The organism is Actinoplanes nipponensis, assembly GCF_016862275.1.
Classification (GTDB): domain Bacteria; phylum Actinomycetota; class Actinomycetes; order Mycobacteriales; family Micromonosporaceae; genus Actinoplanes; species Actinoplanes nipponensis.
This window is the reverse complement of the sequence record NZ_BOMQ01000070.1, coordinates 1-100,809: the sequence shown is the minus strand read 5'-3', so window position 1 is coordinate 100,809 and position 100,809 is coordinate 1. Positions and strand designations below refer to the sequence as shown.

The following is a 100,809-nucleotide window of genomic DNA, read 5'->3' as shown; positions in this document are numbered from 1 at the left end:
AGACCCCGGCTGACGCGGAGGCGGCTGACGCGGCGGCGGCTCCGGTGTCCGGTGCGCCGGTCGGGCCGCGTCAGCCGGACCTGAAGGTGCTGATCATGGCCGGTGTGTTGGGCGGACACCCCGACGGCATCACGGCAGACGCGGCGATCAACGAGAGCGGCCTGTCGGTCGCGATGGGCGACACGATCCTCGCCGCGATGGAGGTCACCGGGGCCGCGCGTCGCCTGCCCACCGAGGCAGACGGCACCGAGTTGTGGGTGCCGGTCGCGGACGCCGATCTGACGAAGGTGGACCCGGCCAACGCCCCGACCCACACCACCTGCCCGACGTGCGGGCACACCCGCAAGATCCGCCGCCCCTCGGCCCGCCGCGCCGCCGCCACCACCGGCACCGGCCGCACCACCGGTGAGATCAACACCGACGGGTCGGCGAAGCTGGCGAAGAACGGGCTGCGCAATCAGGTCGAGGCGTTCATGCGCGACCTCGGCACCGGTCACGACGTGACCCCCGGCACCGTGGCCCGTGAGTTGGGCGGGCGGAGCTCCGGCGCGGTCGCTAACAGCATGGCGCGGCTGACCGAGCCGGGTGTGCTGGTCATGACCAGCGAGGCGCCGGTGAAGTACGCCCTCGCGGAGACCGCCCCCGCGCCGACCGCCGAGGTCGTGGCCTTCATGACCCGGCCGCTGACCGACGACGAGCCCGCCACCGCCGCGCCCGCCGACACCGACGCGGCCAGCACCGACAACACCACCGGCGACGACACGGCCGACGCGGGCACGGACACGACCGCCGCCACCACCACCACCGACAAGGCCGCCGCGCCCGCCGACGGTGACGCGGCCAGCACCGACAACGCCACCAGCGACGGCACGGCCGAGGTGGGCGCGGACACGACCGCCGCCACCACCGACGAGGCCGCCGCCACCGGCGCGACCACGGCCGACGACGAGGCCGCCGCCGCGCCGATCGCGGCCTGACACACCACCCCGCCGGGGCCGGGCACCACGCCCGGCCCCGGCACCCGCATACCCCCGTTACCAGCACCGGAAAGGACAACCCGCGATGACCACCCCGCACGAACACACCGGCCCGGACACCGACACCACCCCGACCGAATCAGGGTCGCTGCGCTGCCCCGAATGCGGGGAACCGGCCCGCCTCGTGCCGCCGCGCGAATGGCCCCTCGCCGCGTTCCTGGCGCGGCCTGCCGCGTCGCACGCGGACGGGACGGCACTGTGCCCGGTGCCCGGCCCGTACGGCTCACAACCCGCGTCCCCGGTCGGCGCCCCGGCGCGGCTGACCATGTGGCAGGCCGTACGGCAGAGTTGGCTCATTCACCCGGACTGGACCGTCGAGGATCACCTGTCGTGGCTCGACGGTGAAGGCTACGACACCGACCTCGCCGACGGTGACCCGGCAGAGGTCATCGGCCGATGGCTGACCGAGCACCGCCGTACCGCCCGGCTGAGCGTGCCGCCGGACGCCTCCGGCGCGGCCCGCGTGTACGTGGTCGCGGGCGGTGACATGGTCGCGGTGTTCGACAACCCCGACGCGGCCGGAATTCAGCGCACGGTGATGCAGGCCGCCAACCTCGACACCATCGCCTCGGCGATGACCCCGGCGCAATGGGACACCGCGCGGGCGGTGTTGCGCGCCGAGCACCCGCAACTGGTCATCACCGACGTGCGCCGCGACGCGACCGGCGGCACGGCATGACCCGGCCGCCCACCCCGCCCGACGTGCCCGGTGACCTGCCCGCCTCGCTGGCCGCACGTCCCCGCGACGTACGGCGCGGCCTGCCGATCCCGCCGGTCAACGAGCACCCCGACCCGCACGGCGGCCCCGGCACGTATGTCGACTTCACCACCCTCAACACCACGATCTCGACGCGGCTCGCCGCCGGCCGCGTGTGCTCGTTGTGCGGCGAGTCGATGGAGTATTGGGTGGCGTTTCTGGGCACGCCCCGCGCAGTCGAGTTGCGCCGCTTCACTGACCCACCGGGCCATCCCGAGTGCATGAAGGCTGCTCTGACGTTGTGCCCTCACATCGCCCTCGCCCGGCACCGCCGCGCCCGCGCTGACCGGCCGAGCGCGGGGATCATGCCGCCGGGGTCGCACGGGACCAAACCCGACGGGTGGACGCTGGGTATCACCCGGTCCTACCGGACCATGTTCGTCCCGGAACACGGGTTGACGGTGTACCTACCGGCCCCGTTCCGCACCGTGCATTCCTATGTGTACGGCCCGGACGGGCGGCTACGCCCCCGCCCGGCCACCGGGTGACACGGCGGTGATGGCGGCCGTCAGATTGCCGCCAGAAACCTCGATCGACTCCAGCCGATCGCCTTGATCGGCCCGTGGAGGTAGGCAACATTACCTATGACGGCGATGCCGGGCCGCGAAACCCCGGCATCGCCACCACCACCAACCAACCCCGCATGAAAGGACACGCCAGTCATGGCACACGAACTCGAAACCCTGGCCAACGGACAGACCGCCTTCGCCTCCGCCCGCAAGTCGGCGTGGCATCAGCTCGGCCAGATCACCGACGAGTGCATGACCGCACAAGAGGTCATGAGCAGGGCGTGGCTCGGCGGCTGGGAGGTCCGCAAGATCGCCCTTCAGGGCATCGAGGTCACCGACGCCGGTGTCACGAAGGTCGACTGCCCGGACAAGTTCATGACCGTGCGGACCAACCCCGCCACCGGCGCGACCGAGTATCTCGGCGTGGTGGGTGAGGACTATACGACCGTGCAGAACGAGCAGGTCGCGGAGCTTTTGAACCTGCTCGTGGACGAGTCCGGTGCGCACTTCGAGACGGCCGGCTCGATGCGTAAGGGCAAGAGTGTCTTCGTCACGATGAAGCTGCCGAAGGCGATGGAGATCGCCGGGGTTGACCGGATGGATCTCTATCTGGCCGCGACGACGAGCCATGACGGCACCGCCTCGCTGCGCCTGGACGCGACCCCGGTACGGATCGTGTGCGCGAACACGCAGCGCATGGCCTACGAGCGGTCGCTCGGCTCGTACGTGTTCCGGCACGCCCCCACGATCACCGCGAAGATCGGTGAGGCCCGTCAGGCCCTCGGTCTGGTGTGGAAGCACTTCGCCGCGTTCGAGACCGAAGCCGAGAAGATGATCAACGAGTCGCTGACCATGGGCGAGTTCGAGAAGATCACCGCGCAGCTCTGGCCCCTGGCCGACGACGCCTCCGACATCGCGAAGAACAACGCGAAGCAGCGCACCAACTCGCTGCGCTACCTGATCCGGGACGCGGACACGCAGAAGGCGATCAAGGGCACCCGGTGGGCCGGATACCAGGCCGTCACCGAATACCTCGACCACTTCGCCCCCGCGACCAGCGACACGGTACGCGCGACGCGGGCACTGACCGGCAAAGGCGCGGACCTCAAGGCCCGCGCATTCGAGCTGTTCGCTGTCTGATGCGCACCCGGTACCGGGGCCGCCACCGCCACCGGCGGGCGGCGGCCCCGGCGGGCACCACGACCGCTCGCCCGGCGCGGCCCGTGATTCGCCCGCCGCAGCCCACCGGTCCACGCCGCCCGCCCGGCCCGCCCGCCGCTTACCCGGCCCGCACCTCGCCGCCGCGCCTGCGCCCGGCCGCACCGGCGCCAGCGGCGCCTGCACCCGACGACTCCACATCCGGCTCCACCGCGATGGAGGCACCTGCCGTGAACCCCACCACCACCACCGCCGAGGCGATGCTCGCCGCGATCTGGCAACTGTGCGACGCCTACGCCAAAGGCGAGGTCAACCGTGTCCTCGCCGGGCACGCCGCCACCGACAACGAAGCGAAACACCTCGTCGCCCAGGCCGAGTACTGGGAACAGGCCGTTCAGGCCGGATACCAGTCCCTCGCCGCGACCGTCCGCGAGGCACTGCCCGGCGACGCCCGCCCCGAGCCGTTCCTGCCGGTCCGCGCGACCAACGGCGGACACATCGAGGTCCACGCCCGCGACACCACCGCCCGACCGCTGGTCATCGCGTTCACCGGCGCGCAGGCCCTCACCATCGGCGCGCACCTCACCGCCCTCGGCGCGGTAGCCCTCGACCGCGTCGGCGCGAAGGTCGACGCCGCTCTGCCGGCCATCACCGAGGCGGTGCCCTTCACCAGCACCCACCCCGGCCCGCCGCCGGTGATCCCCGGCCCGACCGACCCGCGATGACCCGCCACCGCGCGGCCGGTCACCGGCCGCGCGGCCCACACCGCATCACAACCTCTCCCGCGAAGGGATCTCACTGTGGAACACCTTTTGACCCTCGTACAGGCATACGCCGCCGCACGCGGCGCCGCTGAACGTCACCGCGCCCTCCTGGAATGCCTCGTCGACGACGAAGACGGCTTCCTCGCCAGCAAGATCGCGGAGTACGAACTCGCCTACACCACCTACCACACGCAGCTCATGACCGCATACGACGAGCTGACCCGCACCACCATGCGGGCCGTGCCCGACGAGCGCCTGCCCGTCTGCACCTGGCAGACCGGCACCGTCGAGGTACGGGCGGTGCTGACCGATCACAGCCGCAGCGTGCGCGTGCGTTACACCCCGGCGCAGGCCATCGCCGCCGGAACCGCACTCGTCGCCTGCGGCGCTCTCGCCGACGAGCAGACCGGCGGCACCCTCACCCCGATCCTGCCTGCCTTCCCGGCCACTGACCTCCACGCGGAGTCGACCGCGGCCGGCGCCCCGAGCGAGAACCGGAGCCGGTCATGACCCCCGACCCCTTGGACGCCCTCGGTGACGGCGGCCAGCACACCCTCAGCGCCCACCAGCTCCTCGGCGCCCTCGCCCTGATTAGCGACCTCGACCCAGTCATCGCCGATGTCCTGCGCAACCTGCACCTGCGCGTTTACCCGATCAACCGGGACACCGGCGCCGCCACCGACTACATCGTCCTCGATCTGCACGGCGTCTCCATCGGCGCCCTGCGCCGCCAGCACGACTTCTACCTGCACGCCGACACCACCGAGACCAACGACCGGATCATCGCGTTCGAGGTCAACGGGCTCGGCGAACACGACCACCCCACCCGGTAAGGAGCACCCCCGCCATGACCGACACCACCGCCGAGCCCGGCGCCTTCACACCGACCGGCCCGGAGCCACGACTGCGTGACCTGGTCCGCGTGAGGTTCGTCCTCGAAGACCACCAGGAACACCCCGGCGTCGTCATCGACATCCTGCGCCGCCCGAGCATCCCCCACGGGGACCGGTACCGCGTGCGGTTCCGCGACGGCATCACCGACTGGCACTTCCGCGACGAGCTGACCGTGGTGCCCTTCACCGCGCAGGCCGAGATCGTGCGGACCGACCTCGGCGCGATCCGCACCATCTTCGATCACGCCATCACCGCCGCCCGGGACCACGACCTGCTCCACCACGCCCTGGGCGAGGTGTTCGACGCGCTCACCGCCGCCGCGAACACCTACCTCGGCGGCCCGGTCGACACCCTGTCCCCGGCCGCCACGCCCGCCGACTGACCGCTCCCCGGGCCGAGACCACCAGCACCGGCTACCGCTCACCCGGTGGTCTCGGCCCCCGGCCTGCCCTCGCACTCATCTACGGAGAACTTTCATGGACCTCAACGACACCGCCCGGGTACGCCAGCCTCGCGACGGCATCGAGTACCGCCTCGGCACCGTCATCGACGTCACGTACTCGACCCCGCACACCACCCACATCCGCCACCTTCGTCTGCGCTTCCCGACCGGCGAAGAGCGCACCTACACCCCGGCCGAGGTTGTCGCGTGCACTCGCACCGACGATCACGCGGCCCTCGTCGCCGCGTTCACCGACACCTGCCGGGCGCTACGCGACGCGTGCCGCATCGCCCACGACTACGACGAACGGATCAACACCGACATCCTCGGCCTCTTGCTGGCCATCCACGGCACCGTCGCCACCCACCTCGGCGTCAAACTCGACCCGGCCAACCTCGACGCGCCGGCCGACACCGAGCAGGTGACGCCATGACCGCCCGCTGGACCCACGGACGCTCCGCCCGCCACCCCGGAGCCGTCTGCGGCACCGACGACGGACCCGGCACCCGGGTCACCGACGAGCCGCACCTGATCACCTGCCCCGACTGCCCGGACGCCGCCGCAACCGAGGCCATCCCCGACGACGCCACCACCGCCGACCCGCACGTCATCGACATGTTGCGCGAGGCGAAGGCCGGGCACAGTCGCAAGATCGGCGGCGTGGTCGTGGACGCCACCACCGCGAACGCGATCCTCACCGTTTACGACGCCGCCACCCCGAAGACGCAGGTCAAGATCGCCTCGTTGCCGATCGAGGTCATGGCGTCGTTCGCATGGCGGGTCCTTCGCCCGGACTCCTGACGCCGCAAGCGCCATGCACAGGAGCTGCGCGCGGCCCGCACGGTGCCGGGCCGGGCGTTGGGTAGCGGTGGCCGGTGGGACACACCCGCTAGGGGTGTGGCGAAACCCCACCGGCCGCCTCGCCCGCACCGGGCCACCAACGGCCCGCATGAGCCCGTATCTTCCCTGCGCGGGCGTATCGCCGATCCTAGCGAGCCGCAGCACCCGAGGCGGCCCGCCGAACGCGTCGCCTCGAGGAGCATCAGCGGCAGGGAGGATGGTCATCGTGGGCAGACACACCTTCGGCGGCCGGGTTGCCGTCGACCGTGCCGGAGTCGCCGCGCACACCAGTGCGGCCCGACGCACCGTCAATCTCTGGCACCGCAACCGCGCCACCACCGGCTTCCCCGACGGCTTCACCGACGACTCCGGCCGCGAGTGGTTCTGGCTCGACCAGATCACCGCCTTCCACACCGCCCACCAGAAGGCAAAACTCGCCGAGCTGACCACCATCGACCGCAGCGGCGACCCGGACGAACTCGTCGGCTCCGGCGAAGCCGCAAAGATCCTGCGCTACGGCTCGTACCGCAACCTGCCCGACCAACTCCGCGACCAGCCCGACGACATCGAGATCCTGTCCGACGGCAGGCTGCGGCGTCGCTGGTACCGGCGCACCGTGTGGGCCATCGCCGACGCCCGTACCGGCCGCCAATCCACCGGCCGCACCCCCGGCACCACCAACAGCGTCCGGAAACCGCACCCGTACGCCGATGACCCGCGCCTTCAGACCGCCGCCGAGCTGCTGGCCGAGGCGCGCGAGGCCGGACGGGACCGACGCGGCCTCGGCGTCGAGCTGGCCCGCCGCCTGGGCACCTCGCAGCGGACCGCGCAACGGCTGCTCACCGTCGCCGAGTCAGACCAACCGAGCTAGCCCCGAAGCACGCGAAGTGGTCCTGACAGACCGATGCCGCCCTACCCGGGCTGTAATCGGCCCACTCCCGCATGACACGACGGACAGCCCTCGGTTACAGACAGGCGCTGCCAGGCACGCACGCCACCTCTCCGGCCAGCACGCTCAATTGCCGAGGAGAGCACGTCAGCGCCGTTCAGGCATACCTCGCAAACGGCATATACTGACTCACCGCAGCGGGCCGATGCCTATCCCGGCGGTATAGAATTTGATCGATATACCGGAAGCTGTCAGGTGTCACTGTTTCACCTAAGGACGTCAGATGTTTTTAGATATTATTGACACCGCACTCCCGGTAGATTTGAAGAATCGATTCTATAATGTGATTTCGTCGCTGCCAGGAAGCACCACTGCGGTAGGCGCGCTTCGAAACCGTCTCCTCCACTTTGCGGATAAATCCTCCAAGAGAGCTGACGAAGCTCTCAAGAACGCCTCACCAAAGCTACTGCTTGATGAGCAAGTCATGCTAAGGGCACTCCGTGCAACTAAGCCGGTGCGCGCCTTCGCAACGTTGGGATTTAATCGCTTCCTCTGGATTTTTGGCGCTGCCGCATCCGGCATGAGCACAGAGCGCAGATTCGCCGTCGAATACTTCGACGCTGCCGTAGGGTGGTTTGCAGCGGAATACTGTATGCAAACTCTAATCGAGATACAGGAGGGTGTGCCCATTGGAGTAGCGCTCAACGGAGGATCAGAGCGGCTCCGTCGCCTATCCTCGACCGATGTTCACTTCAGTTGGGTTTCGGAACTGATCTTGAGTCAAGCCGCAGACGAAATTGCCGAGAATCCTAAACGCTATAAAAAGCTAGCCGGTATGACGCGACCCATAGTTCAGGAACTCTTCACTACCCTGCGGGGGACCTCATACCGCCTCAGCCCCGTGCGGCCTCTCTCGAAGCTTTCGCCTGCTGCGGCCGGCCTGCTCGACCATTTCTGCATCCAGGCAGGCGCGTTGAGTGGCACACCCTTCGCCAACCTTGCCCTCAGTACAACAATCGAGAAGCACCCCTTTGTAAGATTCCCAGCTGGCCCTGCGCCATTAGCACTCAGAGACTCCTTGATGAGCCTGGAACAAGCCTTCTTCGAGTATTCCCGCAGAGAACTGGCAGATGAGAAGGCTCGCGGCGACCTCTTCGAGCGGGTGACGTCGCGCTGCATCAAAGCAGTAATGCCGAACGACTTCACCGAGCTACCGCCGCCGCTTAATATTCCGATTCCAAATTCACGCGACGAGGGGGAAATAGACCTAGCCTTCAGCTCGAAGGATGACATGCTACTTATTGGTGAATGTAAAGCCTACTTCTTCACCTCGGGCAGCGACACTATAACGAACGCCTTTGAAGATCAAATCAAGAAGGCTGTCAAGCAGCTAGTGAAGCGGGTTGATGCGGCCCGGCAGGGTGTCCGAATTCATTCAGCTGGACGACCCCTAAGCGGCATTTCGAGTTCCCTGACTGCGGCACTCGGGATCCCGCTCCATCCGTATGGTGCCGCAGTTTGGAATAGTGATGCACTGCGAGAAGTCGATGGCATACGGCCTTACCTGGCAATCATTCCGCTCCATCAGCTGCTTATAGTAATGCAAAGTATCCGCGATAGCGCAGACCTACGCGATTACCTTATTCTCAGGCATCAGATACAGAAGGCAAACACTGTAGTTGCAGATGAGATCGACATGCTCATCCTTCATCTTAATCATTTCAGCCGTGCTGGTATCCAGAGAAGGATTAGCTCAGTGCAAGCCGACGAACGACCTTTCTTGCTTCCATGCAGATTCACGGCGGACGGAACCGCCCTGAAGGAGATTCCACGCAATAGGAACGCGTGGCGGAAGTGGCTTTATGACTCAGCTGACGTTGACCGATCAATCGGCGAGGCGCAGTAACACTGCGCCGATGGCACTCACCGATCCCGCCAGGCTGTAACGCGAGCGACTTGGCCCAGCGCTCAAGCGCTCTCGACCAAGAAGCACTATCCACCGACGGAACGCGCTGTTCCGGTTAGATCTCACCCGCTTCGTACCAACATCTGTGGCATATGAGAAGCGGCGGCTCCGCGTATTGGCAGTCCAGTCCTCTCCGTATTGGCAGGCAGGCCCTCCTGGAGTGAGATGGGCGGGTATCACTCTCGTGCCGCATTTAGAGCGACCGCCGTGGTCGCCTGGTGGGGGCAGTTGAGTTAGCAGATGGTAGGCCGTCGAGAGCATGCGAGGGCGCCGCCGAGTCTTCGTCCGGCGGCGCCCTCGCGTGTCAGCTCACTCCTCGTCGTCGTCCGTGGTCGGCGCGCCTGGTACCGCCGGGGCCTCGATCAGGTAGCGCAGGGCGCCGTTGATGTCGGTGTCCCTGGTGGCGGCGGTGCGGGCGAGCACGTCGTACACCCGCTCATCGACCTCGATGGTGTGGGTGGTGGGTTCGGACGGTTCCATCTCGATGCCTCCTGGTCATCACGGATCGGTGCCCGGGGATCGGGCACCACACCCCATCCATGCCGACCGGCGTTGAGCCATCAAGCCGACCGGCCGGGCGCACTGGCGGACGCGGCATGCGAGGCGGCGCCAAGCGATATCGGCGTGCGGTAGGAGGCTTCGGTCTCGGCGGCGTCGGCGGCGCGCACGAGGGCGGCGGCGAAGCTGCGAGCCTGTCCGGGGGCGAGGTACAGCTGCACGTCGGCGCCGTCGGCCACGGTGACCTCGACGTGCGGGCGTTCCAGGTCGGCCGGATCGGTGCCGATCCAGTCCGGTGCCTTGTCCCAGAACACGGCCCGCACATGCGCGGCGACCAGCTCACACTCCTGGTCGTAGACCGGCACTGTCGAGGGCGGGCTACGGTGCAGCACCGTGCCGGCGGGTCGAGGTCGTCGTGACAGCAATCGGTGCACCACGGCGGGCAATGCGCCGGACGTGGCAGCCGGAGAGCAGCGTCGCTGGCCGGGGTGAACTCGTCCATGGGCGGTCTCCTGGAGTCGGTCAAACAGCGGATGCAGGCCGGTGCGGGTGTCACGCTGACACTGTCGGGCGTACGCCGTCGGGCGAGGGCTCTTCCCGGCGCAGCGCGCTGAGCAGCTCGGACACGCGGGTGTTACGGATGGCATGGCCATTACGGCGCAATCGTTGGGCGAGGGCGTCACGGCTGACCGTGCGGCCTTCCCGGATCAGCTCGTCGCGGGCGGTGCGGGCGGCAGGCAGCAGCGGCACCAGGTCCGGGGCGAGGTCGACGTCGTCCTGGGATTCGTCCTCGTCGCCGTCCGCAACCTCGTCGCCGTCTTCATCCTGGTCATCGTCGCCTTGTTGGTCCGGTGCGGGCGCGGACTGGTCCTGGGGTGCGGGGTCGGTGATGGACCGTTGGTCGGGGTGCACATCGATACCTGGCTGGTCCGGACCGGGGCCGGCCGCAAGTAGAGCCCACGAGTCAGGGGCCGGCGGGCCGCCGTCTCGGCTCACGGGTGCAAGCGTGATGCCGGGTGTCGCGCGTGGTCTCGGGGCCGTGGGGGGCGCCTCAGCGGCGGGTGCCGGTAGCGGCTTGGCTGCGGTCTGCGCGGCCCGGCTCGGACCAGACGTCTCGTCGCGGCGCCCGGAGAGTTCGACCAGGCAGATGGACGCGACGATGATCAGCCCGTCGACCGACAGCGGCAACAGGTACGGCACGGTGCCCGTCTCGCCGTAGCGAGCCACCACCGCGACCATGTGGTGATAGCTGACCCAGGCAGCGATCCCGGCGATAGCTGTCGTGGCGAGGATGCGGACCACACCGAGAGCCCTGCGATAGACGGGGATGCGGGAGACCAACTCGACGGTGACGAGCAAGGCCAGCGGCGGCCACGCCGCGATGGCCTGCGAGATCAGGTTGTCGCGGGCGTGCAGGACGTTAGCAGTGACCGAGGCGGCGACACCGAGGGCGAGGACCGCCCGCACGGCCCATTGCAGACGGTTGCGGTGAAATGTCATGGGCGGACTCCGCTGGTGGCCATCTGTAGCTGCCGGGCGGCAACGCGCCGCGTCGCCTCGGACGGTTCGGCACCGCCGAGTTCGGCCAGTTGATCCTCCAGACGGCGGATGGTCCGCCGCACAGCGTCCAGTCGGCTCAGACGTCCTTGGATGCGCATGATCCGCTGGTAGATCTCCTCGTTGAGAGGGTCATGGCGCAAGGCTTGCTCAAGAGATGCGATAGCCGCGTCCGGCTGATCCGTTTCGAGAAGCTCAGCGATGCGGGCGTAAACATTGAGGATCTGCAGCCGTGACGTGGTGGCGTAGTCGGTGACCCAGGATTGGTCCTGGCCTTCGGCGAAGTCCCCGCCGTACAGGTCGGCGGCTTCGCGCAAGGCGGCCAGCGCATCGGTGTCAACGGAGCTTGTGTTGGCGCGGCCGATCGCGGTGAGCATCCGCCACAGGTCTACCTCGACGGCGTCGGGGTCGATCCGGTAGCGGCCGGTGGCGCCGTTGTACAGGATGAACATCGCTTCGCTCGCGCCGCTTGCGGCGCGCACCACACGGCGGATGGTGGTGATGTCGGTACGCAGGCGCTTGATCGCGGCGACCGGGTCGGTACCAGGGTGCACGTCGGCGGCGATCTCATCGAGAGTCCGCCCATGCGGGTGCGCGGCAAGCACGGCGAGCACGGCATAGGAGCCGCTGCGCAGGCCCGTGGTGATCGGCCCGTTGTCGGTCGTGACGGTGACCGGGCCGAGCACCGACAGCCGTGCCAACGGCGTAGCGTCTCCGGTGGAGGCCGGGAGGTCGGGTACGGGATCGAGGACCGCCGCGGGCGGCTCGTCGTCAGTCTTACCGTCACCGACGGTGTCATCGGTGACGGCGGGCTCGGTGGATACCTCGACGTCGGTGCCGGGCTCAGGGCGGGCGGCGGCATCGCTGATCATGGCGAGTAGTTGCGCCAGGTCCGGCGGGGCGAGGGTAGCCAGCCGTCCACCGGCGAGAACCTCGGTGGCGGTGCCGTCCGGGGCGACAGTTGCGGCGGCGATGCCGTCGATGGTGCCCAGGACGACGACATATAGGTGTAGCGCCTTTTGGTGGGCGGCGACGGAGACCAGGCGGCCCGCGTACCGGTCGGCGGCGTCGAGTAGCACGACATACGGCGGCTGAATCTCGGCGTGGTCAGTGCGGGCGTTCAACGCGGTGATCGTGTCCTGGTCAAAGGTGTCCAGAATCCGCCGACGGGCGATCATCTCCTCTTCGGCGTGGCTGACGGCGTTGCCGGTGTCGGCCAGCACGAGCAGCCGTTCGCCGTCGTAGGTGACCCCGTGCGGGTCGAGCCCGGTCGCCTCGACGCCCTCGGGCAGCAGCCGGGTGAGCAGGCTGACGGTGGTCACGACGACTGGGCGGGAGGCAGGCTCGTCCAGCACGCCGGTGGCGAGGGTGCTGGCGAGCACGGCTCGCGCCGTTGGTTCGGCGCCGGGGCCGGTAAGCGACAGTCCAGGGCCGGGCAGGTCGAACAGACTGACCTCGGCTCCGGCGGCGTCGACACCGATCGGCGCGGCGACGGCCGGTGTGACGGGTCGGGAACCGCGACGACGAGGCCGGTCTCCGAAGGACTCGGGATCGACGCCTGGTTCGAGGTCGCTGCGGCCGGCAGCATCGGCCACAACCAACTCCGGCGGCACGGGCGACGGTGCGGGGCCGGTCCAGACCGGAATCGGTGAGCTCAGACGAGCGAAGCGACGCCGGTGTAGGCGCAGCAGCGCGGCCACGGCCGCGATAGTGGCGGCGAGCCCCAGGCTGATCCAGCCTTGCGACGGCAACGTGATCCCCACCTGCTGCTCGGTGTGTGACTCGGTGTGCTCGCTGGGGGCGGAGGTGTCCACGGTGGGCGCGGCCGTGCCCGGCGCCGTCACCGTGGATGAAGGCGCGGGCGTGGCCGGTGCCGGGCTGGCCGGAGGGCTCGGGCTGGTGGCGGCCGAACCACCGGGCGCGGGGACGGTGTCGGCCGGGGCCGGTTCGGCGGGTTCGGCCGGTCCCTTACCGGGATGCGGGGAGGCGCCCTCGTGGGCGGGTAGAGCGAGGACCCATCCGATATGGATTTCGTCGGGGTCGCTCAAGGCGTAGCCGTTGGCCTGCTCATGCCCCCGGTTGAGGACGTAGATCTCGCGCCACCGGTGCGGGTCGCCGAGGCGATGCTCGGCGATATCCCACAGGTTGTCCCCGGCGGTGACCCGGTGCACGCCGCCGGGCGCGTTGCGCGCCCACGCGGGCACATCATCGGCCGCGTGCGCCGCTGTGCTGGTGACGGTGGCCGTGGTGATCGAGGCAGCGGTGAGCGCCGGGCGTGGCCCGGTATGTGCGGGCGTCGTCACGATGGTGACAGCGGGCGGTGCCGCCGCGACTGCGACGGCGGGGCGGCGAGCGGCGGCGTCAGCAACGGCGGCGGTGGCGCTCGGTGCCGCACCGATCCCGCGCATTGCGTCGAACAGGACCGCGCCGACGATGGCACCGACGAGGACGGCAGCGACCCACCGGATCGGGCCGCGCCCCGGCACCGGCGGGCGGCTCTGTCCTCGGCGGGCGGCGGCGGCCACGGCGGACGCCTCGATGACCTCCACCAGCACATCGCGGCAGAACAGCGCCCACAGGAACCAGCCCACGGTGGCGAGCAGGGCGAGGATCTTGTCGTCGTACCAGGCGGTGGTGAGGGCTGTGGAAAGGTCGGCGAGGCCGGGCAGGGTGCCGGGTTGTGCCCATCCGATCCAGCCGAAGGGCCAGCCGATGATCTGCACGAGCAGCCATGGCACCCCGACGAGGAACCCGACGAGGGTCGCCGACGCGACCAGGGCGCGCAACAGCCGGCCTCCGGCGGCCAAGACTCGCAGCATGGTCGGGCGCTCCGTTCCTAGGTTCGTCGCGGTTACGGGTTGGGTGCGGTGACGCCCTGCACGGCGGTCGCCGTTGCAGACGCGGACACGTGAATCTGTCCGACGCCGACGAGTTGCAGGAGCTGGGTGTTGCTGGTGCGGCGCACGGTCACGGTGACCGTCGCGGTGGTGGCGCTCGCGTCACCGCTCACCCCGGCGGTAGCCAGCCAGGCGCGGGCGGCTGAGGCGGCGCGGCCCGGGTCGAGCACGGCGACGTTGGTGGTGCGGTACCGCACGAGATCGAGCTGTTGGGCCCCGGCCCTCGCCGCGGCCTGGGCGACATCGAGGGCCTGCACCTTCGCCGACAGTGCTAGCCCGCCGTCGAGGACCAGCCCTGCCACCGCGAACAACGCCACGGTGAGGATCACGGCGAAGGGGGTCACCTGCCCGGAGTCGCTTCCGCCGGTGCGCCTCTGGACCCATCGCACCGCGACGGCGATCAGGTTTCTCACGCTGGCCCTCCACGCCATTGGTCGATGGGTGAGGTCGCCGTGGCCGAAACCACCCGGCTCCCGGGCACCCCGAGCAATACGAGATCCGCCAGCGGAACCCGACACGACACAGTCACGGTGACCGCGCCGCCAGCACGTAACCCACCGGTGGACACGGACACGGCGGCGTTGGAGCAGGCCAATCCACGTCCGGCGAGAGTGTCGCGGGCCGCGCGTTCGGCTTGGGCGCGGGCCGCCGATTCGGTACGGGCGATGGAGCCGGTGCGGGCCGCGCCGCTGGCGGCGGCGTCCACATCGAGCTGCACAGCGACGAGCCGCCCGCACAGCACGACGAACAACAGGACAGCCACGAGCAGCGGGGCCAGCAGGGTCACCTCTGCCGTGCTGGACCCGGCGTCGCCGGTAGCGGTGACTCGCCGCCACCGGCCCGCCAGCCCGGCCCGGAGCCGACTCGGCACGGTTTCGCCGGTCATGAGGGTCCTCCCGCCGCCAGATCTTCTGCAGGACATCCCGTGAGTTCGTTCTCCGGGGTTCTTCGCTGACAGGAGTGTTCTTCCTGGTGCATAGCGTCTCGACTGCCTCGGTCCAAATTCCGATGAGACATTGAAATTCCTGAAGGTTGCCGGGTATCTTCGTGGCTTCGTTGGTCTCGCTGAAGCGGAGTGCTCATGGGTCTGGCGGTGGTGCGCTCGATCGGGTCCGCGGAGCGGTTCAGGAACCCGGCGCCGCAGGCGATGGAGGAGCTTGAGCAGGAGCTGGTCGACCAGTACGCCCTCGCCGCGGTGGGTGCCGGCTTGACCGACGGCCACATCGCGCAGGAACGCTCGACCGTGTTCGAGTTCCTGCGTTTCCTCGGCCGCCCCTTGTGGACCGTCGGACCGCAGGACGCCGACCGTTTCCTGGCTCACCAGCGGCGCGAGCGCGGCAATGCGCGCAGCACCGTGCAGAGCAAGGCGTGGACGTTGGCGCGGTTCTACCAGTTCGTCATCGACCGCTACCAGGGCGACATCCACACCCTGACCGGTGCCGTGGTCGTCCAGCCGGTGGACGAGTTCAACCGGCCGGCGAAGGTCGATCGCGACACCGTCCGCGTCCCCCCGCCGGAGACCGACGTGGCGGTGCTGTTCGACGCCTGGCGTGACGCGGTGCCCTCGGCTCGCAAGTACCTTCCCGCGGCCCGCGACTACTTCGCCGCGTCGCTGTGGCGCCGCGCCGGACTGCGTATCACCGAGACGGTGCGGCTTGACATCCGCGACTGGCGTCCCGATCTCGGCGAGCACGGCCGGCTGCATGTGCGGTTCGGCAAGGGCAGCATGGGCCGCGGCCCGAAGCCGCGGATGGTGCCTGCGATCAATTCGGTCGACCAGTTGATGTTCTGGTGGCTGACCGACGTGCGCGGCCAGTTCGGCGACGACCCGACCGACCCGGACGCGCCGCTGCTGCCCAGCGAACGCTACGACCGGCTCACCGGCCGCTGCACTCGTGTCGGCGACGACGCACTGCGCTCCGGATTGGCGCAGGCCGTCAAGCGGTGGCTGCCCGCCTGGACGGGACGGCTGACCCCGCACGGGTTGCGTCACCACTGCGCCTCGGCGCTGTATGCCCGAGGCATGGACCTCAAGGCGATCCAAGAATTGCTCGGGCACGAATGGCTGTCCACTACAACCCGATATATCCACGTCCATAACGACCATATCGACCGCGCGTGGGCTGCCGCCAACCAGCGCGTCACTGACCGATTCACCGGCCAAGGGACGTAGTCCGGTGTGCTCAGCGAACGGCTCCGCGGGCTCGAGTTGCGGCCCAGACCAGACCGAGTCACCACCCAGTTCCAGCTGAGCGCCGACTCCAGCCATCACATCAGCCAGGGAGACAGCCTGATGCACAACGACCAATCGGCTACCCATGAACCGACCGCACTCTCGCCGGAGCGTGTCGCCGAAGTAGACGAGATCATCGGCCGTGTCACGCGGTGGGCCGAACACCGCACTGACGTTGTCGGCCTGCTCCTGGCCGGCTCCTACGCCCGAAACGCGGCCCGGCCCGACTCGGACATCGACCTCGTCCTGCTCACCACCGACGAGGTCCGATACGTCGACAACACCTGGGCGCACGAACTGGCCATCGGTGACCTGATCCGGGTGCAGTCCTGGGGTGCAGTCACCGAACGACGCTTCTGCACCTCCTCCGGCCTCGAGGTCGAGATCAATATCGGCTCGCCAGACTGGGCCAGCACCCATCCGCTCGACGCCGGCACCCGTCGAGTCGTCACCGATGGCGCCCGTACTCTGCACGACCCCACCGGCGCGCTCGACAACCTGATCCGCGCCTGCCAACCCTGACGACACGACCAATCGGCAGTCATGGCAGGACATCAGTTCAGGCAGTTGGAGCATCTGACGTCGCCGGAGCTCGTCCACGACAACCACATCGACCGTGCGTGGGCTGCCGCCAAGCAGCGCGTCGCCGACCGATTCGCTGACCAGGGAAGGTAGTCCCGTGCGCTGGAACCTGCGACTGCACGCCGCCCAGCAGGGCATCTGGAAGTCCACCGAGCTGCGCCGCCGCCTACTGGAGGCCGGGCTGGAGATCAGCGCCGGAAAGATGTCCGCGCTGTGGACCGGCACCCCGACCACGATCCGGCTCGACGACCTCGACGTCATCTGCACGGTCCTCGACTGCACCCCCGCGGATCTGTTGATCTCCGAACCGGAGAAGGTCGCCGCCCGCAAGCCCGCCGCCAAGGCGCCGGCGTCACGCGCCGCTTCGGGCGAGACCACGGCCGACCGGACTGCGGCGGTCACGCCTCGGCCCGGCCGGCGCCGCTCCGCACCACCGGCATGAGTCCACCCAAGCTCTGTCCGGTCTGCCGCGCCAACCCCGTCGCGTTCACCAACCCACGCGTCGACTTCTGCTACCAGTGCCTGCCCGGCGGGCCGTTCACCCCGCCGCCCTGCCGCGCCTGCACCGCAGCGGACGGTTACTACTCCGCCGGGCTCTGCGGACGGTGCCACCCGGCCGCTCCGCAGCACGTCACCTCCTGCAAGCACTGCCTCGGCTGGGGCGTCACCCGCCACACCAAGTACCTGTGCTGGGGCTGCGTCAACTGGCGCACCAAGAACACCTACGGCACCTGCACGGGCTGCCGCCGCCACCTCCCCGTCGACGAGCGCCGGTTCTGCCGGCTGTGCTGGCGGCAAGCCGCCATGCTCCGCTGGAGCCGCACCGGTCTGTCGCTCGCCGAGGCGAACAAAGACGGCCAGCAGTTGTTCATCGCGAACATGTTCAGCACACCACTGGCCGCACGCGGCTCCGCCTCCCGCACACCGATAGCCGTCGAGCCCCGAGCCCGCAGCACCGCTGCGCCGATCCGACCCGTCGACCACGAGCAACTCGTCCTGTTCGACGCGCGCCGCAGCCTGCGTCCCGGCATCGTCCTGCCTCCACCGCCCGACCCGCACGCCGCGCAGGCACTCACCGACCTGCTGGAAGACCACGCCGCCCAACGCGGCTGGAGCCCGAGCACCTGCAAGAAGGCCCGCAGCGGCCTCAACGCCGTCCTCGGCCTGCAAGACACCCCTGGCGCTCGCATCAAGACCAGCCTCATCCGCGATCTCGGCCCCACCGGCCGGGCCACTCGGTTGTTGCGCGAGTTCCTCGCGGGCATCGACATGCTTGACGACGACCTGACCCCGGCCCTGAAGACCTGGTTCGCCGGCAAGGTCATTGACCTGCCCGCCCAGATGCGTGCCGAGCTTCAGGTCTGGTTCGACGTCCTGTTCCACGGCCACAAGACCAGTGCGCCTCGCAGCCGTGCCCGCAACCACGGCACCATCCGTTACAAGCTCAACGCAGCCCTGCCCACGCTGCACACCTGGGCCGGCGATGGATACGAGTCGCTGCGCGAGATCACCCGCCAACATGTCCTGGACGCCATCGCCGCTGCCGACGAAGGCAGGCCCCGCTATCTGACCGGCTCCGCGCTGCGCTCGATCTTCCACACCCTCAAGGGACACAAGGTCGTCTTCCGCGACCCCACCCTGCACATCAAGCTCGGCGCCCCGCACACCCGCGGCCCTGAACCGGCCGACTTCGACGTCATCCGCGACGCCCTCAACTCTCCCGACCCCACCCGAGCCGCGCTCGCCGCGCTGCTGGCCTTCCACGCCCTGACACCAGGACAGCTGCGCAACCTGACGACCACCGACATCCGCGACCGACGGCTGCACCTCGACGGCCGCGTCATCCCGCTCGCCGAACCCGTCCTCATCCGGCTGGCCGCCTACCTCGACTACCGCACTGCCACCTGGCCGAACACCGCCAACCCACACCTGTTCATCCACAGGCGCACCGCCCTGGAACTCAAACCCGTCGGGGGACGCTGGCTCGGACTGCAACTCGGCACCGCCGCCCGCGGCATCCGCACCGACCGGATCCTCAACGAGGTCATCGCGACCGGCGGCGACATCAAACGCATCTGCATCCTGTTCGGACTCACCCCCGCCGGCGCAGTGCTCTACACCGCCGCCCTGAGCCATCCCGAGCTTGACCCCGGACCACGGCAAGGCTGACCACACGCGAGTACACGAACCGAAGCCCTCAGCTACGCTCTTCACGGCCAACCGCCCTTCAGTTCCCGGCCGGCGATGCTTCAGAAATCTCGAACTCACGGGAAATGGGCACGAACCGCTCGACTGGGCGTACCACCACCGCTCGGACCCGCCACCGCACGCCGGGCACGACGGTCGCGGCCGTGCCGGTCACCTCGACGCGAACCTGCGTCGCGGTCCGAGTCACCGAGACCGCCGGCGACTTGAGCACGCCGCTGCCGATCGCGGCGAGGGTCCGCGCCCCGGCGCTCTGTCCGGCGGCGGCGCTGCCTTGGTAGGCGGCGGCGGTACTCGCCGCGCGGGTGGCGGCGGCTTGTGCCACGTGGGTGGCGTGCATCCACACCCCGGCCTGGATCACGAACATCACCATGAGCAGCACCAGCGGCATCGCGATGACCAGCTCGGCGGTGGCGGCGCCTTCGTCCGGGCGGGTGGCCGCGCGCCGCCAGCGGGCACGCAGCCACCCGGCCGTACCCGCCGCCGACGGGGGACGGCGCGGGGCACGGCGGACTCGGACGATCCTTGCCATCACGGTCAGCCCAGGTTGAGGGAGTTGGCCTTGCCGACGAGCTTGGTACCGATGATCGCGATGACGGCGAGCGCAATCGTGATCAGGACGGCGGTGACGACGACGGACTCGGTGGTGTAGCCGCCGTCCTTGGTGTCGCGCACGAGCTGCCAGCGGTACCGCAGCTCGGCGGTGAGATAGCTCAGCAGAGCGGACATGGGTGGTGCCTCCTTCGGTTCCGGTAGGACGACGTTCAGGTTTCGCGAACTACGGAAGGCTCATAGGCCGCTCAGCACGGCGGCGACGGCGGGGTATCCGAGGAAGATCAGGAACCCGGCGAACAGAGCCACGATCGGCAGCGACATCCGCTCGGTCGCGGCGTTGGCCTCACCCTCGGCCTCGGTGAGTTGCCGGTCGCGTAGCGACACCGCCCGGGATCGCAGCGAGTCCCGCACGCGGGCGCCCTCGGTCCCGGCCAGGCCGACGCTGGCGGCGAGCTGCTGCAACTCGGGCACCGCGACGCGGCGACCGAGGACGGCGAGGATGTCCCACGGCGGTACCCGGGCCAGCCGCGCCTCGGCCAGGGCGTAGCGCAGCTCGCTGTATGCCGGTCCGGAGCCGACTTGGGCGGCCTCGTCCAGGGCCTGATCCACGCCGGCCCCGGACGCGAGGCTGATCACCACGAGGTCCAGGAACGACGACAGAGCATCGCGGAACGCCGCCCGGTACTTCGCCGCGTCGCCGCGCACCGACAGCTCCGGCGCGAGGAACCCGGCGACACCGAGGATCAGCGACGCGGCCACCGGCACGACCAGGCCGGTGCCGATACCGCCGAAGGCAAGCAGGGTCGCAGCGGCCGGAGGCAGCAGCACCCCGGCGAGCGCGGCGGTGGCCTGTTCGGCGAGGTGCACGTCGACGGGCTTGTCGACGGTGGCGAGATCGCGGCGGGTCGCGGCGAGCGGCAGGCCGATACGGCGCAGCAGCCGCACTGCCGGGCGCCCCCACCGGCCCGTCCACCCGGACACCGGCTCGGCATCGTCGGCGAGCGGGTTCAGCCCGGCAGGGGCGTCGAGGACTTTGTCCAGGCGAGGCGGGCGCGGGAACAAGCCGATGACGATCAGCCACAAACCCAGGCCGGTGCCGAGCCCAGCGAACAGCACGAGGCCGGTCATGACGGCACCGCCTGACGCTCGGCCGGATCGTCGGCGACAGCCGCGAGCACGCGGCTGGTGTCCTTCTGGCGCATCAACCGCGCGAGCCACCAGAACGCGAACCCGAAGCACCCGCCGACCCCGAACAGCAGGATGAGCTGACCGGTGACGGAGTCGAACGGCGCCAGATAGCCCTGGTTGATCAGCGACAACACGGCCGCCATGGCCAACGTCGCGCCGACCACCACTCGGGCCGACGTGCGGTTGCTCTTACGGCTGGCCGCGATTCGCTGGCGGGAAGCGACCTTCGCCCGCGCGAACAGGGCCAGTTCACCCAGGACGTTGCCGAGCTGTCCGGCGCTGCCCTTCGCGGCTATCACCAGCCCGGCCACGACAAGGTCGGCGGTCGGGTCGGCCATCTCGGTGGCGAACCCGCGCAGGGCGTCGCGTAGCCGCCAGCCGCGTTGTAGCCGCAACGCCAGCCGGGTCACCTCGTCGCGGATCGGCTCCGGGGACTCGATGGCGCTGGCCCCGATCGCCTGCTCCAGCCCGGCCGCGCCGGACAGGTTGTCACGCACCGCCTCGGTCCAGGTGGCGATGGCCTCGATCCGGGCGACCCGGCGGGCGTGACCCCGGTCCGGGCCGATGATGTGCGGCAGCACCCACGCCGCCCCGGCCGACAGCACCGCCGCGACCGGCCAGCGGGTCACCACGGCCACGACAACGCCGACGGCCACACACAGCGCCAGCCGACGCCGGTCCACCGGTTCACGACCGGTGGTCAGCCTCGACCACCACGACGCCTCGACATCGAGTCCCGGCGGCGGATTCTCTCGGCCGGTCAGCCCCACGGTGACCAGTACCAGGCCCAGCGCCGTTCCCAGCCCCAGCAACGCCGCCAGGGGCACCGTCAACGTCATCGCGGCCACCCCCCGTTACCGTTGCCGGTCCGGGCCGCGCCGCCGGTGGTAGCCCACCAGCCCTCTCGGCGCTGCAAGACCGCCGGGTCGAAGCCGTGGAAGACCAGCCGGTCCAGCAGCGCGGTCGACGGCGGCGCCCCGGGCACCGCGCGCTCGTCCGGGCCGGGCCGGAAGATCTCGTTGGACGCGACCTGCAACCCGTCGGCGTCCACGACCTCCCGGACGCTGGTGACGAACCGGCGGCCGGTCTCGGTGAGCCGCAACTGCACCACCAGGTGCAGCCCTTCGGCGATGTGCAGGTTCGTGGTGGCCGGGTCGAGGCGCTCCGGGGCCGCGGCGGCGTAGAGCACCAGCTTGCGGAATACGCCGGCCGACGACGAGGCGTGGATGGTCGACATCGAGCCGTCGTTGCCCTGCGACATGGCGTTGAGTAGCGGCACCACCTCATGCCCTCGGACCTCGCCGACGAACACCCGCGAGGGCACCATCCGCAGCGCGTTGCGGAACAGCGCCGCCATGTCCACCGCGCCTTCGCCTTCCACGTTGGCTTCGCGGGCCTGCATCGCGACCACGTTCGGGTGCGCGGCGGTGTCCTGGTCGAAGCCGAGTTCGTAGGTGTCCTCGATGGTCACTAGGCGTTCGTGAGCCGGGATCGCCGAGGCCAGCCCGCGCAGGAACGTGGTCTTCCCGGCACCGGTCGGGCCGCCCACCACCGTGTTGAGCCGCGCTCGTACAGCGGCGCGGAACAACTCACCCAGGGCGGTGTCGATAGCCCTCAACTCGATGAGTTGAGGCATCGTCATCGTCATGTACCGGTGCCGCCGGATCGACAGCGACGGCCGCCGCACCACATCCATGACCGCGTTGAGGCGGCTGCCGTCGGCGAGCTGCAGGTTCAGCAGCGGCGCGGCCCGGTCCCAGCGGCGCTCGTCGTTGCCGGTATGGGCGGCCAACATCCGGATCAGGTCCACCATCTCCGCGTCGGAGTCCGCGATCGGCTCCACCTGTTCATGACGGGCGTCGGAGAAACGCACGAAGACCTGATCGCAGCCGTTGGCGACGATCTCCTCCACGTCCGGATTGTTCAGCCAGGGCTGCAACCCGCCCGCGCCCAACAGAGTGTCCGCGACCGTCCGGGCCACCCGCGACTCCACCTGTGGGCGTAGCGGCGGGCGACCGGCCTCCATTTCCGCTGTGGCGTAGGCGTCGAGGGCCTCGCTGATCAGCCGGCGCGTCAGTGCCTCTCGTTCCTCGGTCGGCATCGGCGTCTGGGTCGCGGCCTCCTGGGCACGGCTGGCCCGGGTCAGACGCTCGGCGACCTCACGGCGAATCTGGCGAACCACCGCCACATCCGGGCCGAGGTCCGGCTCGGCCGGGTGGCCGTGCCGGTGTCCGTTGACCGGCGCCGTCGACAACGCGTTGAACGGCGCGCTCATCCCGGCACCTCCGTCCTTGAGCCCGCGTCGTCTTGCGGCGCGGTCACCAGCAGCGGCGCCAGCTCGCCCGCGATGCGGTCGAGGGATCGCAGCAGCGGCAGCCTCCGCCAGCGACGTCCCGCGACGAGGTCCCCACCCAGCAGCGCCGCCGCGCGCCGGTCATCGGGCAGCGGGCCGTGCACCGCAAGTCGGTCCGCTGGTTCCATCAGCTCCTCGGTCACATACCGGCCGAGAACGTCGGCGACATCGGCCCCGTCGTACAGCCCGCCGTGTGCCAGCAGCACCACCAGGCGACCGGTCACCACGTCGAGCAGCTCGCCGAGATGTTCCTCCAGGTGGGCCAGCGCATCGGCGGTCGCCCGCACCACCACGGCCACCACATCGGCGAGGACGAGGACCGGCCTGGCCGCCGACATCGCCTCGAACCGGCCGCAGTCGGCCACCACGAGACGGTCCGGCGGGTTCAGCACGAGTTGCCCGGCGCGGGTCAGCTCCGGCAGCGCCGCCCGGCTCTGCGCCCCACCCGCCGGGGCCACCACCACCGGCACCACCCGATCCCCGACGTGCAGTGCCTGCGCCACCGTCCGGTACACGGCCGGGTCGCCACTGGTACCTCGGGCTGCCGAGGCCAAATCGACCAGGTTCGGCTTCGCGGCCAACCCGTGCCGCAGCATCAGGTCGCCGCCCGCCGGATCACACTCCACCAGCACCACCCGCGCCGAGGCGTCGGCGACCGCGGCCAACCCGAGGGCGGCCGTCGTCACGCCAGGGCCTTTGATCGAGCACATCGCCAGCAACGGCATCGTCAGCTCCCTCCCGGTGCGGTCTGCATCAGCACCACGCCGCCCGCCGCAGCCGCCGCCAACCGGCCACCGTCGTCCGCATCAAGCAGCAGCGTGATCACGACCGCGCCCTGGCCGTCACCAGCCAGGTCCACGGCGAGGACCACCGCCTGCATCCGGGCCGGCGTGGACGAGGCCGGGGCAGAGGTCGTTGCCGGTGCCGGTGCGGCACCGGCGGGGTTCGCCGTCACGTACACACTCACCCGCGCGCCCGCCGCGAGTCCCTGCGGATACTGGCCGGGCTTCACCGCCACCGAGGCGGTCACCTTCCCCGCCGGAGGGAACGCCGCGTCACCCAGCAGCGCCGGGGTCAGCAGGGTTCCCGGCAGCAGCGGCACCACCGCCGTACGACCGACCACCTGCGTGGCCTGGTCCGCCGGGATCAGCTGCACCGTGGGGTCTTGCGCCGCTGACACCGGCCGAAGGTCCGCCGCAGTGAACGCCTGCCCGGCCGTGACCGCACGGGCCACCGCAAGCACCTGCACCCGGTCGCCCAGCGCCACCGCCCCGTAGGCGTACGCGAGGACACACACGATGACCAGAAGCCCGCCGAGGGCAACGAACGGCAACCGGCGGCGGCGGCGTGCCGCCCGCCACGGTCCTCGCCCGGCACGCGGCTGCGCCACCTGCGGACGATCTTCAAGTCCCGATTTTGGGCGCACGGCACCCACCGACATGACTACCTCCCCGATACGGCGCCCCTCGGCACCCGATGTCAGCCCGTGATGACGGCCTGCGACTCCTGGACGGTGACCGGCACGCTCCCGGTCGTGGTCAACCCCGGCACCGTGCCTGACTGCCCGGCACCGGCCCAGGTCACTTCCCACGTCACCGTCACGGTCACCGTGTACGTGCCGCCCGGCGCCTGCGCCGACGAGTGGGTGTAGGTGTATGAGCAATCCGGCGACGGCAGCTTCGGATCAGTACCCGGCGTCCACATGGTTCCCGGACCGGTGCATACCTTCGTCGTGTTGTTGCCCATCGCCCACGTCGCCTGCACCGGCCGCGCGGTCGCCGTCACCGACACCCCGGGCACCGACGCGGTGGCGGACTTGGTCTCCCACGACGAGGCGTCCAAGGACAGCCACGTCGGCAGATGCGTCAACTGTTTGCCCGGAGGGTTGATCCGGATCACGATCGTGGGCAAGTTCAAGCGCGAGCGTGCCTGACGAGCCAACACCTCCGGTGACACTACCGGCGGCGCCGCCCCGGCAATCCACACCGGGCCGCCGAAGCCCGACGTCGCTTCACCGGCGTCGTTATAGCAAACCTGCTGGTACCAGCCGCCCGCGCCAGCAGGTTGCCCACCGAGGGCGTCGATCGTGGACGGCGACACATCAGCGGGCTTGTAATAACAGCCGTCGTCGCCAGCCCACCCACCGTCACGCTGGCAGGGGATCTCCGCGCCTTCCGGATTGCGGCATTTACCGTCGCCACCTTTGCCGCCCGTGTTGCCGGGCTTGGTGTTGCCGGAATTGCCCCCTGTGCCAGCGTTGATGTCACACCCTGGAGCGCTAGAGCCTTTCGTGCAACCCACCCCACCAGTGCCGTCTCCAGCGGTCGCCGGTCCGGCGACCGCCAGGGCGGCGGCGATCCCGAGGACCGCTACCAGCGTCAGACGTCGCAACCTGGTCAGCATGTCGCCCCTCCTTCGAGGATGAAGGAGGAAACCTTCCACACACCATCGGTCAGCTTCACCGTGGCGGTGGTGCGGTGCTTACTGCCCGGTTCCTTGTCCCACAGCTCCCCGGACTTCTTGTATTCGAGCCAGTTCGTGGAATCAACGCAATCGAGGATCTTGACCTCGGTGGGCACGTCTGGCGGTTTCGACTCCGTCGCCTTCGGGTCGAGGCGCAGCGGCCCCTTGGTCACCTTGCCTTGGTCCCGGTCGGTGTACAGAGATCTGACGATGAGCTTCAGCGCGTTGTCCGAAGCGTACTTACGCAGGTCGGGGGCGTCCGGGTCGGACGTCTTGCCCGCCTCGACGAACGCAGACCACATGCCGCGGTAAGCAACGAGCGCATCCCGCTCAGCCGCAACGCTCAGCGGAAGACTCGCAGATGGCGACGGTGCCGGCACCACACTGTTCGACGGTGTGCCGCCGTTACCCTCCTTCGAGCTACAGCCCGCCAGAGCTATCACCAGGGCTGTCGCTAGCCCCACCACCCCCGTGCGCCGGTCCACGCTCCGCCTCCTCCATTGGCCTCCGACCGCACGTCAAGCCGTCGCGCAGCCCTCATCTACAACCCTCGCCCAGCCAGCCCGAACCAAGGTCACCTAACGTGTCTAGTCCGCAACTGTCGAGAGTGGCAACTGCGCGCGCCCCGAGGTACGCGCGTTATCAACCCTTGACGCGCGCTCACTGGCGCACTTACCGCGCTGACAGTGCGGCTTCCACAAGGCGCAGATCGGGCAAATAGAGTGTCACAAATCTGACAGATCATTATCTTTCGATTGGTCGTACAATCTCGAACGAAGTGGCCGAAGTTTTTTGGGAGATACTTCGTTGGGTGACCATCGCCGGCCGCTGGGCCGGATTCTCGAACTCGTCGGGAGGCCCGGCGTCTATCAGACGCTGGTAACGCTGCACCGGCGAGACGATGTCGCCACCTTCGCACAAATCGATGACGAGGTATACCCGCACGCTGAGCGGTGTCTGCGCGCGCTCGCGGCCGAAGGTCTTATCAGTAGTCCTCGATGCGGGTCCTGGGACACCAATCTTCGCCCGGACGCCCCGATCGAGTTGACCACGGCGGGAGCCACGCTCCTCACCCACGTAGCCGCACTTCAAGCGTGGGCCGACGACTTCCCGGTCACGAGACCGTTCCATCGCTGGCGGCACCAATCGACAAGTAACGCAATTGACGATTCTTCAGGTTAATAGGAAATTCTTCACAAAGCTCGCGCGAAACCAACGTGATCAGTATTGGTTGGCGAGCGTTCGACACGAGGCAATACACTGATCATTCGCTAGGCCAGCGGCGCGCCCACAAACGGGGAGGTGAGTCGCGCTGGAGAACATGCTGCAACGCGCCCTTCGAGCGATCAAACCGAAGTGGGGCCGCGAGATTCTCGACATCCTGTCGTCCGAACCCCTCCGGTACACCGACCTACTGGTGCGGCTAGGCGGGGTGGCCGACGGGCCGGTCCACTCCCGAACCTTCCAGGCCACGCTCGCCGCGCTGACTCGGCAGGGCCTCATCGCGCACCGCACCACACGGGTGCCACCCGACTACGCCCTGACCCGCAGCGGACAGCGGCTCGCGGTTGCCCTCCGCCACATCGAAGCCTGGGATCAGGACCACCCTGCCGATCAGCCAGGCAACTCCGACTCGTGGCGGACCTAGCCAGTCCTATGGCGCTGGTCGCGGCGGCTGGTGGCTTCATCGCAGCGCTACCAGTCGCCGCGACCGCACACGCCGTTCCCGCCGACGGGCCGGTTCGGCTGCCGCCCCGATGGTGGTCTAACGACACGCCGCGCCTACTGAGCGCCGTCATGGCGGTGACGACTGCCGTGATCACCTATGCCGTGTACCTCCGAGTCGGGTGGCGGATCTCTGCACCGGGATATTGGCTATTCAGCGTCCTCGGCGTCGGATTGACCTACACCGACCTTCGGCGGCATCGACTTCCACACGCCATGGTCGGCGCGACCTGGCTCACGTGCGCGGTCCTGTTCACCGTCGAGTCGATCATCGACGACCGTTTCACCACGCTGACCCAAGCCGCCGTTTCGGGACTCGTGGTGTCAGCCGCATTGCTCCTCACCGCCCTGGCCGCGCCCGGCCAGCTCGGTCTCGGTGACGTCCATTTCGCCGGCGCAACGGCCTTCATCCTCGGCGCGCTCGGATGGCAAGTCTCGGCCACCGCCATCCTGGCCGCACTCATCGGCCAATGGATTTTCGCGTTAGTCACGGTAGCCAGAAGCCGCGAGCGCTCCACCAAGCTGCCGTTCGGACCGGCCCTCTTCGGAGCCGCAATATTGGCAATGATCTTTGCCTAGTGCCAGCCCGCACACCGCCCGCGACTTCGGCGCATCGAGATCGGTTCCAGCTTCCGGCGGTTCGTCGCGCGCCGCTACCGGGACGAGTGTGGCCAGGACGCTGGACGACCGTGATGGTGGAGGCCGTTAAGCTACCGGCACGGTGCCAATCCGTCTGGAGGGAACCCCGACCATGACCGACGCCGCCACGCCACCCTTGACCACGCAAACGAGCTTTCGCAGTGCCGATGGCCTACTTCTTCGCGGTACCTTCGTCGCACCGAGTGGACCGCCACGCTCCTGCACCGTGCTGGTACACGGTGGAGGTGTGACCCGTGAGGAAGGTGGCTTCTTCGGTCGGCTCGCTGAAGGTCTGGCGTCGGCCGGTGTGGCATCGTTGCGCTTCGACTTTCGCGGTCATGGTGAAAGCGAGGGTAGGCAGGAGGATCTCACGCTTTCCGGGGTCCTTAACGACATTCGTGCTGCGGTCGCGCATGCCCGCCAGCTCTCTGGCAGCGTTCCCGTCAATCTCTTGGGGGCCAGCTTCAGCGGTGGCATCTGCGCGTATTTCGCCGCCGAATTCCCGTCGGAAATCGCCAGGCTCATCCTGATCAACCCGCTGACCAACTACAAGAAGCGATTCATTGACGACAAGCCGTACTGGAATGACGATCAGATCGACGAGTCTGCGGGTCGCGAGCTGACTCAGAACGGGTTCTTGCCACATTCGGCTACGTTCAAGCTTGGGCGCCCTCTCCTCAACGAGGTTTTCCATGTGCGCCCTGATCGAAAGTCTGGCGACATTCAGGCACCGACGCTGATCCTGCATGGCACTGGCGACACCTTTATTCCCGTGCAGAGTTCTCGGGACTTCATAGCGAAGATTTCCGCACCCGCCAAGTTGATTGAGATTGAGGGCGCCCAGCACGGGATCGCCGTCCATGATGATCCGCAGTACCGCAACCCGCAGACGCAAATATGGCAGGCGAAGGCAATCGAGGACATCGCCGCCTGGAGTGCGTGACTAGACCGCTTCCATGAGTTGGGCGAACGAGGCAACTGCCGGTCGCTTCCACCAGGGATGCAGGTGATCCCGCAGCCGAGACAGTTCCTGTACGGTCCGCACCGATCCCGCTATCATGGCGGCGGAGAAGGCTGTGCAGCCGATTGATGCGGCTACATCGGGCTGCTGGATAGACGCCAAGTTTTGGGCCCGTAGTGCGGAGAAGTACCCGAAATCCCGCGCCGAGAAGGCGTCCGACCTTAAGGTTGCCTCGTAGATCTCGGCGGCCTTCTCCGGACGACCGGACTCGCCATAGCAGATCGCGGTTTGCAGCTTGAACAGCTCTCCGTCGTAATGGGCAGCCAGTGTGCTTTTCTCACCCGCTCCTTGTTCAAGGAGTTCGCGTGCCCGTTTCAGCGTGTCATCGACCTTCTGCCGACTCGTCTGCATCATCGCCAGTCCACGCGCCTGTTGCTGGACCGCTTCCGCCATGATTCGCGCGGGCAATCGCCATGGCCCTTCCTGAGCCGCCTCGGCAAGGCCCAACATCCGGGCGACATCGCGATTGTCCCACGAAGCTTGACTCTTCTTGACCAGGATATAGCCGGGCATGGCGTAATCGGTTGCTTCCATGGCCCACTCCGAGGCCCGGTCTCGCCAATATTCTGCCGCGACGGGATGACCCAAGTCGCGATATAGCCAGCCCGCGAACTCCGATGCCTGGGCGCCAACGCGCATCAGGGGACGACGCGTGCCCCAATCGACTGACCGCGCTTTGCGCTGCACGGTCGAGATGATTCCGAGCACGGTCGGCAGCGCATAGCGGGGACCATGAAGTCCATCGTCGCCCGCGCTTTCGGCAAGCTTACCGGTCAAGAAGGCAACCAGTGTCTCGTCGCCATATCCGTGGCTGTCCCGACCGACCGCCTCGATCCGGTCCAGATCGTCGAGCATGAGCGCCGGGGCCACCGCAAGCCGGGCTCCGGCTGCCGCGACGTACTTGATCAGGGCACGACGGTCCACCCGCTCGCTCAGCGTCGCGGCCTGGCCGTCGTCATGATTCGCCGCCTCTGCTACGGCTGTAGTCGCACGGGCCGACGACAGCCGACGGTTGCGGTAGAAGCCAAGCTCGGCGTCGGTCCGTGCACCCGTGACAGCGCGAAGGCCATCCCTGCGCCGTCGCCGCGGCCATCGGTACTCGCCCCGCTCGTAGGCTCCGATGTCGTTCTCGTCAAGATGGTCTTTGGCTTTTTCGTGCTCCCACTGCCAGGTGTTGACCGCCTCAGCGAGTTCCTGCCGCGACATCGGCTGGCCGGAGCCGGTGGGCGACAGTAGACGTAGACGGGCCTCGGTCAGCTTGCCGTTCGGCGTGGCGCCTGCCTTCTTGCGAGTAGTCACCAAATCAGCCGTCGGTTGCGACTTAGGTTCATCCATGGGCGGCACACCTCCTCGCCGGTTGTCCAGGATGGCAGGGTTACCGATAGTGCTCAAGCATCATCCCCTTGCGCCCCAGATTGCTCTTCGAATGGGCTCATCTGGATGGCCGGCGAACGGTGTCCACTCGGCGCTGGGATCACTGTGTGAGAGCGCCTGTTCATGTCTGCTGTGCGACGATGTCTTGGTGGATCATCGGGATGCGGGTGTTGTGGTATGGGACGTGGACGGCACCTTGATCCCTGCGGATCTTCGCTGGTTACGCCGGTCGGTTGCCCAGACTTATGGGGTTGGGGAGTCGTCCGTGGTCTTCCCAAAGACCAAGGTTCACGGTTACACGGACGAGTCGATCGTGGTTGACACGGCGGTCGCCTCTGGTATCGCGCCGGCGGATGCCGAGGCTGGCCTCGCGCGCTTCAGCACCGTTTTGGCTGCGGTCATGCAGGCGGGCCGCGACGAGTTGGCCCGGGTGCAACCGGCGTACCCGGGTGTGGCCGAGAGCATCGCCGAGCTGCACCGGCGGGGGTTCGTGCAGACGGTTCTGACCGGGAATCTGCGGGCTGCGGCCGAGGTCAAGGTCGCTTCGCTGAACGTGCGGGACGAGCTGGACCTTCAGATAGGGGCCTACGGGTCGGATCATCGGGACCGGTTCCAGCTTGCCGCTGTGGTGGCGCGACGGTACCGGGACAAGTTCGGGGTCGAGTTGGCGCCGGAGCGGACGGTGGTGGTGGGTGACGCCCCGAACGACATTGCGTGCGCTAGGTATGCGGGGTTTCGGGTGGTGGTGGTCGCTCATAGGGAAAGCCGGGAGGAACTGGCCAGCCATGACCCGGACGCGGTGCTTGACCACCTCGACCCCGAGCTGGTCGTCGCGACGATCACCTCGCTGGTCCGGGAAGGCTGACCCCGGCGGTCGGGTCCTGTCAGGCCGCAGCCATGCGGCGGTCCAGCTCCTGCACGATCGGCTCGCTGTTCCAGCGGTTCAGTCCTTCTCGGGCACGCCGGGCGCGTGAGATGCCGCGGAGGTTTCCGATCTGCCGCAGGCGCTCGTAGGTTTCCCCGAGGGTGACGCAGGCCGCGTCGAGGTGGCCGGTGAGCGCGTAGGCGCTGGCGAGGTCGACACGGGCGGCGAGCGCCACGTTGGTGTTGCTCTGGTCGTTTTTCAGGGCGGCGGCGGCTTGTTCCAGGTGGGTGACGGCGCGTGTGGGTTCCTTGAGTAGCAGGTGGCAGGTGCCTTCGTACACATCCACGCGTGTGGGGTTCCAGTCACTGAACAGGCCGGTGCGGTCCTGCGCGGTGATGCCGGAGGCGGCCTGCCGTGCCCGCACGAGGGCGTCATCGGTCTCGTTACGCAAACCCAGGGCCGCATACGCTTGGGCCTGCTCAGCGGCGATCCTGGCCTGCGCTGCAGCGGTGAGGTGGTCAGCCGCAGTGGCGGCCTCGTCGAGCAGCCGCAGCCCGGTCATGATGTCGCCGTCGGCTTGGATCAGCGTAGAGGCCCCTGAATGCAGGTTGCTTTCAAAGATCCGTGCGGTGGCACCAAGCCGGATGCTGCCGAGTCGATCGGCAAGGCTGCGAGCATAGGCGCAATGGGCCAGGGCCATGGAGCGGTTGCCTTGCGCGCTCCACAGCCGGCTGGCGACGATGGATGCCTCGCCGAGCATCACGCCGATGTCGACTCTGATTGGATCCTTCTCCGCTTTGCGGAACAGTGTCAGCAGGCATTCCCGGTGCGCCTCCACCAGGCTCAGCAAAGCTGCTGGTGGGACCGCTTGCCGTTGCTGGGCGAGCATGCTGGTGACGACGGAGAAACTGTTCCAGTCGCCACCCGCGTCGCTGTCGACGTGGAGGACATGGCCGGTGACCAACTCGGGAACCCGCAGGTCGATATCGCTGATTGTGCTGTCAGATGCCGTAGGTGCGGCTTGGGACGTGGCGGCCGACGCCCGATCGATGTAGAAGCCGATCTCGCTGTCGGTCTGTACGTGAAGCACGGTGCGGAAGGCTTCCCGGCGCCGCTCGACGGGCCACCGGTTCTCACCGCGTTCGAGACGGCCGATGTCGGTCTCGTCCCAGTTGCTCGTGACCTTATAGGTGGCCCACAAGTAGGCGTTTACCGCGTCGGCGAGTTCCTGCCGCGACATCGGGCGTCCAGATCCTGACGGCGACTTGCGTGCGCGGCGTGCGTGGGCCAGCAGTGTGTTCGGCCGTGGCTTGATTCTGCCGATCGTCTGATCGCCATGTCGGATCGAGTGAGCCGTCTGCTTGGCATTCGGCTGATCAAGTTCGCCCACGGGCGGCACACCTCCTCGTCGGTTGTCCCAGGATGGCAGGGCCAGCGATGGTGCTCAAGCCACCTACCCCCTGCGGTGAACGGCAGCGTGCCGAGGCGAGTGTGCCACCGTCCGCTGTGGCAGGCTGGTCGCCTGCTGAAGCTGATCTCGCGATCGAATTGCCACCCCTGCGAGACGGGATCGCGCCCTCTGGGCGGACCGGATCCCAGGCGGCGACACCCGCTCCGCCGTGACCAGCCCCAACATCTGATACCCCGCCGGTCCTAGTCTCCGGCGTTGTCGAAACGCAGTAGCGGGACGTCGTGCAACTCGACCTGCTGGCTACACATCGTGGTTGTGAGCGGAACTGCGGTCGAACTCCCCGGCTTGGGCGCCTGCGATGAAGGCGTCCCATTCGCCGGGGCCGAACTCCAGAACTGCGCCGGTTGGGTTCTTGCTGTCGCGGACTCCAACGTTTCCGTCGGCGGCGAAGGCGACCTCGACGCAGTTGCCTTGATCGCTGCGGACGGTCTTGCGCCAGTTGGTGAATTTGCTCGATGTCATCGTCGGCTCCCTGTGTAGGCGGGTAGTTCCTCAGCCACGGTGGCGAGGAAGTCGAGGCTTTCGTCGTGGGTGAGCGCCGCCTGTTGCAGGCGCCGGTACTGGTCCAGGTACCCGTTGGTCTCGGCCGGATCGGTGAGGACCAGGTCGCGGCGGGCCATTTCGACGGCGACGACGACGGGATCGCCGGGGTCGGGGTACCGGTAGGTGAAGAACGGTGATCCAGGAACGACGTATCCCGGCACTGTTACTGAGATCGGCAGGACGCGGATGGTGATCTTCTTCTTGCGTTCCCGTCCGATCTGCACGAGGTGGTCGAGCTGGGCGCGGACGACATCCGGTGGTGCGGCATGCCGGCGTACGGCCAGTTCGTCGATGATGACCTCGTAGCTGGGTCCACCGTCACGGTGGAGGATGCGTTGGCGGATCTGGCGGGCCTCCAGCGCCCGGGTCGGATCGAAGTCCTCGGAGCGGGGGCCGCGGTTGACGCGCATCCGGACCTCGGTGAACGCGGGTATCTGAAGCAGGCCGGGCAGCAAGGTCTGGTATTCGGCGATGGCGCGGGCGCCGGCTTCCAGGTCGGCGTACAGGGCTTGGCTTGGGCCCATCTCGTCGCGGAACTTCTCCCACCAGCCGCGTTCGGCGGCCTCGCGGGCGATGGTGGTGATCTGCTGCCAGCGGCGGTCGCCGACCTTGAGGACGTTGAGGATGCGCATGATCTCGGCGTCGTTCGGGCGCACGTGCCCGTTCTGTAGTTGGCTGATCCGCTGGCGGGGAATGCCGACGGCCGTGGCGAGTCGCTGGGTGGAGTAGCCGTGCTCCTCGCGGAGGCGGATCAGCTCGGTCGCCAGCCGATGGCGTCGCACGTAGGGGCTGATCATCAACGAACCTCCGGCATGGACAGAAGCGAGTCCACCGTGACTGTCCGACCGCGTAGGACTGTCCGGTGCGGCCAGAGCGTAACCCCGGATTTCGGCGCCGAGACCCTCGCAGCCGCCTCCAGGCGTGAAGAAACCGCAGGTCAACGGCACGTCTCCTGCTAACTCTCCTACTAACTCTCCTGGTAATTCGGGGTTCCGCGCCTGCGGACTGTCAGTGATCGTAGGCACACCACAAGCGACACATCGATGTGGCAGCCCGCCAAGCGGTCGTCCCGACAGCCGCACCACCGGGGCGAACATGATCCGACCGTTGCCGAGGAGGACGTGATGAGCGCCAACGGGTCACCGGAACCGACCGTACGCCGTGAGGAGTCGGCCGTGCCTTGTGTGGTGTCGTCCACGGTGGCGGTCGGCAGCCCGGTCGCGCCGCACGTCGACGCCGTCGTTCGCGGCCTGCCGTCCTCGTCCATGTTCGGCATGGCGGTGCAGGTCTACCGGTCGCACCAGCGCGATGCTGCTGGCCGGTGCCGGTCCTGCCAGGGCCGGACCTGCCGGTCGCGGGCTCACGCGGCGGCGGTCATCACGGCGGCCGGAGTCGACCCGGCCGATGTCGGCGTGCCCACCCGCTGCGGCGGCCCCAGTCGGCGACGTCAGCAGCTCGGTACTCCTGGCGGCCGTCAGTCACCCGCGCGGGTGACAACCGGCCGAGACGTCCGGTCACGACCGTCGCCCGAGGGTCGTGACCGGACCCGGCCGTCCGGCGGGTCACGGCGCGACCAACCGCACGGCTGCGCGGCTCGGACGGCGACCCCGCGCCCACGCGCATCGGCGGCGAAGGAACCCTCCGTGCACAGCGAACTCGTCAACCTGGCCCGCCTGATCAACCCGTATCCGCTGTGTGGCCGGTTGTTCTGCCGGTGCGGGGCACCGTTCTGCCGATGGGGCTCGCCCGAGTCGAAACGTGAGTACATGGCCGTGTGCGGCTGCCGGCTGCGCCCGATCGATGCGGACACCATCGAGCGCTGCGTGTACGCCGACGCGGCCAGGCGCGATCCGACGTTGACCGCCGGCCCTTGGCCCGATCCTCCGGCCGAGGTGCTGGCCCGTCTGTACTCCCGGATCGACGTCGGCGGGACGGTCGACGACGTGCGGTTCGTCCCGCGCGCATAGGCCGCGCCCGTCGCCGCTGCTGGGCAGGGCGCGGCGGCGGGTAGCGCGGCTTCACCCGGCAAGCCTGGCGCCAGGTCGCCTTCCCCCTGACTCTCCGCAGGTCCGCCCCAGGGCCTGTGGAGTCTCCACCCCTCGAATGCCAGTGAAGGGATTTCCCGGTGTCGTATCCGGTCGAAGAGTTGCAACGGTTCGGTTATCAGCAGGAGCTCCGGCGGGCGCTGCGGTTCCGTGACCTGCTCGCCTACGGGTTGATCTTCATGGTGCCGATCGCCCCGATGGCGATCTTCGGTGCGGTGTTCTCCGCGTCCGGCGGCATGGTGGTCACGGCGTACGCGATCGGCGTGGTCGCGCTGATCTTCACCGCGTTCTCGTACTCGCAGATGGTCAAGCCGTTCCCGTTCTCGGGGTCGGTCTACAACTACGTCGGTAGGGGCATCGGCGCACCGGTCGGGTTCATCGCCGGGTGGGCAATCATGCTCGACTACGTCCTCGTGCCGTCGCTGCTCTACCTGGTGGCCTCAGTCGCCTTGCACGCCAGCCTCGCGGCGATCCCGATCCTGTCGGCGGTCCCGGTGTGGGGATGGCTGGTCGCGTTCGTCGCGGCGAACACCGCCATCAACACACGCGGCATCAAGGTCACCGCTAAGTTCACCTGGATCATGCTGGTCGGCGAGCTGGCCGTGCTGTTCATCGTCCTCGGCATCGGCGCGTGGGCCATCGCCACCGGCATAGGCCGGTGGACCTGGGAGCCGCTGTACAACCCGAGCACCTTCGGCGTGGCACTGGTCCTCGCAGGGACCTCCGTCGCCGTCCTCAGTTTCCTGGGCTTCGACGGCATCGCGATGCTCGCCGAAGAGGCGAAGGGCGGCTCGCGGGTGATCGGCCGGGCGATGGCCGGGGCGCTGCTGGTCACGGGTCTGCTGTTCATCGCGCAGACTTGGCTGGCGGCCATCCTGACCCCGGACCCGCAGGCACTGATCGCGGGCGGTGATCCGGACGGTACGGCTTTCTACACGGCCATAGCGGTGGCGGCGGGGCCGTGGCTGGGCACGCTGTGCGCGTTCGCGACCGCTATCGCCTGGGGGTTGCCGGACTCGATGGTCGCGCAGGTGGCGATCTCGCGGCTGTTGTACGCGATGGCCCGCGACAAGCAACTCCCGGGCTTCCTGGCGAAGGTGTCCCGCAAACGCAACGTACCGATTAACGCGATCCTGCTCGTCGCCGCCGTGTCCCTCGGCCTCGGTCTGTGGATGAACGTGCGCGACGACGGGATCTCGTTGCTGTCCAGCCTGGTCAACTTCGGGGCGCTGACCGCGTTCCTGCTGCTGCACCTGTCCGTGATCGTCTACCACCTCGGCCGCCAGCGAAGCAGGAGGTGGTTCGCGCACGGAGTGATGCCACTGATCGGCGGCACGATCCTCGGGTTCGTGGTGTGGAACGCCAACGTCGCCGCGCAACGGCTCGGCTTCGTGTGGATCGGGCTGGGCCTTCTGGTGCTGATCGGCCTGTACGTCGCGGGCCGGCGACCGGAGCTGTCCGGGCTCACGCCCGCGCAGCACACCGGCACTCCCGTGCGCGAGGGGGTCTGAGCCATGGGCGAGCAGCACACGTTCATGCCGACCGAGAAGGACTACGGCTACACGTTCGGCGGCAAGATGCCGTTGGCGCACCTGCGCTCCGGTGACGTGCTGTCCACCTACACCGAGGACTGCTTCGGCGGCGCGGTCAAAACCGTAGACGATCTGCCGTCGCAGGTGTGCACCATGCCGTACCTGAACCCGGTCACCGGGCCGTTCTTCATCGACGACGCCGAGCCCGGCGACACCCTCGCGGTGCACTTCCTGTCCATCGTCCCGGCCCGCACCATTGGCGTGTCCAGCACGTTCCTGCACTTCGGGGCGCTGACCTCGACCTCCCGCACGGCGAGCTTGCAGCCGCCGTTGGAGGAGCGGGTCTGGCTGTACGACATCGACGTCAAGGCCGGTGTGGTGCGCTACCGCGCCCGTAACTCCGACTACACCGCGGAGCTGCCCCTGGACCCGATGCACGGCACCGTCGGTGTCGCCCCGGCCGGGTTCGAAGCCCGCAGCAGCATCACCTGCGACTCCTACGGCGGGAACATGGACACCCCGGAGCTGCGGGCCGGCACCACGCTGTACCTCGGGGTCAACGTGCACGGCGCGATGCTCGGCCTCGGCGACGGCCACGCCCGCCAGGGCCAAGGCGAGGCGAGCGGGGTCGCGGTCGAAGTCGCCATGCACACCACCATCGCCGTCGAGGTCATCAAGGGCCTGCCGACCCTGTGGCCCCGGATCGAGTCCGATACCGCGATCATGAGTATCGGGTGTGCCCGGCCGCTGGAGGACGCGTTCCGGATCAGCCAGCACGACCTGGTCGGCTGGACCGGCGAGCTGACCGGCCTGGACGACCTCGACGCCTACCAACTCGTCGCGCAGGCCGGCACCGCGCCGGTCGGCAACGTCGTGGATCCGAACTACACCATGCTCGCTGCCCTGCCCAAGCGACTCCTGCACGGCGTCGCCGCCTACGGCGGCGCCCACGAACGGCTGCGCGCCACACCTCACGCCTTGTCCATCGGGACCGGCGCACCATGACCGTGTTCCTGACTGCTGACAAGGCCAGCGCCGTGCCCACACCGAACCGCCTCGACCCGAAAGCGGTCCTGCCGCTGCACGCCGAGCTGTACCTCCTCGCCCACGACGACGACACCGGCGCCCTCCTGACCAACCCGCAGGCCCTCGCGATCGGCCTGGCCGGGGCGCTGCTGCTGGAGCTGTCGCTCAAGGGGTACGTCGCGGTCGGCTACACCTGGGACCAATTCCGCCTGGAATGGCGGGAAGAACCGGGACGGCTGACGGTGATGCAGTCTGGCCCTGCCGGTAGCGCGCCGCTGGACGCCGCGATGGACGCCGTTGAGCGCATCGTGCGCGAGCACCGCAGCGGAGACCAGCTTCGGGCGTGGTTACGCGCGTTCGCCGTCCCCGACCTGTACGAGCGGGTCCGCGGTGGGCTGGTGGCCGTGGGGCTGTTGAAGCGCACCGAGCGCCGCCGGCTGGGCGGATTGATCAGGACCGAGACTCACCTGGCCGTGCACTACGGCTACGCCGTCCGCGCCCGAGGCCGCATCCGTGACGCGGTCCTGTATTACACACAGCAAGGCCGGGTCCGACGGACGGCACCCGACGACGAGTGCGCGGCCCTGTGCGGTCTGATCGCCGCGCTCGAGCTGGCGGAATTCCTCTACGACGGCAACCTCTCCACCCATGACCTGACCGAATGGCTGTGGCACGTCGCCATGAAGCACGAGCACTCGACCATCACCGCCGTGGTGCAGGCGGTGGACGCCGGTCGCGGTGACCTGGCCGTAGCGGCAATGGGATGACCACCGACCAGCACCGACCCGCCACAGCCCCACCCGGTTGCACCCCGGCCTGGCACCGCCGGGGCGTGCAACCAGCACCACCCGACCGCGCACCTGACACACCGGCGGTCGCGGTGGCGTCCGGGGGTGTGCCGCTGTCTCAGTCCCCCGTACTGCGGCGGCACACCCCCACGACGCTCAGGCCGCAAGGGCGCGCGTCATGACTGGCTACCCTCCGGGCGGCGAGTGGCCTTCTGCGTCGCTCAATACGTCGGTGCCGCATTCGGCTCGGGTGTGGAACTACTGGCTCGGCGGCAAGGACAACTTCCCCGCCGACCGGGCACTCGGCGACCAGATCGTGCAGTTCTTCCCCGACATCGTCGATATTGCTCGGCAGTCGCGAGGGTTCCTCACCCGCGCCGTGCGGTACCTGGCGGGCGAGGTGGGGATCAAGCAGTTTCTGGACATCGGTACGGGCCTGCCGACCGCTGACAACACCCACCAGGTCGCCCAGCGGATCAACCCGCACGCGCGGATCGTCTATGTCGACAACGATCCGTTGGTGTTGGCGCACGCACGGGCGTTGCTGACCAGCTCACCGGAGGGCGTCACCGACTACCTCCACGCCGACGTCCACGACCCGGACACCATCTTGCGCAAGGCAGAGAGGATCCTCGACTTCGGCGAGCCGATTGGGCTGATGATGCTCGGGATCCTGGGCAACGTCGAGGACTACAACGAGGCCAAGTCGATTCTCAACCGACTCGTGTCCGCCCTACCGTCGGGCAGCTATGTCGTGATCAACGACGGTACCAACGTCATCAGCCCTGAGGCCCGCAACGAGGCCACCCGCGTCTCGATCGCGGCGGGCACCCCGTACATCGCCCGCCATCCCGACGAGATAGCCGGCTTCTTCCAGGGCCTGGACCTCGTCGAGCCCGGCGTGGTCTCCAGCAGCCTGTGGCGACCGGACCCGGACCCTGTAGCTGGTGTCCCGGCCGTGGTGGATGTGTTCTGCGGGGTGGCGAAGAAACCATGATCGACACCGCTGGCGGGGCTGGGGGCGAGGGCGATGCCTTCGCCGCGATCTGGCGGGCGCGTGTGCATCAGCGCTTCCCCGACAGCCAGCTCCGCCAGGTGGCCGATTATCTCGCAACCTCGGCCCGGCGACCCGGCACCGTGACCGCCGAACTCGACCCGTACACGGTGCACCGATTGCTCCTGGCCGTCGGACTGGACCCAGCCGAGCTCCGGCAAGCGGTGACCAGGCTCGCCGACGCCGGGATGTTGACACAGATTCACGACTGCGCTGGCCAACACCTCGGCGTCCACACGCTGACCATGCCACCACATCCCGTGACCAGCACCCTCGCCACCGACCCAGGGGCCTGACCCAGCGATGGAGATGACATGTCCACGACACGATCCCCCGGGGGCGTCCTGCCCGAGGTCATCAGGGTGCCCGACGCGTGTGGCGGTGATCGCGCCGGGACGGCGATGGCCTGAACCCCAACGGCGGGTGACCTCGTGTGGTGGCCGCACCGCCGCACCGGCTCTTGTGAGGAGGGAGAACACCATGAGGGATTACCTCGGTAACTGGCGAGCAGGCTGGGCTGGCGATGCTCGGCCCGGCGCTGAGGACATGGACCAGCCGGCGCTGTACCGGGTCCGTGATCACGCCCTCGGCGGGATGCACTCGTTGGAGACCGACCGCATCCATTGGCAGGTGTTCACCGACGCCTATCCGATGATCGAAACCATCGTCCGGGAGACGGTGGCGTTCCGGGTCCGCGCGGTCGACCACCTCACCGGACTCGGCGTGCGGCAGTTCGTCGAGATCGGCAGTTGGCTGCCCACCATGTGGCCCACTCACACGCTGGCACCTCAGGCGCGGGTGGTGTACGCCGCCGACGACCGGGCCGCCGTGCTGTACGGCGAGCGGAAGCTCCGCAGCGAACCGACCGCCATCATGATCCACGGTGACCCGAGCGACCCCGGCACCATCCTGGACGGGGAAGCGGCCCAGTTCCTCGACCTCGCCGAACCGTGCGCCGTGCTGCCCGGCGTGCTCGACCTCATGGACGATCCGGCCGCGCCGTGGTGGGTCGTCGCCCAGATCGCCGCGAGCCTCGCACCGGATAGCTGGATGGTCGCTACCCACCTCACCCCACCTCGCAACGGCGAGGACCGGAACGCGCAGGACCTGCTCTGCACGCTGTGGAAGACCCTCGGCGTCGGCCTGTACCCCCGCCCGGCGGACGAACTGCGCGACTGGTTCAGCGCGGTGTCCGAGCTGGCCGCCCCGATCTGCCCGGCCGAGTGGTGGTGGCCGGACCCCGACGACACGCCACCGGACTCTCCAACCTGCCCGGAACTTCTCGGCATCACCGCCCGAGTACCGGCCACGGGCCGAACAGCAGTGCCCACGAGTCATTTCCACGATTCCGAGCCTTGCCATCGAGAAGAGAGCCACCATGCCTGACGCCACGTCGAGCGCCCCCTCCGCCCCACGCGGTGACGACGCGAAACGGGAACCGCCGCCTCGTGCTCTGGTCGAAGCAGCCCAGCACGACTACCGCACGATGCTCGGCCGACTGGTCGAAACGACCAGCGCGGTGCGTTCCCAGCTCGACACCGGTTTCACCGACTTCGAAGCGGTCGCCGACGTGTGGCGCAGCCTGCGCCAACAGCAGGACCGCCCGGCCACGATGCTCCTGGCCGCCGTCGCGATCGTGCAGCTCGCCAAGGTGCCCCGGCCCTCGCCACTCGGCGAGCCCGACACCAACCAATGAGCCCGGCGGGCCACGTGCCCGCCGGACCACACCACGAACACTAGGCAAGGAGCCCCGTACCTGATGACCTCGACCCACCGGGCCGTCGCGTTGCGCGCCGTCCCACAGACCGACACCGGCCGTATCGGTGCCACCTTCAGCGCCTGGGCGCCGCTGGCCGGTGACGGTCAGGAGGCGGTCAAGTGACTGCCCCCGCCAATCCGCAGACCACGCGATCGTCGGCACCACGACGTCGGTGGGCCAGCGTGACCGCAGCCGCCCTGACCGGTGTGGTTGTCCTCGGCGTCGCTGGCGGCATTGCCATCACCCGGTCGTCCACCACCAGCACGGTGGCACCCGCGACCTCAGCCGCTGCGTCCTCGGCGGTCTCGAACCCGTCTACGGGGTGCCCGACCGCCACCGCCGATCGGACCCCCGCAGCGCCCGCGCCTACCCGGCCGCCCACCGGTCCCACCGTCGTGCAGTTTCCCCACGGCACCGAGCCCGCCCGCCCACACCTGCGGGCGTTGATCGAACAGGTGAGCGCCGCGCCGAGCGACCCGCCCGATTGTGGCCGGTACGCCTACCTGCACGTGCGGCAGTGGGCCGCCGACACCACGATCGGACCGGACGGGTTGGGCACCACCCAGACAATCGAGTTCGACTACCGCCGCTGGCGGGCGGACGACGGCTCCGGACGCGTCATCACCATGCGCGACGAGCCCGCCGCCGACCCGGCCACCACGACCGAGGACTTCCCTGCCGGCGGGCTGCCCGGCGCGCTGAGCGCGCCGGTGAACACCGACCCGGGCCTCCTCTCCTCCCAGATCAACGACATCCAGCCCTGGGAGAACGGTGACCAGGCCGGTATCCGCGCCACGGCGGAGATCTACGGCTGGCACACCCCCAACCGGGACCAGCGCGCGACGATCCTCGCCGTGCTGCGCGACTCCGAGCTGATCTGGCGCGGCACCGCCGTCGACCGCGTCGGCCGGGCCGGGGTCGCGGTCAGCTTCGACAGCGACAACGGCGTCAGCAGGGACCTACTCATCCTTGACCCCGCGACAGGAGAGCCCTTGGCCTACGAACTGGTGACCTTGCGCAACCCCGGGAAGCTCACCGGACCGTTCCCGGCAGTAGAGGACTACCAACTCTTCCTCGACCACCATCGCCAACATCAACTCACCTGAAGTCCTCAGACCCGATCGTGAGCCGCAGCCGCAGCCGGCGGCGGTTGAGGACCGAACCGAGTCGTCTCGCCGGTGATCGGTGGACCCCGTCCGCTATGTCGCCGGTGGCGCCACTCCAGGCGGCAAACCCAACGAGGACCAGGCGGTGATCGGATGCCTGGCTGAAACGCGACCCACCTGGGACGTTAGACAGTTCATTCGGCGAACCAGATATGAATCCGGCAGCTTTTCGACAAGAGGGATTTTCTTGATGACATCACAGGTTGACGACGCCGCGACCTTGCGTGAGGCGATGGTGACCGCCCTGCGCGACGAGGGTCTCATCACCACCGACATCGTCGCTGCGGCGATGAACGCGGTGCCCCGGCATGACTTCGCCCCTGGCGAGCCACTGGAGAAGGTGTATCAAACCAACACCACGCTGGTGCCTAAGATCGATGCCGAAGGGCGGCAGACCAGTGTGGTCTCGGCCTCTCACATCCAGGCCATTCAGCTCGAACAGGCCGACGTGCGGCCGGGGATGAACGTGCTGGAGATCGGGTCCGGCGGATATAACGCCGCACTGATCTCGGAGATCGTCGGGCGTACTGGCTCGGTGACGACGGTGGACATCGATGCCGACGTCGTCGACCGTGCCCGCGCGGGTCTGGCCAGGGCCGGGTACGAGCACGTCAACGTCGTGCTCGCCGACGCGGACAACGGCGTGGCGCAACACGCGCCGTACGACCGGATCATCGTCACTGTCGGGGCGTGGGACATCCCGCCCGCCTGGCTCGATCAGCTCACCCCGGACGGCCGGATCGTCGTGCCGCTGCGCTTCGCCGCGATCACCCGGCTCATCGCGTTCGACCGGATCGCTGGCAGTCCGACCCTGACGGCCAGCAACTATCGGCTCGGCTCGTTCGTACCGATGCAGGGCGACGGCGCGGCCACCGAGAAGCTGATCGCCGTCACCCCCGATGTCGGGCTGCGTGTCGATCAGAACAGCACCCTCACCTTCGACGTGCCGGCGTTGCGGAAGGCGCTCAACACCAAACCGGTGGAGAGCTGGTCGGGAACGCCGTTCGACATGCCCGACGAGTTGGAGCTGTACCTGCTGACCAACGGTCCGGAACTGCCGATGGTGCACGCCGCGCAGGCCGCCGTCGATCAGGGCGTGGTCGACAGGACGGTGCGTAACGGCACCCCGGCTCTGGTGCGCGGTGGCACCATCGCCTACCGCATCAAGCGCGAGAATCCGGACACCGTCAGCGGCTACGAAACAGGCGTCGTCGCGCACGGGCCGGAAGCCGAGCAGGTCGGCGGCGAGCTACTGGCCATGATCCGCGCGTGGGCGGGCGGCTACTACCGGCGCAACGCGGCCGACATCGCGTACCGCCCGAACACCGCCGACTCCAGCAGCCTGACCGGGTGGCACACCACCAAGCGACACGGCGTCCTCGCCGTCGCCTGGTCCTAGAAGCTTCGGCGCTCACCTCAGCGGCCCATGCCGAGCAGCGCCGGGGAAGTCTGCATCACCCCTACCAGGGAGGTTGTCATGTCCCAACTCGCCACAGCCCTGCCCGACACCGCCGACGACTTCGACCTCGACATCGAGTTCATCGAGGCCGGCGGCACCGTCGAGCACATCATCAAGATGACCGAGGACAACTGCGGCAGCACCTGCGCGTCGGCCTGCACCAGTTGCTGACCTGTCACATCCGTCGATGGCCCGCTCAGTTGGCCAGCCCGGTCCACAAGGCCAGGTCGTAGAGCGAGCCATCGACATCAGAGTCAGGAGTGCCCGGCCCCGGGAGAGATTCTCGCGGGGCCGGGCGTTCCCCACCCGCTGCCAGCGGATCACGTCCTGGGGAGGTCGCCATGTATCGCAGCGTCAACGACGCCTTAATGCTCAGAGCAGCCGTACTGCGCCCCGACCAGCTCGGCGGATGGCCCGACCTGACCGGCAGCGACCCGACGGCCGGTTGGCGGTCGTGGCTGACCGAGACGTTGGGGATTCCCGGATTCGCGGCGGCCTTGGCCCATGCCTCCCCGGACCTTGCCGAGCGGGCCACCGCCGCCATCAGCGGCACCTTGTCACACACTGATGCTCGGCGAGTGGTGCTCGCGGTCATGCGCTACCTGCTGCGCGCCACCACCCGGGCCACCCCGTACGGCTTGTTCGCGGGTGTCGCCCCTGCCACGGCGAGCCGTCGCGGCCGGGTCCGGTGGGGCGCCGCGCACCGGCCTGTCGCGCGCCTGCAGGCATCCTGGCTTGCCGCGATCCTCGACGCTCTGGAGTCCGACGTCCGGCTCCGCCCGCATCTGACGGTGTGCGCGAACAACCTCCTGGTGCAACGAGCAGGCAAGGTGGTGCTGGAGTACCGCGCTGCCACGAGCGACCCCCAGGGCGCGCCGACCCATCTGCGGATCAAGGCCAACGACGTGATCCGTGCTGCTCTGGCGGCGGCGGCTGCACCGATCCGGTGGGCCGATCTGATCGGCAAGCTGACCGCCGACGGCACGGCGCCGCGAGAGGGCGTCGAGCGGTTGATCGGCCAGATGGTGGCGCAGCGTCTGCTCTTGACCAGCCTGCGCCCACCCTCGACCGAGACCGACCCCCTGACGCACGTCGTGGACCAGGTGGAGGCCGCCGCAGCCGACGGCGGCGACGTTGCCGATCTACTTGATCAGCTACGTCAAGTTCGTGATCTCAAGATGGGACACCATCGTGCACCGGACGAGGCAACGGCCGGCGCGCACCTACGGGACCTTCGCGAGGCCGTCGCCCTGATGCGCCCCGGCCACGCGGTCGGGATCGACCTGCGGCTGGACTGTGACCTCGTGGTACCGACGACGGTGACGGCGGAGGCGAGCCGAGCCGCCGCCGCACTGACCCGCCTCGCCCGGTCGACGTCGGCCGGGTGGCGCGACTGGCATGCACGGTTCTTGGACCGGTACGGCTTGCACGCCCTCGTCCCGGTCCTGGACGTGATCGATGCCCAGGTGGGTCTCGGCTACCCGCACGGCTTCACCGGCGAACCCACCGATACGGCGTCCGCCCTCACCGATCGGGACCAGCGGTTGCTCGCCCTGGCGCAACGCGCCGCCCTGCGCCATGAACACGAGGTGATCCTCGACGACGCCCTCTTGGAGGACCTGGCCGGCGCGGCACCGACCGAGATCCTGCCGACCGCCGAACTCACCGTGCGCGTCCACGCCGACTCGCTCCAGGCCATCACCAATGGCGACTTCCACCTGTCGATCGTGCGGGCATCGCAGCAAGCGTTCTCGACCACGGGCAGGTTCCTGGACATGCTCGGCGACACCACCCGGCACCAAGTGGCCACCCGCACGACCGACAGCCCACCAGCCAGCGCCGGAGCGTTGCTGGCTCAACTGTCTGCGGTCACCCGCTACACCATCACCCTGGATGTCAACCGCGCTGCCCGAGTCCTGCCGTATCTGATCCCGGTCGGCGAGTACCACGCCCCGTCACCGGACACGATCGGCGTGGACGACATTGCGGTGACCGCCGACGGGCACCGCCTGTACCTGGTGTCGATCTCCCGCCAGCGGGCACTTCAACCGGTCGCGGTCAACACGGTCGAGCCGGTACGTCACGCCCACCCGCTCACCCGCTTCCTCGCCGAGGCACCCGTAGCCCTGGCTACCCGTTGCTCGCCGGTGGAGTGGGGACCAGCAGCCAAAACTTTGCCGTTCCTGCCCGCGCTGCGGTACGGCCGGACCCTCCTGAGCCCGGCACGGTGGCTCCTGACCGCCGCCGACCTGCCCGACCGGACCGCCGCCTGGCAGCGATGGGACATCGCCCTCACCGCCTGGCTCGACGCGGCCGGCTGCCCCGCCACCGTCGCGCTCGGAGTCGGCGATCAGACCATCGGCCTTGACCTCCACGAACCCGCCCACCGGGCACTGCTGCGCGACCACCTGACCCGCAGCCCCACCGCCCTGCTGCGCGTCATCCCCGACGGCGACGCCTGGATCGGCGGGCACCGGCACGAGATCGTCATCCCGTTGATCGCCACCACCCCGCGACCACCAGCACCCCGGCTCGTCAGCCCTCCGGTGAGTGTCCGCGCCCATGGCGTCCTGCCCGGCAGCGACCACCACTACCTGAAGATCTACGCCCGACCCGAGGACCAGACCACCATCCTGAACACCCACCTACCCCGGCTCCTGGCCGGCTACCCGGGCGCGGGCAGGTGGTGGTTCCTGCGCCACGCCGACCCCGAACCGCACCTGCGGCTACGGATCAGCGGCCTACCCACAGAAGCCGTCACCGGCTGGACGCGAGAGCTGGCCGAGGCCGACCTGACCCGCCGAGTCCAATGGGACACCGACTTCGGTGAGCCCGGCCGCTTCGGCAGCCCGGCCGCCTATCAGGCGACCACAGCCGTGTTCGAGGCGGACTCCGCAGCCGTCCTCGCGCAGTTGGCCGTCACCGGGCGACGTCCCGCCTCCGGCTGGCAGGCGTTGACCGCCGCGAGCATGGTCGACATCGTCACGGCGGCCATTGGCGACCCGACCGATGCCCTGCGATGGCTGATCGCCCGGACCCGCGCGCACCGGCCCGCACCCCCACGGTCCGTCTACGACCAGGCGATCCGCCTGGCCAACCCGCACGACCGCTCCGCCGTGGCGTCCCTACCCGGAGGCGAGAACCTGATGGACCGCTGGGCCGAGCGCCACCGCACCCTGACCGCCTGGCGCGACCACCTACCCGCCGTTAGCGCTGTCCCGCCGGTCGAGCTGCTGCCCGATCTGCTCCACCTGCACCACGTCCGCGTCGCCGGACTCGACCTCGACAGCGAACGAGCCTGCCTCCACCTCGCCCGCGCCGCCGCGCTGAGCTGGACGACAAGGAGCACCCCATGAGAACCACAACGACCGCCGCCAACCCCCTCGACGTGCTCACCGCGGCCTCTGTCAGGCTCGCCGACCCCGCCACCGTCGGCCCGTCACCCGACGGCCGAACCCGGCCGCAATCGCTGGCCGGTGGCGCGGTCGGCATCGCCCTGCTGCACATCGAACGGGCCGTCTCCGGACACGGCGACGAAGGCACCGCCCACCGCTGGATCCGCGCCGCCGCCAGCGAGCCGGTCAGTATCGGAGCCAACTCCGACCCGTTCCACGGCGCCCCCGCCCTGGCGTTCATGCTGCACATCGCCCACCCGCTCGGCGGCTACCGCCGCGCCTACGCCAGCCTCAACACCGCCACGATCACCCTCACCCGCCAACGCCTCGCCGCCGCCCACGCCCGCATCGACCGCCGCGAACCACTGACCATGTACGAGTTCGACCTCGTCCACGGCCTCACCGGTCTCGGCCTCTACCACCTGCACGCTCAACCCGACCATCCCATCAGCCACGACCTGGTCGGCTACCTCGCTCGTATCACCGAACCCCTCAACGGCAGCATCAGCAGACCGCCGTGGTGGCTGCCCTCCGGGCTCGCCGGTACACCCGACCCCGACTTTCCGCACGGTCACGGCAACATCGGCGCCGCCCACGGCATCAGCGCCGTCATCGCCCTGCTGGCCCACGCCATCCTCCACGGCCACGACACCCCCACAGCCCGCAACGCCCTCGCCGAACTGTGCCGCTGGACCGACCTCCACCGCTACGACGACCCCACCGGAATCTGGTGGCCGGGATACGTCACCCCCGGCACCGACCCGAAACGCCACCGGCCCTCCTGGTGCTACGGCACCCCCGGCATCGCCCGCGCCCAGCAACTCGCCGGACTCGCCCAACGCGACACCACCCGCCAGCAGCACGCGGAGAACGCGATGCTCGCCGTACTCCAAGACACCACCCAACGCGACCGACTCCCCGAGATCGGCCTCTGCCACGGCAAAGCCGGGCTCCTCCAGGCCGCCTGCCGCATGGCCACCACCAGCACCGACCCGCACCGCTCGGCCCAGCTCACCGCTCAACTGCCTGCCCTGACCGCCGACCTCACCCATCAGCTCTCCGCCGACGCCTTCCACAACCCCGAGTTGATGGACGGCACGGCTGGAGCCGCGCTCGCCCTGCACACCGCCGCCACCGGCACCTCAGCCACCGGCTGGGACACCTTCCTCGCCCTCAGCTGAGCCGGGGAACACGCTGATGACGGCACCCGAATGGCGACAGGTCACGATCGCCTTCCCTGACCCCCACACCGCAGAGCAGGCAGCCAGCACCCATCTCGCGCCGATCCTGGCCGAAGCCCAAGCCCGCCAGCTCATCACCACCTGGTTCTACGTACGCAAAGGCGACTGGCGGTTGCGCTACCTCCCCGCTGCCACGATCGACGCCGACCGCTACCTGACCGGCGAACTGGAACGGCTCATCCACGACCGCAGCATCTGCGGGGCCGTCCCCGGCATCTACGAGCCCGAGACCTGTGCCTTCGGCGGCCCCGCAGCCATGGACGCCGCCCACCAGCTGTGGCATGCCGACAGCCAGCACCTCCTGACCGGCAGCAGCGACCGCGAGCCCGCCCGCCACCGCGAGACGTCGATCATGCTCGCTGCGGTGATGATGCGCGCAGCGGCCCTCGACTGGTATGAGCAAGGCGACGTGTGGGCACGCGTCGCCGACCACCGAGACCCGCCGCAGCCCGGCTCTGTCGCTGCTCTGCTGAACGCGGCGAGAAGGCTCCTCACCGTCGACATGGACGATCTCACTCGCCAGCAAGCGCCGCTGGCCGGCTACCAGACCTTGATCGACGCTTACACGTCCGCCGGTGACACGCTCCGGCACCTCAACCAGACCGGCCAGTTGCACCGCGGCCTACGAGCCACGCTCGCCCACCATGTGATCTTCGCGTGGAACCGACGCAGCATTCCCGGATTACAGCAGGCGGCCCTCGCCGCTGCTGCCAAGACCGTCGTCTTCGGCCCCGACCCCACGCTCGGCGCACTCATACCAGGCGGTGCCTCATGAACCCGACCGTTGCCCGCAGGTTCCCGCTGATCGCCCGGCCCCGACCTGCCTGCACGCCCCTCGCCCAGCGCGTATCCGACCTGCAAGGACGCGCGAACCTCGCCCACGAGCGCCGCGACGTGGCGGCAGCGACCGCCGTGTTCAACCTCGCCGCCCTCCTGGCATCCGACTGCGGCCTGCCCGACCTGGCCCGAGCCTGGTGTCACCGGCTCGCCGCCGTCGCTCTCGCCCACGACAGCGACCCCCAGCACGCGCTCGAACCCATCGTCAACCTCGCGCGCCTCCACGTTCGAGCAGGCGACGGCCCTGCCGCATGGACCCTGCTGGAGAAGCTTTTTCAGGCCATCGACACCCGCACCGATATCACGATCGACGGCCTCACCGTCTCCGCGATCCTCCTCACTGATACACCCGAGGCCCACCTCAAAGCGCGGACGTGGCTCTGGACCGTGCTGCTCGGCACCGGTGCCCACGCACTCGCCACCGCCGGCCGATGGGACGAAGCGAGCCACCGCCTCCGCGAATACAAGGGAGTCGGCGCGCGCATGCTCGACGGCCGCCAAGTCACCGTCATTGCTCACGCCATGGCAGGCCGCCACCAGCAAGCACGCGCGATGCTCGGCGCAACCCAACCCGGCGAACCATGGGAAAACGCCGTCACCGCCTGCCTATCCCTTCACGTACCCACCGACGACCCAGCCGACCTGGTGACCACCGCGCTGGCCGCCTACCGCGCACTCGGCCCCGCCGAGTCCGGGCTCGCCGTCTTCCACATCCGACTCAGCCTCACCCTCATTGACGCCCTCGACAGCGAGCACCCCGCCAGGGAGCAGATCGCCGCGAATCTGATCCGCTACGCCGCGAACGACGGCTACGCCGCCCGCGATCTCCTGGCACACCCCGGACGGCTCGGCATCGCCACCAGCCGACAGATCGACCAACTCACCGACCTGGTCACCAACTGCGGTCTCGCCCTCGGCACCATGTCCCCGGCTCACCTCGCCACCCTCAGCGGCGCCCTCGATACCGCCGAATCGGTCATCGCGTGCCAGAAGCGCAGGCGGGCGCACCTACCGGTGTAAACCGCCATCCCAGGTTTCGGCCTTCCGACGCTAGTTCAACCCACCCGCGTACGGCAGCTTCCCCGGGAGACGAACGATGCCGCTCGAACTACTGCTCGACTCGCAGACCGCCGAAGAGTTCATGCACACGTGGCCACACACGCCTCAACTGCTGAAGCTTCCCGCAAACGGCCGAGCGCTGACCCGCGTGATCAGCGCCAACACCGTCATCGACATCCTCGACAGCGGCTGCTTCCCACCGACCGACGTCAACGTCGTCAAGAACGACACCGCGCGTCACCCCCGCCTGTTCACCTCAGCCGACCGGCTCGACCCGGTCAAACTGAGGCAGTGGCGCGACCGCGACCACACCGTCCAGATGCGGCACCTCGAACGATGGCTTCCCGCCATGGCGACCGTCACCAAATCAATCCAGCGCCAAACCGGCTGCACCAACTACGTATCCGCCTTCGTCACGCCGGCAGGCCAACAAGGGCTCGAACACCACTGGGACCAATACCTCAGCATCGTCGTCCAACTCGCGGGCACCAAGACCTGGGACCTCTGGAAGCCGAAGATCGCCCAGCCAACCCGAGCCCATCTGACGACGGTTGAGCTGTGGCAGGACCAATGGATAGAAGAGTGGAACGCCAGCGGCCCGGACATGTCGTTCCACCTCAGCCCTCACCACGTCCTCGTGCTGCCACGCGGATGGGTACACAACCCCTACAACAAGGACGCCACAGAGAGCGTCCACCTCACGTTCGTCATCAAGGAGCGCACCCCGCTCTGGATCGCCGAACACCTGACAGCCACCGTCATCAACGACCCGGCATTCCGCCATGCCATACCCCCGAGCGATCTCACGCCGGAGGCCCTGGCCAACCGCGTTGAGCAAACCCGCGAAATGCTCATCCAACATCTCAGCGCGCTCGACGCCCACGAGCTCGCCCACGTCTTACGAGGCGTGGCCGACGTGGAGGTAGATCTCGATCTCGTCTAGGAATAAAGCAGCTAGCAGTGCTTTGTCAGATCGCCGTGACCTGGGGAAATGTGCCTGGCCAGCATCGCGCCCCAGGGATCGTTCGAATCTGCTTTCGCAGGTCACGGCCTTGATCCGCTTCACTGGGGCAAACCATCTCGCCGAACCTGACAAAGCACTGCTAGTTTAGCGATGCCGTCCAGCACCAAGCTGGTTCCTGCCCCTGACAGGGGTACCCCCATGTCTGGCAGTCCATGTCGACGCTAGCCCGGAAGGCCCCCGTATACCCTAGCCCCGCCGTGACGCCTGAGCGCGGGAGAGTACTCACGGCGATCGGCCGATATCCTCCTTGAAGGTAAGTTCGAGCGAGGGGATCGGCGCATGGCGCTACATCTAACCGGATCTGGGCAAATGACCCAGCGTCAGCTGGAGTCGGCCCTCTGGTCTGCGGCCAACGCCTTGCGGGGTCCCGTCGACCCGGGCGACTACAAGGCATACGTGTTTCCGGTCATGTTCTTCAAGTGGATCAGCGACAACTGGGACTACCAACACGCCCAGGCCGTCAAGGAATTCGGCGAGAATCTGACCGAGGAGATCGAGGCCGACTATCACCCCTTCGTGATCCCCGACGCCTGCCATTGGCACGACGTCCACGAGACTTCCATCAACGTAGGCGCGAAGCTGGCCACATGCCTGCAGCGCATCCAGCAGGCCAACCCGGAACTCGCTGGCGTGTTCGGCGACGTGAACTGGGCGAACAAAGACCGTCTCCCCGAGTCCGCACTCGTTGCCCTGCTCGACACGTTTCATAGCGTCAGGCTCGATCCCGACAGTGTGAGCGGCGACATGCTCGGTGCAGCCTACGAGTACCTGCTCCGAGAATTCGCCGAGGCATCGGGGAAAAAGGCCGGTGAGTTCTTTACGCCGCGTCACGTCGTACACCTACTCGTCAGGATCCTTGACCCGCAGCCCGGAGAGTCCATAGCGGACCCAGCTTGTGGCTCTGGCGGGATGCTTGTTGAGACTGTTAATGCTGTCCGTAATGCCGGTGGCGACCCGCGCACCCTGCGCCTTCACGGACAGGAGGTAAATCTGACGACCGCGGCCATCGCCAAGATGAACCTCTACCTACACGGATTGGACGACTTCAAGATCGTCCGCGGCGACACCTTCCGGGAGCCGAAACTGCTGGATGGCGCCGCGCTGCGGAAGTTCGACGTCGTGATCGCAAATCCCCCGTTCTCGCTGCAGAATTGGGGAGCGGAGGCCTGGACGAAAGACCCCTATAGCCGAGTGATCTGTGGTGTTCCTCCGGCGAAGAATGGCGACTACGCGTGGATCCAGCACATGGTCGCCACCATGGCAGGTCAGACTGGACGGGTCGGCGTCGTCATGTCACATGGGGTGCTCTTTCGAGGTGGCAAAGAGGCCGCAATCCGCGAATGCCTGATCTCTAAGGACCTTCTCGAGGCCGTGATCGGATTGCCCGGTAACCTGTTCTACTCCACGGCAATCCCGGTGTGCCTACTCATCTTCCGAAACGCGAAATCCCAAGATCGCAAAGGCAAAGTTCTATTCATTGATGCCTCCGCCAGGTATCAGGCCAGCAGAAACCAGAACACGATGTCCGAACACGATGTTGAGGTGATTGACGCCGCCTACAAGAAAGGCGTGGACACCGATGGGGCAGCAGGGCTGAGCGTGCGCCTCGTGGATGTCACTGAAGTTCAAGCCAACGGCTACGACCTGAGCGTCGGCAGGTACATCAAGACCGAATCCGGAGCCGAAGCGAATGTCGAGGCTGCCATTGCGGCCTACCGTGAAGCACGGCACCAGCTAACCGCCATGGATATGACATTGGAAACAAAGTTGAAGGCAGCCGGATTCGATGCGTGAAGCTAGCCGGGCGCCACGATCAACGGACACTCATTTCATGCGCCACGTGTCAGCGCCACACCAGGTGGGTGCGTAGATGAGAAACAGTGAAGCGGTCACGATTGGCGACATTCTTCAGCCAGCAAGACGGTCCGTCGGCATCGAACCCGCCGCAAACTATGTCGCCATCGGCATGAAGTCGTTTGGCAAGGGCATCTTTCACTATCCGCCCACGCCGGGGGCCGAGCTTAGCAAGTTGCGCTATTTCCACTTCCCGGCCGGCGCGTTGGCACTCAGCAACATTAAGGCATGGGAAGGTGCCATTGGAGTGACTTCTGAAGCTGATGCGGCTGCCGTAGCGTCGAATAGATTTCTCTTCTACGTTCCAACAGATGAGCGTAGAGTTGATGTTCGGTACCTTCGTCACTACTTCTTGAGCGAACCTGGACTGTCGGCGATCGGAGAAGCATCGCCAGGATCCGCGGATCGAAATCGGACGCTTTCGATCAAAGGTTTCCAGGCGATCAGAATTCCTCTTCCGTCAGTCGAGGAACAGCGGCGCATCGTCGACCTCATTGACACGGCTGATTCGGTGATCAGACAAGTCGCGTTGGCCATTGATCGCCTTGCAGCCCTGCGGGGCCAAATCGTAAAATCGGTTCAAGGGGACGGCAAAACGGCCGTATTGAACGAAATTGCTACAGTAAGTCAGGGGCGGGGCCTCCCGCGGGAATGTCAGGGCGTGCGGACGGGCGATATCTCCTGGTTCAAGATCGCGGACATGAGTTCGATCGTAAACCTATTTGGCTACCACCTGGCAAGCACTCAGATGACTGCGAAAGAAATAGAATCCAGAGGCGGGCGAGTTCATTCCGTGGGCACGGTCGTATTCCCACGTGTTGGCGGCTCGATCCTCACCAATAATAAGCGAATTCTGGATGTTGAAGCGGCAGTTGACGAAAACCATCTTGTGATTGAGCCGCAAGAAGGGGTGGATCCAGAGTTCCTGCTAGGTGCAATTGAAGGCGTCAGATTGAGCGACCTGGCGCAGGCAGGGGCGGTACCATCGATCAATATGGGAATAGTTCGCTCGATCCGGTTACCTTGGATCAAAGGCGAACGACAGGAAGCCTTGGGCGAAGCGTTTAGGGCAATTCGTTTTCACGCAATGGCTATGACGGCCCAGATGGGCAAGCTGCAATCCCTACGCTCTGAAGTGGCTGCCGCTCTTCTTTCGGGTACACATGAGATTCCGGAGTCCTACGACGATCTGTTAGGGGCGTAAGTGGTGGCCGGGTTCAACGAAGCAAACAGTGTTCAGGCCCCTATCCTGGACTTGTTGCGGGCGGGCAGTTGGACGTACGTACCCGGGGACCAGTTGAACCGGGCCGAGGAGCAGCCACTGATCGAGTCGGAGGTATTGTCGGCGTTGGTCCGGTTGAACCCGGCAGTGGCCGAGGATCCGTCGCGGGCTGACGAGGTCCTGGCGCGGCTGCGGATGCTAACGCTGACGGCCGCCGAGGATGGGTTGGTGGCGGCGAACCGGGGGTTTATGGAATGGCTGAAGGGCCGCCAGTCGCACCAGTTCACCGGCACCGCCCACGATGTGCCGATCCGGCTGATCGACTTCGTGACTCCGAAGAACAACACGCTGGTTGTATCGGACGAGGTGACGGTCGGGGTGCCAGGCAATCGAGCTCGGTTCGACATTGTGTTGTGGGTCAACGGGTTCCCGCTCGTGGTGGGCGAGGTGAAGACGCCGGTCGACCAGCGGATCTCGTGGATCAAGGGCGCGAAGGAGATCAGCGAGGTTTATGAGGTCCGGCAGCCGCAGTTCTTCGTCCCGAATGTGTTGTCGTTCGCCTCGGAGGGTCGGGAGTTCTTCTACGGCCCGGTCGGAGCTTCGATCGATCACTGGGAGACGTGGGGCTCGACTGTTGATGCTCCAACCGTGTCAGGGTGGAAGCGAGTGCAGCGGTGTGTGGAGACGCTGCTGACGCCGCGGACGGTGCTAGACCTGCTGCATGACTTCACTGTGTACGAGACCTCTGCCGATCCGGTGGGTGAGCCGCACTTGGTGAAGATCGTTGCCCGGTATCCGCAGTATGAGTCGGTGAACCTGATCGCCGAGCGGGCCCGCGACGGTGTAAAGCGGCGCGGGCTAGTGCACCACACCCAGGGGTCCGGCAAGACCCTGGCGATGGTGTTCGCCGCTGCGAAGATGCTCACTGACCCCAAGCTAACGAACCCTACGATCATCCTGATCGCCGACCGGATCCAGCTGGTGCGGCAGACCTACGACCAGTTCCGCACCACGTCCATGCCGAGGCTCGAGACGCCCACCACGGCCGCGGGCCTGCGTAACCTGCTCGGGCACCGGGACAAGCGGGGCCTGATCTTCACCACGGTGCACAAGTTCGCCAACGCCGGCGTGCTCAACGACCGAGACAACATCATCGTCTTGATCGATGAGGCGCACCGTTCCCAGGAGAAGCAGCTCGGCGACCACATGCGCAAGGCGCTGCCGAACGCCCGCTTCTTCGGGTTCACCGGCACCCCGATCGCTGACCTGGACCGCAACACATTCGCGCTCTACGGCGACCCTGACGACCCGGGCCAGGTGCTGCACACCTACGACTCGGACCGGTCCATCGCCGATGGCATGACGGTGCCGATCCATGTCAATCCGCGCCTTGTCGAGTTCCAGCTCGACAAGGAACGCTTGGACGAGGCGTTCGCGGAGCTGGCCGCGGCGGAGGGCCTCGCCGAAGACGAGGCAGAATTCCTGACGAAGAAGGTGTCAAGAACGTCGACGTTCTTTTTAAACAAGGAACGGATCCAGAAGGTATGTGCTGACCTCGTAGAGCACTTCTACGCCACGATCGACCCGCTCGGTATGAAGGCGCAGATCGTGGTAGTCGACCGGGACCTGTGCGTGAAGTACGCGGCCGAGATCAACCGCCTGCTAGCCCGCCGCTACGATGCCGGGCACCCGCTGGACGAGTGCGCGGTGGTGATGAGTGTGCAGTCCAAGGACGACGAGGAATGGAGAAGGCATGCGCTGTCGGAGGTCGAAGAGGAGAAGCTTCTCGACAGATTCCGCGCGTTCGGTGACCCGTTAAAGTTCCTGATCGTCACCTCCAAACTCGGCACCGGGTTCAACGCGCCGATCGAGGGGGTGATGTACCTCGACAAGCCGATGAAGCTGCACACCCTGTTCCAGACCATCACTCGCGCGAACCGGCCCTGGAAGAACCCGCAGACCGGGCAGGAGAAACGCTACGGGTTGATCTGCGACTACATCGGCCTCGGTGACGGGTTCGCCCGAGCGATGGCCCCGGCCAACCCGCTGGCAGCCCGTCGCAAGATCGAACTCGACGGGCTGATTGACCAGTTCACCTTCGAGATCGCCGAAGTCCTCGACCGCTTCGCCGGCATCGACCGCGCTACCGTCGGCTCGCAGACGCTCCAGGACGCCCACCAACGCATCCCCGACGCGGCTTCTCGGGACCGGTTCGCCGCCCGCTTCCAGATGTTGCAGGGCATCTGGGAGATGTGCTACCCAGACGCGCGCCTTGACGAGCACCGATCCGACTACCGGTTCCTGTCTCAGGTCTACGCCTCGGTCATGCCGACCAACTCCGCCAACGAACTGCTGTGGCACCGGCTCGGCGCGAAAACCCTCGACCTGGTCCATTCCCACATCGGGGAGGTCACCGTCAGGGGCAGCGACCGGCAGGCCGTCATCGCCGACGCCGACACCATCCGGACCCTCATCGACGAGGGCCTGATCCCAGCTGATGACACCAAAGTCACGACGAAAACCGCAGAGGAGGTCATCGATAGCATCGCCGAACGGATCCGCCGCCGGCTCGCTGGCCCCAACGGCGACCACGAGGTCTACCGGACCTTGTCTGAACGCCTCGACAGGCTTCGCGAACGCGTGCTCACCCAGGCCCGTGACTCGATCGAGTACCTGCGGGAGCTGTTCACCCTGGCCAAAGACGTCACCAGCGCCGAGCAGGCCGAAGACACAGATGGTAGGGATGGCCTCGACCTACTCCCGGACCCGCACGTCGGTGCACTGACCCAGATCTTCAACGAGTACGCACCCAAGAACACCCCGGTCATCATCGGCCGAGTCGTGGTCGACATCGACGCCATCGTCAAGGAAGTGCGCTACGACGGCTGGTCACACACAAAAAACGGCGATCGCCTCGTCCGGATCGCCATCCGCAAGGTTCTGCAGAAATATCACCTGCCAGCCAGCGGTGACCTGTTCGATCACGCCCACGCTTACATCTCCGAGCACTACTGACAACCCACGTCGACAAGTCGCGCCACCAGGCCCCGCAGACGGTATGCCCGCCGTGCCACGGGGCTGACGTGATCCATGCGTGATCGACGGTCCTGGCGTGGATCACCCCTGCCTGGCATTAGCCGACAGAAGTCCTGGCCCGATGACGCCGCAAAGCGGTAGAAGCCGGTTCGAAGCGGCACAGCTTAGCATTGGTTGACACCGGGAGCAGCGGACTCTTAATCCGCGGGTTGTAGGTTCAAGTCCTACGCGGCGCACCATGGTTGAACTGGGCATTCTCCGATTTTCGGAGGGTGCCCAGATTCGTCTGAGGTTCGGGAGACATCGGGGGAACCCCCGACACCGAACTGCCGTCGGCTGGCCCTCCGCGGGATCATTTCGGCGGCTTCTTTGGCCGGCCGGGGCGAGGGTGCCGGTGGGGTGACCCACTCGCGTCGATGAACCCACTGTGCTGCACCAGCGGCTCCGAAGCGACCTCGCCCGGGCGCAGGCCCTCATCACCGACCTGACCGGGCAACTCAGCGAAGCACACGACGATCTGGCCGCAGCCGTGATCGTGTTGGTGGCATCGGCGGGTGGGCATGCCGGAGTCGTTACACGCCATCGCCATGACGATCTTCCACGCCATCCCATCGATTCCCTACGAGCACCGGGCCGCCGAAGGGCAGCCGGATCTGCGTCCACTCTTCGCGAACCGGGCCGCTATGGCCCAGGGCATTCTTGACCTCCTCGACGAGACGTCAGATGGCCTGGCCCGTCATCCCGCGCAGGAGCGGATGCACCTCGAATCCGGCGCAGCCCCCGCTCCAGGCGACCCGCACCGACTCCGACCGCTTCGGCGGGCTGACCTCGAGGGTCGTCACGGGCTTGCAGGCCGTGCCGTCCGGGTCGGCGTTCAGCGCATCGATCACGGCGGACGCGGTGTCGCCCTTCTCCAACAGGTACGGCGAGATCTCGTTGTCCCCGGCGCCGAGCCCGCCGCCGTAGCCGTGCAACGTCTTCTCGACGGCCACCCGGGCGCCGGAGGCTGTCTCCCCGACGACGGTCGGGTAGCCCTTGATCCAGCACCGGGCGCCGGTGTTGCGGAAGTGGATGGCGGCGACGCTGTGCCCGGCGGCGCCCTGGGCGTCATCGACCGTGATCGTGAGGTGGGCGGTCGCGCAGTCGGGCGCCTGCGGGTCGCCCGGGTCGCCGGCCGGCGCCTTGGTCTTGGGGGCCTTGGTCTTCGGCGACCCGGCCTTCGGGGCCGCGGAGTTCCGGACCGCCGGCGTTCCGGCGCCGGTCCGGGTGGAGCCGCCGGTGTCCGGCGCGCTCGCAGCGTCGGCCGGGCCGGCGGTCACGGAGGCATTGGCCGTGCAGCCGGTCAGCGACAGCGCCGCAGCGGTGCACAGAATGGGGACTGCGAGCAGGGGGCGCCAGTTCATCAGAGCAACCTCGTGTCCGAAAGAGATTAGCGGGAGGACCGGCCGCTCCGCCGGATACGGCAACCCTAGGGGCGTGGTGCAGCTGCTCCATCCCACCTTCGTGCCAGCCTCGGTGGCCGGCACCGGCCGGTTCTCCCGCGCCGGCCGGGCGGCGCAGAAAGTGGTCATCCGAGGTTCCGGTGCCTGGCCGGCCTGTTCGGCGGCGTACGCGGTGCGGAACCCACCACGGTGGACACGTAACCGGCGCAAGAACGGAACAACCAAGACGCGACCCGCGATTCCACGCGCCGGCATCACCAGGGCGTCCAGCTTCCGAGCTGTACGGCCTGTCCGCTTCCCGCCACTGCCTTCGGGCGCTGGACCGCTCACCCCCACCGGCGCATGACTGAGGAAGCGAACTTGGTCGATGGCCGGAGGCCCCCATGTTCACGCTGACCGGCGTGCAGTTCCCGCGGCGTCCGAGCTGAAGCGCGCCGGCGCCGGGGCCGGGAGAGCGCCGGCGTCCGGGCTCAGGGGCGCTCCGAACTGCCGTCGGTGCTCGCGGCTGAACCGGGCCGGGCCGTCGTGGCCGAACCGCTGGCTGATCGCGGTGACGTCGCCGGGTTGGTGGCCGGGGGCAGCCGGGTCTGCCGCAGCCGGGTCTGCTTGTGGAACCGGATCGGGCTCGTCGCCGTGACCGCCTGGAAGTCGCGGCAGCACGCGGACCCGGCCCGGGTTGCGGCCCGGCGGGCGGGTGGGTACAGATGCAGGGTGAACACGATCGCGCGCGCGGTGACGGCCGGAAGTCTGGCGCTCGCCCTGGCCGCCTGCTCGGCCGGCGAGCCGGGAACCCCGGCGCCCGCCGCCACGCCGCTGGGCAGCGCCGCGCCGCCGTCCTCGGCCGCGGCCGGCGCGACGGTGCCGGCGCTGGCCAGCACGACCGTCCGGCCGCTCGGCGGCACGGCCGCGGCGCCGTTCGACGAGGCCCGGCGGTTGCAGGCCCCGCCCGGCTGGACGGTCACCGTGTGGGCGCGGCTGCCCGGCGCCCGGCTGCTGGCCTGGGCCCCGGACGGGCAGCTGCTGGTATCGCGGCCCAAGTCCGGCGATGTCATCGCGCTGCTCCCGGGCGGCGACGATGCCGCGCCGGCGCAGCAGACGCTGCTCAGCGGGCTGAACCAGCCGCACGGGCTGGCCTTCGCCGGTGACACGCTCTACGTGGCCGAGAGCGACCGGGTGGACGCCTTCACCTACCGGGCCGGCGCGGTGTCGGGGCGGCGGGTCGTGATCGACGGGCTGCCCGACGCGAAGAGCCCGGAGCTGGGCGGCGCGTACGCGCACGCGCTGAAGAGCGTGGCGGTCGGCGCGGACGGCGCGCTCTACGTCTCGGTCGGCTCGACCGGCAACGTGTCCGCGGAGGACCGGGACGCGGACCCGCAGCGCGCCGCGATCCTGCGGGCGGCGCCCGGCGGCGGGAAGCCCACGGTCTTCGCGCGCGGAGTGCGCAACGGCACGGGGCTCGCCGTCGATCCCGACGGCGCGGTGTGGACCGCCGTCAACAACCGGGACAACATCGCCTACCCGTACGAGGGCGATGAGCAGGGCGAGGTCCGGCAGGGGTACGTGAACGACCACCCGCTGGAGCCGCTGGCCCGGCTGACCCGCGGGCGCGACCTGGGCTGGCCGTACTGCAACCCGGACCCGGACGTGAACCCGGGCCGGCCGGACTCGCCGCTGAGCTACACCCGCCGGCCGTTCGTGCGGGACGTGCAGACCAACCCGGACGGGCGCAAGCTCGACTGCGCGGCGCTGCCCCCGGTCGAGCAGGGCATGGGCGCGCACTCGGCGCCGCTCGGCCTGAGCTTCGCCACCTCGCCGGGCCTGGCCGGCGGCTACGGTCCGGGCGCCCTCGTCGGCGTCCACGGCTCCTGGAACCGCAGGCCGCCGCGGGCTCCGGAGGTGTCGTTCTTCGCCTGGCGCGACGGCGCCCTGGGCGCCCAGCAGACCCTGCTGACCGGGTTCCAGCAGGCCAACGGCTCTCGGTGGGGCCGGCCGGTCATGGCGGTGCAGGGCCCCGACCGCGCCCTGTACGTCAGCGACGACCTCGCCGGCGCCGTGTACCGCGTCACCGCACCCGGATCCTGAGCCGGGCCGCGCCGGTCAGGCGCCGTGCCAGGAGCGCCACAGGGACGCGTACGGCCCGCCGGCCCGCACCAGCTCGTCGTGGCCGCCCAGCTCGATGATCCGGCCGCCGTCCATGACCGCCACCCGGTCGGCGTCGTGCGAGGTCTGCAGCCGGTGCGCGATCGCGATGACCGTACGGTCGTGCAGCACCGCCGCCAGCGCGCGTTCCGCGGCCCGGGCGGCCGTGGGGTCCAGCAGCGCGGTGGCCTCGTCGAGGATGACGGTGTGCGGGTCGGCGAGCACCACCCGGGCCAGCGCGAGCTGCTGGGCCTGGCCGCCGTCGGGCGGATGCTCGCCGAGGTCGCGGTCCAGGTCGTCGGCCCAGTCCGCGCCGACCGTCCGCAGGGCCCGCCGCAGCACGTCGTCCGGGGCGGCCACCATCAGGTTCTCCCGCAGCGACTCGCGGAAGACGTGGTGCTCCTGCGTCACCAGCACCACCTGCCGGCGCAGCTCGTCCGGGGGCAGGTCGGCGATGGGGACGCCGCCCACGGTCACCGATCCGGCGTCCGGGCGGTCCACCCCGGCGAGCAACCGGGCCAGGGTCGACTTGCCGGCCCCGGACAGACCGACGATGGCCAGCCGTTCTCCCGGCCGTACGGTCAGCTCCACGTCGTGCAGGACGTCCTGGCCAGAGTCGTACGCGTAGCGCACGCCCCGCACCTCGATCCGGTCGCCGTCGGGCGGCCGGGTCGCCCGGACGCCGTCGGCCGGCACCGCGGCCAGGCCCTCGACCCGGGCGAAGGAGGCGCCGCTGCTCTGCAGCTGCTCGATCCACAGCATGATGTTGTCGAGTGGCCCGGCCAGCTGCCGCAGGTACAGCAGCGCCGCGGCGACCGTGCCGAGCGTGACGGCGCCGGTGAAGTACAGCCGGCCGCCGATCAGCAGCACCAGCACCACCGGCAGCACGTACGAGATCTCCACCAGCGGGAAGAACACCGACCGCAGCCCCAGCGTGGCCAGCCGGGTCCGCCGGGTCTCGGCGATCGCCGCGTGGCCCCGGGCCAGTCGGCGTTCCCGCAGGTCGAAGGCTTCGATGGTGCGGGCGCCGGCGGTCGTCGCGGCCAGCTCGTCGGCCATCACCGAGTTGGCCGCGCCCTCCCGCAGGTACGCGTCCGGGGCCCGGCGCAGGTACCACCGGGTGACGAACCAGATGCCGGTGAAGCCGAGCAGGCCGGCCGCCCCGAGCGGCGGGCTCAGCACCACGACCGCGGTGACGATCAGCAGCATCTGCACGACGGAGACGAACATCTCCGGCAGGACATCGCGCAGGGTGGTCGCGACGAGGTCCACATCGGTGGTGCCGCGGGCGGTCAGGTCCCCGGCCGGCACCCGCTCGACCACCGCGGCGGGCAGGTTCAGCGAGCGGCGCAGGAAGTCCTCGCGGATCCGGGCGGCGGTGCGCTCGCCGAAGCGGTAGCCGACCGTCAGCGCGTACCGGGACAGCAGCAGCTGCGTGACCGCGCAGGCCAGCACCGCCACGGCGAGCCGGTCCACCCGGCCCGCGCCCGGCCCGGTGGTGACGGTGTCGATGATCCGGCCGAGCAGCCACGGGCCGGCCAGGCCGGCCAGCGCGGCCAGGGTGTTGAGGACGATCAGCACCGCGACGGCGCGGCGGTCGGCGCCGACCAGGCGCAGGGCGGCCCGGGACACCAGCCGCCGGTCCGCGACCGGCAGGACGGCGCTCACGCCTCCTCGCCGAACACGCGGGCGACCAGGCGCTGGTAGCCCGGGACCACGGCGAGCAGTTCCCGGTGCGATCCGCTGGCCGCCACCCGCCCGTCGACCAGGTAGTGCACGACGTCGGCGCGGTCGAGCAGGGCCGGCGACGTGGTGGCCACGACCGTGCCGCGGCCGTCGCGGGCCGCGCCGAGCCGCCCGGCGATCGCCGCCTCGGTGTGCGCGTCGACCGCCGAGGTGGGGTCGGCGGCCAGCAGCATCTCCGGCTCCTGGTAGAGCGCCCGGGCCAGCCGGACCCGTTGCCGCTGGCCGCCGGAGAGGTTCCGGCCGCCCCATTCGACCGGGTGGTCCGGCGCGCCGACGTCGTGCGCCGCCGCGGCCTCGACCGCCGCGTGGAACCGCTCGTCGTGCGGGGAGTTGCGGCCGGCGACCACCTCGCGCAGCGGGTCGGCGAACAGGTCGGCCTCGTGCTCGGCGACCAGGATCCGCGCCCGCACCTCCTCCCGGGTGATCCGGTCCAGCCGCACGCCGCCCCAGGTCGCGTCGGTCGGGCCGTACCGGCCCAGGCGTTCGAGCACGGCGTGCGTGTCGGCCGGGCGGGCCCCGGCGAGCGCGGTCAGCCGGCCCGGCTCGGCCGACACCCCGGAGACCGGATCGTGCAGCACCGCCGGCCGCTCCGGGGCCGGCACGCCCGGGGCCTCGTCCGGCGGCAGGCTCAGGAACGCGACCACGTGCCGGGCGGCCACCAGCCCGCGGGTGATGTCGAAGCCACAGAAGATCATCACGTTGACCGGGATGACCAGCATGGCGGTGTAGCCGTACACGCCGATCAGCTCGCCGGCGGTCAGCTCGCCCGCGGCCGCCTGCCGCGCGGCCAGCCAGATCACCACCGCCAGGAAGATGCCCGGCAGGCCCTCGCCGAGCGCGCCGACCCAGCTGCTCACCCGGCCCACCCGGTAGCCCAGGTCGCGCAGCTCGGCCGAGTGCCGCCGGTACCGGGCCAGGTGGCTGTCCTTGCCGCCGAGTCCGTTGAGGATCCGCAGCCCGCCGATCACGTCGACGAGCTGCGCGGCCAGGCCGCCCTGGCGCTTGCGGTACCGCGCGCCGGCCGCCTGCACCCGGACCAGCAACGGGCCCACCGCCAGGGCGAGGACCGGCACGCCGGCCAGGACCACGACGGCCAGCAGCGGCGAGGTGCGGAACAGCAGCACGGCCACCACCGCGTACGCGAGCACGCTGGCCACCCCGACACCGCCCACGTTCATCGCCCGCCCGATGGTCCACACGTCGGCGATGCCGATGGTGACCACCTCGCCGGAGGTGACCCGCCGGGGCAGCGCGGCGCCGAGCCGGGTGGCGTGCGTCATCACCGCGTCGGCGGTGCGCAGCGCGGCGGCCAGCCGCAGCTTCGTCATGGACCGGTGGCGCATGATGCCCAGCCCCGCGCTGGCCGAGCCGACCAGCAACACCGCCGCGGTCCAGGCCAGCAGCGCGCCCGGCCGGCGCGGCGCGAGGCCGCGGTCGATGGCCTGGGACAGCAGGTACGGCGTGAAGGCCAGGCTGGTGAACCACAGCGAGCCGAACATGGCCCCGAGCAGCACCCGGCCCTTCAGGTGCCGGGCGAGCCACCAGAGGTAACGTGCGGGTCCCCGTATGTCCACGCGCACCATGCTGCCTGATGCCCCGTGGCGGGCCGCAAAGCATTATCCGGCTGCGGGCCGGCGGACAGTGAGGTGGTGGTCAAGGTGTCGGCTCCGGTACGGGCGGCGCTCGTCGTGCTGCTGCTCGTGGCGCTGCTGGTGGCGGCGGGGTGGCTGCTGCAACGACGGCTGATCTACTTCCCGGACCGGTCGGCGCCCCGCCTCGGCGCCGGCGTCCAGGAGGTCTCACTGCCCACCGTGGACGGGCTGACCCTGGGCGCCTGGCTGGTCAGGCCCCCGCCCGGCACGCCCGACCGGCGGGTGGCGGTGCTGGTCGCGCACGGCAACGCGGGGAACCGCCAGGGGCGGCTGCCGCTCGCCGCCGCGCTGGCCGGCCGGGGTCTCACCGTGCTGCTCACCGACTATCGCGGCTACGGCGGCAACCCCGGCGACCCGAGCGAGCGGGGCCTGGCCCGCGACGCCGACGCGGCCCGCGCGTACCTGATCGACCGGGCCGGCTTCCCCGCCGAGCGGCTGGTCTACTTCGGCGAGAGCCTGGGCGCGGCGGTGGCGACCGCGCTCGCGGTCCGGCATCCGCCGGCCGCGCTGGTGCTGCGGTCGCCCTTCACCGACCTGCCGGCGGCGGGCCGCGAGCACTACCCGTTCCTGCCGGTCCGGCTGCTCCTGCGCGACCGGTTCCCCGTCGGCGACCTCGTCGCCCGGGTCACCGCGGCCACCCTGGTCGTCTACGGCACGGCCGACACGGTCGTCCCGCCGGCCCAGAGCCTCGCCGTGGCCGGGCGGGCCGCCGGGCCCGTCCGGGTGGTCGCGGTCGCCGGCGCCGATCACAACGACGCGGCGCTGCTCGACGGGCGGCAGCTCGTCGATGCGGTCGCCGAGCTCGCGGCGGGTGTCCGGTGACGGCGTTCGCGCTCCCGGAGCGGCGGGCCGGTCGTATCCTCACCGCCATGACGAAGACGCAGACCCACACGCTCGCCGCGCCCGGCGCCGACGTGGTCTATGACGTCCGCGGTCCGCTGCCGCCGGCCGCTGGGCTTCCCCCGCTGCTCATGATCGGTCAGCCGATGACGGCGGAGGGTTTCACCGCCCTCGCCGGCCACTTCACGGACCGCACGGTCGTCACCTACGACCCCCGGGGGCTGGGCCGCAGCGTTCGCCGGGACGGCCGCTCCGACCACACCCCGCAGCAGCAGGCGGCCGACCTGCACCTGCTGATCGAGGAGCTGGGCGCCGGCCCGGTCGACCTGTTCGCCAGCAGCGGCGGTGCGGTGACCGCGCTCGAACTGGTCGCCGCGCACCCCGGCGACGTGCGCACGCTGGTGGCCCACGAGCCGCCGATCAACGCGGCGCTCCCCGACGCGGTCGGCGCCGACCGGGCCCGGGCCGCCTTCCACGAGGCGTACCAGGCGCGGGGCTTCGGCGCGGGCATGGCCGCGTTCATCGCGATGACGTCCTGGACGGGCGAGTTCACCGACGCCTACTTCGCCCAGCCCGCGCCCGACCCGGCCGCGTACGGCATGCCGGCCGACGACGACGGCAAACGCGACGACCCGCTGCTGTCGAAAAGCTCGTGGGCGGTCACCGACTACCGTCCCGACGTGGCCGCGCTGACCGCGGCGCCGACCCGGATCGTCATCGCGGTGGGTGAGGAGTCGGCGCAGCTCTACACCGGGCGCGCAGCCCTTGGAGTGGCCGCGCTGCTCGGCCAGGAGGCCACGGTGTTCCCGAGCCACCACGGCGGCTTCCTCGGCGGCCAGTTCGGCTACGCGGGCAAGCCGGAGGAGTTCGCCGCGAAGCTGCGCGAGGTGCTGGACGCGGCTTGACGGCCGCAGCGGGCGGGCGAGCATCGCGGGCCGGTGACGGTGACCCGGAATTCCCTGTCGGGCCGCGGCCGGGGCGGCTAGGGTCGGCCGGTACCGAACCCTCGAGGAGCTGAGGCATGCCCGGTCGTCCGAGCACGCGCTGACGTCAGAGGCCGCCACCGGCGGCCTGTCATCGCGTGCTGCCTCCCGCGCGGGCGGCACAGCGGCAACCCGAGGGATCGCCATGCCGTTCGCTGCCTCCCGTCCGCCCCGGCCCGGTCCGCCGGCCCTCTGGCGCGACGCCGACTTCCGCCGGCTCTGGTCCGGCCAGACCGCCTCCCAGCTGGGTGAGCACGCCGGCCTGGTGGTGCTGCCGCTGATCGCCGTTCTCGGCCTGCACGCCGGCGCCGGCGAGCTGGGCGTCCTGCGGGCGGTGGGTCAGGCGCCGGTCCTGATGCTGTCGCTGCTGGCCGGCGCGTGGGTGGACCGGTGGCGGACCCGGACCGTGATGGCGCTGGCCGACCTGGGGCGCGCCCTGGCGCTGGGTGCGGCCGCGGTGGCCGTCGGGCTGGGCGGCGCGGGGCTGCCGCTGCTGTTCGTGGTCGCCTTCGCGGTCGGCGCGCTGTCGGTGTTCTTCGACGTGGCCTATCAGGCCTCCCTCGTCCGGCTGCTCCGGCGCGATCAGCTGCCCGGCGGCAACAGCTTGATCGAGGGCAGCCGGTCCGCGGCCCAGCTGGGCGGGCCCGCGCTCGGCGGGGCGCTGGTGTCCGTGCTGGCCGCGCCGGCGGCCGTCGCCTCCGGGGCGGTGTTCTTCGTGCTGTCCTTCGTGTCCATCGCGCGGATCCGCGGCGAGGCCAGGCCGGAGCATCCGGGCCGGCGCCCGCGGACGTGGCGGCAGATCCGCGCGGGAGTGGGCTTCGTCGCGGGCGACCCGGCGCTGCGGGTAGTGTGCCTCGCCTCGGCCGCGTACCAGTTCTTCTTCGCCGCGACGATGACCGCCTACCTGGTCTTCCTTCCCCGGGAGCTGCACCTGTCGGGGGCCGCCGTCGGGCTGGCGCTCGCCGCGACCGGGCCCGGGGCGCTGGCCGGCTCGCTGCTCGCGGCCCGGCTGCCGGGCCGGTTCGGCTACGGCGTGGTGCTGGTCGCCGCGGCCGCGATCGGCGACGGCGTGCTGCTGTGCGTGCCCGCGCTGCACGGCTCCCCGGCGGTGACGCTGCCCGCGCTGGTCGCGATCAACTTCGTCTTCGCGGCCTTCGGTCAGCTGGTCAACGTCACCGTCATGGTGATCCGGCAGGCGGTCACGCCGGCCGGGATGCAGGGCCGGGCGGCCGCCACGATCACCTTCGCGGGCATGGGGCTGATGCCGTTCGGCTCAGTGCTCGGCGGCGTCCTCGCGCAGGGCTGGGGGCTGCGGGCCGCCCTGCTGGTGACGGCCGCCGGCATGATGCTGTCGCCCCTGCTGATGGCGTTCTCGCCGCTGGCCCGGCTGGGACGCGACCTACCCGGGCCCGCGGGCTCGAGCGCCGGGGCTACGGCAGGCACTTCATCCCGGTGATGCCGTTGGACAGCTCGGTGCCGGCCTTGCTGAGCACCCGTACCGAGTTGATGTCCCCGGTGTACGCGACCTCGCCCGCCGCGTCGCACAGCTGCTGGCCGGTGGCGGTGTCCTCATCGGCCAGCACGGTGCCGACCACGACCGTCGTGCACTGCCCCTCCACGGTCACCTTGTCGACGTCGTCGCTGTTCAGATGCTTGGTGACCGCCGCGGCGACGTCGCCGCAGCCCTCGTCGGCCGGGGTGGCCGTCGTCGTCGGGGCCGGCAGGAAATCGGCGCCGGAGGGCCGGTCCGGGGCGTCGTCGGCGCAGCCGGACAGGACGGCGCCGCCGAGGATCAGGACGGCGGCGAGCGCCGAGGCGCGGGGCAGGAAGGTCACAGCGGCACGTCCCGTTCGAAGAATTCAATAGAGTGAAGCTCTACGCAATAGTGCCAGAGCCGGGCCCGCGAGTCGATTGATCGCCCACTGACAATTTCGGCCGGGGGGTTTCATCGATCCCGATCGTCACGCAGAATGACTCCGGGGACACTATGAGTGAAAAAGTTCTGCCGACGCAGGTGCTGACCGAGATCGACAGTTCGGTGCGCGAGACTCGCCTGAAGGGTGTGGGCGAGCTGGAGCGGCTCACGAACGGCGCCGATCTCGCCGTTGCCGCTGCCGCCCGGCGCACGCTGATGCGACTGACCCAGGAGGACAGTCGCAGTGTCGCCGCTGCGGCCGCCGCCGCGATGGAACGGACCGCGCTGCGCCTCAACCCGGACCAGGTGCACTTCGGGGAGGTGGCCCGCGGCACCCCGCAGCTGCTCGCCGACGTGCTCGTCGAGGGACCGCCGCTGGCCACCGCCGCCGCCGTCACCGTCTCCGGGCCCGGCCTGCGGGCCGCGCTGTCCGGCCGCCGGCTGCGGATCGCGTGGACGCCGGCGTCCGACTGGCTGGACGGCACCGTCACCGTGCGCGGCCCGGCCGGCTGGGCCGACGTCCGCGTCACCGGGCAGGTAGCCGAGCCCGTGCCGGTGCCCGCCTTCGGCGAGGAGCCGCCCGGCGTGGGCGCGGAGACCACGACACGGATGACTGTGCTTCCGGCCCCGGCCGCGCCGGGGCAGCGCCGCGGGCCGTTGCTGCTGGCCGCGCTGGCCGCCGGCGTGCTGCTCGGCGGAGCGGGCGTCGCCGTCGCCCTGACCAGGGGCGACGAGCCGGTCCCACCACCGGCGGCCGCGCTCGCGCCGGCCCCGTCGGCCGCCACCGGTACGACGGCAGCCACCACCGCCGCGCCCGCCCCGACCGCCGTGGCCCGCGTCCCCCTCGCCCTGAGCGTCGCGAGCCTGCCCAAGCCGGCCGTGGTCGGCACCATCCGGGTCGGCGACGAGCCGGAAGGCGTCGCGGTCTCCCCCGACAGCCGCACGGTGTACGTGGCCAACCAGAGCTCCCGGATCCTGTCCGTCGTGGACGTGGCCAGCGCGCGGGTGGCCCAGGTGCGGCTGCGCAACACCCCCCGCTTCGTCGCCACCTCACGCGACGGGCGGCTGGTCTTCGTCTCCATGTACGAGCCGGACAAGTCCGGCAGCGGCGTGGCCGTGGTGGACGCCGCCACCCGCAAGGTGCTGCGGTACATGCACACCGGGGTCCAGCCGTACACGCTGGCGGTCGGGCCGGACGGCCGCGTCTGGGTGCCGATCCACAGCGAGCGCCGGCTGGAGGTCTACGGCTCGGACGGCTACCGGTCGCGCGGCCGGATCCTGGTGCCGCCCAATCCGCACGCGGTCGCCTTCTCCGAGCCGCTCCAGCGGGCCTACACGCCGAACCACGAGTCGAACGCGGTCGCCGTCATCGACACGCGTACCAACCGGATGCTCAGGTCCGTGCCGGTGAGCAAGGCGCCGCACAGCGTCGCGGTCTCCCCGGACGGCCGGACCGTCCTGGTCGCGGGGTACGAGGCCGACACGGCCGACCTGCTGGACGCGGCCACCCTGCGGCGCACCGGGCCCATCGCGGTCGGCAAGCAGCCGCAGAGCGTCGCCTTCGCCACCGACGGCCGGCACGCGTATGTGGTCAACGAGGGTGGCAACTCGGTGTCCGTGCTGGACGGCCGTACCGGCGCGGTGACCGCGACGGTTCCGGTGGGCGGCAGCCCGCGCACCATCGCGGTGTCGCCCGACGGCAGCCTGGCGTACGTCTCCAACGGCGCCGACGACACCATCTCCGTCCTGCGGACCGCGTCGTGACCACCGCGGCGTGGTTCGCCCTGGGCATCGCCGTGTTCGGGGCGATCTGCTACGCCGCCGGCTCGATCCTGCAGGCCGTCGGGGCCCGGCGCAGCACCACCACCGTGCGCGCCCTGGGCCATCCGCTCTACCTGATCGGCGTCGGCCTGGACATCCTCTCCTTCGTCGGGTCGATGGTCGCGCTCCGCGAGCTGGCGGTGTACCTGGTCGAGTCGGTGCTGGCCAGCTCGCTCGCGATCACCGTGGTGGCCGCCCGGATCTTCCTCAGGGCCCGGCTGCGCACCCGGGACCTGGTCGCCGTCGTGGTCTCCGTCGGCGCGCTGACCGTGCTGGCCATGTCGGCCGGGCCGCAGGAGGAGGTGGCCGCCTCGACCGGGCTGCGGCTGGCCCTGTGCTCGGCCGCCGCCGGCCTCGCGGTGATCGGCTGGGCCACGGCCCGGATCAGCGGCTCCCCCGGCGCCGTCGCGGCCCTGGCCGGGCTGTCGCTCGGCGGGGCGGCGCTGGCCGGTCGCGCCCTGCCCATGCAGGATCCGGCCGCCCTGGTGACCGAGCCGCTGCTCTGGGCGCTGATCGTGTTCGCCGTCGGCGGGATGCTGCTCTACACCCACGCGTTGCAGCACGGCGCGGTCGGGCCGGTGACCGCGGTGCTGTGGATCGCGGAGGTCATCGCGCCGTCCGCCGTCGCGCTGCTGGTGCTCGGCGACGCCGTACGTCCCGGCTGGGAGCTGCCGGCCCTGGTTGCGGGCCTGGTCACCGTCGGCATGGCTGTGCTGCTGGCCGGCGCCTCGGCCCAGGAGCAGCCCACCGGACCGGAAGCCATCGAGGCGGCGCCCGCGCCCCTGGCGATCGCCGCCGCGGCGCAACCCGCGCCCGAGCCGCACGCCGAGCGGGTCATCTGGTGGGGCGCGCCGCCGATCTGGAAGCCGCCGCAGCGGGCGGCGGCAGCGGAGCCCATGGCCCAGCTGGGCTGGTATCCGCCGCCGCGCGTCGCGCCGATCTGGACGCAGCCGCGCCGGCCCGACCGGGACGCGGTGCCGGCCCGCGCCGCGGAGCCGGCCGCACCCCGGCAACGACCGTGGTACGACGTGACGGAACCGGCCGAGGCCGAGCCCCCGGTCACGAGGCAATGGTGACCACCCGGGCCCACTCCGGCGGGCGACGCGGCACGTACCGGGAGCCCTCGTCCCACGACTCCTCCCGCCGGCCCCGGGAGAACAGGCCCACCACCGTCCGGCAGGCCGGCTGAGCCACCGGCCACGGCGTCTGCCCGTCGGTCAGGATCACCACGACGTCCGGCCGCGGCGTCGTGCGCAGCGCCCGGGCGAAACCCGCCCGCATGTCCGTGCCCCCGCCGCCGAGCAGCGGGATCGCCTCGGCCCGGCACAACGTGTGCACGATGCGGGGCGCCGCGTCGCACGGGAGCACGGTGACCAGGTCGCGGCGGCCGCCGACGGCCGAGGCGATCGCGGCGACCTCGAGCAGGGCGCTGCCGAGCTCGGCGTCGCTCACCGAGCCGGACGTGTCGACGACCACCGAGACCCGGGGCGGGCGGCGGCGCAGGGCGGGCAGGACGACGCCGGGCAGGCCCGCGGACCGGCGCGCCGGGCGGCCGTACGAGTAGTCGTCGCCCGCCCCCGAGCCGGAGACCGCCGACCGGATCGCCGCGCCCAGCAGGTCCCGCCACGGCTGCGGCGGGTGGCACACGTCCTCGGCCCAGCGCCGCCAGCCGCGGGAGGCGTCACCCGGCCGGCCGGTGATGCCCTGCGCCACCCGGAACCGGACCGCGTCCTGTTCCTGCTGGCTGAGACCGTCCGCGCCGTCGGGCCCCAGGTCCCACTCCCGGTCCAGCCCGTCGGCGCCGCTGCCGCAGTCGAGCCAGGCCAGGGCCCGCGGCCCCGAGCCCAGGCCGATCCGGCCCAGATAGTCCTCCATCAGCTGGTGCTCCGGCAGGCGCAGCATCGCCGGGTGCACCACGCCGGCCGGCCGGGCCAGCCCGTCGCCGTACACGTCGTCGTTGATCTCGAAGTCGCCGGCGATGTTCATCCGCAGCCGCTCCCCCGGCCCGGCGGGGCCGTGCGCGGCGGCGTACCGGTCGCTGCGGCCGTGATGGTCGCGCAGCAGGTGGGCGGCCTCGTGAACCCACACGCCGGCCAGTTCCTCCACCGGCGTCCGGGCCACGAACGCCGGCGAGACGTAACACCGCCAGTACCGGTCGACGGCCATCGTGGGCACGGCCCGTGACTCCACCACGCGCAGGGCGAACAGCGCCGTCGCCAGGTACGGCCGGGCCCGGACGGCCTGCAGCCGGGCCGCGTACAGCTTGTCCCGGTCCAGGATCATCGGCCGCTCGCGACCGCGACGCGGGCGCCGGCCCGGTCCGCCCGCCGGGAGACCGCCACCGCACCGGCGAGCCGGTCGATCGCCGCCGGCACGTCCCAGTCGTCGCGGCGCAGGGCGGCGAGCGCGCCGGCGGGCGCCACCACGAGGTCCGGCGGCCCCGTCTCCAGCGCGCGCACCAACACGGCCCAGGCCGCGTCCCAACGACCTCGCTCCGGCCGCTTGCGCACCGCCTCGACCACCCCGTCGAGCACCATCCCGCGCAGGTCGCCGCGCTCGGGCAGCGCGGCCGCCGCCGGGTCGGCCAACACCGTCTCGGGATCGGGCAGGTCCATCCGGTCCAGGAAGGCCAGCAGTTCGAGGCCCGGGCCGTCGCCGACCGTGCCGCGGACCAGCATGGACAGCACCTCGCGGGAGGCGCCCGCGGCGGTGGCGAACGCGGTGAGCGACAGCGCCATCTCCCAGCTGCGGGGCGAGGGCCACGGGCCGCCCCGGCGGAGTTCGCCGGCCGGCAGCTGATGCACCAGCGCGGGCCGGCCGGTGAGGAACCCGCACACCGCCCGGCGGGCGTACGCGACGGCCCCGGCCGCCAGCGCCGGGTCGAGCTCCGGCAGCGCGGGCCGTGGCCACGTCCCGCCGAGCCCGCGGACGACGACGTCGTGATCGTGCCGCCACTGCAGGTGCACGAAGCGGTTGGCCAGTGGCGGGCTCAGCTCCCAGCCGTCGGCCGCCGAGGAGCGGGGATTCGCGGCGGCCACGATGCGCACCCCGGGCGGCAGCCGCAGCGCGCCGACCCGGCGCTCCAGCACCAGCCGCAGCAGCGCCGCCTGCACGGCCGGCGGCGCGGTGGAGAGCTCGTCGAGAAAGAGCAGGCCGCGCCCCTGTTGGACGATCCGGACGGCCCAGTCCGGCGGCGCCATCGGGACACCCTGGACGGCCGGGTCGGCGCCGACCACGGGCAGGCCGGAGAAGTCGGACGGCTCGTGCACGCTGGCGATGACGGTGGTCAGCGGCAGGCCGAGGGAGGCGGCGAGCTGCTGCAGCGCGGCGGTCTTGCCGATGCCCGGCTCGCCCCAGAGCAGGACGGGCAGGTCCGCTGCCACGGCCAGGGTCAGCGCGTCCAGCTGCAGGTCGGCGCGGGGTTCGGTGGTGGTGTCGCGGAGCCGGCCGAGCAGGTCGGCGGCGACGTCGAGCGGGGTGCGGACAGCAGAGGGCATGGTGATCACCTTGGGGAGAGTGGGCGAGCAGGGGGTCAGCGGGTGGCGGCGTGCCGCGGGTGGCCACGGTGCTGGTTGCGCCGGTCCCGGTCGGTCGGCAGCGGCCCGCGACCGGTCAGCCCGGCCCGGAAGAGCCCGTACGAGAGCTGCCGCAGCACCGCGGTCTCCAGCTCGTCGCGCAGGCCGCCGCGCAGGGCCGCGTCCGGCCCGAGCAGCGCCTCGACGACGGCCAGGGCCCCGGCCGCGTCGCCGTGATCGAGCCGGGCGCGGACGTCGTCCAGCTCCGCCGGGCCCCGGTGGGCCTCGTCGATCGCCCGCAGGCAGGCCACCGGGGTGCCGGTCAGGGCGGCCAGCAGCTGCTCGCGGCGGATCTCGTCCGGGCCGTGGTCCAGGGCGGTCAGCACCCCGTCGACCAGGCCGATCCGGTGCACCACGCCCCGGCATTCCACCCGGCGGGGACCGGCTCCGGGACGCGGCGCGCAAGCCGGGCCGGGCCCGGCGCGGCCGGGAGCGAGCGCCGCCGCGACCAGCGGGTGCAGCCGGTCCGGGGAGATGAGCCCGGCCCGCAGCAGCGCGAGGTCGGGCGATTCCCAGGTTGCCGCGTGGGGCAGCAACCGGCAGCGCGGCCAACCAGCCCCGCACGGGGCCCGGCCCGATCCGCAGCGTTCCGGCCGCGGTGAGTTCCAGCATCGACGCGCGCCGGCCACCGAACCGGACCGTCACCGCGCCGGGCGGCTGGCCCTCGGCCCGGAGCAGGATGGCGGCCTCGGCGGCCCAGCGGCCGGCGGCGCAGCCCGGTGGCACGCCCGGCGGCCGGCCGTCCTCATCGTCCACTGCGGACCTCGCGGCCAGCTCCGGGGAGCGGCGCGCGTCCCACAGGTGCCGGTGCAGGTCCAGCCGGAACCGCCGGTCCGGCCGCGGGGAGCCGGGATCGGCCCGGTCCCACACCGCCAGGCTGAACCGCTGGCCGGCGTCCGCCCAGGCCGGTGGCGTGCGGGCGACCAGGTGCAGGTCGCCGCGGCCGTACCGGGCCAGGGAGATGGTCAGACCGGGGCGCAGCAGCCCGTCCGGCGCGATCCGGGGCAGGTGCCAGCGCAGCAGGTCGGGGGCGAGGTGGCGGAGATCCGCACGGATCCGGGCGGCGAGCTCCGCGCCATGGGTACGGGCCAGCGCCCGCGGACTCAGCTCGACGTCGACCCGGGCCGCGGCGCACGCCGCCGCCCAGTCACCCCGGGCCCGGTGGGCGGTCGCGGACTCGATCATCGGGAGCGGCACGGCGAACTCGCGCACGCGCCGCCAGAGGCAGAGACGGGATCCACCGTCGGCGTTCGGGGAGCGCATCAGCACTCACCTTGACCGGACGGGACCCCCAATCGCACCGAGGAGGTATTCATCGCGACGGACCGTACCACCGCTTCGGCCGGCGGCGGAGCGGGTTTTCACGGCCGGCAGCGCCGCTCCACGGCCCGTACGAACAGGCCGGCCGCCTCGGGCACGACGTCGACGAAGTAGGACGGCTCGAACACCTCCACCTCGATGAGCTGCGGATCGCCGCCCTGCCGCGACGCGATGTCGACCCGGGCGTAGAGCGGCCGCCCGGCGTCCGCGGCGAAGCCCCGGCGGGCCGCGATCCCGGCGAGGGCGGCGATGGTCGCGCGGCCCAGGTCGAGCTCCGCGGCGGACGGCTCGGCGCGGGTGATGACCTCGGTGTACTCGCCGCCGAGGTAACCGCCGCCGGGCGCCAGGATGGGCCCCTTGTGGCAGGCGTAGGCGTACTCGCCGTCGAGGAAGAACAGGGCGTTCTCGCCGTGCGCGACGACCTCCTCCACCGCCGGCTGGACCATCGCCGTCCGGCCCGTGGCGACGATGTGCGCCGCCAGCTTCGCGGCCCGGGGGTCGTCCGGCTCGAACAGCCCGGTGTCACGGGCGCCGGCCGACACCGACGGCTTCACCACCACCCGGCCGTGGGCCAGCGCGGCGAGCGCCGCCTGCGCCTCGGCGGGCGTCGTGCAGAACGCGTACGGCACGCACGGCACGTCCAGGGCGCGGAAGTCGTCGAGGTAGCGCTTGTCGATGTTCCAGTGGATCAGCTCGGGCGCGTTGAGGATGCGGGTGCTCCCGGCCACGCGGGCCAGCCAGCCGGTGAACTCGGCGTACCGCTCGGGGTAGTCCCACGGCGACCGGATCACCAGCAGGTCGAAGGCCGCCCAGTCGACCGCCGGGTCGTGCCAGACCGGGGCCGAGGCCCGGAAGCCGGCCTCGGTGAGGGCCCGCAGCAGCACGGCGGTGTCCGGGTCGTGCTCACGCACGAGCGCGGTGTCGGTGGTGACCAGGCCGACGGTGGTGGTCATCCGCGCCTCACCCGAAGCCGGCGACGGGCCGGGGCCGGTAGCCGTGCTCGAGGAGCTTGCGCTCCTGGTCGGTGAGGGTCAGCGCCACCGCGGCGACCGCGTCGTCGAGGTGGTGCGGCTTGGTCGCGCCGACGATCGGGGCCGTCACGGCCGGGTGGCCCGCCACCCAGGCCAGCGCGATCTGCGCGCGCGGGACACCGCGCTGCTCCGCCACCGTGGCCACCGCGTCGACGATCTGCCGGTCGTTCTCCTCGGCGCCCGCGTACAGGGTCTTGCCGAACTCGTCCGTGCCGGAGCGGGCGGTGTCCTGCTGCCAGTCGCGGGTCAGCTTGCCGCGGGCCAGCGGGCTCCACGGGATCACCGCGATGCCCTGGTCGGCGCAGAGCGGCAGCATCTCCCGCTCCTCCTCGCGGTAGAGCAGGTTGTAGTGGTTCTGCATGGACACGAACCTGGTCCAGCCATGGCGGTCGGCCAGGTACAGCGCCTGGGCGAACTGCCAGGCCCACATCGACGAGGCGCCGAGGTAGCGCACCTTGCCGGCCTTGACCAGGTCGTGCAGCGCCTCGAGGGTCTCCTCGATCGGGGTGGCCGGGTCCAGCCGGTGGATCTGGTAGAGGTCGACGTAGTCGGTGCCGAGCCGGCGCAGGCTGTTGTCGATCTCCGTCATGATGTGCTTGCGGGACAGGCCGGCGCCGTTGGGACCGGGCCGCATCCGGCCGTGCACCTTGGTCGCGATCACCACGTCCTCGCGGTCGGCGAAGTCCTTCAGCGCGCGGCCGAGGATCTCCTCGCTGGTGCCGTCGGAGTAGACGTTGGCCGTGTCGAAGAAGGTGACGCCCAGCTCCAGCGCCTGCCGGATGAACGGCCGGGCCTGTTCCTCCGGCAGCGACCACGGGTGCGGGCCGCGGTCGGGGGCGCCGTAGCTCATCGCGCCGAGGCAGAGGCGGGAGACCCGCAGGCCGGTCGAGCCGAGGTTCACGTAGTCCACTCGTGCATTCTCCGGTGATCTACCACCCGGTCAAGCACGCATGACCGTGGCGATGGGGATCCCCGCCGCCCGCAGCGCCGGGATGAAGCCGCCGAGGAGGCCGGCGACCAGGCCCGCGATGATGCCGGCGATCCCCGCCTCCCACGGGAACTGCAGGTCCCGCAGGAACGGCTCGGAGTCGCCGACCAGCACGGAGACGGCGCGCAGGCCGGCCGCGCTGAGCCCGATCGCCACCGCGGCGGTGAACAGCCCGGTGAGCAACGTCTCGGCGAGCACGATGCCGGCCAGCAGCATCCTCGGGGTGCCCACGGCCCGGCGCAGCGCGAACTCCTCGACCCGCTCCCCCACGGTGGCCAGGCCGACGTTGAGGATGCCGGCCACGCCGATGAGCAGGACCAGGCCGGCCATCGCCAGGAAGACCAGGCGCAGCAGCTTGAGCTGGCTCTCCATCTGCTTCTTGGCGTCCACGGTCTCGGTCCAGGTCTCCGCGCCGATGCCCTTGAGCTTGGCGGTGAGCACCTGCTCGACCGGGCTGCCCGGGGACACCAGCACCTGCATCTCGCCCCCGGAGTTGGGGTCGGCCAGGCCGGTCTCGGGCAGCCAGGTGGTCAGCTCGTCCAGCCGTACGTAGGCGCGCGGCTGGGCGTCGCCGTCGTCGACCACCCCGACGAACTGCGGGGTGACGTTGGCCGCCGCGCCGCCGATGCGCATCTCGGCCGGCACCTGGTACCGCTCGAAGCCCTTCGCGGCCTCGCGGTTGACCACGATCCGCGGCGCCATCGCCGGCACCGTGGTGAAGTCGAGCCACTGCCCGGTACGCGGCCGCAGCGGCCGGAACGGGCGGACGTCGCCGGTCATCGCGGTCAGCCGGACCTCGACCGCCTGACCCTTCGGCTGGGCGTCGGCGGGCTGGCACGGCCCGTTGCCGTAGCAGACCACGCCGCCGCCCCAGTCCTCGTCGAACGGCGAGGCGCCCGGGTTGACCGGGGCCACGTTGGGCTCGCCGATGATCGCCTGGACGCCGAGCATGGCCACCGCGTCGGACCGCTCGTGCAGCGTGTCGAGCACGATCCCGGTGGCCTTGGGCTGCATCTGCAGGTTGATGATGGTGGTGCCGTCGACGGCCGAGGTGAGCTCGATGTCCGACAGCAGCGCCTTGTCGGCGATGCTGGCGCCGGCCTGCACGACGACCACGGCCAGCACGCCGAGGAAGAGGCTCACCATCGACAGCAGCGTGCGCATCTTGCGGGCCCGGATGCCCTGGAGCCCGATGATCAGCGCCGAGCGGAGCCGGCCGGACAGCCGCCTCACGCGGGCACCCGCTCGGTGAGGACGCCGTCGACCAGGTCGAGCGTGCGGCCCATCCGGGCCGCGTGGTCCCGGTCGTGGGTGACCAGCACCAGCCCGCAGCCGCGCTCGGTCGCGCCCAGCAGGGCGTCGATCACGGCGGTGCCGGTCTCGGTGTCCAGCGCGCCGGTCGGTTCGTCGGCGAGCAGCACCCGGGGCTCGCGGACCAGGGCCCGGGCGATCGCCACCCGCTGCTGCTCGCCGCCGGACATCCGGGCCGGCCGGTTCTTCGCCAGGTGCGCGATGCCGACCTGGTCGAGCGCCTGCAGCACCCGGGCCCGGCGCTCCCGCCGGGGCAGCCAGCCCTGGCCGTTGACCAGCGCCATGGCCACGTTCTGGGCCGCGGTCAGGTGCTTGAGCAGGAAGAAGCGCTGGAACACGAAGCCGAAGTGCGAGCTGCGCAGCTTCGCGGCCTTGCGCTCGGGCAGCCGGCTGATGTCCTCGCCGGCGAGCAGGTAGCTGCCCTCGTCGGGGCGGTCGAACAGGCCCAGGACGCTGAGCAGGGTGCTCTTGCCGGAGCCGGAACGCCCGACGATCGCCACGCTCTCGCCCGGCTGCACGGTCAGGTTCACGCCGGCCAGGATGGTGCGGGGTTCCTGCTGACCCTTGAGGACCTTGGTGATGCCGGTCAGCTCGATCAGCGCGCTCATCCCACGGCCCCGGACGGCTGGTCGCCGGGGTTCGGGTTCTCGGGCGCGGCCGGCAGGTTGGGGCCGGGGATCGCCACGGTCTCGTCGCCCTGCAGACCCTTCTTGATCTCCACGACCTTGCCGTCGGTGAGCCCGAGCACCACGTCGACCGTCTTGCGGACCCGGTCCGGCCCGACCACGTCGACCTTGCCCCGGCCCTGGCTGCCGGCGATCGCCTCGACCGGCAGCACCAGCACGTCGTCGGCCTTGTCGGTGACCATGTCCAGGGTCACCGCGGCGCCGTTGATGAGCTTGACACCCTTGGCGGCGGTGCAGACCAGCCGCAGGCCGGTCGGCTCGGAGCCCTCGGCCCCGCCGGCCGGCGGCTCGGGCGCCGGCTCCGTCTTGGGGTCGCCGGTGGCGCCCGGCGACGGCGTGACCGGCGGCGGCTCGGGAATGGTCCCGGCCGGCAGGGCGGCGATGGTGCCCAGCGGCTTGCAGGGGAACGGGCCCGGGCCGTTCTTGATCTGGCCCTGGACGGACTTGGCCGAGCCGGAGATCCGGTACGCCAGCGCGCTGTCGATGTCGGCGACGACCGCGTACCCCGCGCGCTTGGCCGAGATGACCGGCATCCCGGCGGTGACCGTGGTCCGGTCGTCGAGCAGCCGGCCGGCGAGGATCGAGTTCTTCGGCATGAGCACCTTGTGCGGCGTGCCGTGGTCCCAGACCGTGGCCACCCAGGTCGCCTGGGTGCTGGCCGTGGTCGACGGTTGGCGCTGCACGTACCGCAGCTCGCCGTCGACCGGCGCGACGATGCCGTAGACCGGGTTGATCGCGACCTTGCCGTTGAGGCTGATCCGGTTGGTGAGGTCCTGCCGGGTCGGCTTGACCGTGGTCAGCACGGTGCCGCGCGGCTCCAGCCCGGGTGTCTGCGCCTCGTCGGAGGAGTCCGAGCAGCCGGCCAGGGCCGCCACGATGGACAGTCCCGCGAGCACGCTCGGCAGCAGCCTGCGTCCGTCCACCGGTTCCCCTTAGCTGTTCGTCTGGACACCTCGGCCGCCCGGAGATGACCCTCGATCCGAACGGCGCTCGCAGACGGTACATCGGCGTCGCAAGCCGCCGGCGGCCCGGAAAACGGTGCCTGCAACATCTTGCTGCAAGTTAACGAAAACTCTTGCTAAGGACTTCGTTCCGTCATCGACAGGCAACGATCGGTGTCCAAGATGGCTCCCGTCGCACACAACGGGAGGACGAACATGCGCAGCAGATGGACCGCGCTACTGGGCTTGCTGGTGGTGCTGGGCGGGGTGACCGGAGGGCCGCCGCCGGCGCACGCCGACCCCGGCAAGGTCGATCCCCGGGTACGGGCCCAGCTCGCCGGCGGCGCCACGGCCACCTTCTGGGTGACCCTCGATGCGCCGCCCGACCCGGCGCGAGGGACCGACGTCTTCCGCGCCAGAACCGCCCAGGCCGAGCAGAGCCAGGCCGGGCTCCGCCGCTACCTGCGGAAACAGCGGGCGGATTTCACTCCTTTCTGGATCGTCGACACGATCCGGGTGACCGGGAACGCGGAGTTGGCGGCCGCGATCGCCGCCCGGCCCGACGTCAGCGCGGTGCTGCCCGACCGGAGCGTGCCGGCGCCGCGGCCCGCGCCGGGCACGGCCGTGGCCGCGACCGGCGACGCCGAGTGGAACATCGACCGGATCGGCGCACCGCGGGTCTGGTCCGACCTCGCCGACGACGGCGCCGGCATCGTCGTGGCCAACATCGACACCGGGGTGCAGGCCGACCACCCGGCGCTGGCCGCGAGCTACCGGGGCCGGGCGGCCGACGGCAGCGTCACGCACGACTACAACTGGTTCGACCCGACGGGCCTGTGCCCCGGCGCGGGGCCCTGCGACACCGACGGGCACGGCACGCACACCATGGGCACCATGGTCGGCCGCGCGGACGGGGCGGGCATCGGCGTCGCGCCGGGCGCCCGCTGGATCGCCGCGAAGGGCTGCGAGTCGTCCAGTTGCTCGGCGGCCGCCCTGCTCGCCGCCGGGCAGTGGATCCTGGCGCCGACCGACAGCGCCGGGCGGAACCCGCGCCCGGACCTCGCCCCGGACGTCGTCAACAACTCCTGGGGCGGCGCCGGCTTCGACCCCTGGTACCAGCAGATCGTGGCCGCGTGGGTGGCCGCGGGGATCTTCCCGGCCTTCTCGGCGGGCAACACCGGGCCGGCGTGCGCGACCGGCGGCACCCCGGGTGTCTACGCCGCGTCGTACGCGTCGGGCGCCCTCGACCGCAACGACACCGCCGCCGCCTTCTCCAGCCGGGGCGGCGGCGAGAACGGCGAGACCAAGCCGGACGTCGCGGCGCCGGGCGTCGACGTGCGCTCCAGCGTCCCCGGCGGTTACGCCGTCCTCAGCGGGACGTCGATGGCCTCGCCGCACACCGCCGGCACGGTGGCCCTGCTGTGGTCCAAGGTCCCCGCCCTGCGGCACGACGTCGCGGCCACCCGGCAGATCCTCGACGCCACGGCCGTGGACACCGCCGACTCCTCGTGCGGCGGCGACCCGGAGGACAACAACGTGTACGGCGAGGGCCGGCTGGACGCGTACGCGGCGGTCTCCCGGGCGCTGCACCCGCCGCCGCGGGCCACCCTGAGCGGCTCGGTCACCGGGCCGGACGGGCCGGTGGCCGGCGCGAGCGTCGTGCTCAGGGGCGCCGGCGCGGCCACCCGGACCGACGCCGACGGCCGTTACCGGCTGACCGCGCCGCAGGGGGCCTACGTGCTGCGGGTTGTCCCGGTCGAGGGGTGCCTGGGGGCGGCGGAACGCCGGCTGGAGCTCAGCGGCGAGACCCGGGCCGATGTCGCGCTGGCGCCGCGGACGGACGCCGCCGGCCACACCTGCGCGCCGGTCGCCGCCGCCTACCGGGCAGGCGCCGAGCGGGTCGAGGTGAGCGGCGACGACGCGACCGCCGAGCTCACCCTGCCGTTCGCGTTCGACCATTACGGCGTACGCGCCACCCGGGTCTGGGTCAGCAGCAACGGCCTGCTGAGCTTCGGCGGCCCGGAGACGGGCTTCGCCAACCGCCCGGCGCCGGACCCCGCGGCCCCGAACGCGGCCCTGTACGCCCTGTGGGACGACCTGTTCATCGACGACCAGGCCGGCGTCTACACCAGCGCCGCCCCGGACTCGTTCGTCGTCGAGTGGCGCAACCTGGCCTTCTTCGCCGACCGCGGCCAGCGGGTGTCCTTCTCGGCCGAGCTGCGCCCGGACGGCTCCGTCACGTACGGCTACCGGGGCCTGACCGGAGACCTGGCCGACGGCCGCAGCGCGACCATCGGGATCGAGAGCGCCGACGGCCGCGACGGGCTCACCTTCGCCAGCGACACCGCCGGCGCCGTCCGGGAGGGCGCCGGGGTCGCGTTCCGTCCGCCGGCCGGCGGGGTCGTGCGGGCGACCTTCCACGTCACCGCGCAGACGACCTGGGGGCAGCAGGTGCTCGTGGTCGGCGACGTGCCGGCGCTCGGTGGCTGGGACCCGGCGCGCGGCCTGGCCCTGGACGCGAGCGGCTACCCGGTCTGGTCGGGCGGCACGGGCCTGCCGCCCGGCACGGCGGTGGCCTACAAGTACGTACTGCGCAATTCGGACGGATCGGTGACCTGGGAGGGCGGCGCGAACCGGACCACCGTCACGCCGCCGACCGGCATCTTCGAGGCGCACGACGTCTTCGGCGAGCACTGAGGCGGGCGTACCGCCGGGCCGGGGTCAGCCCGCGGAAAGCGGGCGATCCCGGCCGACCCGCGCCGGATTGCGTAGTTGGGCGCGGCCCTGCGCTCCTGATTCCGTTTCGGTCTTGCAAATTCCTTCGGATTCCCTTGTCTTTAGGTCTACCGCTATGTCAAGGTCCACCTCTTCGTGTGGGGGCTGTCACAGCCCCGAGGCGGGAGGCCCGATTTCCGTGAGCACCGACCTACCGGTCCTCCGCAACTTCGTCGGTGGGTCCTATGCCGACCCCGCCGACGGTGTCACGTCGGCGGTCGTCGACCCGTGCACCGGGGAGGCGTACGCGTACGCCCCGGTCTCGTCCGCCGGTGACGTCGACGCCGCGATGAAGTCCGCCGAGGCGGGCTTCGAGCGCTGGCGCGACAGCACGCCGGCCGAGCGGCAGCGCGCCCTGCTGCGCATCGCCGACGCCGTCGAGGCCCGCGCCGACGAGATCATCGCCGCGGAATGCCGCAACACCGGCAAGCCCGTCGAGGCCACCCGGCAGGAGGAGATGGCCCCGCTGCTGGACGAGTTGCGCTTCTTCGCCGGCGCGGCCCGGGTGCTGGAGGGCAAGTCCGCCGGCGAGTACCTGCGCGACCACACCTCCTGGATCCGGCGCGAGCCGCTCGGGGTCTGCGCCCAGGTCACCCCGTGGAACTACCCGATGGTCATGGCCGTTTGGAAGTTCGCCCCGGCCATCGCGGCCGGCAACGCCGTGGTGCTCAAGCCGTCCGACACCACCCCGGTCAGCACCCTGCTGCTCGCCGAGATCGCGGCCGAGTTCCTGCCCCCGGGCGTGCTCAACGTCGTCTGCGGCGACCGGGACACCGGCCGCGCCCTGGTGGTCCACCCCACCCCGCAGCTGGTCTCGATCACCGGTTCCACCCGGGCCGGCATGGAGGTCGCCGCCGCGGCCGCCGCCGACCTCAAGAAGGTGCACCTCGAGCTGGGCGGCAAGGCCCCGGTGATCGTCTTCGACGACGTCGACCTGGCGGCGACCGCGGCCGCGGTCGCCGGCGCGGGCTACTTCAACGCCGGGCAGGACTGCACCGCGGCCACCCGGGTGCTCGTGCACGCCCGGGTCGCCGCCGACTTCACCGACGCGCTGGCCGCCGCGGCCGAGAACACCCGGGTCGGCGGCCCGGACGACCCGGACGCGTACTTCGGGCCGGTCAACAACGAGGCCCAGCTGAACCGGGTGCGGGGCTTCCTGGACCGCACGCCGGAGCACGCCCGGGTGGTCACCGGCGGCCGGCGCATCGGCGAGCGCGGCTGGTTCGTGGCGCCGACCGTGGTGGCCGGCCTGCGCCAGCGCGACGAGATGATCCAGGACGAGATCTTCGGGCCGGTCATCACCGTGCAGTCCTTCGACGACGAGGACGCCGCCGTCCGGTGGGCCAACGACGTGCGGTTCGGCCTCAGCGCGAGCGTCTGGACCCGCGACCACGGCCGGGCGATGCGGATGTCACGCCGGCTGAACTTCGGCGCGGTGTGGATCAACACCCACCTGCCCTTCGTGTCGGAGATGCCGCACGGCGGCTTCGGCCACTCGGGCTACGGCAAGGACCTGTCCCTGTACGGGTTCGAGGAGTACACCCGGATCAAACACGTGATGAGCCATCTGGGCTGACCCGGCCCGCCCGTCCCCCCGCGCGCGAAGAGGTAAGCATGACCACTGGTGTTGACCAGGACCCCGGCCACCCGGCGATCGAGCTCGCCGGCGTGCACAAGGACTACCTGTCGCACGGCGAGACGGTGCAGGCCGTCCGCCGTATGGACCTGAGCATCGCCCAGGGCGAGTTCTTCTCCCTGCTGGGCCCGTCCGGCTGCGGCAAGACCACCACGATGCGGATGATCGCGGGCTTCGAGGAGCCCACCGGCGGCACGGTGTTCCTGGACGGCCGGGACGTCACGCGCGTCTCGCCGAACAAGCGCGACGTGAACATGGTCTTCCAGTCGTACGCGCTGTTCCCGCACCTGACCGCCTACCAGAACGTGGCGTTCGGGCTGGAGCGCAAGAAGGTCGACAAGGCCGAGATCCGCCGGCGGGCCGGCGAGATCATGGAGATCGTCTCGCTGACCGGCATGGAGAAACGGGCCCCGCGGGAGATGTCCGGCGGCCAGCAGCAGCGGGTGGCGCTGGCCCGGGCGCTGGTCAACCGGCCGCGGGCGCTGCTGCTCGACGAGCCGCTGGGCGCGCTGGACCTCAAGCTGCGCCAGCAGATGCAGGTCGAGCTCAAGCGCATCCAGCGCGAGGTCGGCATCACCTTCGTCTACGTGACCCACGACCAGGGCGAGGCGCTGACCATGTCGGACCGCATCGCCGTCATGGAGGCCGGCCGCATCGACCAGCTGGGCACGCCCCGGGAGATCTACGAGCGCCCGGCGACCCGCTTCGTGGCGGGCTTCATCGGCACCTCGAACCTGCTCGACGGCACGGTCGAGAGCGTGTCCGGCGACGTGGCCGTGCTCAGCTACGGCGAGGGCGAGCGGGTGCTGGTGCCGGTGAGCGCGGCCACCGGGGTCGGCGACGCGCTGGAGGTCTCGGTCCGGCCCGAGAAGATCGACCTGGCCCAGGACGCGCCCACCGGCGCCGGCCTCAGCGTGCTCTCCGGGGTGGTGACCGAGGTGGTCTACCACGGCACGTCGACGAACTACACGGTCAAGACCTCCGCCGGGCCCGACCTGGTGATCTTCGACCAGAACGCCTACTCCGCCGAGGACCTGGCCGGTCCCGGCGACCGCGTGTACCTCAGCTGGAGCCCTCAGCACTCTTACCCGATCGGAGTCTGATCGTGCAGTCGAACCTTCCCGACCCCTCCCTCATCCGCGGCCTGACCCAGCGGCGGCTCGGCCGCCGCGACGCGCTGCGGGTGTCCGGCCTGTCGGCGTTCGCGATGGCGCTGGCCGCCTGCGGCGTCAAGGGCACCGGCTCGACGGCGCCCAGCGCCCCCGCCCCGGACGCGGTGGCCAAGTACTGGGCCGGCAAGACCAGCAACGGCAAGGTGGACTTCGCCAACTGGCCGCTGTACATGGACCCCAAGCATCCCGAGCTGAAGAAGTTCACCGCGGCCACCGGCGTCAAGGTGAACTACCAGGAGGTCATCCAGGAGATGGGCCCCTGGTTCGCCAAGGTGCAGCCGCAGCTCGCCGCCGGCCAGTCGATCGGCTACGACCTGATGGTCATCACCAACGGCATCCAGTTCAAGCAGTTCGTCAGCTCCGGCTTCCTGGCCCCGCTGGACCACGCCAAGCTGCCCAACTACAAGGCCAACGCCGACCCGTCGTACGCGAACACCGCCTACGACAAGGGCAACGTCTACTCCGTGCCGTGGACCTCCGGGATCACCGGCATCGCGTACGACCCGAAGAAGATCACCCGGCCCATCACCAAGCTGACCGACCTCTGGGACCCGGCGTTCAAGGGCAAGGTCGGCATGTTCTCCGACACCCAGGAGCTGGCCAACTTCGGCCTGATGGCGCTCGGCCTCAACCCGGACGAGTCCACGGCCGAGGACTGGAAGAAGGCCGCCGAGAAGCTCAAGGAGCAGAAGAACGCCGGGCAGGTCCGCAACTACTACGACCAGAGCTACATCGACGCGCTCGGCAAGGGCGAGGTCTGGATCACCCAGGCCTGGTCCGGCGACGTCTTCCAGAAGAACGTCTCCGACGGCACGGACTTCAAGTTCGTGATTCCGCAGGAGGGCGGCACCATCTGGACCGACAACTTCGCCATCCCGATCACCGCGCAGAACCCGCTCGACGCGATCAAGCTGATGGACTTCTTCTACGAGGTGGAGAACGCCGCCACGCTGGCCGAGTTCATCAGCTACGTCTGCCCGGTGCCGGCCGCGCAGGAGCAGATCAAGAAGGACGCGGCGAAGCTGTCGGGCGACGACAAGGCGGCCATGGAAGCCATCGCCAGCAGCCCGCTCGTCTTCCCCGCGCCGAGCGACTACGCCAAGCTGCACTACTACGTCGACTTCAAGACCGTCGCCGAGCAGCAGCAGTTCCAGAGCATCTTCGAACCGATCGTGCTGGCCTGACGCCGTGGGCCGTTCCCGGCGCGTGCTGGCGCCCTACCTGCTGATCCTGCCCGGTGGCCTGTGGCTGCTGCTGTTCTTCGTGATCCCGATGGTGACGATGCTGTCGCTGTCGCTGCAGCAGGGCGACATCGTCTCCGGGTACGCCTTCACCGGCCACTGGCAGACCTACGTGGACGCCGTGGTCAACTACCGCACCCAGCTGGTGCGGTCGCTGATCTACGGCGCGGTCACCACGATCGTGCTGATCGTGGTGGCGTTCCCGGTCGCGTACTGGATCGCCTTCTACGGCGGCCGGCGCAAGCCGACCTACCTGTTCCTGCTGCTGCTGCCGTTCTTCGTGTCGTTCGTGCTGCGGACGATCTCGTGGCGGTACATCCTCACCGACGAGGGCATGCTGCTGGGCCCGCTGAAGAGCGCCGGGATCCTGCCGGAGAGCTTCAACATCCTCGGCACCTCGGTGGCCGTGATCTCCGGGCTGGTCTACAACTTCCTGCCGTTCATGGTGCTGCCGATCTACGTGGCGCTGGAACGCATCGACCCGCGCGTCGTCGAGGCCGCCCGGGACCTGTACGCGGACCCGCCCACCGCCTTCCGCAAGGTGATCCTGCCGCTGGCCCTGCCCGGGGTGTTCGCCGGCGTGCTGATGACCTTCGTGCCGGCCAGCTCCGACTACGTCAACTCGGCGGTGCTGGGCAGCTCCTCGACCACGATGATCGGGCAGGTCATCCAGTCGCAGTACCTGACCAGCTCCAACTATCCGACGGCGTCGGCCCTGTCGTTCACGCTGATGGCCGTGCTGCTGATCGGTGTCTTCGCCTACGCCCGGGCGCTGGGCACGGAGGACGTCATGAAGGTGGCGGCGCGATGACCCAGGTGCTCGAGGAGGAGGAGACGGCCGTCGTCGCCGCTCCCCGCCGGTCCCGGCTCACCGGCGGGCGGGCCCTGCACATCTACACGTGGATCGTCATCGGGTGGCTGACGCTGCCGGTGCTGGTCATGATCCTGTTCGGCTTCAACGACACCCCGGGCCGCTACAACCAGACCTGGGAGGGCTTCACCCTCAAGTGGTACGGCCAGGTGTTCGCGCTCGACGAGCTCACCAAGGCGCTGGTGATCTCGCTGCTGGTCGCGGTGGCCACCGCGGTCGTCGCGGGCGCGCTGGGCACCGGCATCGGCTACGCGCTGGGCCGCTACCGGTTCCGCGGCTCCGGCACGGTCAACCTGATCATGTTCGCCACCATGTCCTCGCCCGAGCTGGTGATGGGCGCCTCGCTGCTGACGCTGTTCGTGTCGCTGGGCGTGGGGCTCGGCGCGGTGACGATCACCATCGCGCACATCATGTTCTCGATCTCGTTCGTCGCCGTCGTGGTGCGGGCCCGGGTGCTGACCCTGGACCGCTCGGTCGAGGAGGCCGCGGCGGACCTGGGCGCCAACGCGTGGACGACGTTCTGGCGGATCACCTTCCCGATCATCATGCCGGCGGTCATGTCCGGGATGCTGCTGGCGTTCGCGCTGTCCATCGACGACTTCGTGGTCAGCAACTTCACCGCGGGCACCACCACCACGTTCCCGCTGTGGATCTGGGGCGCCACCCGGGTCGGCCTGCCGCCCCAGGTCAACGTGATGGGCACGCTGATCTTCCTGGGCGGGGTGCTGATCGCGGTGGTGACCAGCATCCGCTCGCGACCGCGGAGACCGGCGGCATGACGGCGCGCGCGCTCGCCGACGCGATCCCCGAGCCGTACTGGCTCGGCCAGGCGGGCGCGCCGCCGGCCGCCGACCCGCTGGACGGCGTCGAGTCCGCCGACCTGGCGGTCGTCGGCGCCGGCTACAGCGGGCTGTGGACGGCGCTGCTGGCCAAGGAACGCGACCCGGGCCGCGACGTCGTGGTCGTCGAGGCCGGTACGGCGGGATGGGCGGCCTCCGGACGCAACGGCGGGTTCTGCGCGGCCAGCCTCACCCACGGCTTCGACAACGGGCTGAGCCGGTTCCCCGACGAGATGGACACCCTGGAGCGGCTCGGCCGGCAGAACCTGGACGACATCGAGCGGACCGTGCAGCGGTACGGGATCGCGTGCGACTTCGCCCGGACCGGGGAGCTCAACGTGGCGACCGCCGAGTGGCAGCTGCGGGAGCTGACCGCGTACCACGACGAGGCGGCCGCCCGCGGCCTGGACGTGGCGCTGCTGGACCGCGACCGGGTCCGCGCGGAGGTGAACTCCCCCACCTATCTCGGCGGGGTGTGGGACCGCACCGGCTGCGCGATGGTGGACCCGGCCCGCCTGGTCTGGGGCCTGCGCCGGGCCTGCCTCGAGCTGGGCGTCCGGATCCACGAGAACTCCCGGGTGGAGCGGATCACCACCACCCGCGCCGGGCTGCGCCTGCACACCTGGCGGGGCCGGCTGGACGCGGCGCACGTCGCGCTGGCCACCGGCGCGCACGGCGGCCTGCTGCGCCGGCTGCGCCACTACGTGGTCCCGATCTACGACTACGTGCTGATGACCGAGCCGCTGACCGCCGCGCAGCTGGCCGCCGTCGGCTGGGGCCGCCGGCAGGGCGTGGGAGACGCCGGCAACCAGTTCCACTACTACCGGCTCACCGCGGACAACCGCATCCTGTGGGGCGGCTACGACGCGATCTACTACCGGGGCGGGCGGATCAGCCCGGAACGCGACCAGCGCGAGGCCACGTTCGCGGTGCTGGCCGACCACTTCGCGCGGACCTTCCCGCAGCTCGAAGACGTGCGTTTCACGCACAAGTGGGGCGGCGTGATCGACACGTGCAGCCGGTTCAGCGGCTTCTTCGGTACGGCGCACGGCGGCCGGCTGGCCTACGCGGTCGGCTACACCGGCCTGGGCGTGGGCGCCACCCGTTTCGGCGCGAACGTGATGCTGGACCTGCTCGGCGGCGAACCAACCGAGCTGACCCGGCTGAAGATGGTGCGGCGCAAGCCCCTGCCGTTCCCGCCGGAGCCGGTGCGCTCCGGGGTGATCGAACTGACCCGCTGGTCGATCGCGCGCGCCGACGCCCACGAGGGCCGCCGCAACCTCTGGCTGCGCACGCTGGACAAGGTCGGCCTGGGCTTCGACTCCTAGGACCCGGCGCCATTGATCCACAGTGATGACTGGCCGTACGGACGGTACGGTCCGGTCGCCCGCACGGCCATCATGTCCGGGTGCCGATGTGGTGGAAACGTCCCCGGGTGTGGTTCTTCGTCCTATTGATCTTCGCCGTTTCCGCCGCGGCGACACTGTCCTGGTTCCTCACCGCCGAGGGCCGCGCGCACGCCGACCAGTGGTCGAGCATCATCTTCGGCGGCACCGCCGCCGTGGCCGTGCTGGTGACGGCCCTGCGGTGGCTGTGGCTCCAGGACAGCGACCAGGCCGGCACGGTGACCCCCGAACGGCTGACCACGGCGCAGGCCGTGCTGGCCCGCGCCCAGATCGAGCAGTGGACGGCCGAGGAGGTGGCCCGGCAGATCCAGGACCCGTGGCCGCTGCGGGTGCGCTGGCAGGTGACCCGGCGCGCGCGGCAGCTGATGGTCAGCTGGGCGGCGGTCCGCGGCACGCCGGACGCCGACGAGATCCCGCTCGAGGGCACTTACGACCGGGTCGCCGACGTCTTCGACCATCCGGACTCCCCCGGCCGCCTCGTCGTGCTGGGCGAGCCGGGAGCCGGCAAATCCATGCTGGTGCTGCGCCTGACGCTGCAGCTGCTCCAGCGCCGCGGCGAGCACGATCCGGTGCCGGTCCTGCTGCCGGTGGCCGGCTGGGACCCGGCTCAGCCGCTGGACGAGTGGGTCGCCGCCCGGCTGGCCACCGATCATCGGCTGCTGGCCACGCCGGTGGAGGCGCCGGGCGGGGGTCGCCGGACGCTGGCCCGCGAGCTGGTGGCGCGCGGGATGATCCTGCCGATCCTGGACGGGCTCGACGAGATCAGCCCGATCCACCACAGTCGCGCGCTCGCGGCGATCACCGCGGCCGCCGGATCGGGTGCGAGGTTCGTGCTGACCAGCCGGACGAAGGCCTACGAGCGCGCCGTCCACGTCTCGTCACCCCTGGCGCGGACCCCGGTCGTCGAGCTGCAACCGATGACCCCCGACGACGCGGCCCGGTACCTGGTCGACGGCACCGACCATCCGCTTCCCCGGTGGAGCCCCGTGCTGGCCCAGCTCGCCGCCGGCGGCGGCACACCGCTGGCCCAGACCCTGTCCACCCCGCTGATGATCTGGCTGGCCCGGGTCGTCTACCAGCACCGGGACAGCGACCCGGGCGAACTGCTCACCGCCCGGTGGGCGACGACGCGGGCGGGCATCGAGAAGCACCTCCTGCAGCAGCTGATCCCGGCGGCCTACACCGCGGCCGTCGGCGGACATCCGGGCCGCACCTCGGCCGGGGCCCGTACGGCGCGGCGGACGCTGACCACGCTGGCCCGGCACCTGCGCGCCGACCGCACCTACGACCTCACCTGGTGGCGGCTGAACGAGATCTCCCCCGGACCGGCCGGCCAGTTGACGACCGTGTTGCTGAGCGCCACGGCCCTGCTCGTCGCGCTGGTCGTGGCCGTCGCCGGCGTGGCCTCAGCCGAGGACGTGGCGGAGCTCCACCGACATTCCGGCTGGTTGCGCACCGGCCTGGCGGTCGGCCCGGCGCTGGGAGTCGCCGTCGGGCTGGCCCGCCGGCTGTTCGACGGCCAGTGGTACCCGCGACGGGTCTCGTTCGCCCAGCTGCCCATGTCGTTGCTGGTGATCGGTTGTCCGGTCGCCCTGCTCGGCGCCTCCATGGAGGCACCGGCGGCGGGCGTGGTGGCGGGGCTCGCCGCGGGAACCGCCTTGACGCTGGTAGCCGGCGGAACCCCGGCCGGCGGCGACACCCAGCGGGGCCTGAGCCCGGCCGCGCTGCTGATCGAGGACCGGAACTCCGCCGTCGTCGGCGCGGCCACCAGCGTGTTCGCGATTGCCACGGCCGCCTTCGCCCCCGGGGTCCCGACCGGCATGTCCCTCGACGCCATCGCCTACTCCGCCGCCGTCCTCGGCCTGCTCCCGGTGGCGACACTCGTCCTGGGCGCCTGGGGGCACTTCTGCGTCGCCCGCCTGGTGCTGTTCGCCTGCCGGAGGATGCCGCTGCGGCTGATGAGCTCCCTGGCCGAGGCGCACGACCGCGGCGTGCTGCGGCAGGCGGGCGGCGTCTACCAGTTCCGCCACAACCTGCTGCAGGACCACCTGGCCGCACCGGCGCCTACCGGCTCAGCAGCTCGCGCAGAGCCTTGACCACCTCGGCCGGGGCCTCCTCCGCCATGAAGTGACCGCACGAGACGGTTCGGTGCTCCAGGTCCGGCGCCCACGCCCGCCAGATGGCCGCCGCGTCGAAGCCCAGCGCCGCGCCCCAGTCCTGCTGCAGCACCGTCACCGGCATCCGGAGCCGTCGGCCCGCTTCCCGGTCGGCGCGGTCGTGCTCCACGTCGACGCCGGCCGAGGCCCGGTAGTCGGCGACGATCGACGGCACCGCCTCGCGACAGGCCCGCAGGTACGCGGCGCGTACCTCGGGCGGGATCGCGTCCGGCTGCCGGGTCCAGACGTCCAGGAAGTGGCCGAAGAAGGCGTCCGGGGCGGCCCCGATCAGCTTCTCGGGCAGGCCGGGCGGCTGCGCCATCAGGTACAGGTGGAAGCCGACCGCGGCGGTGACGCCGTGCATGACCTCCCACATGTCCAGGGTCGGCAGCACGTCCAGCGAGGCGAGGTGGGTGACGGCCGCCGGATGGTCCAGGCCGGCGCGGATGGCGACCAGGGCGCCGCGGTCGTGGCCGGCCAGGGCGAACCGGTCGTGACCCAGCGCCCGGGCCAGCGCCACGACGTCGGCCGCCATGGTCCGCTTGGCGTACGCGTCCCCGGCGGGCTTGTCGCTGGCGCCGTAGCCGCGCAGGTCGGGGCAGATGACGGTGTGGTCCGCGGCCAGGTCGGCGGCGACGTGCCGCCACATCAGGTGGGTCTGCGGGAAGCCGTGCAGCAGCACGATCGGGCTGCCCGAGCCGCCGACCGCGACCTGAAGGGCCACGCCGTCGGCGACGGTGACGCGCCGGTGGTCGAATCCGGTGATGGTGGGGTTCATGCCCGCCACGGTGCCCGGGACGGATCAGCAGCCGGTCAACGGCGGATCAGCGCGCTGCTTAGATGGGTGACGTGGTGACCTTCAGCGTGCTCGGGCCCGTGCGGGCGGGCACGGCGCTGGGTCCCGTACCGCTGAAGGGTCCCCGGCACCGGGCCGTGCTGGCCCGCCTGCTGATCGCCCGCGGCCGGGTCGTGCCGGTCGACCGGCTGGTCGACGACCTGTGGGAACGGCCGCCCAAGGGGGCCGTTCCGGCCCTGCGCACCTTCGTGTCGGACCTGCGCCGGGCGCTGGAACCGGACCGGGCGCCGCGGCAGCCGGCCCGGCTGCTGGTCACCGCGCCGCCCGGGTACGCGCTGCCGGCCGCGCCGGACGCGGTGGACGCCTGGCGGTTCGAGGCGGCGGTGGCCGCGGCGGGCGACCTGCTCGCCGCCGGCGCGGCGAGCCCGGCGCTGGCTGGGCTGGAGGCGGCGCTCGGCCTGTGGCACGGGCCCGCCTACGCGGAGTACGCCGGCCAGCACTGGGCCCGCGCCGAGATCGACCGGCTGGACGAGCTGCGGATGCTGGCGCTCGAGCGGCGGGGGGAGGCGCTGCTCACGCTGGGCCGGGCTGCCGAGGCGGCCTCGGGCCTGCGCGAGCACGCCGCGGCCCAGCCGTTGCGGGAGGACGCCTGGGGGTTGCTGGCGTTGGCGCTGTACCGGGCCGGGCGGCAGGGGGCGGCGCTGGCTGCGCTGCGCGAGGTACGGGCGGCGCTGGCGGATGAGCTGGGGGTGGATCCGGGGCCCCGGCTGCAGCGGTTGGCGGCCGACATCCTGGCCCAGGCTCCGCACCTGAGCCCGGACGCGGCCGTGCGCCCCGGGCTTGATGCCGTCGCCGGGCCGTCTTCCGCCGGATCGGCTCCCGCCGGGCCGCCTCGCGCCGGGCCGGATCTCAGCACGGCCTTCCGCGGGCCGGGCCACGGGCCGGATCCAGCCGGGCCGGGGCGCGGAGCGGCCTGTCCCGGGCCGGATCCAGCCGGGCCGGGGCGCGGAGCGGCCTCTCCCGGGCCGGATCCAGCCGGGCCGGGACGCGGAGCGGCCTCTCCCCGGCCGGATCCCGCCGGGCCGGGACTGGCCGGGTCGGCGGCCGATGGGCTTTTCGGGCGGGATGAGGAGTTGGGCCGGCTGGTGGGCCTGGCCGACGCCGTCGCCGCGCGGGGCCGGGCCGCGCTCGCGCTGGTCTCCGGTGACGCCGGCGCCGGCAAGACCGCCCTGGCCGAGGCCCTGAGCCGCCGGCTGACCGCGCGGGGCTGGACGGCCACCTGGGGGCACGGCCCGGGCCACGACGGCGCGCCGGTGACCTGGCCCGGCGGGCAGGAGCCGGAGGCCGCCGCCGGGGATCCGGCTGTGGCCCGGTTCCGCGCGCGGCGAGCCGCGGTGGCCCGCCTGACCGCGCCCGCCGCCCGGGGACGGCCCGTGCTGCTGGTCGCCGACGATCTGCACCGCGCCGACGAGGGCACGCTGGAGCTGCTCGCCGCGCTGGTGGTCGAGGCGGTGCCGGTGCTGGTCGTCGGGACCTTCCGGGCCACCGAGATCACGCCGGAGTTGACCGCGGCGCTGGCCCGGTTCGCGCGTACCGAGCCGGTGCGGGTTTATCTGGGCGGGCTGGGTGAGGCGGCGGCCGGGGCGCTGGCCCGTACCGTGGCCGGGGCCGGCCTGGACGCGTCCGCCGCGCGGCTGATCCATCGCCGCAGCGGCGGCAATCCGTTCTTCGTGCGCGAACTTGCCCGGCTGTTCGCCGCCGAGGGCGGCGCCGCCCTGGACAGGGTGCCGGCCGGCGTCCGCGACGTGATCCGGCACCGGCTGGCGCGGTTACCGGAGCCGGCGCTGACCGTGCTGCGGCAGGCGGCCGTGCTCGGCCGCGACGTCGACCCGGAGCTGCTGACCCTGCTGACCGGCGACGAGGCGGCCGTGCTGGACGGCCTGGACGCGGCGCTGACGGAGGGCCTGCTCACCGAGGAGGGTCCGGGCGGGCGGCCGCGGTTCGGTCACCTGCTGGTCCGGGACACGATCTACGGCGACCTGTCCGCGCTGCGCCGCGCCCACTGGCATGCCGCCGCCGGGGAGGCGCTGGAACGCCTGCGCCCCGGGGACGTCGCCGCCCTCGCCCACCACTTCGCCCGGGCCGCCACCCCGGCCACCGCGGCCCGCGCGGCCCGCTACTCCGCGGCGGCCGCCGACCGGGCCGAGCGGGGCTCGCGGCCGCACGAGGCGGCCCGGCTGTGGCGGCAGGCGATCGACGCGTACGACCGCGGGACGCCGGCCGAGGCCCGGGGTCGGCTGGCGGCGGTGATGGGGCTCGGCCGGGCCTTGGCCGTGACCGGGCACCTGGACGCGGCACGCCGGTTGCGGGCCGAGGCGGTCGCCGCCGTCCGGCACCTCGACGATCCGGATCTCGCGGCGACCGTGCTCGCCGCCTTCGCCGTGCCGGCGGTCTGGACCCGCAACGACGACGACCAGCTCTCCCGGCAGGTCGTCGAGGAGGCCGAGCGGATCCTGGCCGGGCCCGGCGCGCTGCGGCCCGAGCAGCGCAGCCGGCTGCTGAGCACCATCGCGCTGGAGCTGCGGGGCACCACCACCGGCCGCGGGGACCGGGCGGCCCGCGAGGCCGAGGCCATCGCCCGGCGGACCGGGGATCCGGCGCTGCTGGCGTTCGCCCTCAACGCGCGGTTCATGCACACGTTCGGCCGCGCCGGGCTGGCCGCCGAGCGGGCCGCGCTCGGGGCCGAGCTGCTCACGCTGGCCGCCGGGAACGAGCTGGTCACCTTCGAGGTGCTGGCCCACCTGATCCTCATGCAGGCCCACAGCGCGCTGGGCGAGCCCGCTGTCGCGGACGCCCACGCGGCGGCCGCGGACCGGCTGGCCGAGCGCTACGAGCTGCCGCTGGTGGCGGTGCTGACCCAGTGGTACGCCGCGCTGCGCCTGGCCCTGGACGGCCGGGCGGCGGAGGCGGCCGACGCGTACCGGGCCGCGCAGGTCAGGCTGGCCGGCAGCGGCATGCCGGGGATGGCGGACGGGCTGCCGGCCCTGGCCCTGCTGACCTTGGCTGGGGACGGCGCCCCGGACGGCGACTTCGGCCCGTACGAGCCGTGGGCCCGGCCGCTGGTGCTGCTCGCCAGGGGCGATCGGGTGGGGGCGGCGGCGGCGCTGCGGGCCGTACCGGAATCTCCGCACGACCTGCTGCGTGAGGCGCGGCTGTGCCTGGCCGTCCGCGCGGCCCGCGCCCTGGACGATCAAGCCCTGCTCGCGCGCCTGCGCGCCGAGCTGCGGCCGGCGGCCGGCGAGATCGCCGGGGCCGGCAGCGGCGTGATCACCCTCGGTCCAGTGGCCGATCACCTGGCGCAACCCGCCCCTCGTCCGTCCTGATCATCCACCCCGATCGACGGCGGCCGCGCGCCACCGAACAGGCAAAACAGCCCCCTCCCAACGTCGCAAACATGGGCCGGCGCCGCACATGGCGATGCCGATCGCGGGTAAGGCAGGCACGATGCATCGGTAGGCCGATCTAGGGAGTGACCAGGCATGGCGCAGATCCACCACTTCGAACACGGCTGGCTGACGCCGACGTTCAGCTACACGCTGTCCGTGCTCGGGTCACTGCTCGGGCTGGTGTGCGCGGTCCGGCTGCGCACGGCGCCCAGCGCCGGCTGGCGCGCCTGGTGGCTCACCCTGGCGGCGGTCGCCATCGGCGGCACCGGCATCTGGACCATGCACTTCGTGGCGATGCTGGGCTTCAGCGTGGTCGGCCTGCCGATCCGGTACGACGTCCCGGTGACCGCCCTCAGCGCGCTCATCGCGATCGGCGCCGTCGCCATCGGCCTGTCCATCGCGGCCCGCGGCACCAAGGTCCAGGGCGCGCGGATCGTCATCGGCGGCCTGTTCGCCGGCCTCGGCGTGGCCGCGATGCACTTCACCGGCATGTTCGCCATGCACCTCGACGGCACCATCAACTACCTCACCAGCCGGGTGGTGGCCGCCGTCATCATCGCTGTCGTCGCGGCCACCGTGGCACTGTGGCTGGCCATGACCGTGCAGCGGCCGCTCGCCATCCTCGCGTCCGCCCTGGTCATGGGCATCGCGGTCAACGGCATGCACTTCGTCGGCATGTCCGCCATGTCGGTACGGCAGGACGGCGCGACCGGCGCCTCGGTGACCGGGGCCACGGCGAGCAGCCTGCTCATCCCGATCGGCCTCACCGTCATCTTCGGCATCCTCGGCCTGGTGTACGCGCTGATGGCGGCGCCGACCGAGGAGGACCGGGCGGCCGCGGCGTACCTGGCCGGACGGCTGGACGGCGAGGACGACGACGACCTGTACGAGCCGGTCGCGCAGCAGGGGCCGAACGGGCGGCGGATGCCGACGGGCGGGGCCTCCTGGACGTTCCGGGACCGCGCGGGGCAGTGATCTTGCGCCGGGGGCTTCTCGGGCTCTCCAGACCCGGCTGTCGCTTTCCCCCGGCCGAGCGGGCCACGAACGGCGGAAGGGTCAGTCGCGTGTGCGACTGACCCTTCCGGCCTCACTGCTCTGGGGTGATCGACGGGACTTGAACCCGCGACCCCCGGGACCACAACCCGGTGCTCTACCAGCTGAGCTACGACCACCATGCCGCATTGCTACGACAACCTTATTGCTACGACAACCCTGCCGCGGACAAACCCTCCGCGGCGCGTGCCGGACAAGCATAGCGGCAGCACCCTGCCCACCGTCGACCGGGTTACCGCTCGGCGTGGCTCGGCGCCGGCCTACAGCTCCGCGGCGATCGCCCGGGCCTGGTCGACGTCCGGGCCGGGCAGCGGCACGAACACCGTGCGGCGGTAGTACTCCAGCTCGCGGATGCTCTCGCGGATGTCGGCCAGGGCGCGGTGCGCGAGGCCCTTCTGCGGCTGGCCGAAGTACACCCGCGGGTACCAGCGGCGGGCCAGCTCCTTGATCGAGGAGACATCGATCATCCGGTAGTGCAGGAAGTCGTCCAGCGCGGGCATGTCGCGGGCCAGGAAACCCCGGTCGGTGGCGATGGAATTGCCACAGAGCGGCGCGGAGCGGGGATTCGGGACAAACTGCTTGATGTACGCCAGGACGGCTTCCTCGGCTTCCGCCATGGTGACCGTGGAACGGCGTACCTCGTCGGTGAGGCCGGACTTGGCGTGCATCTCGCGCACCACCTCCGGCATCGCGTCGAGCGCCGCGTCATCGGCATGGATGACGAGGTCGACGCCCTCGCCGAGAACGTTGAGATCGGGACCGGTCACCAACGCGGCCACCTCGATCAGGGCATCCTTGCCCAGGTCGAGACCCGTCATCTCACAGTCGATCCACACCAGAAGATCCGCCACGCGCTCAGCCTACGCGCCGGGCCGGAGGCGTGTCGCCGCGTCCGCCGTACCCACCCGCCGGGGACGCGACACCCGCACTGGGCACGTTCACCCTAGATTGCCCGCATTGGGCCGAGGACTACCCAGTTCGCCCATCAACGGGGTAAAGTGTGCTTAACGGACGAAGCCCCCCTTCGGTTACTCCGTTTCCCCCGGTAAAAGGGCCCTCCGCGTCGGCAGCGCGGAGGGCCCTTTTCGGTATGTCGGGGTTGTCGGAAGCACTGGGCGGCCGCAACCGGCTCACGGGCCGCGGCCGCCCGGGCTTGCGCCTGGTCAGTCCTTCGAGCGCGGGCCACCCTTGCGGGGCGGACGGGTCAGCTTGATGGGCGGATCCTGGGTGGCGGGATCGGGCGCGGGCAGCCCCGAGGCGGTGGTGTTCTTCCGCCGCCGCCGGGCCGCCGAGTCGCCGCCGAGCAGCTCCGCCACCTCCGCCTTGTACGCCGCCAGCCGCGAGAGGGAGCCTTCGGGCTTGCGCTTGGCGTTGTCCGGCTCGGCCTTCTCCGCCGTGTCCGCGGCATTCTGTGCCGCCTCGGCCTCGTCAGCCTTCACGACCTTGTCGGCCTTGTCGGCCTTGTCGGCCTTCTCGGCAGCGTCTGCCTTCTCGGCGGCGACGACGGCCCTCTCAGCGTTGGCGGCCTTCTCGGCCTTGCCACTGCTGTCGGCAGCGTCCACCTTCTCCGCGGCGCCGACGGCCCTCGCGGCCTCCTCCACCTTTTTCGCCGCGGCCACCTTCTCCGCGGCGCCGGCAGCCCTCGCGGCCTCTTCCACCTTCTCCGCGGCGGCCACCTTCTCCCCCACGCTCGTGGAGAGGGCGGTGGCCGCAGTGGCCTCGGCGGAGGGTGCCGGAACCGGCTTCGCCGGGTCGACGTCCGCGCTCTGGCTCACCTGGATGGTGGCCGGGCGGTGGCGCTGCTCGGCGATGTGCGGCTCCGGCTTCGACGCGGGTCCGGCGTCGGTTGTCCCGCCCGGCTTCGAGGCGGACCCGGCCTGCGTTGTACCGGTCGGCTTCGAGGCGGACCCGGCCTGCGTTGTACCGGCCGGCTTCGACGCGGGCCAGGCCTGCGTTGTCCCCGTCGGCTTCGAGGCGGGTCCGGCCTGTGTTGTCCCGGCCGGCTTCGACGCGGGCCAGGCCGACGGGGTGCGGCCGGCCGTGGCCTGGTGCTGCTGCTCAGCGGCCTGGCTTCCGGCTCCGGCCGGGGTGACGGGTGCCGACGAGGGCCGGACCGAGGTGGTGCCCGAGCCGGCCGGGACCGGCTCGCGGTCCGGGTCGGCGGGCCGGGACGGGCCGGGTACCGACGGACGCGGTGTCGTCGGGTTGGTCGGCGGAACCTGGGTCGGGTCCGTCGGCGCGGGCCGCGTCGGGGTCGGCGCGGGGTCCCGCTGAGCCGGCTGAGCCTTGGCCGCGGCGGCGGGGACCTGCGCACCCCCGTCCCGCGGACCGGCAGCCTCGCCGGGCGCGGCCGGGGCGACGTGGTGCGGCTGGAACGTGGCGGACGTGGACGCCCGGGCCGGGCCGGTCGGCTGCGCCGGGGCTGCGGTTCCCCCGCCCACAGTCGTCGGGTTGGCAGCCGCGGTTGCGGGCCGCGCCGGGACAGCCGAGTCTGACCGGCTGGGAGCCGAGGCCGCAGCCTGGCCGGACGCGGACGCCACGGCCGGAACAGAGGACGCCTCGGCCTGACCGGCAGCTGAGGCCTGGCCGGACGCGGACACCGTGGCCGGAGCAGAGGACACCCCCGCCTGGCCGGCAGCCGAGCCCGCGGGCTGAACAGACCCCGCCCCAGGCCGGCCGGACGCCGAAGCCGCCGGCCGACCAGAAGACGTCCCCGCCTGGCGATCGGCCGGGTCCGCGGCCTGGCCAGACGCCGCCTCAGTCCGGCCCGGAGCCGAGCCTGCCGGCTGGGCGGACGCCGCCGGCCGGCCGGGAGCCGCTGCGGGTTGGGCGGGACGCACTTCCGGGGTCTGGGCGGACCGGTTCGGGGCGGCCGGCGAGGTGGCTGCCGCCCCGGTCGGGCGGCCCTTGGTCGCACCCGCGTCCTTCCCGGCGGCGTGCGCCGGGCTGGTGGCCGCCCTCGACGGTGCTGCGGATGCCGGCCCCCCGGCCTGGTCAGCCTTGGTAGACGCCGGCTCCGTCGGCATCTGGGAGCGGTCCACCGGCCGCGTCGGCGCCTGGGAGCGGTCCGCCGGCCGCGTCGGCGTCTGCGAGCGGTCCGCCGCCT

At 70.7% G+C, this 100,809-nt stretch carries 88 protein-coding genes, 2 tRNA genes and 2 pseudogenes; 57 read left to right on the top strand and 35 right to left on the bottom strand.

Annotated features, from left to right (window positions below; translation table 11 throughout):
* The 12 genes and pseudogenes from Ani05nite_RS30195 to Ani05nite_RS30140 form a co-directional block, all read left to right on the top strand.
* A pseudogene (locus tag Ani05nite_RS30195) lies at positions 1–977 on the top strand (hypothetical protein); the annotation flags it as partial.
* 85 nt (positions 978–1,062) lie between these two features.
* Positions 1,063–1,716, top strand: a complete 654-nt coding sequence (locus tag Ani05nite_RS30190; RefSeq protein ID WP_203774034.1) for a hypothetical protein — start codon at positions 1,063–1,065, stop codon at positions 1,714–1,716.
* Complete coding sequence (locus Ani05nite_RS41470; RefSeq protein WP_239130759.1) at positions 1,713–2,282, top strand: hypothetical protein; 570 nt, start codon at positions 1,713–1,715, stop codon at positions 2,280–2,282. Before Ani05nite_RS30190 ends, Ani05nite_RS41470 begins: the two co-directional genes overlap by 4 nt.
* Positions 2,283–2,456: 174 nt before the next feature.
* On the top strand, positions 2,457–3,443 hold the full coding sequence (locus tag Ani05nite_RS30180) for a DUF932 domain-containing protein (protein WP_203774032.1): 987 nt from the start codon (positions 2,457–2,459) through the stop codon (positions 3,441–3,443).
* A 248-nt stretch (positions 3,444–3,691) separates the two neighbouring features.
* A complete protein-coding gene (locus tag Ani05nite_RS30175; RefSeq protein WP_203774030.1) occupies positions 3,692–4,186 on the top strand; it encodes a hypothetical protein in 495 nt (164 codons plus the stop codon).
* Positions 4,187–4,261: 75 nt separating this feature from the next.
* A complete protein-coding gene (locus Ani05nite_RS30170; RefSeq protein WP_203774028.1) occupies positions 4,262–4,735 on the top strand; it encodes a hypothetical protein in 474 nt (157 codons plus the stop codon).
* Positions 4,732–5,058 carry a hypothetical protein gene (locus tag Ani05nite_RS30165; protein WP_203774026.1) on the top strand — a complete coding sequence of 109 codons (327 nt, stop codon included), beginning with the start codon at positions 4,732–4,734 and terminating at the stop codon, positions 5,056–5,058. Before Ani05nite_RS30170 ends, Ani05nite_RS30165 begins: the two co-directional genes overlap by 4 nt.
* A 14-nt stretch (positions 5,059–5,072) precedes the next feature.
* Positions 5,073–5,501, top strand: coding sequence for a hypothetical protein (locus Ani05nite_RS30160; protein ID WP_203774024.1), 429 nt, complete (start codon positions 5,073–5,075; stop codon positions 5,499–5,501).
* Positions 5,502–5,595: 94 nt separating this feature from the next.
* Positions 5,596–5,994 carry a hypothetical protein gene (locus tag Ani05nite_RS30155; RefSeq protein WP_203774022.1) on the top strand — a complete coding sequence of 133 codons (399 nt, stop codon included), beginning with the start codon at positions 5,596–5,598 and terminating at the stop codon, positions 5,992–5,994.
* Entirely contained in the window at positions 5,991–6,362 is a 372-nt protein-coding gene (locus tag Ani05nite_RS30150; protein WP_203774020.1) for a hypothetical protein, read from the top strand. The genes Ani05nite_RS30155 and Ani05nite_RS30150 overlap by 4 nt, the downstream gene beginning before the upstream one ends.
* 265 nt (positions 6,363–6,627) lie before the next feature.
* Complete coding sequence (locus tag Ani05nite_RS30145; protein WP_377880244.1) at positions 6,628–7,272, top strand: hypothetical protein; 645 nt, start codon at positions 6,628–6,630, stop codon at positions 7,270–7,272.
* A gap of 361 nt (positions 7,273–7,633) precedes the next feature.
* Complete coding sequence (locus tag Ani05nite_RS30140) at positions 7,634–9,196, top strand: hypothetical protein (protein WP_203774015.1); 1,563 nt, start codon at positions 7,634–7,636, stop codon at positions 9,194–9,196.
* Positions 9,197–9,565: 369 nt separating this feature from the next.
* Here the strand turns inward: Ani05nite_RS30140 and Ani05nite_RS30135 are convergent, their stop codons facing one another.
* The 6 genes from Ani05nite_RS30135 to Ani05nite_RS30110 all read right to left on the bottom strand — a co-directional run bounded on the left by Ani05nite_RS30135 (position 9,566) and on the right by Ani05nite_RS30110 (position 15,094).
* On the bottom strand, positions 9,566–9,736 hold the full coding sequence (locus tag Ani05nite_RS30135) for a hypothetical protein (RefSeq protein WP_203774013.1): 171 nt from the start codon (positions 9,734–9,736) through the stop codon (positions 9,566–9,568).
* Positions 9,737–9,816: 80 nt separating this feature from the next.
* Positions 9,817–10,119, bottom strand: a complete 303-nt coding sequence (locus Ani05nite_RS30130) for a hypothetical protein (RefSeq protein ID WP_239130758.1) — start codon at positions 10,117–10,119, stop codon at positions 9,817–9,819.
* Between the two features lie 187 nt (positions 10,120–10,306).
* Positions 10,307–11,254, bottom strand: a complete 948-nt coding sequence (locus tag Ani05nite_RS30125; RefSeq protein WP_203774011.1) for a DUF2637 domain-containing protein — start codon at positions 11,252–11,254, stop codon at positions 10,307–10,309.
* On the bottom strand, positions 11,251–14,130 hold the full coding sequence (locus Ani05nite_RS30120; protein WP_203774009.1) for a BTAD domain-containing putative transcriptional regulator: 2,880 nt from the start codon (positions 14,128–14,130) through the stop codon (positions 11,251–11,253). Before Ani05nite_RS30120 ends, Ani05nite_RS30125 begins: the two co-directional genes overlap by 4 nt.
* A 32-nt stretch (positions 14,131–14,162) precedes the next feature.
* Positions 14,163–14,552 carry a pilus assembly protein TadG-related protein gene (locus tag Ani05nite_RS30115; protein ID WP_239130768.1) on the bottom strand — a complete coding sequence of 130 codons (390 nt, stop codon included), beginning with the start codon at positions 14,550–14,552 and terminating at the stop codon, positions 14,163–14,165.
* Positions 14,553–14,617: 65 nt separating this feature from the next.
* Positions 14,618–15,094: a TadE/TadG family type IV pilus assembly protein gene (locus tag Ani05nite_RS30110; protein WP_203774005.1), complete on the bottom strand. Its 477-nt coding sequence runs from the start codon at positions 15,092–15,094 to the stop codon at positions 14,618–14,620.
* 195 nt (positions 15,095–15,289) lie between these two features.
* Between Ani05nite_RS30110 and Ani05nite_RS30105 the strand changes: the two genes are divergently transcribed.
* The 4 genes from Ani05nite_RS30105 (at position 15,290) to Ani05nite_RS30090 (ending at position 19,192) form a co-directional block, all read left to right on the top strand.
* Positions 15,290–16,381, top strand: a complete 1,092-nt coding sequence (locus Ani05nite_RS30105; protein ID WP_203774003.1) for a tyrosine-type recombinase/integrase — start codon at positions 15,290–15,292, stop codon at positions 16,379–16,381.
* Positions 16,382–16,387: 6 nt separating this feature from the next.
* Complete coding sequence (locus Ani05nite_RS30100; protein WP_239130757.1) at positions 16,388–16,963, top strand: nucleotidyltransferase domain-containing protein; 576 nt, start codon at positions 16,388–16,390, stop codon at positions 16,961–16,963.
* A 157-nt stretch (positions 16,964–17,120) separates the two neighbouring features.
* Complete coding sequence (locus tag Ani05nite_RS30095; protein WP_203774001.1) at positions 17,121–17,465, top strand: helix-turn-helix domain-containing protein; 345 nt, start codon at positions 17,121–17,123, stop codon at positions 17,463–17,465.
* A complete protein-coding gene (locus Ani05nite_RS30090; RefSeq protein WP_203773999.1) occupies positions 17,462–19,192 on the top strand; it encodes a site-specific integrase in 1,731 nt (576 codons plus the stop codon). Before Ani05nite_RS30095 ends, Ani05nite_RS30090 begins: the two co-directional genes overlap by 4 nt.
* Positions 19,193–19,250: 58 nt before the next feature.
* Here Ani05nite_RS30090 and Ani05nite_RS30085 read toward each other — a convergent pair whose 3' ends face one another.
* The 9 genes from Ani05nite_RS30085 to Ani05nite_RS30045 all read right to left on the bottom strand — a co-directional run bounded on the left by Ani05nite_RS30085 (position 19,251) and on the right by Ani05nite_RS30045 (position 26,272).
* Positions 19,251–19,760: a TadE family protein gene (locus Ani05nite_RS30085; protein WP_203773997.1), complete on the bottom strand. Its 510-nt coding sequence runs from the start codon at positions 19,758–19,760 to the stop codon at positions 19,251–19,253.
* Positions 19,761–19,765: 5 nt separating this feature from the next.
* A complete protein-coding gene (locus Ani05nite_RS30080) occupies positions 19,766–19,957 on the bottom strand; it encodes a hypothetical protein (protein WP_203773995.1) in 192 nt (63 codons plus the stop codon).
* Positions 19,958–20,017: 60 nt separating this feature from the next.
* Positions 20,018–20,911, bottom strand: a complete 894-nt coding sequence (locus Ani05nite_RS30075; RefSeq protein ID WP_203773993.1) for a type II secretion system F family protein — start codon at positions 20,909–20,911, stop codon at positions 20,018–20,020.
* Entirely contained in the window at positions 20,908–21,819 is a 912-nt protein-coding gene (locus Ani05nite_RS30070) for a type II secretion system F family protein (protein WP_203773991.1), read from the bottom strand. The genes Ani05nite_RS30075 and Ani05nite_RS30070 overlap by 4 nt, the downstream gene beginning before the upstream one ends.
* Positions 21,807–23,246 carry a TadA family conjugal transfer-associated ATPase gene (locus Ani05nite_RS30065; RefSeq protein ID WP_203773989.1) on the bottom strand — a complete coding sequence of 480 codons (1,440 nt, stop codon included), beginning with the start codon at positions 23,244–23,246 and terminating at the stop codon, positions 21,807–21,809. Before Ani05nite_RS30065 ends, Ani05nite_RS30070 begins: the two co-directional genes overlap by 13 nt.
* Positions 23,243–24,049, bottom strand: coding sequence for a hypothetical protein (locus tag Ani05nite_RS30060; RefSeq protein WP_203773987.1), 807 nt, complete (start codon positions 24,047–24,049; stop codon positions 23,243–23,245). Before Ani05nite_RS30060 ends, Ani05nite_RS30065 begins: the two co-directional genes overlap by 4 nt.
* 2 nt (positions 24,050–24,051) lie before the next feature.
* Positions 24,052–24,657, bottom strand: a complete 606-nt coding sequence (locus tag Ani05nite_RS30055; protein WP_239130766.1) for an SAF domain-containing protein — start codon at positions 24,655–24,657, stop codon at positions 24,052–24,054.
* 146 nt (positions 24,658–24,803) lie between these two features.
* Positions 24,804–25,727 (bottom strand): hypothetical protein, encoded by a 924-nt coding sequence (locus Ani05nite_RS30050; RefSeq protein ID WP_203773983.1) that lies wholly within the window; start codon positions 25,725–25,727, stop codon positions 24,804–24,806.
* Positions 25,721–26,272 (bottom strand): hypothetical protein, encoded by a 552-nt coding sequence (locus tag Ani05nite_RS30045; RefSeq protein WP_239130756.1) that lies wholly within the window; start codon positions 26,270–26,272, stop codon positions 25,721–25,723. The genes Ani05nite_RS30050 and Ani05nite_RS30045 overlap by 7 nt, the downstream gene beginning before the upstream one ends.
* Positions 26,273–27,108: 836 nt before the next feature.
* Between Ani05nite_RS30045 and Ani05nite_RS30040 the strand changes: the two genes are divergently transcribed.
* The 3 genes from Ani05nite_RS30040 to Ani05nite_RS30030 all read left to right on the top strand — a co-directional run bounded on the left by Ani05nite_RS30040 (position 27,109) and on the right by Ani05nite_RS30030 (position 29,094).
* The gene (locus Ani05nite_RS30040; protein ID WP_203773981.1) at positions 27,109–27,435 is read left to right on the top strand and encodes a winged helix-turn-helix transcriptional regulator; all 327 of its coding nucleotides are present in this window, start codon (positions 27,109–27,111) and stop codon (positions 27,433–27,435) included.
* 8 nt (positions 27,436–27,443) lie between these two features.
* A complete protein-coding gene (locus Ani05nite_RS30035) occupies positions 27,444–28,091 on the top strand; it encodes a prepilin peptidase (RefSeq protein WP_203773979.1) in 648 nt (215 codons plus the stop codon).
* A 172-nt stretch (positions 28,092–28,263) separates the two neighbouring features.
* On the top strand, positions 28,264–29,094 hold the full coding sequence (locus tag Ani05nite_RS30030; RefSeq protein WP_203773977.1) for an alpha/beta hydrolase: 831 nt from the start codon (positions 28,264–28,266) through the stop codon (positions 29,092–29,094).
* Here the strand turns inward: Ani05nite_RS30030 and Ani05nite_RS30025 are convergent, their stop codons facing one another.
* Positions 29,095–30,507: an NsdA family TPR-like regulatory protein gene (locus Ani05nite_RS30025; protein ID WP_203773975.1), complete on the bottom strand. Its 1,413-nt coding sequence runs from the start codon at positions 30,505–30,507 to the stop codon at positions 29,095–29,097.
* A gap of 187 nt (positions 30,508–30,694) precedes the next feature.
* Between Ani05nite_RS30025 and Ani05nite_RS30020 the strand changes: the two genes are divergently transcribed.
* Positions 30,695–31,411, top strand: coding sequence for an HAD family hydrolase (locus Ani05nite_RS30020; protein ID WP_239130755.1), 717 nt, complete (start codon positions 30,695–30,697; stop codon positions 31,409–31,411).
* Positions 31,412–31,430: 19 nt separating this feature from the next.
* Here the strand turns inward: Ani05nite_RS30020 and Ani05nite_RS30015 are convergent, their stop codons facing one another.
* The 3 genes from Ani05nite_RS30015 to Ani05nite_RS30005 all read right to left on the bottom strand — a co-directional run bounded on the left by Ani05nite_RS30015 (position 31,431) and on the right by Ani05nite_RS30005 (position 34,222).
* Positions 31,431–32,801 carry an NsdA family TPR-like regulatory protein gene (locus tag Ani05nite_RS30015; protein WP_239130754.1) on the bottom strand — a complete coding sequence of 457 codons (1,371 nt, stop codon included), beginning with the start codon at positions 32,799–32,801 and terminating at the stop codon, positions 31,431–31,433.
* 321 nt (positions 32,802–33,122) lie between these two features.
* On the bottom strand, positions 33,123–33,344 hold the full coding sequence (locus tag Ani05nite_RS30010; protein WP_203773973.1) for a DUF397 domain-containing protein: 222 nt from the start codon (positions 33,342–33,344) through the stop codon (positions 33,123–33,125).
* Positions 33,341–34,222 carry a helix-turn-helix domain-containing protein gene (locus tag Ani05nite_RS30005; protein ID WP_203774044.1) on the bottom strand — a complete coding sequence of 294 codons (882 nt, stop codon included), beginning with the start codon at positions 34,220–34,222 and terminating at the stop codon, positions 33,341–33,343. Before Ani05nite_RS30005 ends, Ani05nite_RS30010 begins: the two co-directional genes overlap by 4 nt.
* Before the next feature lie 846 nt (positions 34,223–35,068).
* Between Ani05nite_RS30005 and Ani05nite_RS30000 the strand changes: the two genes are divergently transcribed.
* From Ani05nite_RS30000 to Ani05nite_RS29905, 21 genes are all read left to right on the top strand, one after another.
* Positions 35,069–35,392: a hypothetical protein gene (locus Ani05nite_RS30000; protein WP_203773971.1), complete on the top strand. Its 324-nt coding sequence runs from the start codon at positions 35,069–35,071 to the stop codon at positions 35,390–35,392.
* Positions 35,393–35,550: 158 nt separating this feature from the next.
* A complete protein-coding gene (locus Ani05nite_RS29995) occupies positions 35,551–36,981 on the top strand; it encodes an APC family permease (protein WP_203773969.1) in 1,431 nt (476 codons plus the stop codon).
* 3 nt (positions 36,982–36,984) lie between these two features.
* Positions 36,985–38,007, top strand: a complete 1,023-nt coding sequence (locus tag Ani05nite_RS29990) for an acetamidase/formamidase family protein (protein WP_203773967.1) — start codon at positions 36,985–36,987, stop codon at positions 38,005–38,007.
* A complete protein-coding gene (locus tag Ani05nite_RS29985) occupies positions 38,004–38,795 on the top strand; it encodes a GOLPH3/VPS74 family protein (protein WP_203773965.1) in 792 nt (263 codons plus the stop codon). Before Ani05nite_RS29990 ends, Ani05nite_RS29985 begins: the two co-directional genes overlap by 4 nt.
* 199 nt (positions 38,796–38,994) lie before the next feature.
* Entirely contained in the window at positions 38,995–39,813 is an 819-nt protein-coding gene (locus tag Ani05nite_RS29980) for an SAM-dependent methyltransferase (RefSeq protein ID WP_203773963.1), read from the top strand.
* On the top strand, positions 39,810–40,166 hold the full coding sequence (locus Ani05nite_RS29975) for a hypothetical protein (protein WP_203773960.1): 357 nt from the start codon (positions 39,810–39,812) through the stop codon (positions 40,164–40,166). Before Ani05nite_RS29980 ends, Ani05nite_RS29975 begins: the two co-directional genes overlap by 4 nt.
* Before the next feature lie 184 nt (positions 40,167–40,350).
* The gene (locus Ani05nite_RS29970; RefSeq protein WP_203773958.1) at positions 40,351–41,256 is read left to right on the top strand and encodes an SAM-dependent methyltransferase; all 906 of its coding nucleotides are present in this window, start codon (positions 40,351–40,353) and stop codon (positions 41,254–41,256) included.
* Positions 41,249–41,566 (top strand): hypothetical protein, encoded by a 318-nt coding sequence (locus Ani05nite_RS29965; protein ID WP_203773956.1) that lies wholly within the window; start codon positions 41,249–41,251, stop codon positions 41,564–41,566. Before Ani05nite_RS29970 ends, Ani05nite_RS29965 begins: the two co-directional genes overlap by 8 nt.
* A gap of 63 nt (positions 41,567–41,629) precedes the next feature.
* Positions 41,630–41,752 (top strand): hypothetical protein, encoded by a 123-nt coding sequence (locus Ani05nite_RS41980; RefSeq protein WP_275410659.1) that lies wholly within the window; start codon positions 41,630–41,632, stop codon positions 41,750–41,752.
* Positions 41,753–42,024: 272 nt separating this feature from the next.
* The gene (locus Ani05nite_RS29960) at positions 42,025–42,735 is read left to right on the top strand and encodes a hypothetical protein (RefSeq protein ID WP_203773954.1); all 711 of its coding nucleotides are present in this window, start codon (positions 42,025–42,027) and stop codon (positions 42,733–42,735) included.
* A 250-nt stretch (positions 42,736–42,985) separates the two neighbouring features.
* Entirely contained in the window at positions 42,986–44,194 is a 1,209-nt protein-coding gene (fxlM, locus tag Ani05nite_RS29955; protein ID WP_203773952.1) for a methyltransferase, FxLD system, read from the top strand.
* 78 nt (positions 44,195–44,272) lie between these two features.
* Positions 44,273–44,425: an FxLD family lanthipeptide gene (locus tag Ani05nite_RS29950; protein WP_203773950.1), complete on the top strand. Its 153-nt coding sequence runs from the start codon at positions 44,273–44,275 to the stop codon at positions 44,423–44,425.
* Between the two features lie 170 nt (positions 44,426–44,595).
* On the top strand, positions 44,596–47,610 hold the full coding sequence (locus Ani05nite_RS29945; protein ID WP_203773948.1) for a lantibiotic dehydratase: 3,015 nt from the start codon (positions 44,596–44,598) through the stop codon (positions 47,608–47,610).
* Positions 47,607–48,830 carry a lanthionine synthetase C family protein gene (locus Ani05nite_RS29940; protein WP_203773946.1) on the top strand — a complete coding sequence of 408 codons (1,224 nt, stop codon included), beginning with the start codon at positions 47,607–47,609 and terminating at the stop codon, positions 48,828–48,830. Before Ani05nite_RS29945 ends, Ani05nite_RS29940 begins: the two co-directional genes overlap by 4 nt.
* Before the next feature lie 16 nt (positions 48,831–48,846).
* Positions 48,847–49,665, top strand: a complete 819-nt coding sequence (locus Ani05nite_RS29935; protein WP_203773944.1) for a thiopeptide-type bacteriocin biosynthesis protein — start codon at positions 48,847–48,849, stop codon at positions 49,663–49,665.
* On the top strand, positions 49,662–50,747 hold the full coding sequence (locus Ani05nite_RS29930) for a hypothetical protein (protein ID WP_203773942.1): 1,086 nt from the start codon (positions 49,662–49,664) through the stop codon (positions 50,745–50,747). Before Ani05nite_RS29935 ends, Ani05nite_RS29930 begins: the two co-directional genes overlap by 4 nt.
* Before the next feature lie 76 nt (positions 50,748–50,823).
* Entirely contained in the window at positions 50,824–51,729 is a 906-nt protein-coding gene (locus Ani05nite_RS29925) for a JmjC domain-containing protein (RefSeq protein ID WP_203773940.1), read from the top strand.
* Between the two features lie 390 nt (positions 51,730–52,119).
* Positions 52,120–53,604: a type I restriction-modification system subunit M gene (locus Ani05nite_RS29920; RefSeq protein ID WP_203773938.1), complete on the top strand. Its 1,485-nt coding sequence runs from the start codon at positions 52,120–52,122 to the stop codon at positions 53,602–53,604.
* Positions 53,605–53,680: 76 nt separating this feature from the next.
* Positions 53,681–54,868, top strand: coding sequence for a restriction endonuclease subunit S (locus tag Ani05nite_RS29915; RefSeq protein ID WP_203773936.1), 1,188 nt, complete (start codon positions 53,681–53,683; stop codon positions 54,866–54,868).
* On the top strand, positions 54,869–57,901 hold the full coding sequence (locus Ani05nite_RS29910; protein WP_307836724.1) for a type I restriction endonuclease subunit R: 3,033 nt from the start codon (positions 54,869–54,871) through the stop codon (positions 57,899–57,901).
* Between the two features lie 182 nt (positions 57,902–58,083).
* Positions 58,084–58,161 (top strand) — tRNA-Lys (locus Ani05nite_RS29905).
* Between the two features lie 480 nt (positions 58,162–58,641).
* Here the strand turns inward: Ani05nite_RS29905 and Ani05nite_RS29900 are convergent.
* Positions 58,642–59,325 carry a DUF4232 domain-containing protein gene (locus Ani05nite_RS29900; RefSeq protein ID WP_203773932.1) on the bottom strand — a complete coding sequence of 228 codons (684 nt, stop codon included), beginning with the start codon at positions 59,323–59,325 and terminating at the stop codon, positions 58,642–58,644.
* Between the two features lie 750 nt (positions 59,326–60,075).
* Here Ani05nite_RS29900 and Ani05nite_RS29895 point away from each other — a divergent pair.
* A complete protein-coding gene (locus tag Ani05nite_RS29895) occupies positions 60,076–61,446 on the top strand; it encodes a PQQ-dependent sugar dehydrogenase (protein ID WP_203773930.1) in 1,371 nt (456 codons plus the stop codon).
* Positions 61,447–61,461: 15 nt separating this feature from the next.
* On the opposite strand, the gene Ani05nite_RS29890 is transcribed toward Ani05nite_RS29895, so the two are convergent.
* Positions 61,462–63,171, bottom strand: coding sequence for an ABC transporter ATP-binding protein (locus Ani05nite_RS29890; protein ID WP_203773928.1), 1,710 nt, complete (start codon positions 63,169–63,171; stop codon positions 61,462–61,464).
* Positions 63,168–64,748 carry an ABC transporter transmembrane domain-containing protein gene (locus Ani05nite_RS29885; protein ID WP_203774042.1) on the bottom strand — a complete coding sequence of 527 codons (1,581 nt, stop codon included), beginning with the start codon at positions 64,746–64,748 and terminating at the stop codon, positions 63,168–63,170. The genes Ani05nite_RS29890 and Ani05nite_RS29885 overlap by 4 nt, the downstream gene beginning before the upstream one ends.
* Positions 64,749–64,898: 150 nt before the next feature.
* Here Ani05nite_RS29885 and Ani05nite_RS29880 point away from each other — a divergent pair, with 150 nt between their 5' ends.
* The 3 genes from Ani05nite_RS29880 to Ani05nite_RS29870 all read left to right on the top strand — a co-directional run bounded on the left by Ani05nite_RS29880 (position 64,899) and on the right by Ani05nite_RS29870 (position 68,180).
* Entirely contained in the window at positions 64,899–65,723 is an 825-nt protein-coding gene (locus tag Ani05nite_RS29880; RefSeq protein WP_239130753.1) for an alpha/beta hydrolase, read from the top strand.
* Positions 65,724–65,770: 47 nt separating this feature from the next.
* Positions 65,771–66,646, top strand: coding sequence for an alpha/beta fold hydrolase (locus tag Ani05nite_RS29875; protein ID WP_203773926.1), 876 nt, complete (start codon positions 65,771–65,773; stop codon positions 66,644–66,646).
* 223 nt (positions 66,647–66,869) lie between these two features.
* Complete coding sequence (locus tag Ani05nite_RS29870; RefSeq protein WP_203773924.1) at positions 66,870–68,180, top strand: MFS transporter; 1,311 nt, start codon at positions 66,870–66,872, stop codon at positions 68,178–68,180.
* Here the strand turns inward: Ani05nite_RS29870 and Ani05nite_RS29865 are convergent.
* Entirely contained in the window at positions 68,155–68,559 is a 405-nt protein-coding gene (locus tag Ani05nite_RS29865) for a hypothetical protein (protein ID WP_203773922.1), read from the bottom strand. The genes Ani05nite_RS29870 and Ani05nite_RS29865 overlap by 26 nt on opposite strands.
* 152 nt (positions 68,560–68,711) lie before the next feature.
* On the opposite strand from Ani05nite_RS29865, the gene Ani05nite_RS29860 reads away from it, so the two are divergent.
* Entirely contained in the window at positions 68,712–70,403 is a 1,692-nt protein-coding gene (locus tag Ani05nite_RS29860) for a beta-propeller fold lactonase family protein (protein WP_203773920.1), read from the top strand.
* On the top strand, positions 70,400–71,536 hold the full coding sequence (locus Ani05nite_RS29855; RefSeq protein WP_203773918.1) for a DMT family transporter: 1,137 nt from the start codon (positions 70,400–70,402) through the stop codon (positions 71,534–71,536). The genes Ani05nite_RS29860 and Ani05nite_RS29855 overlap by 4 nt, the downstream gene beginning before the upstream one ends.
* Here the strand turns inward: Ani05nite_RS29855 and Ani05nite_RS29850 are convergent.
* The 8 genes and pseudogenes from Ani05nite_RS29850 to Ani05nite_RS29815 form a co-directional block, all read right to left on the bottom strand.
* The gene (locus Ani05nite_RS29850; RefSeq protein ID WP_203773916.1) at positions 71,520–72,743 is read right to left on the bottom strand and encodes a vWA domain-containing protein; all 1,224 of its coding nucleotides are present in this window, start codon (positions 72,741–72,743) and stop codon (positions 71,520–71,522) included. The two genes, Ani05nite_RS29855 and Ani05nite_RS29850, sit on opposite strands and share 17 nt — an antisense overlap.
* The gene (locus Ani05nite_RS29845) at positions 72,740–73,957 is read right to left on the bottom strand and encodes an AAA family ATPase (protein ID WP_203773914.1); all 1,218 of its coding nucleotides are present in this window, start codon (positions 73,955–73,957) and stop codon (positions 72,740–72,742) included. Before Ani05nite_RS29845 ends, Ani05nite_RS29850 begins: the two co-directional genes overlap by 4 nt.
* Before the next feature lie 35 nt (positions 73,958–73,992).
* Positions 73,993–75,298 (bottom strand): annotated as a pseudogene (locus Ani05nite_RS29840) (hypothetical protein).
* A 98-nt stretch (positions 75,299–75,396) separates the two neighbouring features.
* Positions 75,397–76,308 carry an ATP-grasp domain-containing protein gene (locus Ani05nite_RS29835; protein WP_203773912.1) on the bottom strand — a complete coding sequence of 304 codons (912 nt, stop codon included), beginning with the start codon at positions 76,306–76,308 and terminating at the stop codon, positions 75,397–75,399.
* A gap of 7 nt (positions 76,309–76,315) precedes the next feature.
* On the bottom strand, positions 76,316–77,296 hold the full coding sequence (locus Ani05nite_RS29830; protein WP_203773910.1) for an aldo/keto reductase: 981 nt from the start codon (positions 77,294–77,296) through the stop codon (positions 76,316–76,318).
* Between the two features lie 30 nt (positions 77,297–77,326).
* On the bottom strand, positions 77,327–78,607 hold the full coding sequence (locus tag Ani05nite_RS29825) for an ABC transporter permease (RefSeq protein WP_203773908.1): 1,281 nt from the start codon (positions 78,605–78,607) through the stop codon (positions 77,327–77,329).
* On the bottom strand, positions 78,604–79,293 hold the full coding sequence (locus Ani05nite_RS29820) for an ABC transporter ATP-binding protein (RefSeq protein ID WP_203773906.1): 690 nt from the start codon (positions 79,291–79,293) through the stop codon (positions 78,604–78,606). Before Ani05nite_RS29820 ends, Ani05nite_RS29825 begins: the two co-directional genes overlap by 4 nt.
* Positions 79,290–80,294: an efflux RND transporter periplasmic adaptor subunit gene (locus tag Ani05nite_RS29815; protein WP_239130752.1), complete on the bottom strand. Its 1,005-nt coding sequence runs from the start codon at positions 80,292–80,294 to the stop codon at positions 79,290–79,292. Before Ani05nite_RS29815 ends, Ani05nite_RS29820 begins: the two co-directional genes overlap by 4 nt.
* 234 nt (positions 80,295–80,528) lie before the next feature.
* Here Ani05nite_RS29815 and Ani05nite_RS42440 point away from each other — a divergent pair, with 234 nt between their 5' ends.
* The 8 genes from Ani05nite_RS42440 to Ani05nite_RS29775 all read left to right on the top strand — a co-directional run bounded on the left by Ani05nite_RS42440 (position 80,529) and on the right by Ani05nite_RS29775 (position 92,348).
* Entirely contained in the window at positions 80,529–83,009 is a 2,481-nt protein-coding gene (locus Ani05nite_RS42440) for a S8 family serine peptidase (protein WP_203773904.1), read from the top strand.
* A 217-nt stretch (positions 83,010–83,226) separates the two neighbouring features.
* Positions 83,227–84,663, top strand: coding sequence for a gamma-aminobutyraldehyde dehydrogenase (locus Ani05nite_RS29805; RefSeq protein WP_239130751.1), 1,437 nt, complete (start codon positions 83,227–83,229; stop codon positions 84,661–84,663).
* A gap of 38 nt (positions 84,664–84,701) precedes the next feature.
* Positions 84,702–85,826 (top strand): ABC transporter ATP-binding protein, encoded by a 1,125-nt coding sequence (locus Ani05nite_RS29800; protein ID WP_203773900.1) that lies wholly within the window; start codon positions 84,702–84,704, stop codon positions 85,824–85,826.
* A 2-nt stretch (positions 85,827–85,828) separates the two neighbouring features.
* A complete protein-coding gene (locus tag Ani05nite_RS29795) occupies positions 85,829–87,079 on the top strand; it encodes a polyamine ABC transporter substrate-binding protein (protein WP_307836723.1) in 1,251 nt (416 codons plus the stop codon).
* Positions 87,080–87,083: 4 nt separating this feature from the next.
* On the top strand, positions 87,084–87,947 hold the full coding sequence (locus Ani05nite_RS29790) for an ABC transporter permease (protein ID WP_203773898.1): 864 nt from the start codon (positions 87,084–87,086) through the stop codon (positions 87,945–87,947).
* Positions 87,944–88,786 carry an ABC transporter permease gene (locus Ani05nite_RS29785; protein ID WP_203773896.1) on the top strand — a complete coding sequence of 281 codons (843 nt, stop codon included), beginning with the start codon at positions 87,944–87,946 and terminating at the stop codon, positions 88,784–88,786. Before Ani05nite_RS29790 ends, Ani05nite_RS29785 begins: the two co-directional genes overlap by 4 nt.
* The gene (locus tag Ani05nite_RS29780) at positions 88,783–90,174 is read left to right on the top strand and encodes an NAD(P)/FAD-dependent oxidoreductase (protein WP_203773894.1); all 1,392 of its coding nucleotides are present in this window, start codon (positions 88,783–88,785) and stop codon (positions 90,172–90,174) included. Before Ani05nite_RS29785 ends, Ani05nite_RS29780 begins: the two co-directional genes overlap by 4 nt.
* Before the next feature lie 86 nt (positions 90,175–90,260).
* Complete coding sequence (locus Ani05nite_RS29775; protein ID WP_239130762.1) at positions 90,261–92,348, top strand: NACHT domain-containing protein; 2,088 nt, start codon at positions 90,261–90,263, stop codon at positions 92,346–92,348.
* On the opposite strand, the gene Ani05nite_RS29770 is transcribed toward Ani05nite_RS29775, so the two are convergent.
* Positions 92,317–93,186 (bottom strand): alpha/beta fold hydrolase, encoded by an 870-nt coding sequence (locus Ani05nite_RS29770; RefSeq protein WP_203773890.1) that lies wholly within the window; start codon positions 93,184–93,186, stop codon positions 92,317–92,319. The genes Ani05nite_RS29775 and Ani05nite_RS29770 overlap by 32 nt on opposite strands.
* Before the next feature lie 62 nt (positions 93,187–93,248).
* Here Ani05nite_RS29770 and Ani05nite_RS29765 point away from each other — a divergent pair, with 62 nt between their 5' ends.
* Positions 93,249–96,587: an ATP-binding protein gene (locus Ani05nite_RS29765; RefSeq protein WP_203773888.1), complete on the top strand. Its 3,339-nt coding sequence runs from the start codon at positions 93,249–93,251 to the stop codon at positions 96,585–96,587.
* 156 nt (positions 96,588–96,743) lie between these two features.
* Complete coding sequence (locus Ani05nite_RS29760; protein WP_203773886.1) at positions 96,744–97,625, top strand: MHYT domain-containing protein; 882 nt, start codon at positions 96,744–96,746, stop codon at positions 97,623–97,625.
* Between the two features lie 121 nt (positions 97,626–97,746).
* On the opposite strand, the gene Ani05nite_RS29755 is transcribed toward Ani05nite_RS29760, so the two are convergent.
* From Ani05nite_RS29755 to Ani05nite_RS29745, 3 genes are all read right to left on the bottom strand, one after another.
* Positions 97,747–97,822, bottom strand: a tRNA-His gene (locus Ani05nite_RS29755).
* 141 nt (positions 97,823–97,963) lie between these two features.
* Positions 97,964–98,554, bottom strand: a complete 591-nt coding sequence (orn, locus tag Ani05nite_RS29750; RefSeq protein WP_203773884.1) for an oligoribonuclease — start codon at positions 98,552–98,554, stop codon at positions 97,964–97,966.
* Positions 98,555–98,866: 312 nt separating this feature from the next.
* Positions 98,867–99,478 carry a hypothetical protein gene (locus tag Ani05nite_RS29745; protein WP_203773882.1) on the bottom strand — a complete coding sequence of 204 codons (612 nt, stop codon included), beginning with the start codon at positions 99,476–99,478 and terminating at the stop codon, positions 98,867–98,869.
* Positions 99,479–100,809: the final 1,331 nt, after the last annotated feature.

Coding starts and splice junctions, on each gene's coding strand:
- Ani05nite_RS30135 (WP_203774013.1), bottom strand. CDS start 9,736: ATGGAACCGTCCGAACCCACCACCCACACCATCGAGGTCGATGAGCGG.
- Ani05nite_RS30165 (WP_203774026.1), top strand. CDS start 4,732: ATGACCCCCGACCCCTTGGACGCCCTCGGTGACGGCGGCCAGCACACC.
- Ani05nite_RS29875 (WP_203773926.1), top strand. CDS start 65,771: ATGACGAAGACGCAGACCCACACGCTCGCCGCGCCCGGCGCCGACGTG.
- Ani05nite_RS29985 (WP_203773965.1), top strand. CDS start 38,004: ATGACCGTGTTCCTGACTGCTGACAAGGCCAGCGCCGTGCCCACACCG.
- Ani05nite_RS29870 (WP_203773924.1), top strand. CDS start 66,870: ATGCCGTTCGCTGCCTCCCGTCCGCCCCGGCCCGGTCCGCCGGCCCTC.
- Ani05nite_RS30030 (WP_203773977.1), top strand. CDS start 28,264: ATGACCGACGCCGCCACGCCACCCTTGACCACGCAAACGAGCTTTCGC.
- Ani05nite_RS29800 (WP_203773900.1), top strand. CDS start 84,702: ATGACCACTGGTGTTGACCAGGACCCCGGCCACCCGGCGATCGAGCTC.
- Ani05nite_RS29765 (WP_203773888.1), top strand. CDS start 93,249: ATGGGTGACGTGGTGACCTTCAGCGTGCTCGGGCCCGTGCGGGCGGGC.
- Ani05nite_RS29970 (WP_203773958.1), top strand. CDS start 40,351: ATGAGGGATTACCTCGGTAACTGGCGAGCAGGCTGGGCTGGCGATGCT.
- Ani05nite_RS30160 (WP_203774024.1), top strand. CDS start 5,073: ATGACCGACACCACCGCCGAGCCCGGCGCCTTCACACCGACCGGCCCG.
- Ani05nite_RS29820 (WP_203773906.1), bottom strand. CDS start 79,293: ATGAGCGCGCTGATCGAGCTGACCGGCATCACCAAGGTCCTCAAGGGT.
- Ani05nite_RS29980 (WP_203773963.1), top strand. CDS start 38,995: ATGACTGGCTACCCTCCGGGCGGCGAGTGGCCTTCTGCGTCGCTCAAT.
- Ani05nite_RS41980 (WP_275410659.1), top strand. CDS start 41,630: ATGACCTCGACCCACCGGGCCGTCGCGTTGCGCGCCGTCCCACAGACC.
- Ani05nite_RS29770 (WP_203773890.1), bottom strand. CDS start 93,186: ATGAACCCCACCATCACCGGATTCGACCACCGGCGCGTCACCGTCGCC.
- Ani05nite_RS29775 (WP_239130762.1), top strand. CDS start 90,261: ATGTGGTGGAAACGTCCCCGGGTGTGGTTCTTCGTCCTATTGATCTTC.
- Ani05nite_RS30125 (WP_203774011.1), bottom strand. CDS start 11,254: ATGACATTTCACCGCAACCGTCTGCAATGGGCCGTGCGGGCGGTCCTC.
- Ani05nite_RS30190 (WP_203774034.1), top strand. CDS start 1,063: ATGACCACCCCGCACGAACACACCGGCCCGGACACCGACACCACCCCG.
- Ani05nite_RS30005 (WP_203774044.1), bottom strand. CDS start 34,222: ATGATCAGCCCCTACGTGCGACGCCATCGGCTGGCGACCGAGCTGATC.
- Ani05nite_RS29860 (WP_203773920.1), top strand. CDS start 68,712: ATGAGTGAAAAAGTTCTGCCGACGCAGGTGCTGACCGAGATCGACAGT.
- Ani05nite_RS30120 (WP_203774009.1), bottom strand. CDS start 14,130: ATGCTGCGAGTCTTGGCCGCCGGAGGCCGGCTGTTGCGCGCCCTGGTC.
- Ani05nite_RS29780 (WP_203773894.1), top strand. CDS start 88,783: ATGACGGCGCGCGCGCTCGCCGACGCGATCCCCGAGCCGTACTGGCTC.
- Ani05nite_RS30110 (WP_203774005.1), bottom strand. CDS start 15,094: ATGACCGGCGAAACCGTGCCGAGTCGGCTCCGGGCCGGGCTGGCGGGC.
- Ani05nite_RS29760 (WP_203773886.1), top strand. CDS start 96,744: ATGGCGCAGATCCACCACTTCGAACACGGCTGGCTGACGCCGACGTTC.
- Ani05nite_RS30040 (WP_203773981.1), top strand. CDS start 27,109: ATGCTGCAACGCGCCCTTCGAGCGATCAAACCGAAGTGGGGCCGCGAG.
- Ani05nite_RS29920 (WP_203773938.1), top strand. CDS start 52,120: ATGACCCAGCGTCAGCTGGAGTCGGCCCTCTGGTCTGCGGCCAACGCC.
- Ani05nite_RS30010 (WP_203773973.1), bottom strand. CDS start 33,344: ATGACATCGAGCAAATTCACCAACTGGCGCAAGACCGTCCGCAGCGAT.
- Ani05nite_RS30090 (WP_203773999.1), top strand. CDS start 17,462: ATGAGTCCACCCAAGCTCTGTCCGGTCTGCCGCGCCAACCCCGTCGCG.
- fxlM (WP_203773952.1), top strand. CDS start 42,986: ATGACATCACAGGTTGACGACGCCGCGACCTTGCGTGAGGCGATGGTG.
- Ani05nite_RS30050 (WP_203773983.1), bottom strand. CDS start 25,727: ATGCTGACCAGGTTGCGACGTCTGACGCTGGTAGCGGTCCTCGGGATC.
- Ani05nite_RS30080 (WP_203773995.1), bottom strand. CDS start 19,957: ATGTCCGCTCTGCTGAGCTATCTCACCGCCGAGCTGCGGTACCGCTGG.
- Ani05nite_RS29930 (WP_203773942.1), top strand. CDS start 49,662: ATGAACCCGACCGTTGCCCGCAGGTTCCCGCTGATCGCCCGGCCCCGA.
- Ani05nite_RS30075 (WP_203773993.1), bottom strand. CDS start 20,911: ATGACCGGCCTCGTGCTGTTCGCTGGGCTCGGCACCGGCCTGGGTTTG.
- Ani05nite_RS30155 (WP_203774022.1), top strand. CDS start 5,596: ATGGACCTCAACGACACCGCCCGGGTACGCCAGCCTCGCGACGGCATC.
- Ani05nite_RS30180 (WP_203774032.1), top strand. CDS start 2,457: ATGGCACACGAACTCGAAACCCTGGCCAACGGACAGACCGCCTTCGCC.
- Ani05nite_RS30085 (WP_203773997.1), bottom strand. CDS start 19,760: ATGGCAAGGATCGTCCGAGTCCGCCGTGCCCCGCGCCGTCCCCCGTCG.
- Ani05nite_RS30105 (WP_203774003.1), top strand. CDS start 15,290: ATGGGTCTGGCGGTGGTGCGCTCGATCGGGTCCGCGGAGCGGTTCAGG.
- Ani05nite_RS29785 (WP_203773896.1), top strand. CDS start 87,944: ATGACCCAGGTGCTCGAGGAGGAGGAGACGGCCGTCGTCGCCGCTCCC.
- Ani05nite_RS29945 (WP_203773948.1), top strand. CDS start 44,596: ATGTATCGCAGCGTCAACGACGCCTTAATGCTCAGAGCAGCCGTACTG.
- Ani05nite_RS29835 (WP_203773912.1), bottom strand. CDS start 76,308: ATGACCACCACCGTCGGCCTGGTCACCACCGACACCGCGCTCGTGCGT.
- Ani05nite_RS29900 (WP_203773932.1), bottom strand. CDS start 59,325: ATGAACTGGCGCCCCCTGCTCGCAGTCCCCATTCTGTGCACCGCTGCG.
- Ani05nite_RS30035 (WP_203773979.1), top strand. CDS start 27,444: ATGGCGCTGGTCGCGGCGGCTGGTGGCTTCATCGCAGCGCTACCAGTC.
- Ani05nite_RS30060 (WP_203773987.1), bottom strand. CDS start 24,049: ATGCCGTTGCTGGCGATGTGCTCGATCAAAGGCCCTGGCGTGACGACG.
- Ani05nite_RS29935 (WP_203773944.1), top strand. CDS start 48,847: ATGACGGCACCCGAATGGCGACAGGTCACGATCGCCTTCCCTGACCCC.
- Ani05nite_RS29965 (WP_203773956.1), top strand. CDS start 41,249: ATGCCTGACGCCACGTCGAGCGCCCCCTCCGCCCCACGCGGTGACGAC.
- Ani05nite_RS29940 (WP_203773946.1), top strand. CDS start 47,607: ATGAGAACCACAACGACCGCCGCCAACCCCCTCGACGTGCTCACCGCG.
- Ani05nite_RS29915 (WP_203773936.1), top strand. CDS start 53,681: ATGAGAAACAGTGAAGCGGTCACGATTGGCGACATTCTTCAGCCAGCA.
- Ani05nite_RS29845 (WP_203773914.1), bottom strand. CDS start 73,957: ATGCCCTCTGCTGTCCGCACCCCGCTCGACGTCGCCGCCGACCTGCTC.
- Ani05nite_RS29850 (WP_203773916.1), bottom strand. CDS start 72,743: ATGATCCTGGACCGGGACAAGCTGTACGCGGCCCGGCTGCAGGCCGTC.
- Ani05nite_RS41470 (WP_239130759.1), top strand. CDS start 1,713: ATGACCCGGCCGCCCACCCCGCCCGACGTGCCCGGTGACCTGCCCGCC.
- Ani05nite_RS42440 (WP_203773904.1), top strand. CDS start 80,529: ATGCGCAGCAGATGGACCGCGCTACTGGGCTTGCTGGTGGTGCTGGGC.
- Ani05nite_RS29885 (WP_203774042.1), bottom strand. CDS start 64,748: ATGTTCGGCTCGCTGTGGTTCACCAGCCTGGCCTTCACGCCGTACCTG.
- Ani05nite_RS30150 (WP_203774020.1), top strand. CDS start 5,991: ATGACCGCCCGCTGGACCCACGGACGCTCCGCCCGCCACCCCGGAGCC.
- Ani05nite_RS29975 (WP_203773960.1), top strand. CDS start 39,810: ATGATCGACACCGCTGGCGGGGCTGGGGGCGAGGGCGATGCCTTCGCC.
- Ani05nite_RS30025 (WP_203773975.1), bottom strand. CDS start 30,507: ATGGATGAACCTAAGTCGCAACCGACGGCTGATTTGGTGACTACTCGC.
- Ani05nite_RS29990 (WP_203773967.1), top strand. CDS start 36,985: ATGGGCGAGCAGCACACGTTCATGCCGACCGAGAAGGACTACGGCTAC.
- Ani05nite_RS29950 (WP_203773950.1), top strand. CDS start 44,273: ATGTCCCAACTCGCCACAGCCCTGCCCGACACCGCCGACGACTTCGAC.
- Ani05nite_RS30065 (WP_203773989.1), bottom strand. CDS start 23,246: ATGAGCGCGCCGTTCAACGCGTTGTCGACGGCGCCGGTCAACGGACAC.
- Ani05nite_RS29925 (WP_203773940.1), top strand. CDS start 50,824: ATGCCGCTCGAACTACTGCTCGACTCGCAGACCGCCGAAGAGTTCATG.